The organism is Microlunatus soli, from assembly GCF_900105385.1.
Taxonomy (GTDB): domain Bacteria; phylum Actinomycetota; class Actinomycetes; order Propionibacteriales; family Propionibacteriaceae; genus Microlunatus; species Microlunatus soli.
The window spans coordinates 1255096-1370004 of record NZ_LT629772.1 but is presented as its reverse complement, the minus strand read 5'-3'; the positions used below and the strand labels follow the sequence as shown (position 1 = coordinate 1370004).

The window sequence follows — 114909 nt, the reverse complement described above, 5'->3', positions numbered from 1 at the left end:
GCCGGCGAGAAAGGGATCCTGGGCCAGCAGCGCTTCGAGCAGCAGCGGGCCGGTGGTTCGCAATGCCAGCACCTTGCCGACCAGGATGTCACCGGTGATCACTGCCGGAATCATCCAGCCGACCGTGGAGATGAAGGGGTTGAGGGCAATCGGAACCGGGTAGCGCAGCAGGATGCGGCGCTCGGTCAGCCCGCGCGCCCGGGCCGCGATCGTGTACGGCTTGGGCACCTCGTCCAACAGGTTCGCCCGGAAGATCCGGAACAGACCGGCTGTGTGCGCCAGCCCGATCACCAGGACCGGAGCCCACAGGTGCGACAGCAGGTTGAGCAATTTGCCGAGGTTCCACCCCGACTCGGCCCACTCTGCCGAGAACAAACCACCGACACTGATCCCGAAATAGCGCGACCCCAGGTACATCAGGATCAGCGCCAGCAGGAAGCTCGGGGTGGCCAGACCGATGAACGCCACGGTGCTGAGGGCGTAGTCCGGGACCGAGTACTGTTTCGTCGCCGAGACCAGTCCGGCGACGAAGGCGAGCAGCCAGGTGAACGCCAGCGTGACCACTGCGATCAGCAGAGTCGCGGGCAACCGGTCCATGATCAGCCCCGAGACCGGAGCGTTGTAGACGAAGGACCGTCCCAGATCGCCGTGCAGGATCCCACCGATCCAATGGACGTATTGGACGAGGAACGGTTCGCCCAGACCGTACCTGGCTTCGATCGCAGCGATCTGTGTCTGGTCGAGGGTTTCACCGTTGGAAGCCATCTGCGAAGCCAGCGCGGTGGCGTAGTTGCCCGGTGGTAGTTGGATCAGGACGAACGACACGAACGAGATGATCAGAACAGTCGGAATCATGATCAACGTTCGACGGAAGATGAATCGCAGCACAGGTCATCCGATCTCGAGGATGAGGGCGTCCCGTCGGCCGACGCGGACGGTAAGGCTGCCGTCTGCGGCGAGCGACGGCTGATCCCGACCCCAGATGACGGTCGGTTCACCCTTCGGCAGGAAGGCACCGGCAAGTCGCACGGTGCCGTGCTGGTCGGTGCGGGTGTGATTGAGCAGCCAGAGGAATCGACCGCCGGGACCGTCGAAGATCCGTGCCGTCAGATCGGCGCCGGTAACCGATGCGTGCTGCTCGATACCGGCCCAGGCGAGGGAGTCGGCGAAGAACTCTCGTCCTGCATCGGTGGGGCGATCGTGATAACCCAGGCCGGGGAAGGAGCCGATCAGCCGGGTTCGCCCCTCACCGTGGACGTGGTCGATCATCGCTGCGTCGCCGTCGCTGAAATGCCCGCGGACGACGCCGGTGCTCACCTGGTAGGACTGACGGAAGGCGTCGACCGGGACCGTGCCCGTCGGAGCCTCGATCGTCAGATCGTGGAACAGGTCAGGTGCGAAGATCACGTCGGCCTGGCGTGCGCCGAGAACCGTGTCCCAGCCGTGATTCGGCTGCCGGGTGCCGACCCAGCCTGCGTCGTCGAAGTAGCCGGGCAGTCCTTCCACGATCAGGGATCCGCCGGAGTGAACCCAATCGGCGAGTGAGTCCGCGTGTGCGGCCGACATCGCGATCGGGTAGGGAAGGTAGAGCAGTCGGTACTGGGCAATGTCGTCGATGTGGACGAAGTCGGACTGGATCCGGTTGTCGAAGAAACCTCGGTACGCGCCGCGTACCGCCTTGGTGTAGGTGTCGGACGTACCTTGCAGCAGCAGGTCATGGGTCTGCGCCTCCGGAAGGTAGACGATTCCCACCTCGCCGCCGATCGGTGCCGACGCGAAGAGGCCCGCGGTGGCGTCGGAATTCGCCCACCGGGCAACGGTTGAGGCCATGGCGCTGGTATCGGTCCGAGAACCGTCCATGCCGTACGGCCCGAAGGCACCGAACAGCGGACCGTTCAGCAGTGGCCGCCACCGGGGATACAACAGGCCGCGGGCGCCGCCGCAGAACGATGTCAGATTCCAGATCCGTAGGTCCTCGGCGGTCGTGATCCGACCATCGTCCAGCGGGCGGCCGATCACCTGAGGCTGCAACCAGAGGGGACCGCCCTGCGCCTCTGCGTGCCAGAAGTCCTTTCCCCGCGACGCTGCGCGGGTCAGGTCCACCGCATGCAGTTGCTGCCAATCGGCATCGCCCTGCCGAGATGCGACCCAGGTGTAGCCGTAGCTGTCGACCCGTTCGGCCGAGCGCCAGTCATCGGCGCCGTTCCGGGCAGCCGATACCAGCGACGCGGCGATCCCGTGTGCGGTGACCGGGTGGCTCTTGTCCAGGGACTTGATCAAGTCGACCCGCCACGTCATCCACTCGAAAGCGTTGTCTGCTTGGAAGTTCAGCCAGTCGATCGACTGGGTGAAGGGCGCCAGGGTGTGTGGCGGTTGTACCTGATCCCAGTCCGAGTAGCTGTACCGTCCCCAGGCGCGGCCCAGCGTCGCGAGCTCGCCGTACCGCGCCCGCAGCCAATCTCGAAAGCGTTCGATGGTCGCCGGCCCGTATCCGGAGTCGACCGGGTAGTTGCACTCGTTCCAGACGTCGTAGCCACCCAATCCAGGGTGATCGCGATAACGGGTGACCAACGCGGTGAGGAATCGACCGGCAGCATCGGCGACAACGTCGTCGTCCAAGCTCATGGCGTGGAACCCGCCGGTCGAGGAACTTCCGCCGAGCTGGGATTCGAAGGGTCGTCCGTCCGCGTGCACGAGTCGCCCCTGAGGGCGTTGGGCGTAGAGCCATTCCGGAGCGGCAGTGATCATCTCGGCGATGATCGTCTTGATGCCGTTCGCGGCGGCAAGATCGAGTTGCCGGTCGTAGTCGTCCCAGTCATAGATGCCGGGCGCCGTCTCGATGGCCGACCACATGAACCAGTGCCGGAAGGTGGTCATGCCGTCGTCGGCGGCCACCTGGTAGTCGCGCTCCCAGTCCGTCCTGGGTGGATTGGACTTGCGGAAGTAGACGGCGCCGTACGGGATTCTGCTCAGCTTGCCGTGGGCTGCGATCATCTGCAGACCTTTCTCGGGTGGTCCGTGGCGATCATGGTTTGAGCCAGAACGTCTCGGGATGCAACTGACCGGGTTGAGGGAATGGCCAGGCATCGGGCTGACTGTCCGGAATGGACATGAACTTGTCCGACACGACGGCGAAGCTCGCCGGGGTGCTGACCGTGCCGATGACCCAGAACTCTTCCTTCGCGACTCTCAGCATCTGCTTCAGGTAGTCGTCCCGCTTCTTCGTATCAACGCTTCCGGTCGCCTTGGTGTACAAGGCGAACGCCTCCTTGACACTTTCCGGCGGCTCCTCGCCGTCGGCGCCGTTCGTGCTGTCCCACAGCACCCACTGCTTGGCCCAGTTCGACTGACTGGTCGTGCGCGGGACGTACCACCGCGGGTCGATCGGTAAGGTGAGGTCCGATCCTCCGAAGCCGGTCCACATCAGCGCGTCCTGTGCTTCGTTGTCGGTCTTGACCCCGAACAGGGATCGTTCCATCGCCGTGGTGGTGATCTGAACGCCGACCTTGGCCCATTGCTGTTTCATGATCGGTTGCATGTCGAGGTAGAGCGATTCAAGATCACCACCGGAGGTGGCGGCGAGGAAGTTGATCACGATCGGCTTGCCGTCGGGACCCAGCCGGTTTCCCTTGGCGTCCTTCTTGGGGAACGCCTTGTCGAGGTGCTCGTTGGCCTTGTCCAGGTTGAACTCGGTGTACTGCTTGGCCATCTCCTCGTCGTAGTAGCGCGATTCTCGTCGCGGCGCTGCCTGCCACGGTTCGCCCTGACGTTGGATGACCGACTCGATGAGCTGCTGACGGTCGAGCGCGTAGGACATTCCGATCCGGAAGTCCTTGTTGCGATAGATCTGTCGCTTCACGGCGTTCTTGGTGGTCAGGTTGAAGCCGATCACGCCGACGTTCATGCTGCCGGGAACGAGATTGGTGACGCGGTAGCCGGACCGGCCTGCGGCGCTGGCGACGGTCGGTTTGTTGGCGGGAAGGTTGAAGTGCCGTGCGTGGTAGTCGAGTTCGCCGTTGGTCGCCTTCAGCAGGATCACCTGGATGTCCTGCAGCACCGCCATCGAGATCCTGTCCAGGTAGGGCAGCTGGCTGCCGTCCTTGTCCACCTTCCAGTAGTACGGATTGCGTTGGAAGACGACGGCGTCGCTGGTTCCCGGATCGGTCGTCAGCGTCCAGGCCTTGATCACCGGAAGATCTTTGGCCATGAAGGATGTCGACTCCCCGCTCCGGGCGAGGAAGAGGTCCACCCAGCTGTCCAGGCCGGCCTTCTTCGCTTGTGCGTCGGCGTCCTCGGCGAACGATTTGTGGAACTTCTTGAGGTAGTGCTGGGGCATCGCGGTCACCGGCTGGCCGTCGGAGTCAGCGAGTCGCAAGGGGAGCAGGCCGTTGGGTGATTCGAAACTGAAGGCGACCGTGAGATCGTCGATCTTCTTCACGTGCCCGGGCTTGCCGTCGACGATCATCCACTCCGGTGGGCCGGCGGGAGACAGATCGGGGTCGAGGGCGTAGGACTCCCACCAGAACACGATGTCGTCGGCGGAGAACGGTTCACCGTCCGACCACTTGATGCCCTTGACGAGCTTGACGGTCAAGGTGGTGCCGGGAGAGTCGAACTCGAACGATTCGCCGACGTTGGCCACGACCTCGCTGGTGTTCGGATCGACCCGGAGGAGAGGTTCGTAACCAGCGGTCCGCCACCACCATTGGGCGTCGCCGGTGCCGAGCGTGGCGGAGTGCCAGGTGCCGCCGTACTGGCCGATTGCCGGCGCAGGAACGACGATCGGTTTGGGTGGGAGGCGTTCGGCAACCGGCGGAAGATCCCCCTTCTTGACGGCCGCGGCGAGGTTGGGTGCTTCGTTGCCTTTCGGCTGCTGGGTCGGCCGACTGGTCGGCTCGAGGGACAGCAGGTCGCAGCTCGACAGAGCAGCTGTCGCGGTGGCGAGCCCGCCGATCAGGATGCTGCGCCGGCCGACGGATCGGTGTGGCCGTGAGATGTCTGATGGCATGGCACGTTCCTTCGCGGTGAATGCGTCGTTGGAGTCGCCTGGAACCCAGTTGCAGCTACCCAATCATCAGTACGATTGCCTGTCAAGATTGCGTTACAGACAAATGTACGAGACAGTGCAGATAGCTAAGTGCTCTTGCCTGAGCGTTGATGCGTCCTGTTGGCGGCGAGCGCACTCGGGACGGACAGAACGCGCAGGGCAGAGCCGGCCCACGAAAGGAACTGATGGTGAAGATCGGCTGCATCGGCCACGGTGGGATGGGGCGCCCGATCGCCACCAGCCCGGACCCCCTCGACCGACTGTCGATCCGGAACGAGGGAGGTCAACGGTGAGTGCACGAGATGTTGTCGGGGACGAGGCGGTTCGATGGGATCTTGTCGCCAACGTCTCCCTTCTCTTTGACGAACTGCCCCTCCTGGAACGGCCGAACGCGGCAAAACAGGCCGGGTTCACTGCCGTGGAGGCGTGGTGGTCCTTCCCGTCGCCGCGCGGAGGGCAGGAGCTGACCGCGTTCCTGGACGCTGTCGAACGCGCGGACCTCTCACTGGCCGGCCTCAACCTGTTCGCCGGAGACATGGCTGCCGGGGAACGAGGAGTGCTGTCGGCTCCGCATCGGCGCGATGAGTTCCGCGCCAACCTCGACGTTGTCGTCGAGGTCGCTGCACGGACCGGAGCACGCGGATTCAACGCGCTCTACGGCCAACGACTGCCGGGCGTGGAGCCGGCCGAGCAGGATCGCGTTGCGTTGGAGAATCTCGAACTGGCAGTTCAGCGGCTCGCCGAGGTCGGCGGTACCGTGCTGATCGAGCCTCTGAGTCGGAACCTGAACGGGGCGTATCCGATCGAGACGGCCGAGCAGGCGATCGACATCGTCGACCGGGTTCGCGAAGCGGCGGGTCAGGACAACATTGCGCTGCTGTTCGATACCTTCCACCTGGCGAACAACGGTGCAGACCTCCCGGCGGTCATCGACCGGTACGCCGACCGGATCGGGCATGTGCAGTTGGCGGACGCCCCGGGTCGTGGAGCTCCCGGGACCGGGACCGTCGACTTCTCCACTGTCATGGATTCTCTTGCCTCCAACGGATACAAGGGGCTGATCGCCGCCGAGTACGTACCCGGCGAGGACACCGAGCGCGGGCTCGATTGGGTCGACGGCCAGGCCCGCATCCGCCTGACGTAGACGGCTGGATGCGGTTGCTCGTCAGGCTCAGGCAATGCCCACGGCGGCAGCAATCGCGTCGCTGATCGGCACGTCGCCGGACATCAGTTCCCATTGCCGGCCCACGGTTGCGGCGTTCGGCAGGACGGCGGTGATCACGGCGGCGACGTCGGCGCGCGGGATCTGGCCGCGGGGCAGTCGATCCGCCAACCCGATCAGGCCGGTGCCGGCACCGTCGGTGAGGCCGCCGGGGCGCAGCACCGTCCAGTCCAGCTCGCTGTCCCGCAGCGCCGCGTCGGCGTCTCGCTTGGCCTCGACGTAGGCCCGCCAGACGTCGCCGGCATCGTCGGCGACCGGATCGTCGGCGCCGTAGGCCGACACCTGGACGAAGCGCCGGATCCCGGAACTCCGGGCCGCATCGATCGATTTGAGCGAACCTTCCAGGTCGACGGTCCGCTTGCGTTCCTTGTTGCCGTCCGGTCCACCGCCCGCCGTGAAGACCACGGCCTCGCAGCCGTCGAACGCGGTCGCGAAGTCGGCAGCGGACTGCCGTTCGATGTCCAACAGGCCGACCTCGGCGCCGAACTGCTCCAGCTCGGACCGATAGTCCTCCGATCGGACCAGGGCGACCGGGGTGTGGCCGGCCGCGACCAGGAGCGGGTGCAGCTGCAGGGCGATCTTGCCGTGACCGCCGACGATTGCGATGCGCATGCCGACCACTCTACGTTTCCCGCTCGGCCGGCTCGGACTGCTGGTCCGGCTGCTCACCGTCGTCAGCCTCGTGCAGCTCGCGAACCGCGGCCGCTTCATCCGGTGATCGGAAGGTCGGCAGCCGGCTCCAGTCAAGATCATCGAGCTGGGCGCCGAAATCGCTGAGCGTGATCTCGGTGACGGAGTTGTCCGCGGCGAATCGGATCCGTCGCAGGTAGCCGTCGCCGATCCAGAGCTGGAACGGAAGTGCCAGCAGTTGCTCGTAGCGGTCCCGGGCCGGGCTGGGCATCGCAGCACTCTGGGTGGCTGCGGCGCGGGACAGATCCGCGGTGACGTCGAACCGGTGCCACTGCTGTCCGTCGATGTCGGTCGATCCGTGATCATCGGCGGCATCGACGCCGCGGACCAGATCGATCAGCCACAGTGGAGATGTCGTCCTCGGCGGATCGGCCGGAAGCGTCGTCAGCGGCCGCCCGGACCGCCCACTCCATTCCTGATCATCGATGTGCAGCCGCGCATAGCTGCCGTAGTCGAGCATCCATCGACGACCGGCACAGTCGATGAACCCGTCGGCCTCCTGATGCCGAAAATCGTGTTTGCGGGTCGCCAGCCGCCATGCCCCCTTGCCCACCGTCTTGCCGGCGCTCTTGGCGATGTTGATCATGGCCTGTCGGACGGCGCTGCGCTGCTTCGGTTCCGGAAGCCTCGGCATCCGCCAGGTCATCTCTGTCGCGTACTTGATCCGCGCCGTGGCTGCGGCGACGGTCTTGTCGTACGCGGCTCGGATCTCGGATACGCCGTCGGTCATCGCAGCACCTCCCGATGGGCTGGTCTCCATCGTCCCACCTGACGGGTGCAGGCTTGCGGCGCGACAACCGATCTGGAGCCCGTATGGTCTCCGACGCCGCATCCCGGTGGTCGGTAGCCGGCCCGATGGCGGGCGGCTGATGTCGAAATCGGGCCATCCCTGCCCTGCACGAGGTGGGTGGTGTTCGGTACCAGCCTCCTATAATCCCACGATGCGCGATGTGACCATCCCGCGTAGTGCGATGAGAGCGCACGATCTGCTGCGGACAGCGCGGTCGTACGACATCAGTGATGACGTCATGCTGCGCTGCAATCTGCGGCGAGCCTTGGCAGCCGACGGCACCGGGTTTCGTCAGATGGCCGCCGAGCTGATCGTGGCGCAGGCGATGGACCGTCTCGAGGGGCCGGGTGGGGCGATCGAGGCCACCGCCCGTCAGCTCGGTTACGCCACCCCGTCGGGGTTCGTGCAGGCCTTCCGACGATGGACCGGTCAGACGCCGGGGGAGTTCCGACGACACCGGAGCACACACCGGTGACACAACTGCAGAGCCGGTGGCGGCTGAGCCTCGCCGGCTGGGTCGGCGGCTTCGGATTCTCGTTGCTGGCCGATCAGGTCTTCACCCTCGCCCTGACGTTTGCCGCGCTGCGATCGGGTAGTCCGGCGTCGGTGGCGGCGGTCGTCGCGGCGGTGTCGGTCGCTCGGGTGGTGATGCTGCTGTTCGGCGGCGCCGTCGCGGACCGGGTCAGTCATCCGCGGGTGTCGATGACCGTCACCGGCATCGGCCGGATGATCTTGATGGTGGCGATGGCGGTCGTGCTGTCGGTGGGGCACTACTCGGTGCCGCTGCTGGTGATCATCGCGCTGGTCGCCGGCTGCCTGGACGGCATCTTCCAGCCGAGTGCGACGTCGATGCCGACCCACATCGCAACCGGCAGTGAGTCGGGTCAGCAGCGGGTCGGTGCGCTGCGTACGGTGGTGATCCGGATGTCGATCTTGATCGGCAACGCGGTCGCCGGCTCGGTGGTGGCCGCCGGCGGCCCAGCCGGTGGGTTTGCCGTGGCCGGGATCCTGTTCCTGGCCGGCGTTCTCTGTCTGCCCGTCATCCGGTTGTCGCCGATCGCGCGAACCGGCGGAGACCGAAGTACGGCGAGTTACAGCCCCAAGCAGTTGTTCGTCGACGCACTGGACGGACTGCGTACCGTCCGCCGTGCCCGTGGGGTGGGGAGCGTGCTGTTGATGGTCGCCCTGCTGAACATCGGCTTCGCCGGTCCGGTCACCGCCGGGATTCCGGTGATGGCGGCGCAACGAGGGTGGGGCGCCGACGGTGCCGGTTGGGTCCTGGCCGGGTTCGGTGCCGGTGCAGCCGCAGCAGGCTTCACGCTCATCGCTCGGCCGCTGCGCCGCGGCTACGCCCTGGTGATGTTGGCCGGGACGACGGGCATGGCGGTGTGTCTGATCGGCATCGGCCTCACGACCAGCTACGTCGTGACGCTGGTGCTGGCGATCGTGATGGGCGTGTGTTCGGGATCCAGCGGATCGGTGTCCTACGCACTGATCACCACCAACGTGCCTCGGGAGCAGGTCGGGCGGGCCAATGCTCTGTTCGAGTTGACGATGGAGTTCGGATCGCCGCTGTCACTGGCCGTGACCGGCGCGGTCGCCACCGCAGGCCATCCTGGACTCCCGTTCGTCGCCGGTGGCGTCCTCGCCGGTATCGGAGTGGTCATCGCCTGGCTCCAGCGTCGGGTGCGTCAGCTGACGATTCAGCAGTAGATGATCGCCGTCGGACGATCAGCGCCGATGCCGCGAAGAACGCGCCGATGATCAACAGCAGGAAGATCATGGCAGTGACCTGCAGCAGACCGTCGGCAGAGTCCGCCGCGGCGAAGTAGAGGCTGCCGAGACCTGCGACGGCGACGACTTCGGCCAACGTCGGGCCGGTCGAGTTGAGCGCCGAGATCGCCGATGCCAGCCGCGGGTCGATCCCCGCGGTGATCCGCGCGATCAGCGGACTGTATCCGGCGGCGTGACCGGCACCGGCCAGGACGAGCAGTGGTGCAGATCCGCCCGGCTGCCAGTTCTCGCGGAAAAGCGCTACCACCAAGATCATTCCTGCGGCGCAGGCGATCGGTCCGGCCACCGGGAGGCTGCGTTGCAGCCAGACGGGGTAGGCGTTCCAGGTCAGGCTGAGAGCGCCGAAACCGACCGCGTACGGGACGAACGCGATCCCGGCCTGCAGTGGAGTGAAACCCAGCCGGCCCTGCAGATGAAGGGTCAAGGTGAGCAGGAACGCCGTGTAGCAGCCCATCACGATGCAGCACGCCAGCAGTCCCTGTCGGACCGCTCTCGGTCGCAGTGCGGCCAGGTCGAGCACCGGATGCGGTGCCCTCATCTCGTAGCGGACGAAGATCACGAGCAGGACCGCACCGACACCGAGGATGATCAAGGACCAGATCGGCCGGCCGCGTTCCTGCCCGATCGTGAGGGGCACGGTGATCGCGATCATCGCCGCGGTCAGCAGGACGACGCCGAGCGGGTCCAGACGAGCGGCGGTCTCCCGCCGGGTGACCGGCATCACCCGTGCGCCGATCAGAAGGGTGATCAGACCGATCGGCACGTTGATCAAGAACACCGGCCGCCAGCCGAGCCCGAACAGGTCGGCGCCGGCGACCACTCCGCCACCGACCTGCCCGAGGACGACACCGAGAGCCAGCACAGTGCTGTAGACGCCGATCGCTCGGCGTCGGGCGATCCCGTCCCACTGGCGGTGGATCAGGGAAAATACCTGCGGCATCAGCAGGGCCGCACCGCCGGCCTGGAGCAAGCGGGTGAGGATGAGCATGATCGGGCTGACTGCCGATCCGCAGAGCAACGACGCGATCGTGAACCAGCCCAGTCCGATCATGAACGCGCGACGATGCCCGATCACGTCACCCAGTCGTGCGCAGGTGACGAACAGCACGCCGGTGGTCAGCAGATATCCCGAGACGATCAGCTGGATCTCGGCACCCGTCGCGTCCAGCCCTTCCTGGATCGTCGGTGCCGCGACCGACACGATCGATCCGTCGATCGATGCCATCACCTGGCCGGTCAGCAGGACGGCGAGCAGCACGCCGCGGCGGCCTCCGGCATCGACCGGACGAATACTGGGCACACCAACGATCGTCTCCGGAGACGCCGGGCAGGTCTTGAACGAATATGCGGGTGCTCGTGGCCGGACGAGTGTCGGTGGCTATGGATAGATTCGTCGGGTGCGCAGGTCGAGGAGTCTGGTGGCGAGCCCGTACTTCGCGGTCCGGTCGGTCGAGTGTTCCGATCACCATGTGCGGTGGTCCACACCGGAGACGTCCGGAGACGCCGAGGTCGTGCTGGTCCATCGGGGGCGATTCCGGGTCCGATCCGGCGGTCGGGCGTCCACCGTCGATCCGACCACCGGCTACCTACACCCGGCGGGGCGGGAAACGTCGTTCGCCCACCCCGCCGGCGGTGACGTCTGCACCTCGATCAGCCTTCCTGGTGACGCGTTGGACGTCGGGATCGACAGCAGGCGGGCACTGCCGGTCCACGTGGACGGCCGACTCGAGCTGGCGCATCGGAAGCTGCTGCACAGCACCGCTGATCCGGATTTCGAGGCCGCCGAGGCCGTCGTCACCCTGTTGCAGTTGGCGATTCGGCAGGCCCCGAACGAGGCGCCGACGCCGGGCAGCTACGACCTCGCCGACCGAGCTCGGGAAGCGATGCTCGCCGACGATCCGAGCGTCACGAGCCTGGTCGCTCTCGCCGATCTGCTGCAATCGTCGCCGGCCCATCTGAGTCGCACCTTCTGCCACCACATCGGCCAGTCCGTCAGCCGCTATCGCAACCGGGTCCGGATCAGTCGGGCCCTGCAGCGGATCGACGAGGGGGAGACCGACCTCGCCGGGCTCGCCGTCTCACTCGGCTTCAGTGACCAGGCCCATTTCAGCCGCGTCATGCGCCGAGAGACTGGTGTCAGCCCGGGCCGAGTCCGGCAGGTGCTGCGCGGTGCCCGCGCCGTGTCCTGTTGATCGACCGGGGGCGGCGACGATTCTGCGGCGCGAGGTCAGTGCGGCGTGGCCGGAGTCCGGTACATCTGATCCCACCAAAGGTTCGCATCTCGGTGATGAGCACACGGCAGTCGAGACCGGAACCGATCGAGGATGTTGTACCAGTGGGTGAACCGGGGGCGATTTCGGCACCCAGGAGCGAACTCGTACGACGAAATGATCACTCTGCCCGATCGTCGATCGATGTCCGCCTGCGTCTCAGGACAGTCTGATGACCAGTCAGTGCCCGGTGAGCGATCCCTATTGACACAGCGATTGCGCGTTTGTCGGCGTGCCCGGTGAGCCTGCCCTGATGGCCTGCTCGCGATGGTCTGTCGGCGGGTGGGGCCCGCCACCGAACCTCCATCGGGCAGTGCCGCCGAGCTGAGACTCCGTGGGTGTCCCGACGGTCTGGCGCTAGGTCGCGAGATCTCGAACTTCCCACGGGACCGGTGTTCGGTCGTGCGGCATGCGGTCAGTCACGTCGGCGATCAGTGACGGTTGCTGAGCTGCGACGATTTGAGGGACCAGAGGATCGGCGTACCGCAACTGGATCTTGGCACGCATCCCGCCCCAACCGTCGCCGGAAGCTGGCCAGCTCAGATAGAGGAACCGGTCGTGTTTCGGCCCGTGAACCGTGGCCCCGAGCCGTCGCAGGGTGCCGATCGGATCCTGGATCAGGACAACCATGGTCTGCCAGCGGAGCCGACCAGCGCGACCGACTACTCGTCCCTCGACGACCTCGCCGTGCTGGTCCTGGATGCCGACGAATCGGTCTCGAAGAACGTAGCCGTTGTGCGACTCCGACGATGGGGTGAGTTCCAGTGTGACGCGGACTTGATGCACGGTGCTGCCCGATGGCTTCCGCGCCCGCTCAGCAATTTGCAGCGTCTCCTCGCGGCCAATGAGAGTCGCGTCGTGACCCTCGTGTCGCTCGTCGGGCGATTGCTTCACGTGTGTGAGTCCCTTGGAGTGGTGGGGTTTCGGGGTTCGGTGAGTCGTCGCTGTTGAGGGCGCCACCGGCGGGATTCTCGGTGTGTACCGCCAAGTACTCACTGAAGGATGGTCCCACCGATGGCGTTGTCCCAGTCTGTCGCATCCGAGCTGCTTGCAGCGTTTCGTGCCGGTGAAGGCGTTGACCTGATCCGGGAATCGGTTCGGATGGTGATGCAGGAACTGATCGAGACCGAAGCGACCGAACAGATCGGCGCCGGCCCGTATGAACGCACCGACACACGCACGACTCAGCGCAACGGATCTCGTCCGCGGCTGGTCTCCACCCAGGCCGGTGATGTTCAGCTCCAGATCCCGAAGCTGCGGCAGGGATCGTTCTTCCCGGTGATCTTGGAACGCCGACGGCGGATCGATCAGGCCTTGTATGCGGTGGTGATGGAGGCCTGGGTGAACGGTGTCTCGACCCGTGCAGTCGACGATCTTGTCGTCGCTTTGGGCATCGGGACCGGTATCAGCAAGTCCGAAGTGAGCCGGATCTGTGCCGGTCTGGACGAGCAAGTCACCGCGTTCCGGACCCGGCCCTTGCACCACACCAGCTTTCCCTACGTGTTCCTCGACGCGACCTACCTGCATGTCCGACGCACCGGACAGGTCACCTCGATGGCCGTGGTGGTGGCGACCGGGGTGACCGCCAGCGGCGGCCGGGAGATCCTCGGTATCGACGTCGGCGACAGCGAGGACGAGGTGTTCTGGCGCGGTTTCCTCCGCACCCTGCGCGAGCGTGGCCTGTCCGGAGTCCAACTGCTCATCTCCGACCAACACGCCGGTCTGGTCGCCGCTCTGGACCGGCAGTTTCAAGGGGTGGCGCATCAACGCTGCCGGGTCCACTTCGCCCGCAACCTGCTCGCGCTGGTGCCCAAGTCCCACAAGGACATGGTCGCCTCGGTGTTCCGAACCGCGTTCGCCCAACCCGACCCAACAGCAGCTGCAGCGGTCTGGGACCAAGTCCGAGACCAACTCGCGCAAACCTTTCCCAAGATCGGTCCGCTGATGGACGACGCGAAAGCCGAAGTCCTTGCCTTCACCACGTTCCCCCGTAGTCACTGGGCCAAGATCTGGTCGACCAACCCGATCGAACGGATCAACCGCGAGATCAAACGCCGCGCCCGCGTCGTCGGAATCTTCCCCAACGAGGCCAGCGTCATCCGCCTCGTCGGCGCCGTGGTCAACGACCTCCACGACGAATGGCAAGTCGCCGAACGCCGCTACCTCTCCGAAACCAGCATGGCCAAACTCCGCCCCGACAGCGATACTGGACCCGTTGCCGCGATCGAGACCGGCAACTAGACACCGAGAATCAACTCGAAAACCCACCACTCAGCGGGGCTCTATCTTGCTTCACCGTGAGATCCGGGACCCTTCATGTCGACGTTGACAGTCTGATCGGAGGCAGGGAGGATTCTGCCAGCCTTGGAGTGCCCACCGCAGGAATGCCGATCCCTCGCGGGCGGCTGAGCTGTGCTCGAGGCGTTCCCGCGGGAACGTCGACGGCACTCCGCCAGGTCTTCACCAACGCCGGGTAGTTCGTGGGATGGGCGGCGTCGTTGGCTGTCTCAGCAGGATGTTCCGGTGCCGGTGGTAGCGCGCCCAGTCAAAATGGCGCGACAGGAATCGCACTGGTGCGGCAGCCTGGGCCAGTGATCAGATTCGATGTGGACATCCGATTGCCTGAGACGGACGCGGCGACCGCACGAGCAGCCATTGAGGACCACCATCGGGCACAGGCTTTCAGCGGCGACTTCTTCATGCCTGCCAAGCAGCTCGGTGCTCGCCATCTGGCCATCGAGGTCGACGGCCAACGCGTCGGCGTCGCGGGGGTCGACAACACCGGTCTATCGCTCTGCACTCTCGACCCTGCAGCCAAGAGACTCGACCGCCAGATCGTCGAGCGGCTCCTGGAGGACACCGGCGCGACCGAAGCATATGCCGCGTCCTGGGATCGACATCACGTCGACCTGTTCGGTAATTTCGCGAGTGACATTGCCAATCAGGCTTACCAGTTCGAGCTGCTCCGGCCCGAGGACCTGCGCAGTCCTGTTCCGGGTCTCGCCCTGCACATGGCGTCGGTAGCGGATCTGGCCTATCTCGACGGCACCGGCTTCCAGCCGAACTTCACCGATCTCGTCGACTCCGGTGTGGTGAGGGTGGCCCGGCTGCACGAAACGGAGGTCGGCATCGCGATCCTGGTGCCACACATCCTGAACGGGCAACGGGTGGACGTCGGCATGTTCACCGACCCTGGCTCGCGAAGGAGAGGAATCGGTCGGTCCATCCTGGCGCTCGCCTGCCAGGAAGTTCTGGGGAACCAACAGACACCTGTCGCCGGTTGTGGGGCGGGGAACTGGGAGTCCCGGCCGACTCTGGAGGCAGCTGGGATGACCTGCGTCGGCACCATCTTCCGCTTCACCCTTGACCCGAATCGATTCCACATTCTCGAGGAACAGACCCACTGACGTACGGCACTGAACCAACGGCCCGGCGACCGATCCCGTGTGCGACACAAGTCGGCGGCGTTTCCGTTGGTATTGCTGACGTCGGTGGATCGGGGATGCCCGTCAGCCCGGGGCCGAACCTCCCTGCGGGTCCTGGCGCCCGGTCATCGATCCGATGTGAGCACGGTTTCAGCTCTGACAGGATGCAGTGATGAAGCAAGAGGATCTCGGGCTCGACGTCGAGCAGCTGATCGATCGCCAGGCGTGGCTCCAGTCGTCCGCCCAGGCTCTGATGGACGAGATCGGACTGAGAGCAATCCTGGAATCGGCCGGTCGGGTGTGGAAAGGGTTAGGCGTGGCAGCCTTCACACACGAGGAGTCGAGCTTGTGAACGAGATCGGGTGCACGTTCTGTCGAATCGGTTCGGAAGATCCGTGGGATCAGGTCTTCTACTCCGATGATCACTCGGTGGCGTTCCTCGATCTTGCGCCCGCGACGCTGGGCCATAGCCTGGTGATCCCTCGGCGGCATTCGGCCGATATCTTCAGCGTCGGGGAAGCGGAGTTCGCTGCAGTGGGCCGGGCGGTTCATCGGGTGGCGAGGCGGCTGGAAGATCGCCTTCATCCGGATGGGCTGTCGATCTTCCAGAGCAATCGCGCAGCGGGTTGGCAGGATGTCTTCCACCTGCACGTGCATCTGCTGCCTCGTTACGTCGGTGATGGCCTGACTCCACCGTGGACCGAAACATCCGAGCAAGTAAACGAGATCAGCGGGCTGGCGGCCAGTCTGAGGTGACATAGTGATCATGACGCCGCCGCTGTCCTGAACCGACCTTGACGGCCGGTCGGCAGCTCGGGAGTGTGCCTGCCCGGGCGTAGGTTGGACAGCAGCGCGAACGGCTCGGGCTGAGGAGAATGCCATGATTCCCACCGTGATCTTGCTCGGACTGGTGTTGGGGCGTTGGTGGCGCTCGGCGTTGGTGTTCGGCACGATCGGGTGGCCGGTTGTCCTTCTCCTCGGCGGTCTCTCGCCATCGGCACCGGACATTGCCGCTGCAGCAGGTCTTGGTTTCGTCAACGTCCTGGCCGGTGTGACGTTGCATCAGCTGGCGCTGAGATGGGTCCGCATGGTGTCCAGGTCCGGCGGTCCACGAGGGCAGCATCAGGTCTGAGACCGATGGACATGTCGGAGTCGGTACGCTTCCGCGCGGCCCGATCCGAGGCAGGTGGCGACGCGCGCTAGGCGCTGGTTCGCGATTGTTGCACCGGCGGTCGGCCGATGAATCGCTCGATCTCCGCAACGATGCCGGCAACAGGAGTATCCAAGCCGTCCAGGCCGATCCGGACCGGTGCGAATCGATCGTCCAGGTAGACCGCCCGCACCTCCGGCGGCAACGGCTCCAGGAATCGTTCCGGCTCGTCGACCTCGAACGTCGCCAACCATTCGTCGATCTCGATCGGCTCGAGATCCTCGGACAGCTCCGGCGCATCCTCGAGGTCGCCGAGTGTGTCGCGGTATACGGCGTGATGGTGGACAACCTGCCAGGCTCGTACAGCCGACCAGGGCACCCGGAGTCCGCCGTAACCGGTGAAGCCGTCGGAATCGAGCACCAGCTCGGGTTCCGGGGCCGGCTCCCGGTCGCGGCGCAGCAGCCGATCCAGCAGCGGCATCCGGGGTTTCGGATCTGGCTGCGGCCGGCGGAACTCGAGTGTCGACATGACGGTGACGGTAGAGGTCCGCGGCCGACCACGCCAGGCCGCGGCCCGGCACCGGTACTCGATCGATCGCTGCGTTGAGATACTGCCGCCATGACCGGGCACTATCCGCAGCTTGCGCCGAAGCACCTGCGCTATGTCTTCTGCCCACGGTGTGCGGGCCGCCTCGATCCTGCTCAGCGTGATCAGGTCAATCGGTTCCAGCGCCCGACCTGCTCCGCATGCGGTTGGGTCTACTATCCGCCGAACTACGCCGGAGCCTTGGTCGTCGTCGAGTCCGATGATGGCCTGGTGATGATCCATCCGCCTGGTTGTGATGAACAGGAGCCGTGCGGGCTGCCGGGCGGAATCGTGGAGTTCGGGGAGTCGCCCGAGGAATGCGCGGTTCGTGAGGTACAGGAAGAGACCGGGCTGACCGTGGAGTTGACCGCAGAGCTGTGCCGGCTGTTCGACCGGGCGACCGGCGACGGCGATCCGCTGGAGTTCGGGCCGATGATGCAGTTCGGGTTCGTCGGCCGAGTTGTCGGGGGCGATCTGCGGGAGGGCGATGAGGGCACGGCGGTCATCTACCGATATGGAGACGTGCCGCGGATATCGCGTCGACGTCGGGGCTCGGCACGGGTATTTGATCACTACCTCAACCGCGGCTGATCCGGCGCGCCCCGGCTCGCGCATCGGGCACGTCGGCTCGGCGTGGACGTTCCAGCCATCCCGGCTACCGACGGGGCCGCTGCTCATCCTCGCGTGTTGCTGCCCCGGGTAGGGTCACGGCCGTGACGGCGTCGACGTACCACGTTCGCAAGATCTCGCTCGGGCTGAAACGCAAGTACCGGTTGTCGGCCGATGACGGCGCGGGGCAGCCGGGTGCACTGGTGGGCTATGCCGAGAAGCAGTTGAAGGCTGCCGACGAGATCATCATCTACCGCGATGAGGAGCGGACCGAACAGATCGCGGTGGTCCGGGAGAGCAGCGCGGGATTCGTTGCCTCGTTGACCGGATACGAGGTGATCGACAACGCCGGAGAGTGCCTCGGCACCTTCGGTGTGTTGCCGAGGAAGTCGGTGGAACGGACGACCTGGCAGTTCGACCAGCCCACGGTGGGCCGACTCACCGGGACCGAACGCAGCCTCGCGACCGCTCGGGTCCGACGCCTCATCGGACTGTTCGGCGACGCCCCAGGTCAGGTGATCAACGCCGTGATCAAGTATCACTTCGATTTCGTCGACGAACGGGGCGGGGTCGGGTTCAGCATCGAGAAGCCGAAGGTCCTCGACGACTGGTATCGGATCACCGTCCATGATCAGTCGATCGACGACATCTTGCTGCTGGCTCTGGCGATCACCATGGAAGCCCGACAGCGCGGTTGATCATCGAGACCTCGTCCTCGCCGCGATGCATTCGGTGTCGATCACCCGTATCAGATGCCGGCAAAGCACCGCCTTCTGACGAGCGATCTGGCGCGTCGTCCTAGGCTGGCGGTGGGTGTTGTCCTCGTGTCGAGGACGAACGCCTCTGATGTCGGCCCGTGCATCAGAGCAGCGACTGATGCACGTTCACGGATGCGGAGTGGTTCAGGTGGTAAACCGGTTGGCAGGCGCGACGAGCCCGTACCTGCTCCAGCATGCCCACAATCCCGTCGACTGGTGGGAGTGGACCGACGAGGCGCTCGCCGAGGCCAGGCGGCGGGATGTGCCGATCCTGCTGTCGGTCGGGTACGCCGCCTGCCACTGGTGTCACGTGATGGCGCACGAATCCTTCGAGGACCTGCCCACCGCGACCAAGATCAACACCAACTTCGTGCCGATCAAGGTCGACCGGGAGGAACGGCCGGATGTCGATGCGGTCTACATGCAGGCCACCCAGGCGATGACGGGGCAGGGCGGCTGGCCGATGACGGTGTTCCTGACCCCGGACGGTGATCCGTTCCAGGCCGGCACCTACTACCCGAAACAGCCGCTGCACGGCCTGCCGTCGTTCGGGCAGGTGCTCGACGCCGTCGCCGAAGCGTGGTCCGAACGACGCGACGACATCCGCTCCGGAGCGGCCGACATCACCCGTCGGCTCAGCGAGGGAGCGGTAGCCGACATCGCCGGATCAGTCGGGCGAGATGATCTTGGTACGGTGCTGGACACCTTGATCGGCGACTACGACCAGCAACACGGTGGGTTCGGCGGCGCACCCAAATTCCCGCCGTCGACGGTGCTGGAAGGTCTGCTGCGGCTGTCGGTCAGCAACGTCGAGGATCGGGTCCGTGACCAGGCGCGCTTCATCGCCCACGAGACGCTGATGGCGATGGCGTCCGGCGGCATCTACGACCAGCTCGCCGGCGGCTTCGCCCGCTACAGCGTGGACTCCGGCTGGGTGGTGCCGCACTTCGAGAAGATGTTGTACGACAACGGTCTGCTGCTCGGTCTCTACCTGCACGACTGGCGTCTCACCCGACATCCGCGGATCGAATCGGTGATCAACCAGACCGTCGAATGGCTGCTGTGGGAGATGATCACCGAACAGGGGGCGTTCGCCGCCAGCCTGGATGCCGACTCGCCCGGTCCGGACGGCACCCTGACCGAGGGCGCCTACTACCTGTGGGACCGATCGGATCTGGAAGCGGCCCTCGGTGATCAAGAACTCCTCGACTTCACCGTCGACCGGTGCCGGGTCACCGAGGCCGGCACCGCCGACGACGGCAGGTCGACCCTGCAGTTGCGAGACCCCGACGCCGAGCAGGATCCGCGATGGTCGGGGATTCGGAGGCTGCTGGCCACGGCGCGCGGCAACCGGTCTCGGCCGGCCCGTGATGACAAGATCATCGCGGCCTGGAACGGTCTGGTGATCGATGCCCTGGCCTTTGCGGGTGCGCTGCTGCAGCGACCGGACTGGGTAACCGCCGCGGTCCGCGCGGCCACGGCCATCTGGGAGCTACACTGGGTCGACGGTCGGCTGCGGCGGACATCTCGGGACGGCGTCGTCGGCCGGACCGACGGCAATGCCGACGACTACGCGTTGGTCGCGTTGGCGTTCGTCCGGTTGGCGGAAGTGACCGGCGACCCGATCTGGGCGCGTCGGTCGCGACGCCTGCTGACGGTGCTGGCCGATCATTTCGATGCACCCGACGGCGGGTTCTACGACACCGCCGACGACGCCGAGAGCCTGATCAACCGGCCGAAGGACCCCACCGACAACGCGACGCCGTCGGGCCTGAGCTCGGCCGTTCACGCCTTCGCTCGGCTCGCTGCCTACAGCGGTGAACTGGACCTGGCCGCCCGGTCCGAACGGGCCGCCGGTTCGGCGGCCAGGTTGGTCACGGCCGCCCCCCGATTCGCCGGCTGGCTGCTCGCCGACGTGGTCACCCGGACCGCAGTCCCTGCGGCCGAAATCGCCGTCGTCGGTGATCCGGACGATCCGCCGGCCCGTTCGATGGCGGACCGGGCGCGCCGGGTGGCACCCGCCGGCTCGGTGGTCGTCCTCGGCCGACCCGATGCCGATGGCGTACCACTGCTCGCCGGTCGGACGATGATCGACGGCAAACCGACCGCGTACGTCTGCCACGGCTTCGTCTGCCGGCTACCGGTCACCGACGAGGAAGCCATGCTCGCCGAGCTCAGCAACCTTCCCCGGTAGCGGCGGATCGGTCAGCGCGCCGGGGTGAGCGGCAGCCGATCAGGCGGCGTAGGTGACCATCGAGATGGCGATGTAGTGGCTGACGAAGGCGCCGATCGTGCAGGAGTGGAAGACCTCGTGGAAGCCGAACCAGCGCGGCGACGGGTCGGGCCGCTTGGTCGCATAGATGATCGCACCGGCCACGTACAGCCCGCCGCCGACCAGGATCAGAGTGAAGACCGCCGGACCGCCGTGGGCAGCGAACTGCGGCATCCAGCCGGCCGGCGAGAGACCGACCACCACGTACAACAGGGTGTAGAGCCAGCGTGGGGCGCTCAGCCAGAAGGTTCGGAAGAACAGTCCGAGCACCGCGGCACCCCAGATCAACACCAGCAGCAACGTCTGCGAACGCCCCTCGAGCAGCCCGAGGGCAAACGGCGTATAGGACGCCGCGATGAAGAGGTAGATGTTGGAGTGGTCCAGTCGGCGCAGGATCCCGACCCCGGTGACACCCCAGTTGAACCGGTGGAACAAGGCGCTGGTGCCGAACAGCAGCAGCGCGGCCGCCAGGAACACGGCACCGCCGACCTTGCCGGCAGCGGTCGGTGCCAGGCAGATCAGGACGATCCCGGCGGCGCAGGCGAGCGGGGTGATGGCGGCGTGCAGCCAGCCCCGCAGCCGTGGCTTGACCAGCCGAGCAGCGGTCTCACCGGGCGTTTCATGGCCGACCGGCGGGGCCGGTTGCTGGGCGTCAACCACGGATTCGGGCTCGGGCGGGCGCTGCTCGAGGCTGGTAGCCATCAGTCCTCCTCAGATCTCAGGAACGGATCTTCGCCGGCTCTCACGAGCGGATCGGGACACCCGGTGGCCCCGTCATCGTCGGCCACCGTACGTGGCCGATCCACTCCGACGGTAGCCAGCGCCGATCAACAAACCCATGAACGCCGGGTGAGGGTCCGCTGTGAACTTCGGCAATCCTCAGCGCACCCCCGAACGCGGGGGATGTCGGAACGTCGATGGCCATCACGCGACCGCGTTCTGACATCTCCGCGGCGGGGGCGCTGACGGCGACCAGCGGAGCGGCGTAGTCTGCACTCCGTGGCAGGAGTCGATCGGGTGCGCGAGATTGTCGACCGCCTGCACCCCTCGAGCTGGTTGTATTCGACCTATGAACACCGTCTGATCGGTGAGCTCGACCATGATCAACTGCCGCAGCACATCGCCGTACTGGCCGACGGCAACCGTCGCTGGGCCCGCGCCAACGCGCCCGGGCAGCCGCTCGCTGTCGGCTACCGGGCCGGTGCGGACAAGCTGAAGGAGTTCGTCACCTGGTGCGACGAGGTCCGGATCCCGACGGTCACGTTGTGGGTGCTGTCGACGGAGAATTTCGCCCGGGACGGTGAGGAGCTGGCACCGCTGCTGCGGGTGATCGAGGATCTGGTCACCGATCTGGCCGCCCAACGCCGCTGGCGGGTGCATCCGCTCGGCGCGCTGGACCTGATCCCGGCCGATTCGGCCGAGGTGCTGCGGCGAGCCGAGACCGACACCCGTGATCTGGACGGGATGATGATCAACATCGCCGTCTCGTACGGCGGACGGCACGAGCTGCGGGACGCGTTCCGCTCACTGCTGGCCGAGAAGGCCAAGCAGGGGATGTCGATCTCGGAGCTGGCCGAGACCCTGGAGATCGACCACATCGCCGGCCACCTCTACACCGCCGGCCAGCCCGACCCCGACCTGATCATCCGCACCTCCGGCGAGCAGCGGCTGTCCGGGTTCCTGATGTGGCAGTCGGCGCACAGCGAGTTCTACTTCTGTGAGGCGTTGTGGCCGGACTTCCGCAAGGTCGACTTCATCCGGGCGTTGCGCGCCTACAACCAACGCGAACGGCGCTTCGGCCGCTGACCGGCTGCCGCCCGATCCGGCCTCGCTGATGTGGTGGGGGCTGACGTGATCGGGTACGCCATCGAGCAGCGTCGAACGAGGGAGGAATGTGACGAGCCAGCAGAGCGCCACCAGTGCGGTGTCCTCCGGACTGCGGGTGCTCGGCCTGTCGCTGGCGTTCGGCACCGGCCTGCTGATCGCCGTCCAGTCCCGGATCAACGGTGCCCTCGGGACCCGGCTGCAGAACGGCATCGTCGCTGCGCTGATCAGCTTCGGTACCGGCCTGGTGCTGCTGGCGATCATCCTGCTGGCACGTCGTTCGATCCGCGCCCGGCTGACCGAGGTCCGTCGGGCCGTCGCCGACCGGCGGCTGGTCTGGTGGCAGCTGCTCGGCGGCGTCTCCGGTGCCTTCCTGGTCACCGCCCAGGGCGTGGCCGTGACCACCATCGGCGTCGCCACCTTCACCGTCGCGGTCGTCGGCGGGCAGCTGCTGAGCAGCCTGTGGGTCGACCGGATCGGTCTCGGCCCGGCAGGCCGCGCCATGATCACCCGAGGTCGAGCGCTGGGAGCCGCGATCGCGCTGGTGGCGGTCGTGATCGCCAGCGCCGACGGCCTCGGCGGCGGACCCCGGACCTATGTGCTGGCGCTGCTGCCCGCGATCGCCGGCTTCGGGCTGGCCTGGCAGCAGGCGGTGAATGGCCGGGTCGGGGTGGTCGGTGGGCCGATCGTCGCGGCCTCGATCAACTTCGGCGTCGGCACCGTCGCGCTGATCCTCGCCGCCGGCATCAGCCTGGTCGTCCGCGGGCTGCCGTCCGCGTTGCCGACCGACCCCTGGCTCTATCTGGGCGGCGTCATCGGGGTGCTGTTCATCGCGACCGCGGCCGTGGTCGTCCGGTGGGTCGGCGTGCTGCTGCTCGGGCTCACCGCCATTGCCGGACAACTGATCGGCGCCGTTCTGGTCGAACTGATCATCCCGACCGGAGCCGGGCTGAGCGTGATCGACGTGGTCGGTTGCGCGCTGACCTTGGTCGGGGTCGCTGTCGCCGCGCTGGCGCGGCACTGAACCGACCCGTACCGGGGCCCGGAAGCAGCGGGCTGGATACCGACGATCGGTGGTCCGTTCACGCCGAATTCTGCTGCCGATCACGCCCCTGTCAGCGGTCCACCGAAGAGGCCGCGGCAATCCGCGACACGCGCGGTCGCGTGTTCCGCTGGGCCGGCCTGGATGGGCTTAACGTTGGTGGTGCGAGGCATGGGGAAGTGCCTCGCCGGGGAGGCAGCTGATGCAGCTCGTATCTGCGCGTCACCGGACATCCGCGTCGACGATGAGCGGGTTCCGGCCCCGGCCGACCACGTGACAGCGTGGGGCCGGGCGATGGTGTCGCGCGGCCCCCAGTAAGGACCGAAAGTGGCCAAGTCAGCGGCAACGAGCACGTCCGAAGATCAGCGCACGTATGTCATCGACACCTCCGTCCTGTTGAGCGATCCGCACGCCCTGCGCCGATTCGCCGAACATGACGTCGTCCTGCCGGTGGTGGTGATCACCGAACTCGAGGGCAAACGGCACCACGCCGAATTGGGTTTCTTCGCCCGCGAGGCGCTGCGGTTGCTCGACGATCTCCGGATCAGACACGGCAGGCTCGATGCTCCGGTACCCGTCAATGATCAAGGTGGCACCGTCCACGTCGAACTCAATCACTCCGATCCGTCGGCACTGCCCGACGGCTTCCGGTTGGGGGACAACGACTCGCGGATCCTGGCCGTCGCGTTGAACTTCTCCCGCGAGGGACGTGACGTGGTGCTGGTCAGCAAGGACCTGCCGATGCGGGTGAAGGCGTCCTCGGTCGGATTGACCGCACAGGAATACCGCGCCGAACTGTCGCCGGACTCGGGTTGGACCGGGATGGCCGACCTGGCGATCACCACCGATGATCTTGACAAGTTGTACGAGACCGGCTCGGCCGAGCTCGAAGCCGCCCGTGATCTTCCTTGCCACACAGGAGTTGTGCTGAGCAGCGGCTCGGCCACCGCGCTGGGCCGGGTGACACCGGACAAGGACGTCAAGCTGATCAACACAGACCGGGACGCGTTCGGGATCCACGGTCGGTCGGCCGAGCAGCGGGTCGCGCTGGACATCCTGCTCGACCCCAGTGTCGGCATCGTCTCGATGGGCGGTCGGGCCGGTACCGGCAAATCCGCGCTGGCCCTGTGTGCCGGACTGGAGGCCGTGCTGGAGCGGCAGCAGCACTCCAAGGTGGTGATCTTCCGGCCGCTGTACGCCGTCGGCGGTCAGGATCTCGGCTACCTGCCGGGCACTGAGGGGGAGAAGATGCAGCCCTGGGCGCAGGCCGTCTTCGACACCCTCAGTGCCGTCACCTCGAAGGTGGTCATCGACGAGGTGCTCGAACGGGGCCTGCTGGAGGTGCTGCCGCTGACCCACATCCGCGGCCGGTCGCTGCACGACGCCTTCGTGATCGTCGACGAGGCGCAGTCGCTGGAACGCAACGTGCTGCTCACCGTGCTGTCCCGGATCGGACAGGACTCCCGGGTGGTGCTCACCCACGACATCGCCCAACGGGACAACCTCCGGGTCGGCCGGCACGACGGGGTGGTGGCGGTGGTGGAAAAGCTGAAGGGGCATCCGCTGTTCGCGCACATCACGCTGCATCGTTCGGAGCGGTCGGCGATCGCCGAACTGGTCACCGACCTGCTGGAGGACCTGCCCCGCTGATCGTCGCCACGATCCTGAACTTGTCGAAGGTCCCTGAGCTTGTCGAACGGCATCCGTCGTGCTGGTCGCGTCCTCGGTGCACAGCCCTTCGACAGGCTCAGGGCACTCCTTCGACAGGCTCAAGGTCCGGGGTGGAGCGGACTCAGTAGAGTTTGGGCATGGCTACCGATCCGCCTGCTCGCTCCCTTCGCGTCGGACACAGCGAGCGCGATGCCGTCGCCGAGATCCTGCAGAAGGCGGCGGCCGAGGGCCGGTTGACGATGGCGGAGCTGGACGAACGCCTGGATGCCGCGCTGCGGGCCAAGACCTACGGCGACCTGGAGCCGTTGACCGCTGATCTGACCGGTGACCGTTCGGCGGGGTCGATCGGTCGGCCGACCGGTGTCGAGGTCGTCGGGTCCCGGGTCCAGGGACCGCCGCCGCCCGGCTACTCCCCGGACGACCCGCTGCGGCTGGACGGCGGGATGAGCAGCGAGAAGCGGACCGGGGTCTGGACCGTTCCGCCGTACGTCCGGATCAGCCAGGGGATGGGCACGGTCAAGCTGAACTGTCTGCAGGCCATCCCGGCGGCACCGTTGATCGAGATCGAGATGATCGCCGGCGCCGGCACCACGGTGTTGGTCCTCCCCGACGGCTGGGGGATCGATGTGGATCGGCTGGACAAGAGTTGGGGCAACAAGACGGTGAAGGTTCCCCGCGAACCCGCTCCCGGGATGCCGCTGCTGGTGGTCCACGGACGGGTCGGGATGGGCACCTTCAAGGCGCGCCCCGGCAGCACTCGCGAGCTGCGGCGGATCGGCCTGGCTTAGTAGACCCCTGAACAAATCTGCGCTGCTGCGCGGTGCGCTGCACGCACAGCGCACCGCTCGCGGCGGGCACATTGTTCAGCACCCTCCTACGGTGTCTCTCCGCGGATCCCGTCCAGCAGGTAGGCGGTTCGACGGTCGTAGTCCTCACGGGAAGGCTTGTCGCCGTACTTGAGCGCGAGCGCGGTGTCGGTCACGAGGGCGTGCAGATCGGGCGCGGTGAATTCCGGCCGCAGTGCGCGGGACCTGTGCGCGGCCTCGACGAGTTCGTCGTTGATCTCGCTCCCGACCCGGCAGCTCTCCATCAACTGCGCGGAGTGTGGATAGGTCCGGAGGAACACGTCGTCGATCGCGGGCTGGCGGTATTGCAGGTCGCGGATCGCGGTGAGGTGGTACGGGATCTGCTCGACGACGTCGTTGATCGTTCGGGTTCGGTCGATGATGGCGAACAGTTCGGTCGTGACGACCTCCTCGATGACGGCCTCGATGAGGCCGACTCGCCCGCCGAATCGGTTGAAGATCGTTGCCTTGCCCACGCCGGCGGCCCTGGCGACTTCTTCCAGGGGACTGTCAGACCACGTCCCTGGACCCGATCGCTGCCGGACCGGCGGCCGGCAGCGTTCGCGCCGGCGATCCAGGATGGCCCCGGGGGAGGGAATGGGAATGTCCCGGCAACGCGATGTCGCACCGTCGTCGGTCCGTTCGGCGGAAGGTCGAGCAAGCGGTGACAGACACGTAACAAAGCGACCTGATGCATAAAGCGCGGGGAGGTGATTGACTACCGCGCAAGTAGATCTCCATCCCTCGGGAGGCCCCATCGTGTCCCAGTTGTCATCATCGCGACGGAAGGTGCGTGGCCTTGCCGCGGGTGCTTCCGTGCTCGCGGTCCTCGGAGCGGCGGCGCTGACCGCCACTCCACAGGCGGCGGCAAGCCCGCCGACCCGCGACGAAGCCTTCAGCAAGGCGTCCACCGAATTCGGGGTGCCGATCTCGTTGCTGGAAGCCATGTCGTACGCCCAGACCCGCTGGGACGCCCATCCGGGTGAGCACAACACCGACGGCGGCTACGGCCCGATGAATCTCATCGACGGCACGCTGTTCGCCGACGACGGTCCCGGCACCAAGGAAGCCGGTGCCCAGGACGCCGCAGCCGCCGATCGGGTGCTGCCGCAGAAGGTCGACAGCCTGGGTCGGGCAGCCGACCTGCTCGATGTCGATCGGGACACGCTGCGCACCGACGCCACCGCCAACATCCGCGGCGGCGCGGCCCTGCTGGCCCAGAAACAGCGGTCGTTGAAGCTGCCCACCGGCGCCGGAACCGACCCGGGACAGTGGTACGCAGCAGTCGCCTCGACCAGCGGATCGACCACCGAGTCGGCTGCCGGCACCTTCGCCGACGACGTGTACGACGCCCTGGCCGCCGGAGCACGGCGGACCACCGACGACGGGCAGAAGGTTTCGATGGCGGCGGCCCAGGCCGACCCGCGGACCGATCAACTCGCACTGCTCAAGCTCCGCAAGGCCAGCAAGGGTGCCGCCGGCGGCGACGGCATCGAATGTCCGGCAGGTCTGGATTGTGAGTCGATCCCGGCGCCGTACCAGGAGACCGGTGACGGCGACTACGGCAACTACGACAAGGCACCGCGGGACACCGACGCCGGCCCGACGGTCGACTACATCGTGATGCACGACACGGAGGGGAGTTGGGAGACCAGCCTGAAGCTGGTGCAGGACCCGACCTACCTCGGCTGGCACTACACGATCCGATCCGCCGACGGCCACATCGCCCAGCACATCCCGACCAAGGACGTCGGCTGGCATGCCGGCAACTGGTACATCAACCAGCACTCGATCGGGATCGAGCAGGAAGGGTTCGCCGCCGACGGGGCGACCTGGTACACCGAGTCGCTCTATCGCAACTCGGCGCGGCTGGTGAAATACCTGGCCGCCAAGTGGGACATCCCGCTCGACCATGATCATATTCTGGGTCACGACAACGTGCCGGGCACGACCGCCGCAACGGTCAAGGGCATGCACTGGGATCCGGGTCCGTACTGGGACTGGGAGCACTACTTCACGTTGCTCGGCGCTCCGGTCAAGGCCCGGGATGGCAAGCCCAGCAAGGAAATCGTCCGGATCGCTCCGGGATTCGACGGCAACCAGCAGGTGATCACAGGATGTGAGACGGCCGGCAAGCCGTGCGATCCGCAGGGATCGAATTTCGTCTACCTGCACAGTGAACCCAGTGCCGCTGCGCCGTTGGTGAAGGACATCGATCTGCACACCGACGGCTCGGCCAGCACGACCGAGGTCGCCGACATCGGTGCCCGCGCTGCGGCCGGGCAGGAGTTCGCCGTCGCCGATCGGGACGGAGACTGGACCGCGATCTGGTACCTCGGCCAGAAGGCCTGGTTCCACAACCCGAAGGGTGAGCACCGGACGGCGGTCGATGTCGGCGGTCAACTGGTCACCCCCAAGAAGGGCGTCGACGAGGTGGCCACCTACGGCCGCGCCTACCCGGAGTCCTCGGCCTATCCGGAGGGCATTCCCGATCAAGGTACGGCTCCGCTGTCCTACAAGCTGCGGGCGGGCCAGCGGGCGGTGCTGACCGATGACTCGGTCTCGACCGACTACTACCGTGCAGTGAAATTCGACGGTACGCCGCCGGATGATCATGTCGACGTGGTCGGCAAGACCAAGTATCTGCAGGTCTCGTTCGGGCACCGGATCATGTATGTCAAGGCGTCCGACGTGGACGTCGTCAAGGCCCGCTGAGCATCAGGCCCTGACCGTCACGGCCGACTGAACGAACGACAACGCGCGACGACCCGCCGTCCGGCTGACCGGGCGGCGGGTTGTTGCGTCGCGGCGCGCTGTCGGCAGTACTACTGCTGGTGCTGGGACGCGAACGCGATGCCGAAGGCGAAGATCGCCACGACATCCATCAGCGTGAGCCAGAGCCAGAAGACCGCCATCCTTGATGCGTGCACATAGGCGGCGCCGTCCGCGGGGTAGCCGATCCCGGCCGATGGTGCGACGGTGTTGACCAGACCGACGATCCCGACCACCAGGGCCGCGAGCAGACCCAACGCGATGATGCCGAGGATCAGGTTGGCCCGATGCTGGCGTTCCAGCTTGGTCCTGGTCCTGGTCGCCGAGTGCCGGTGCAGATGGAACGACGGTGAGACGTGCGAGACAGACATCGGAGACTTCCTTCCTCGTTGGCGATCTCCTCATCCAGCGTCATTGACAGATCCGTTGTCTCAGTACCCACTGTATGCCCGTTCACAGCCGGCGGCGCCGCCGATCGGGTCGGTCGCGCGAGCACCCGCGTCTGCGGTCGAGATCGGTCGAGGACTGACAGATCAACGGCGCCGAACTGCCATCGACGTCGGCTTCACCATCCGCTGACCGACCCCGCCCCGCCCGATCCGCTCACCCCCGGGCCGCTGAACCACCCCGGCCGCACCGTTTGCGTACCTTCGCACCGCGTACTCCTGGTGCGAAGGTACGCAAACGGTGCGGCGGTGGGGTGGTCGTGGCCGGGATGGGGGATTCGTTGCGTCCGGAGAACTTGACCGAGAAGGCTGCCTGCCTGCCACCCCGGGTGCGTGGCCGCTCAGGCGTCGATATCGTCCGACCGCCCGGCATGCAGCCGGGGCCACTGCGCGGTGGGCCGGCCGTACGCGCTTCGGGTGTGGGCTTTCTCCTCGGTCCGCAACGAGTCCAGCACTGCCTGATAGCTCGCCCGCTCGGTGACGGCCGGGGACGATGGCGTGTTGTCGGTGGGCATCTGACGTCCTCTCGATGGGATGTGATGCCCAACGGACGAACGCCATCAGCCCCGATCGACAGCGACCCCTGAGCTGTTCGGGCGGTCCGGTTCAGGCTGTCGGCGGGCGGGTCATGGACAGCACGTCGAGCGCGGAATCCAGTTGCTCCTCGGTGAGCTTGCCGTCGGCGACGAACCCGTTGTCGATGACCACCTCGCGGATCGTGCGGCCCTCCTTCAGTGCCTGCTTGGCGACCGCGGCGGCGTTCTCGTAGCCGATGTAGCGGTTCAGCGGGGTGACGATCGAGGGCGAGGACTCGGCGAGCTGGCGATCGTGTTCGACGTTGGCGGTGATGCCGGAGATGCAGCGATCGGCGAACAGCACCGACACGTTGCTCAGCAACCTGATCGACTCCAGGATGTTGCGGGCGATCACCGGCAGCATCACGTTCAGCTCGAAGTTGCCCTGCAGACCGGCCGTGGTGATCGTGCTGTCGTTGCCGATCACCTGGGCCGCCACCATGATCGTCGCCTCACACAACACCGGGTTGACCTTGCCGGGCATGATCGACGAGCCGGGCTGCAGGTCGGGCAGCGCGATCTCGCCGAGCCCGGACCGCGGGCCGGATCCCATCCAGCGGATGTCGTTGGCGATCTTGGTCAGACTGACCGCGATCACCTTGCAGGCAGCGGATGCCTCGACGATGCTGTCCTGGGTGCCCTGGGCCTCGAAATGGTTCCGGGTCTCGACCAGCGGCAGCCCGGTCTGATCGGCGATGATCTTGATCACCGACGGCGCGAATCCGGCCGGGGTGTTGATCCCGGTGCCGACCGCGGTGCCACCGAGCGGCAGCTCGGCGACCCGGGGCAATGCGGCCCGGATCCGTTCGATGCCGTTGCTGATCTGGGCGGCGTAGCCGCCGAACTCCTGGCCGAGGGTGACCGGTGTGGCGTCCATCAGGTGGGTCCGGCCGTTCTTGACCACCTCGGCGAATTCGTCGGCCTTGGCAGCGAGCGCGTCGCGCAGGTGTTCCAGGGCGGGGATCAGGGTGTTGATCAACCCGTCGGTGGCGGCGATGTGGATCGCGCTGGGGAACACGTCATTACTGGACTGGGATGCGTTCACATGATCGTTGGGGTGCACGTCGGCGCCCAGGATCGTGGTGGCCAGCGACGAGATCACCTCGTTGGTGTTCATGTTGCTGGAGGTGCCGGACCCGGTCTGGAAGACATCGATCGGGAATTCGCCGTCATGTTTGCCGGACGCCACCTCTGCCGCGGCCTGGCTGATCGCCTGGCCGACCTTCTCCTCGACCACGCCCAGCTCGGCGTTGGTGGTGGCCGCAGCGCCCTTGATCCGGGCCAGTGCCGCGATCAGTGCCGGGTCGATCGGCCGGAAGGAGATCGGGAAGTTTTCCACGGCGCGCTGTGTCTGTGCCTTCCACAGCGCTGCGGCGGGCACCCGTACCTCGCCCATCGTGTCGTGTTCGATCCGGTAGTCCTCGGCCTTGTTCATGGGCCCATTCTTACCCGTCGCGGTTTCGGACGCATCACCAGTGTGTCGGCGGATCGGGTGGTCCGTGTGAGGATGGTCCGCGTGGCACGTGCACGGAGATCCCCGACAGCTCGGGACATGGTGTTGTCGCTGCTGGTGATCATGATCCCGGTCGCGATCTTCGCAGCCCTGTTGACCAGTGGCCCGGACAAGCCGACGGTGCAGACCGTCGACTGGCAGTCGGTGGCGTCCCGGGCCCGGGAGCAGGCGCCGTACGAGGTGTTGGCGCCGGCGGCGATACCGGCCGGGTGGCGCGCCACCCGGGCCTCCTGGACCGAGGTGGGGCAGCCGGACCCGACCGGTCAGGAGTCGGTTCGCAATCGCTGGCAGCTCGGCGTACTGACCGATCGGAACATCTACCTCGAGCTCGATCAGGTCGACAAGCAACCGGCGGAATTCGTCGAGCAGGCCACCCGAGAGGCCGTCGACGACGGAGTCAGTCGGGTGGACGGCAATGAGTGGAAGCGGCTGGTCACCGACGATGACCGGACCCGAGCGCTGGTGCATGCCGGCGCGGGGGTGACCACCGTGGTGACCGGTGATGCGAGCTATCAGCAACTGGAGGCGTTCGTCGGTCTGCTGCGGACCGACCAGTAGCCTGCTGCGCGTCGGACCCGCGTTCGGTGGACACGGCCAGCTCGGCCAGCTCGTCGACCGTGCGCCGCCGATCGGCGTCCTGAGCGGCCGACGCCGGTCCCCATGCGCGTGGATCTCTCGACTTCCGGTGCGTGAGGTTCACCAGCAGCACGATGGCGGTGATCAACGCCGCCGAGGTGATCAACAATCCGATCATGGAAACCAGTCTCCTGAGGACGTTCGTCGCACAACAGTGGCAGAAATGACAACAGTCAAATGATTTCTGCCAGGGTCCTGTTCGGGCGCTCGATCAGTGCGCGAGTCGGGTCGTCCGTGGCGTCTGCGGCAGGTCGAGTTGGAGCTCGCGGAGCCGCCGGTTGGCGTAGCTGATGTCTTCGAGTGTTGTGCTTGTGCGGTGGAGGAATCGGCCGATCGCGGCGCCGGGTCCGAGAGTTGGTGCCCAGACCGGAAGCAGGGCGATCGCCAGGGCCGTCAATGCGATGAATGCGATCATGCACATCATTCTTCTGCTGGTGTCGGGCGTGCGACAGTGGCAAACTGGCCGATGCACAGAGGATTTCTGCCAAGGAGGCGTCGTGACTGCGCAGCAGCAGAACCCGGCCCAGAGATCGGGGTCGGGTCCGGTCCAGCGTGCGGGACTCAAGCCGGTGACCCCGTTGAAGCGGGTCAGCATCATCCTGATCGAGCCGGTGTCGGTGTTCGAGTTCGCGGTTGCCGTGGAGATCTTCGGGCTCGACCGTCACGAGGAGGGGTACGAGCCCTTCGACTTCCGGATCTGCACCGAGCACCCGGAGCGACCGATGGTCGCCAAGGCGGTGACGCCGTTCAGCATCAACGCCACCCACGGACTGGATGCGGTCCGTGGCAGCCAGTTGGTGATCGCCTCGGCGACGCCGCCCCGCGGTGAGAACGGCTATCCGCCGGCCGTCCTGGATGCGATCCGACAGGCACACGACGACGGTGCGATCGTGATGAGCTTCTGCTCCGGCGCCTTCCTGCTCGGCGCGGCGGGATTGCTGGACGACAGACCGTCGACCACCCACTGGATGTATTCCGACGATCTGCAGCGAGAGGTGCCGACCACCCGGGTCGACCCCGACGTGTTGTACGTCGACGACGGTTCGGTCGTCACCAGCGCCGGCACCTCGGCCGGCATCGACGCCGCGCTGCACGTGATCCGTCGCGAGCTCGGACAGGAGATCGCGACCCGGATCGCACGCCGGATGGTGGTGCCGCCGCACCGCGACGGCGGCCAGCAACAGTTCGTCGACCTGCCGCTGCCGATCGACGACTCCGAGGCGCTCGGCGGCCTGCTGGCCTGGATGGTCGACAACCTGGCGACCCAGCACAGCGCCGGCAGCCTGGCCCGCCGGGTCAACATGAGCGAGCGCACCTTCGCCCGCAAGTTCGCGGCCGAGACCGGCACCACGCCGCACAAATGGATCAACCAGCACCGAGTGCTCGAGGCCCGCCGGCTGCTGGAGGAGACCGACCAGACCATCGAACAGATCGCCGACCGGGTCGGCTTCAACTCCAGCGTGGTCCTCCGCGATCACTTCCGCCGCCACGTCGGCCTGCCCCCGCTCGACTACCGCCGCCGCTTCGGCCAGCTCCAGCAGACCTGACCAGGCCAATCTCGCGCGATATATCAAGGTTAGGCACGTTCCAGGGGTGCTGGAACGTGCCTAACCTTGATATATCGCGCTCAATTGGACTGGTCAGGCTCGGGCGTCGACCTCGTAGGAGGTGTTGATGGATTCGAAGAAGTTGACCAGTTGGAGAGTGTCGTTGGCTCCTGCCATCCACTTGGCGGGGTTGCGGACGTTGTAGGCCGGCTCGAAGCCGAGCTCTTCCAGGCGGCGGTCTGCCATGTACTTCACGTACTGATTGACGTAGTCGGCATTCATGCCGAGGATGCCGCGAGGGAGCAGATCGGCGTTGTAGGCCGCTTCCATCTCCACCCCGTCCAGGATCATCTGGCGGATCTCCTCGGCGAATTCCGGGGTCTGTAGATCCTCGTTCTCGTCCAAGACCGTCAGGATCAGGTTGATGCCGAACTTCAGGTGCAGGCTCTCGTCCCGGACGATCCAGTCGATCAACGAGCCGAAGTTGCGCAGCAGGTTCCGTTGCCGGAAGCTGAGCGCCACCATGAAGCCGGAGTAGAACCAGATCCCTTCCAGGATCACGTTGTAGGCAACAAGATTGCGGACGAAGTCCCGCTTGCCCTCGGTGCTGCCGATGTCCAAGGTCTGCTCGGCCATCCGCTTGATGTACGTGACCTCGAAGGCCTCCTTGGCGGCCATCGACGGAACGCTGATGTGCGAGCCGTACGCCGCCTCCCGGTCGATCGGGAAGGTCTCCAGGACGTACTCGAAGGCCATGCAGTGGTTGGCTTCCTCCCACATCTGCTTCGCCAGGTAGAGATGACACTCGGCGGCATTGACGTAGGGATAGACACCGAACGCCAGCGACTTGTTGACGAGCAGTTCGTTGGGGTTGAAGTAGCTCATCAGATGGGTGAGTGCGTGCCGTTCCTCGTCGGTCATCCGGCCGAAGTCCGCCAGATCCTCACCCAGTTGGATCTCGTGCGGGAACCAGGTGTTGGCCACCGCCTGGTTGTACAGCTCGTAGGCCCAGGAGTAGGTGACCGGTTTGAGCAGCAGTCCTTCGCTGATCCCGGTGCCGAGAATTCCGTTCGTAGGCATGACGAATGACGCTCCTTGCTGTTGATCATGGAATGGGAGAGAACCTGTCGGAGGTCCCTGAGCTTGTCGAAGGGCCTGCCTGTCATTGTCGATTCGCAGTCCTTCGACAGGCTCAGGATCCTGTGGTCCTTCGACAGGCTCAGGACCTGTGGGTCACTGACAGGAGTCGCATTGCAGGCGTTCCTGTGGGTCGATCGGGCAGGATGCGCCGTCGATGTCCTCGCTGTCATAGCCCTCGTGGTCGGTGACCCGGGTGTCGTCGGCCAGCAACGGCAGGATCTGTGCCTGCTCGGCGGGTTCCGGTGCCGACTCGACGGTCGGTGTGGGGGACGTGCCGACCTTCGCCGCCGGCTCGGTCGTCGCAGCGCCGGCCGGCGTGGGGGAGACCGGGGACTGCGGACGGGCGACTCCACCGAACCCGCGGCGGCCCGACGCCGGACCGGCCGACGTCCGGTCCTGACCGCGCAACTGCTCGGCCTTGTTGATCTTGACCGTGCTCTGCTCGGCGGTGTGCCGCGGCATCATGTGCAGGTAGTAGGTGGTCTTGACGCCCATCTTCCAGGCCGCGCTGTACAGATCGACCATCTCACCGATGTCCCGGCTGGCCAGATAGATGTTGCGGCTGATCGCCTGGTCGATCCACTTCTGTGCGCGGGCGGCGACGTTCAGGTAGGCGTACGGCGAGAGCTGGAACGAGGTCCGGTAGACCCGCTGCAGATCGGTTGGCGCCGTATCCACCTTGGACAGGTCGCCCTGTGCCCGCAACAGCTCATCCTTCACGTCGTCCCACAGGCCGCGTTCGACCAGGTCGGAGACCAGGTTCCGGTTGACCTCCAGGAACTTTCCCGACGACGTGGCTCGGCTGAAGATCTGGCTGAACTGCGGGTCCAGACCTGGCGTGGTGCCGGCCACCAGGCCGATCGATGCGGTCGGCGCGATCGCCATCAGGGTGGCGTTGCGCATCCCGCCCTTGACCTTGGTACGCAGCGAATCCCAGTCCAACCGGGTCGTCCGGTCGACCTCCACCGGGGTACCGCGATCGGCCTCGAGCACGTCCAGGGTGTCGATCGGCACCAGCCCCTGGGACCAGCGGGAGCCGTCGAAGTTGGTGTAGCTGCCGCGCTCACGGGCCAGGTCGGCGCTGGCGTCGATGGCGTGCCAACTGATGTATTCCATCACTTCGTCGATCAACTCATAGGCCTGCTCGCTCTCATAGCTCAGGCCGAGCCGTTCGGTCAGGTCGGTGAAGCCCATCACACCCAGCCCGACGGCCCGGTTGAGGTCGTTGGACCGCTCGGACTCGGGCACCGAGGAGATGGTGATGTCGATCAGGTTGTCCAGCTGCCGAACGGCCAGCCGTACCGACGTGGCGAGCCGCTTCCAGTCGATCCGGGCCTGCTGCTTGGCGCCGACCAGATGCTTGGACAGGTTGATCGAGGCCAGGTTGCAGACGCTGATGTTGTCCCGATCCTGCGGCAGGCAGATTTCGGTGCACAGGTTGGACAGATGGATGGTGCCGGTGTTGTTGTTCAGCGCGCGGCCGTTGATGGTGTCCTTCCAGGTCAGCCACGGGTGCGAGGTGGTCTGCAGCGAGATCAGGATCGCCCGCCACTGCTCGCGGGCCCGGATCTTGCGGAATCGTCGCAGCTCACCACGCTCGGCCATCGCAACGTATTCGGCGTAGCGCGCGGAGAAGGCAGCGCCGTGCAACTCGACAAGATCACCGACCTCCAGCGGATCGAACAGGTACCAGTCCTGATCACGCTCGACCCGCTGCATGAATTCGTCGGAGATCCAGACCGCGGTGTTGGCGGTCCGGGTCCGACGGTACGGGTCACCGGAGTTCTGTCGCAGGTCCAGGAACTGGGCGAAGTCCAGGTGCCAGTTCTCCAGGTAGAAGCAGAGGGCGCCGAACTTCTTGCCGCCGCGGGAGATCGCCCGCAGCGTCGAGTCGATGGTGTGCATGAAGGGGATCGGGCCGGTCGAGGTGGTGTTGTTGGACCGGATCGGTGACCCCTCGCTGCGTAGCTTGGACACCGAGAAGCCGATGCCGCCGGTGCCCTTGGTGATCCACATGACATCGCGGATCGACTTGGCGATGTGCTCGATGTCGTCCTCGGCCTGCATCACGAAGCAGTTGGACAGCTGCGCGTACGAGGTGCCGGCGTTGACCAAGGTCGAGCCGGCAGCGAGATATTCCAGCCGGGACATCTTGTCGTACAAGGAGATCGCGACCGATGTCGGATCGTCCTCGTTCAGTGCCAACCCCATCGCCACCCGCATCCAGAAGAACTGCGGAACCTCCAGCGGTCGGCGTTCATGATCAGTGATCATGTACCGGGTTCGCAGCGTCTGCGCGCCGATGTAGTGCAGCAGATCGTCGCGATCCGGGTCGAGCGTCGCCGCCAGTCGATCAAGATCGAAAAGCTCGGTCAGCCGCGGATCCAGTAGCCCGGACCGTACGCCGTCGGCGAGGTAACCGGCGAACAACTCATGGTGTCGGTCCCGGATGTCGTCGCGGGTGACGCCGTCGCCCAGCACGGCCTTGTACAGGGTCTTGATCAACAACCGAGCCGCGATGATGTCGAAGGCCGGATCGTCCTTGACGTTGCCGAGCGCGACACCGATCACGGCCTCGTCCAACTGCTGACTGGTGATGCCGTCGAAGAGCGTGATCTCCAACTCCGAGGCGATCTGGGTCGCCCGGGTGACCGAGTCGTCCAGACCACGACTGGCCTCCTCGATCGATCGTGCGATCTCGTACCCGTCGTACGGCGCACGGCTTCCGTCGCGCTTGACCACCGAAATCTCAGACGTGACTGTCATCTGCCCATCCCTCGTGACGTGACTGATTGCGGAGACGCATCCGCGCGATGCGGGGAAGGAGGAACCGAACACGGGGAGCCGGCCGGGCATCAGCCACGGTCGCCGGAACTCCGGTGAGGTCCCACGCCGTCCCACGCGGCAGCGGACCGCTCGGCGACGACGCGGCCGCGTGTCACCTGAAGCGCACTGGCAGGTCTTCGGACTCACGAGCTCGGCCACCCGATCCCGGACGTGCAGGGATCGGGGTGATCACCTACTGGTCGTCGCTTCCCAGGTGTGCTTGCAGGCACCCAGTGCTTGATGACGACGGTCGTTCTCGATCACCGCTGCGGGGCAGTCCCGGACTCGCCCCAACCCTGATACGGGTTGGGCCTACACCGGATTCCCTGTTACCTCCACCGACCTGGATGGCCGGGGGAACCAGCTGCGTGAACCACTATATATGGAAATCACACGTTTGTAACTACCTAGATGTCGTGTGTCGGAAGGGAGATGGGTCGCGGTGGTGACCAGCGGCTCAGGAGGGATCGGCGTCCGCCGCAGCGCGCGCGGCCTCAACCGTGGCCTTCGCGCCGTCCAGCCACTGCTGGCAGATCGCCGCGAGCTTCTCGCCGCGTTCCCAGAGCGCCAGCGACTCGGCCAACGGTGCACCGCCGGACTCCAGTCGCTGCACCACGGCGACCAGTTCCTCGCGGGCCTGCTCGTAGCTGAGCTTGCTCAGGTCCTCTTCGGTCGGCTCGTCGGTCATCGCTGGCTGGTCCTCACTGGTCGCGTAGCGGTTCATCGTGGTCGTGCAGGTGTTGATTTTGGTCCGGCGGCTGGTCGGAGTGCTCGCCGCCTGGTGCGTCGTGTCGTCCGGTCACCCGCAGGTCGAGCCGCCCGCTGGCGAGGTGGGCAACGAGCCGATCGTCGTCGGCGACCTCGGCGGCGTCGGTGACGGTCCGATCCTGGCCGTCGACCAAGATCGTGTAGCCACGATCGAGGGTCGCCTTGGGTGACATCGCCCGAACCCGGGCCAGGATGTGGTCGACCGAGCTCGCCTCCTGGGTGAGCAACTGCCGGATCGCCCGGAAACCCCTGTGCCGGAAGGAATCCAGCTGTTCGTACCGCAGGTCGAATGTCGCTGTCGGATCGGCCAGCACCGGGCGGCTGCGGATCGTGCTGAGCGCCTCCTGCTGTCGCGCGATGATGGAGATCATTGCCGCGGTCGCCCGCTCCCGCGCCTGATCGATCCGAGCCACTTCCTCGGTGACGTCGGGCACCACGCGGCGGGCCGCGTCGGTCGGCGTCGACGCTCGGACGTCGGCAACGAGATCGAGGATCGGCTGATCGGTCTCGTGTCCGATTGCGCTGATCACCGGTGTCCGGCAGCCGGCGACGGCGCGGATCAACCCTTCGTCGGAGAAGGGCAGCAGATCCTCCAGGGAGCCGCCACCTCGGGCGATCACGATCACCTGGACGGTGGGAAGTCTGTCGAGTTGCTGCACGGCAGTGATGATCTCGGCGGCTGCCTGGGGGCCCTGGACCAGTGTGTTGCGGGTCTCGATCATGACCGCCGGCCAGCGCCGTCGGGCGTTTTCCACCACATCGCGCTCGGCCGCGCTGTTCGCGCCGGTGATCAGTCCGACGGCTGCGGGCAGGAACGGCAGCGGCTGCTTGCGCGCCCGGTCGAACAGGCCCTCGGCCTGCAACAAACGCTTGGTCTGCTCGAGTTGAGCCAACAGCCGTCCTTCGCCGACCGGTCGGATCTCGTCGCAGTAGAAGGAGAACCGGCCGCTCGGGGTGTAGTAGCTGGGCCGCAATCGGAGCGCGACCGTCGCACCCTCCTGCAGTGGACCGGCAAGATCAAGATTGGCCGGAGAGATGGAGACGCTGGCCGAGACCTCGGCGAGTTTGTCGCGCAGCGTCAGGAACACCGTGCGCGAGCCCGACCGCCGGTTGATCTGGATCAGCTGGCCCTCGACCCAGACCCAGCCGAGCCGCTCGATCCAGCCCTTGACCGCCTGGGCGACGACCCGCAGCGGCTGCGGTTGCTCAGGGGAGGACTCCAGGGCCATGGCCAGACCCTAACCGGTGCTCCCGACAACCGTCCGCGGGCGGCCGGTGCGACAGCGGTGCGACCGGGTCATCGTGCGACGCCGGGCGGTGACGGCCGCACCGGATCAGTTCCACCTTCGAACTGCCGGAAGCCCGAGCACTCCATGACGGGCAGCCTGGGGTACTTCGCGAACCGGTCGTCCTCGGTTGCCAACCCGCAGCGCAGATAGACCGTGCCGCGCCGGGTGCGATTGAGCAGGGCGAATCGGCAGCTCCCGCAGAGTCCGGCGGGCGCGCCGAGTCCGACCAGCAGCTCTCCTCGATCCTCCGCCATGGCTGCACCTCCGCCTCCGACCATACGGCCCGCTCCGCCGCAGGCGTTCAGGTCTGCGCATCAGTCCTGGGGTGCGGCCGAAATACACAGACAGAACGGGTGACCGCTCGGATCGACGAAGACCCGGAACCGGTCGCTCGGCTCGTCCGCCGTCCGGCGCCGTACAGCCCCGATCGACAACGCATAGGCCTCGGCCGCCTCGAGGTCCGGTGCCTCGAGATCAAGGTGGAACTGCTGCGGGATCTCGGCGTCGGGCCAGGTCGAAGGCCGGAACTCCTGTGCTTGCTGGAACATCAACTCGCCGCCGTCGCCGCTGATCACGGCCCAGTCGTCGTCGGCCTCCGTCACCCGCCAGCCGAGCAACTCGGCGTAGAACCGGGCCAGCGCTCCCGGATCCGGTGTGTCGAGCACGGTCGCGCCGAATCCGATCGGTGACTTCTTCGCGGCTGGCGCCTTCGTCGGTGAGGTCATGCTGTCCAGCTTGGCAGTGGGCTCGGACAGTTCGGCGGGTTCCGGCTGCCGATCGGGCCGGATCCGCTGTCTGCGCGGGATACTCGGTGGGTACCGGTGGGCGGCGAAGGGAGCGGTTGATGGGCACGATCCGGGTGGTCAACTTCATGTCGCTGGACGGTGTCATCCAGTCGGTGTTGTCGGCCGACGAGGACCGCGACGGCGGCTTCGAGGCCGGCGGCTGGGTCTCGGCCCTGATGGATGACGACGTCGCCCGGATCATGGCCGAGGCAACGACCGGAGCGTCGGCGATGTTGCTCGGCCGGAGGACGTACCAGGGCTTCGCCGCGATCTGGCCGACCGCCGACCCGTCTGAGCCACCGGTGGCGGCGATGAACCGGATGCCGAAATACGTGGTGTCGGCGACGTTGGCCACCGCCGACTGGGCGAACACCACGGTGCTGTCCGACCCGGGCGACGTCGAGCAGATCAAGGCCACGATCGATGGCGACATCCTCGTCTTCGGCAGCAGCGTTTTGCTACAGAGTCTGTTCCGGCTCGGTCTGGTCGACGAGATCTGGTTGCTGATCTTCCCCCTGGTGATCGGGTCGGGGAAGAAGATGTTCCCCGACGGCAGCCCGGCCCTCTCGTTGGAGCTCACCGGCAGCGAGCTGACCTCGACCGGTGTCGCGGTCCACCGCTATACGGTCTGAGCAGGATCAGCCGGTTGACGTCGGCCTCCTACACTGGCAGCCATGACGTCGCAGACCCAGCCGGTGAGCACCCCGACCGATGACGCGACCGGCGGCACCGACCAGCCGACCGCGAGCGGCAAGCGGGTCGTCGTCGCCGCTCCGCGTGGCTACTGCGCCGGCGTGGACCGTGCGGTGATCACCGTCGAGCGGGCGCTGGAGACCTACGGTGCGCCGATCTACGTCCGCAAGCAGATCGTGCACAACAAGCACGTGGTGGAAAACCTCGAGCAACGCGGCGCGATCTTCGTCGACGAGCTGTCGGTGGTGCCGGAGGGCGCGACCGTGGTGTTCTCCGCGCACGGCGTCTCGCCGGCGGTCCGGGACGAGGCCAAGGAACGGCAGTTGCACACCGTCGACGCGACCTGCCCGTTGGTGACCAAGGTGCACCACGAGGCCAAGCGGTTCGCCCGCGAGGACCTGGACATCCTGCTGATCGGGCACGCCGGTCACGAGGAGGTCGAGGGCACCACCGGTGAGGCGCCGGACAACGTGACGCTGGTCCAGTCGCCGGCTGACGTCGCCGACGTCGAGGTCCGCGACCCGTCCAAGGTCGCCTGGCTGAGCCAGACCACGTTGAGCGTCGACGAGACGATGCAGACGGTGTCCAAGCTGCGGGAGAAATTCCCGGAGTTGATCAATCCGCCCAGCGACGACATCTGCTACGCCACCTCCAACCGGCAGGCGGCGATCAAGCAGATCGCCGGTCACTCCGATCTGGTGATCGTGGTCGGCTCGGCCAACTCGTCGAACTCCGTACGCCTGGTGGAGGTCGCGCTGGAGGCCGGTGCGAAGGCCGCCTACCGGGTCGACAATGCCGGCGAGATCGCCGACGAGTGGCTGGACGGGGTCGAGTCCGTCGGTGTCACCAGCGGTGCCTCGGTCCCCGATGATCTTGTCACCGGAGTGCTGGAACACCTGCAGAGCAAGGGATTCCCGGCCGCGACCGAAGAACGACTGACCGAGGAGTCGCTGGTCTTCGCGTTGCCGCCCGAACTGCGTCGTGATCTCCGCAAGGGTGCGCTGAACGACTGACCGCGCACCCTGTGGATGACGCGCCGCCGACGCTGTCGACCGGTGACACGATCTGATCGTGGCGTTCAACGGGGGAGTGAGGCACCATGGGAATCGTGACCGCGCACCAGGCAGGACTGCAGCAGACGGGGCAACCGCTGGTGCTGCCGTGGAGTCGTGCGCTGACGGTGGCCGACATGGAGAACTTGCCTGATGACGGCCACCGCTACGAACTCATCGACGGAGTGCTGATCGTGACCCCGGCGCCGATCGTCCGGCACCAGATTGCCGTCAGCGGTTTCGAGGCGGTTCTGCGGCAGCTGTCCCCACCGAGCCTGCGAGTGCTGCACGCGCCCTTGGATGTGGTTCTGGCTGATGACACTGTGGTCGAACCGGACATCCTGGTCGCCCGGCGCAGCGATTTCGTCGAGAAGAACCTGCCAACCGCACCACTGCTGGCCGTGGAGGTGCTCTCGCCAAGCACGCGGATGATCGACCTCAGCGTCAAGCGTGATCGCTACCGGCGTGCCGGCGTGGAGTCCTATTGGGTCTTCGATCCGGCACAAGCGCGTCTGGTCGCTTGGGAGCTGCGCGATGGCGAGTACGAGCAGGTCGCCGACGTCACCGGCGACGAGTCCTGGACGGCGCGCAAGCCGTACGAGGTGACGGTCGTCCCCGCGCGGCTGCTCGACTGACGCCGTCCGAGCTGATCAGCTTCCGGTGTCGGCATCGGAGGGTGGCTCGGCCTCGCCGGCGGTGAGCTCGAACAGGTCGGGCTCACCGCGGACCAACTCGTCGGCCTCCGGTGCGGAGCTCTTCCGCTTGCTCCGCCGGCGTGACTCCCGACCGACCATCGGCTCGACCGACACGGCATCGTCGACCAACTCCTGGGCCTGGATCTGTCGAATCGGAGCATCGACGGCTTCGGGCGCCTTCAGATCGGCCTCACTGACCTTGAGGTCGGTGAACTTCCGGGCCCGGACCAATACCGTGCCCTCGACGGTAGCGACGGTCTCGTTGTAGGCGTTCACCGAGGTCCGCAGCGCTCGCCCGAGCTTGTCGAAGCGGTTGCCCATCAGCCCGAGCTTCTCGTGCAGCTCCCGGCCCAGCTTGAACACCTCGGCCGCGCTCTCGGCCAATGCCGCCTGCCGCCAGCCGTAGGCCACCGAACGGAGCATCCCGATCAGCGTCGTCGGGGTGGCGATCACCACGTCCTTGCGGGCGGCGTACTCGGTCAGGTCGGGGGTCTGTTCCAGCGCGGTGGAGAAGAACGCCTCGCTGGGCAGGAACAGAACCACGAACTCCGGCGTCTCGGCGGCCTTCCAGTACTGCTTGGAGGACAGCTGGTCGACGTGGGTCCGGACATGTTTGGCGTAGCGCCGCAGATGCTGCTCGCGGACGTCGGGATCATCGGCCTCGGCGGCATCGAGAAAAGCGCTCAACGGCGCCTTGGAGTCGATGAAGATGTGCTTGCCCTCGCTCAGATCGACCCGCATGTCGGGTCGGACGGTGCCGTCGCTGGTCCTGGTCGTGGTCTGCAGGTCGAAGTCGCAGTGCTCCAACATTCCGGACAGCTCGGCGACCCGCTTGAGCTGGACCTCGCCCCAGGCGCCGCGCACCTGCGGCTTGCGCAGTGCGGTGACCAGCGCCGACGTCTCCTGGCGCAACGTCTCGCCGGTCTGCCGGACGGTTTGGACCTGGGCCCGCAGGTCGGCCGACATCGCCGCCCGCTCCTTCTCCACGTCGGTCAGCCGGGCGTTGAACCGGTCCAGCGATTCCCGGACCGGCGCCATCAGCTGTTCGGTGGCCTTCAGCCGGTTGGCAGCTGTCGCGTCGGCCTGCTTGGTCTGCCGGTCGATGGTCTCGGCCGACAGCACCTTGAACTGGTTGAGCATCGCCTCCCGATCGGCGGCGATCTCCTGGGCGCGTTGGATCGCGGCGGTCCGCTCGGCCGTTGCCTTGGCCAAACCGGCCTGCACCTCGGCGGCCTCGGCCTGCGCCGCCGACGCCTCGGCTCGTGCCTCGGCCACCAGTCGCTGGTTGCGGGCCAGCTCCGTACGCGCCTGCGCCGCCTCCGAGCGGGCCTCGGCGGCCTGGGCCTGGGCATGCGCCAACTCCGACCGGGTCCGGGCCTGATCGGAGTTGATCTGGGCCAGCTCGGCCTGGTCGCGGGCACCGCGGGTCTCGGAACGGGCGCGGCTGATCAGCCAGCCGGCGACCCCGGCCACCAGGGCGCCGAGCAGGAGTCCGCCGAGCAGAGCGAGCACGATCGAAGTAGCCACGTGCCCGATCCTCACCCCCGGCACCGACAAAATCCGGCAACGACCGCGGCGCGCCGGTCCGACGAGCCGAGATCGGTCCGGTCAGCCGGCGGTGTCGTGCCGCCCGAATTCGGCCGCGTAGCCCCGTTCGAGGTCGTCCCACCCGTATTCTTTGGCTGCTTCGCCGGTGATCGGTCCGAAGGGTTCGCCGCGCAGCGCGGCGTCGGCGACGAGCAGGCAGAGGTGCCAGCCGGCCGCCATCGAGGACAGACTGTCCCGCTCGTCGACGGTGTGCTGCAGCACCAGTTCGGTGCCGTCGGTGGTCGGCTGCAGTTCCCACCGCAGCAGCTGTCCGCCCCAGTCGAATTCCAGCACCGCCGGACGATCGGCGACGATGACGGTTGCGGGGAGGCGTTTCCGGTCGGGGCCGTCGATCATGATCAGGGTGGCCGGACCGGTGCTGCCGAGGTCGCGGTCGGCGGTGTACGGAGCCCAGGCCGAGAGCTGGTCGGGGTCGGTGAGCGCCGCCCAGACGGCCTGGGGGGAATGGTTGAACTGTTGCCGGTAGACCAGCGTCCATCGGCCGCCGGCCGGGCTGATCGTGGCCGGCTTCAAGGGGCCGGGATCGAAATCCTGCCGTGTCCTGGTGTTCATCGGGTCCTCTTCTCATCGGTTCGATCAAGGTGGTCGCCGAGCGCTGCGAAGCTGCGCTGCCAGAGCAGGCGATAGGGCTGCAGCCAGTCATCCAACTCGGCCAGGGGTTCGGTGTTCAGCTGATAGATCCGGGACTGCGCAGCGGTCCGGCAACTGACGATTCGGTGGTCGCGGAGCACTCGGAGGTGCTTGGAGACGGTCGGCTGGGGCAGTCCCATCCGATCCACCAGTTCGCCGACGCTCGCCGGTCCGGCGCGCAGCTGGTCCAGGATCGCGCGGCGATGGGGTTCGGCGATCGCGGTGAAGACATCCGTCGGCATGCCTCTAATATTCCCATTGGTGTATATACGTGTCAAGGCATATGCGGGTCTCGTCGCGGGATTGCCCGGCCGGTGTTGTTGGATGGCTGCCATGCCTGTCGACCAGACCATCGCGCGTCAGCACATCGACGATCTCGCCGCCTATGTCGTGGCCTCGCCGACCCCGTACCACGCCGTAGCCGAGGGGGCCCGCAGGCTGACCGTCGCCGGTTTCCGCGAACTGGACGAGACCGAGACCTGGGAGCTGACGCCGGGCGGCTACTTCGTGATCCGGGACGGCAGTCTGGTGGCCTGGCGGATTCCCGATACCGCCGGCCCGGGCACCGGCTTCCGGATCATCGGCTCGCACACCGACTCGCCGACCTTCAAGCTCAAGCCCCGACCGGACATCCGGACCGCGGACGGCTGGCAGCAGGTCGGCGTCGAGATCTACGGCGGCCCGCTGCTCAACTCCTGGCTGGATCGTGAACTCGGTCTTGCCGGCCGGGTGGTGATCGCCGACGGTTCGGCGACCCGGATCGAGTTGATCAAGACCGGGCCGATGATGCGGATCCCGCAGCTCGCTCCGCATCTGGACCGGTCGGTGAACGACGTCGGGGTGAAGCTTGATCGGCAGCAGCACACCACGCCGGTCTGGGGAGTCGGCCGGCCCGACCGTTCCATCCTTGATCAGCTGGCGTCGCTGGCCGGTGCAGGTCATGATCAACTTCTGGGATTCGACATCACGGCCTACGACGTCGCCGAGCCGGCGGTCTTCGGAGTGGACGACGAGTTCTTCGCCTCGGGACGGTTGGACAACCTGAGCAGCGTGCACGCCGGCCTGCGGGCTCTGCAGGATGCCGAGACCGGGCCGCACATCCCGCTGTTGGTCGCCTTTGATCATGAGGAAGTGGGCAGCGCGACCTCCTCCGGTGCCGCCGGGCCGATCCTGGAGAGCGTGCTGCAGCGGATCGGGCTGGCGCTGGGAGCCGCCGGCCAAGATCACCTTCGCGCGTTGGCGGGATCGATCTGCCTGTCGGCCGACACCGGTCACGCTGTCCATCCCAACTATCCCGGTCATCACGACCCGCAGCACCGGCCGGTGTTGAACGGTGGCCCGCTGCTCAAGATCAACGCCGTCCAGCGCTACGCCACCGACGCCAACGGCATCGCCGCCTGGCGGCAGGCCTGCGGGACGGCGGGGGTGACCAGCCAGGACTTCGTGTCGAACAACGCCGTACCGTGTGGCTCGACGATCGGGCCGATCACCGCGACCCGACTCGGCATCACCACCGTCGACGTCGGGGTCCCGTTGCTGTCGATGCACTCGGCCCGGGAGATGGCCGGCGTCCAGGACTCGGCGGCGATCACGGCGGCGATGCGGGCGTTCCTCGCCGGCTGAGCACCGCCCACGGCCAGGTGATCAACGCCCAGATGATGATCATGGCTGCTGCCTCGGAGGCCAGGTACCACGGCCACGGCCCGAGCAGGTCCAGCGCCGAACCGCCGCTCGGCTTGCCGTTCAGGAAACCGTAGTCGGTGCGGGCGACCACGTTCACGGTGAACGCGAGTGCGGCCCAGCCGACGGTGATGATCATGCTCCGCCGGTAGTCCCGCCAAGTCGGCGACAGGCCAAGCCCCCAGGTCAGCCAGACCGCCGCCCACATCACACCGATGTGCTGAGCCCAGTAGACGGTGAAGTCGTACCACGGAGCCAGGTTGTAGGTCAGTGTCGGCGTCAGCAGGGCCTGCGGATTGAGCGTCAGCCCCCAGTAGTAGGTGATCGCCACCGCCCACGGACGCCGGGTCAGCAGTGCATAGCCGGCGATGAAACGGAGCGCGTCGGAGAAGTGCAGTGGCAGCGACAGCGCCAGCACGAAATTGGCCGGCCACAACCCGATCGCCAGGTTGATCGTCGAGATCGTCAGCAACGCGACGCCGAAGGCCCGGCTGATCCGGGTCTCCGCGACGCTGCCCCGGAGCCGCCGACCGAACGGGATCAGCGCGACGATGCCGACGGCGGTCAGGATCAGCATCAGCCGATGCCCGAGCCCGTACGACGTGAAGGACTCGCCGATGATGTCCACGACACCAGTGTCGCCGATCGCGGTTCGCGCCGACGGCAAGCCGGAGTAGGGTTGGCGGTCGCGATACCACCTCACCCGGAAGTCTGCTGAATGGCCCTCACCATCGGAATCGTCGGTCTGCCCAACGCGGGCAAGTCGACGCTCTTCAACGCCCTGACCCGCAACAACGTGCTGGCCGCGAACTATCCGTTCGCCACCATCGAGCCCAACGTCGGTGTGGTCGGAGTCCCCGACCCTCGGCTGAACGTGCTGGCCGGGCTGTACTCCTCCGAGCGGGTGATGCCGGCAACCGTGAGCTTCGTCGACATCGCCGGCATCGTCCGCGGCGCCAGCACCGGCGAAGGGATGGGGAACGCGTTCCTGTCCCACATCCGGGAGGCCGACGCGATCTGCCAGGTGACTCGGGTCTTCGAGGACGCCGACGTGACCCACGTCGACGGCAAGATCAACCCGGCCGGCGACATCGAGACCATCTCCACCGAGTTGATCTTGGCCGACCTGCAGACCATCGAGAAAGCCCTGCCCCGGTTGGAGAAGGAGGCCCGCTTCGCCAAGGACAAGCAGGCCGTGGTCGCCGCGGTCAAGGAGGCCCAGCAGGTGCTGGAGGAGGGCAGGGGTGTCTTCCAGGCCGGGCTTGACCGTGAGCCGCTGCGGGAGCTGTTCCTGCTGACCGCCAAGCCGTTCTTGTACGTCTTCAACACCAGTACCGACGAGACCGACGAGGCCACCCGCGAGGAGCTGCGCAAGCTGGTCGCGCCGGCCGAAGCGATCTTCGCCGATGCCAAGATCGAAGCCGAGCTGGCCGAGATGGAGCCCGAGGAGGCCGCGGAGTTCCTGGCCGACATGGGCATCGACGAGCCCGGTCTGGACGTGCTGGCCCGGGTCGGTTTCGAAACCCTCGGGCTGCAGACCTACCTGACCGCCGGGCCCAAGGAGGCCCGGGCGTGGACGATCCCCAAGGGTGCGACCGCTCCGGAGGCCGCCGGTGTCATCCACACCGACTTCCAGAAGGGCTTCATCAAGGCCGAGATCGTCTCCTACGACGACCTGGTCGCAGCCGGCACCATGCTGGAAGCCCGCAACAAGGGCAAGGTTCGGATGGAGGGCAAGGACTACGTCATGCAGGACGGCGACGTGGTCGAGTTCAGGTTCAACGTCTAGCGGTCGCAACGACCGGGACACCCGAACGACTGTGCCGTCGGGAGTCGATTGGTTGCTCGCCGCCCTGTCCCTCCGTGGTGTAGCGGGCATCGGCTTGGCGACGGCCCCGACTGATTGGTGGCGCGGAACCGGTTCCAGTCACCGATGTGGGAGGCTCCCGGCTGTCTGACCGAGTACGCGGTGTGCGAATGCGCCCGCTGACAGGGTCTGCATCGGGTTCTCGACCTCGGCCTGGCTACTCCTGAGGCATCGAGGAATCGCAATGCCTCGGGGCTGTCGACGACCGCTCTGATGCGATCGAGCGGCGCTGTTTCGTGGTGGACGGCGGCGCGGCTACTCGGGAACGTCGAGGACGTCTCCGTTGTGGGGGAGCACGCCCCGGAACGACAGCGGAACGGCTCGGGCCTGCTCGACGTCGACGCGGTCGATCGCCTGGACGTGGACGTGGGGTTCGGTGCTGTTGCCCGAGTTTCCGCAGCGTGCGATCGGGGCGCCGGTGCGTACCCGCTCGCCGGGTGTGACCCGCAGGCTCGACCGCTGGAGATGGCAGAGAGCGATGACGACCCCGTCGCTCTCGATGAGGAGATGATTGCCGGCAAGATTCGGCCACCCACCGGCCAGCCGCTGCTGTTGCGTCAGGGCGTAGCCGATCGAGGGGACGCCGCGGTAGGCGTCATGATCGGTTGCGTCGTCGCTCGTCGCGACGACGATGCCGTCCACCGGAGCAAGGATCGGGCGACCGTAACCGGGGAACCGATCGGGCGGTTCTGTACGGAGGAGTGACGCGAGACGGATCGGTGCGCTCTTGCCGTCGGCTGTCACCGGAACAAAGTCGATGGCGTGCGATGAGGCGAGCGCGGCCGTGCCATGGCTCGGCACCCGATCAGCCGGGCTGTTCTGCACACGCCAGGTTCCTGTGAAGGGGTAAGCAACATCGAGGTGAGCTTCCATCGGGTCCTCCATCCGGCACCATCATGCCGTGTCGGCGCGCTCGGCGGCCGACGCCGAGCCTCAACCGGCGAGCGGGAACCTCGGCGCGAAAGCTTCGGAGTCGGACAACGTCCCCGATAGGCCGTGAAGTGACGGATGCCTCCGTCGATCGGGTGGCTCCCGTCGCGGCGCCAGCAGACGAGCAGTTTCGGCTGCTTCTTGGAGGTTTCGAGCGTGGGCATGGCACTCCCTCTCCGGCGTGGAAGTGGCTGGACCTTGCCCTTCGGCTCGTTGAGCCGCTGCGCCCTGCGGTCGAGTTCGAAACTCGCCGCCTCCGACGCTTGTACCCGCGAAGCTGCCGGCCCGGGGCAAGCGGGGCCGGCGTCAGGAGACGGTCTGTACGACCTGAATCAGGTGCCCGTCGGGATCTTCGACCCAGGCGATCAGGAGACGCTCGAGCCACGGTGACGGCGGCTTGACCGGCGCTGCACCGAGTTCGATGAGCCGTGCGTATCCCGCGGGGACGTCGTCGGTCCAGAGGATCACCGCGGCGCGTTGACCGTTCGCGACGGGGTCAAGTCCGTGGTCGTCGCGTGTGCTGGCCTCCGACGCGAGCCCGAGGCGATATCCGTCGAGGGCGAGGTCGACGTGGATCGGTGTGCCCTCCGTCGGCGTCCGGAACACCTCGTCGAAGCCGATGGCACGATAGAAGGCCGTCGAGCGATCGATGTCGCGGGTGAACAGGACGATCTGGGGAGTCCTGTAGCGAACCATGGGGCAAGCTTGACACGGCCCGTCACGGCTGCTCGTGGCGGTGGCACCGGAGCGGCTGGTCCGGCCACTGCCGGCAGTGTGCCGGTGCTCGAGGATCCGCCGGGGCCGACCACTGATCAGAACAAGGCGTCCTGGGTGTCCTGCGGTGGAGTCGGATCGACCGCCCGGGTCGGTGCCGAAAAGACGGCGCCGGGCGGTGCCGGATCCAGGGGCCAACCGGCGAGCAACCGGGAGTTGATCATGGTGAGGCCGCGATCGGTGTCGAGATAGAGCTCGGTCCCGATCGCGCAGTCGAGGCGGCCGCCGACGACCGCACCGGGCACGAGCGGGAGCATCGCCGTACGCGGGTGTACACCGGAGTCCGGCAGTCCGTACGTCGCACAGTGGTCGACGATCTCCGGATCGGCGACCCGGTTCTGCCCCTCGGGCCAGTCCAACGCATCCGCCCGGCCGGCTGCCGCCAGCAATTCGCGGGCCCGGTCCGAGGAGGCTCCGGGCCGGGTCCGAGCCGCGTACTTGATCGCGGAACCGATCCGGTCCGGGTAACCGAGGGCGGTGCTCACCAGATGCTCGGTCCGACGGGCGGCGAGCAGAGTGCCGGTGGAAATGATCATGGACGCCAGCGCCCCCTGCTCCAGTAACCGGATCCGGCCGCGTTGCCGGGCGGTGATCCCGATCTTGATCTTGGTCCCGTGGTGGGCCAGATAGACCGAGAACTCCCGCGGATCGTCCAGCCGGGTGTCAGCGGCCACGGAATCCTGCCGGTCCAAGGTCTGGCACTCCGGGCAGGCAGCGCCGCGAGCGGACGCCGGCAGCTCGCTTTGAGTAGGGCACGGAATGTGTCGATCGCGGCGCCAGAAGCCGACACAGCGGCGATCGGCACCGACGGTCAGCCACAGGTCGGCTCCGAGCGGGAGTGGACCGGACGTCTCGTCGGCCCAGGTCAGCCGAGCCTCCGCCGTGCTCCAGCCGATTCCCAGGGCTCGCCGATCGTTCGCCACCCGGACATTCTTCACGACGCCACCGACCGTGTGTCGGGCCGGGGCAGCGAGTGGTCGCGGTGAGCGCGTTGAATGCCGTCGGGTGCTCACGGGGGTGAGCCGGGTCAGCGCACCGCGATCGCGATCGCGGTGATCGCGTAGAACACACCGATGGTCAACAGGAAGATCCGCTCGGCGATGCCGAAGGCGAACCGGCGCAGCGGCTTGAGCAGCAGCGCGACGATCAACGCGATCAGTGAGACTAGCGCGATCCAGTGCAGGATCCCGAGGGTCGTTGCCAAACCGGTCGGATGAGTGATCAGCCGGGTGAAGTTGCCGGTCAGACTGTAGGCGAGGGCGAACCAGGCGATCGCGGCCAGGTAGTGCAGGATCCCGATCACGGTCCGTCTGCTGCCCTCGACGTCGGTCGGCAGGAATGGCAGGACGACGAAGATCACCACCAGGGCGATCAGCTGGGCCAGCATCGATCCTCGATCGGCTGCGCCCGGGAAGCCGGCGGCGACGCAGACGGCGAGGGTCGCCCAGGAAGCGGCGGTCAGCCAGGTCATCGCGGTGGCGAGCCGCCGGGTGCGGCCGACGTGGTAGTCGCTGACGGCATGTTCCACGACGTTGTAGTCGCTGCGTGCGAAGTGCAGCGCGACGAAGATCACCAACCGAGCGACGACAAGCAGGGCGGTGAGGCCAGCGGCCAGGGTGATGATCATGAACAGTGCTCCGTGCTGGTGGGTGGTTCGTCGTTTCTGAGCTCGTCATGGAGCGCGCGGGCGGTGCGCGCCAGGGCGTCGGGGTCGATACCGAGCCGGCGGGCGACCCGATCCAGGGCGTCGCCGAGGTCGCGGCCGGCGGTGTCGAGGCGACGGCGCCCGGTTCGGGTGACCCGCAGTCGGCGGATGTTGCCGGTGCCGACACCCGAACCGTCGTCGATCAGACCGGCCTCCAGCAGTTGCCGGACGATCTTGCTCATCCCCGGTTCGCTGACACCGACGGCCCGGGCGAGATCGCGGCCGGTGATGTCTGGATGCTCGGCAGTGATCACCAGCGTGACGTAGCGGTTGTAACTCAGCTGGTGCCGCCGCAGCAGCCGGTCGGCCTGCCGATCGAGTGTGCGGACCAGATCGTGCAGTTCGAAAGCGAGGTCCATGCCACTATATTAACTAGTTAAGTTAATGGCCGTGACATCACTGCGCCCGACTGCTGGCGCCGTGACGGAGGAGCCGATCTGAACGCGCCGCGACTCGATCTCGATGACGAGTGACGATTCTCTGCCTGCTGTCGACAGACCGTCCCGAGCGTCGGGCATCCCGGTGGCGAAAGGGCGAGCCCTGACCCGACCGTAGGATTCGACGCCCAGCCGTGAGTCGACGTGAGTCCAGTTCAGTGTGTCCGCGCACTGTTGAGCGTGGCGAGCCATTCGATCAACAACTGCGTCTGGGTGCGGCCCAGGGTTTCCGGATGCGCTGCGGCGATCTCGATCGCTGCAGCCAGCGGTTCGGATTGTCCGCCACCGGTCGCGGTGATCGCCGCGATCACCCCCTCCCGTACGGCTCGGGACAGCTCGGGATCGGGCTCGGCCAGCACGATCTGGCGCAGCGTGACGCCGATGTTGGTGACCAGCACGTGGGCGGCTGCCTGGTCCGGCGGCACCGCGAGGCGGCCCTGCTCGGCAGCCCGGCCGGTCAGGCCACGGAGGATCTCACTGGGCCTCGCCTGTGCTGCAGGGGAGTGTCCCGGGCGGACCTTGCCGTACATCAGGGTGTAGAAGCCGGGATTGCTCAGGCCGAAGGCAACGTGTGCGTCCCAGCCGGCACGGATGTCCTGGATCGGATCTCCGGAGGATTCGGTCGCCGCCTTCTCGCCGAGATAGAGGTCGAAGCCGTGGTCGACGACCGCGTCGAGCAGGCCCTGCTTGGAGCCGAAGAAGTGATACAGCGTCGGCATCTTCACCCCGACGGCATCGCAGACCGCTCGGAGCGACACCTCTTCGCCCGGCGAGGCGGCGATCAGGTCCGCCGCAGCAGCAATCAGCCGCTCCCGTGTAGCGCTTCCTGCTCGCTCTGTCATGCTGCTACAGTAGCGCGTGTAGCGTTGATATGGCGCTGCATACCGTTGACATGGAGGTAGTTGCATGACCACCCACACGCTGGACGGCAAGAACGTCCTGATCGCCGGCGGCGCGAAGAACCTCGGCGGGCTGATCGCGCGACAGGCTGCCGAAGCGGGAGCCAATGTCGTGATCCACTTCAACTCCGACTCGTCCCGCACCGACGCCGAGCAGACGCTCGCCGCCGTCGAAGCGGCCGGTGTCAAGGGCGCCGTGCTGCAAGGTGATCTGACGGTGCCGGCGAACGTAACCCGGTTGTTCGCCGATGCCGAGGCAGCGGTCGGGACGATCGACGTCGCGGTGAACACCGTCGGCAAGGTGCTCCGCAAGCCGATCCTGGAGACCACCGAGGAGGAGTACGACTCGATGTTCGACATCAACGCGAAGTCGGCCTACTTCTTCATCCGGGAAGCAGGCAAGCAGCTCGCCGACGGCGGCAAGATCATCACCATCGTCACCGCACTGCTGGCCGCCTTCACCGACGGCTACTCCACCTATGCCGGCGGCAAGAGCCCGGTCGAACACTTCACCCGTGCCGCTGCCAAGGAATTCTCCGAGCGTGGAATCTCGGTCACCGCGGTCGCGCCGGGGCCGATGGACACGCCGTTCTTCTACGGTCAGGAGACCCCTGAGCGGGTCGAGTTCCACAAGTCGCAGGCGATGGGCAACCAGCTGACCAAAATCGAGGACATCGCTCCGATCGTCCGGTTCCTGGCCTCCGACGGCTGGTGGATCACCGGGCAGACGATCTTCGCCAACGGCGGCTACACCACCCGATGAGAAGGAGTGTCGAGATGACCGATCAGCAGATTCCCGAACCCGTGGCGTCCTTCATCGACGCCGTCAATCGTCATGACGAGGAGGCCTTCCTCGATGCCTTCACCGATGACGGATCGGTCGATGACTGGGGGCGTACGTTCACCGGTCGCGCGGCGATCAAGGACTGGAGTGACACGGAGTTCATCGGGGCTCGCGGCACCCTGGCCGTGGAGGTGGCCGAGGTTGCCGGTGCAGTGATCACCGTGCTGGGAGACTGGCGCTCCCAGCACGCCAACGGCCGGTCGAAGTTCGTCTTCGATGTGACGGACGGCAAGCTTGCGAAGATGACGATCCGGGAGGGCTGAACCGGCCAGCTCTGTTCGGCAGTCCGCTCAGCGGGTGTCGGCATCGGCGAGGCCGAGCAGGATCCGGTCGTCGCCGATCTGCCAGGCGATGCCTGCCTCGGTGAATCCGCCGTCACGGAGGAACTGTAGATAGTCGCCGACCGTGGGGCGATCGGTGATCGTGTGGTCGAAGCCGCCGTCCCGGGCGGCAACCGCCGCCGCCAACTCGGGCTCGGCTTCGACTGCCTTCCACCAGTCGCCCCAGTCCTCGGCGTCGATCGGGCGGATCCGGGCCAGTCGATCGGCGGTGACCTTCCGCAGCGCCTCGTCGATCCGCGGGGCCGCGTCACCCTCGTACAGGTGATCGGCGTCGATGAACACGCCGCCCGGCGCGATCACCTTCCCGCACTCGGCCAGCAGCTCCCGCAACGGCTCCTTGTTGATCCAATGCAGCGCCGTGGTGCTCACGAATGCGTCCGGAGCGCGATCGAGGCCGAGTGCGGCGAACCAGTCGGGTCGGCGCAGGTCGGCTCGGACCGTACGGAATCGCGACGATCCGTAGGCCGCGTCGGCCAGCTCCAGCAGCAGCGGGTCGGCGTCGACACCGACGACGTCGATCCGATCGAAGCGGGTGATCAGGCGGTGTGCCAGCGAGCCGGGACCGACGCCGAGGTCGACCACCAGGGCATCGGGCCGGGACAGGCAGATCTCCAACAGGTCACCGATCGCAGCAAAACGATCTTCGCGATCGGGCATGTAGTACTCCTGCTGCCGATCCCAACGATCCAACCAGTAGCGGGCCCGTTCGCTGCTGACCGGGTGCGAGTTGTTGATCACTGCGGGCTGGTCGGAGGTAGACATCTGGCGATTCTAGGTGAGCCCTTTCTTGCGGTGTCGCGCGGCACGCGGCTGCTCGCTCGCATCCGAAGGGTCGGACAGGCAGAGCCTGATCGATGGCCCGTTCTCAGCTGCGGTCCGGTGCCGGGAGAGTGTAAGCGTGTACGATGATGCAAATGAGAATGAGTATCAATAGATGGCCGCGAGTCGGTTGGTCCGCCTCGGGCCGTCCGGACAGGAGATGATCATGAAACGGAACATCCATCCGGAGTACGGTCCGGTCGTCTTCCGGGATCGATCCGGAGAGTCCCAGCTGCTGACCCGGTCCACCATCGTCGGCAGGCTTGCCGCCGATCATCCGACGGTCTCGATCGACGGAATTGGCTACCCGGTGGTCGATGTCGACGTGTCGAGTGCCAGCCACCCGTTCTGGACGGGCCAGGGCAGAGTCGTCGACACCGAGGGCCGCGTCGAGCGGTTCCGTCGACGGTACGGTCGCTGACTCCGCTCGGGTGACCTGAGTCCGGTGCACGATCGACCCGTTCCCGGTCGATCCGGATACCTCATGGCGTCGGTGGGCGCGACCGATTGCGCTTGACCTCCGCCCGCCGACGCTTGGCTTCCAGTCGACGAAGGCGTGAGCCGTGCGTCGGCCGGGTCGGGTGGCGGGGGACCGGAGGAGCGACGGCGGCTCGCAGCAGGCCGGCCATCCGTTGTCGGGCCGCGGTCCGGTTGCGTCGCTGTGATCGGTGTTCTGCGGCGTCGATCGTCAATACGGTGCCGGCGACCCGGTCGGCCAGCCGGGCCAGGGCGCGTTCGCGTTGCAGGGAGTTCAGGGCGCTGGTGGTGGCGAGGTCGAGGCTGAGCTGCACCCGGGAGTCGGTCGTGTTGACACCCTGGCCGCCCGGGCCCGACGCGTGCGAGAACCGTTCGCTCAGTTCGCCGGCGGGCACCCGGAGACCCCGCGGGGCGCCGGGCCCCGGCGGGATCTGCAGGTCGTCCATCCGATCAGTCTGCCGTACGCCCCGGCGCTCGGCGGTTCAGGAGCGGGTGGGGAACGTGCCTTCGTCGACGATCCGCTTGTTCAGCTCGGTGAGGTATTCCTCGGTCGGGTAGTCGACAAGATCGATCTCGCGGCCGGTCCAGGCCGACAGCTGCATGCCGGAGGCGAGCCGTACGCCGTTGATGCCTTCGGCGCCGTCGGCGATCAACTCCGTACCGTCATTGATGTGGGCGGCGAAGTTGGTCAGCACGTCGATGTGCTGCTTGCCCCAGACCGACTCGTACTCCTTGACCTCGGTGGCGTACAGGTCGTCGGTGTTCATCTCGCCCTTGAACAACCGTCCGACGTCGGCGACGGACAGGTTGTCGCTGAGGCTGCGTTCGTCCTGGGTGAGCCGGGTGATGGTCACCTTCTTGGAGCCGTCAACGACGACCTTTCCCTTGTCGAACAGGATCTCCAGGCGGTCGGTGCCGACCAGGTCGTTGGTCGAGGTGAGGAAGTGGCCGGTCGCACCGTTACCGAAGTCGACCAGTGCGTTCACCTCGTCCTCGGTCGCGATGTCGCGGCGGAAGCCGAAGGCGAGCTTGGCGAAGACCGACTTCGGTGTCCCGCACAGCCACTGCCACAGATCGAGCTGGTGCGGTGCCTGGTTGACCAGGACGCCGCCGCCCTCGCCGCCCCAGGTCGCGCGCCAGGCGGATTGGTCGTAGTAGGGCTGCGGTCGCCACCAGGTGGTGATGATCCACGAGGTGTGCCGCAGCGCGCCGAGTTCGCCGGAGTCGATCAGCGCCTTGAGATCGGTGTAGACCGGATTGGTGCGCTGGTTGAACATGATCGCGAACGTGGTCTCGGGATGCGCGGCGGCGAAGGCGTTCATCTCCTCGACCTGCTTGATGTAGACGCCGGCCGGCTTCTCGGTCAGGGTGTGGATCCCCTTGCCGATCGCGGTGATCGTCATCTCTGGGTGCAGGTAGTGCGGCACGGTGGTGACGACGGCGTCCACGTCGCCGGACTCCAGCATGGCGATGTAGTCGTCGTGGAAGGGGGTGTCGGGGTGCTTGGCCGCCGCGACCTCCTTCTTCGCCGGATCGATGTCACAGATGGCGCCCAGAGTCATCCCTTCGACTCGGCCCTCGGCGAGGAAGCGGGTGTAGGTGCCGCCCTGGGTTCCGAGGCCGATGATTCCGAGTCGTACGTTCTGCGCCGTCATGCGTCTCCTGTGATCGTCGTTGTTGGGTCCGGAGCGTTATGCCGTTCGGACTCAGTCGATGATGGCTGCTCGGGCGTCTGTGCCGGTAGGTGTTGCCAGAATTTGCAGGGTGTCGACACTGTTCAGGACGGCGCGTCGGTGTCGATGAAGATGTTGTCGACCGCGAGCTCGGCGAGCTTGGCGTCGATCGTTTCCTGATCCCAGTGCGCGGTGTCGGATGGCTCGATGTTCGCACCGATCAGTGCAGCGAAGGCGGTAGCGGAGAGATCCTGTCCCGGAGTCGCCGGCCGGGCAAGATCACCGATCACCAGCCCGCGCATCACCGCCACGCCGATCCCGGCCAGTGTCCCGTAATCGGTCACGGCGCGGAAACCGAAGAACTCGGCGATCCGCTGATAGCTGCGTTCCAATCGGGCGAGCAGTCGGTCGTCGGCGTTGCTGACCGCTTCTGCGACCCGATCACGTAACGGCCCGGCCGGCATGGTCTGCAGGGACATCACGACGGCCAGGTAGGTCTGCCACCGGGTCACCTCGGCGCGGTCCAGGTCGAAGTCGTCGGCGGCGGTCTGCCGGACGACCCGATCCAGGACCGCTGCTCGCCCTTCGGGGGTGGCCAGCTCGTCGGCGTGCTCGGTGACGATGGCTCGGATCATCGCGGTGCCATGGGCGGCCCGGGTCGGCGTCGCCGGGATCGCCTGTTCGGCCAGGGCGACGGCGAGGTCGGCCAGGAAGGCGTCCTTGTGCGGCCAGCAGCGGTAGGCGGCCGTCCTGGAGACGTCGGCATCGCGGATCGCATCCTCGAAACTGAGGTGATCGAGGCCGACCGTCAGCCCGCCGGCCATCGCATCGGCGATCGCGGTCTCCAGTACTCGTCTGCGGGTCTCGTCCTGGGCGAGCCGGGGTCGACGCGGTCGTGCCGTCGGGGTTCTCCCCGGTTTTGGTACCCGGGGTTCCAAACTGCCTGCCACGGGCCTTACGGTACGTCATGTACCAACTTGGTACGCCAAGTACCAAACGGAAGGTCTGTGATGAATCAACTGCTCGAATCCGCCCGTCCCGAGCGGTCGACGGCCGCCTCGGTCTCCGCTCTCACCAGCGGTGCGTTGATCGCCGGTCTGGTGATCACCGTCGCCGGACTGGGCTACGCGGTGCTGGACCAGGTCGCACTGCACGGTCTGGTCGACCATCTGCATGCGCTGTACGACCCGGTCGGCGCCTACGCCCAGCCGACGCCGCTCTACATCTACCTCTACAGCCTGGCCGGGCTCGGCGTGGCCGGCTGGCTGGTCACCCTCGGGCTGACCCGGTCCGGTGCCCGCTCGGCTCGGGTGGTCAGCATCGTCATCACGGTCCTGGCCGCCCTGGCGATCGCGCCGCTGTTCCTGACCGAATACGGCGGGCCGGTCTTCCCGTTCCGACTCACCGCCTGGTACGTGGTCGGCTGGCTGCTCGGCCTGCTCGCCACCATCACCTACCGGCCACGCCGCTGAACGCGGCGCCTGGCGTCGAGGTTACGCACGTTCCAGCGGTGCGGGAACGTGCGCAACCTTGATATATCGCGCGGGTGCAGGGTCAGCGGGAGGCGGATTCGAACCAGGGGTGGTGCAGGTCGTAGAAGGTGGCGTGGGCCATCATCGGTTCCAGGAGGGTGCGGACCTCGTCCGGTGGTGGCAGTTGCTCGCCCTTGCGGGCCTGGGCCTCGTCGGTGAAGGCGACGGTCTCGGTGAAGGTGCCGTCGTCCTCGATGGCCAGCGTCGCGCCGATGATCTCCGGGCGCATCCGGTGCAACTCGGAGGTGTCGGCGAACATCGCCTTGATCGCACTCGGATCCTCCAGCCGGCCGCGGATCACCTGCACGAAACCGGCGTCGTCGGAGCCGCCGTCCATCATCAACGTGACATCGGTGCAGTCGTGGTACTCGATCGGTCCGTCCATGCAGGCGGCGAATTCCTCGGCCCACGCCGTCTGCTCGGGGCGTCGGGAGTTGGCCATCGCCGACTCCTGGGAATCGAAGCGGACCACACCGACGAACTGATCATCGTCGGTGAAGCCGTAGGTGCCGCCGAGCCAGCCGGTGGCGCCGGCGCTGAGTTCACGGCGCCAGCGATCTGCCAGCGCGTGGAGCTCATCGGGTTTGGTGCACGTGCCCTGCAGGATCTGGATGAACACGGGTGGCCTCCTGACGATCAGGCCGCCCCGATTGGGGTGGTCGGTGTTCGACCCTCAAGCCTAGGAATCGCCGGGGGGTCCGTCCTCAGTGCAGGTACTGATCTCCGGTCCGCAGCGGGCCCGTTCGGGGTGGGCTGCTTCACTGGGGGCGTGGATCACAAGAGTGCCGAGAGCGATGCCGTCAGTTCCCAAGGCGGAGCCGTCCATTCCCAGGACGAGGCCGTCCGTTCCGAGGATGGGGTCGTCAGTTCCAAGTACAAGGGACCGCTGTTGCAGCGCCGGTCCCAGGTCGAACGGGAGACCGCCGACCAGCGATTGCTGGATGAGCGGGGCCCGGCCGACTGGGTGCACGGCGACCCGTGGCGGGTGCTGCGGATCCAATCCGAATTCGTCGAAGGTTTCGGGGCGCTGGCCGAGCTCGGGCCGGCGATCGCGGTCTTCGGCTCCGCGCGTACCAAGGTCGACGATCCCGCCTACGCACTGGGTGAGGAGATCGGCGGCCGGCTGGTCGAGGCCGGCTTCGCCGTGATCACCGGCGGCGGACCCGGGGCGATGGAGGCGGCCAACAAGGGGGCCTGCCAGGCCGGCGGGGTCAGCGTCGGACTGAACATCGAACTGCCCTTCGAACAGGGTCTCAACTCGTGGGTCGACATCGGGATCAACTTCCGCTACTTCTTCGCCCGCAAGACGATGTTCGTCAAGTACAGCCAGGGCTTCATCGTGCTGCCCGGCGGCTTCGGCACCTTCGACGAGTTGTTCGAGGCGATCACGTTGGTGCAGACCGGCAAGATCACCCGCTTCCCGATCGTGCTGGTCGGCACCTCGTACTGGTCCGGCCTGGTCGACTGGCTGCGGGAGACCGTACTGGCCGACGGCAAGATCTCGCCGCCCGATCTGGACATCGTGACCGTCACCGATGATCTGGACGAGGCGATCGCGTTGATGGTGCAGGCCCGCGACGCTTCATGATCAACTCGGCGCACCGTGGGCCTGCGACGTCAGCGCAGCAGGCGGACCGTGACACTCCCGAGCGGACTCTCCGCTGTCCAGGAGGTCCTGATAGACCGCGACCTTGAACGAGATCAGATCCAGGCATTCACCGAGCCTGCCGATCTGGGCGGTGACGTCGGCCTGGTGCTCGCGGAGCAGGGTGAGGCGTTCCTTCTCGTTGCCGGCGCCCTCCCGGACCAGAGCTGTGTAGCGGCGTAACGCGGGCAGCGGCATACCGGAGCCTCTCAGGATGGTGCAGACGGTGAGCCAGTCCACATCGTCCTCGCTGTAGACGCGGTGACCGCTGGACGTCCGTCGGACCGGGGTGACGAAGAGACCTTCGGCTTCGTAGAAACGCAACGTGTGAACGCTCAGGCCGGTGCGTTCGGCGACCTGCCCGATGCTCAGATCGGTCCTGACCTCAGCCATGTCGATCACCTTAGCGGCGCGCGACAGGACAGGAGCGGCGTCGGGGCTTGACCTAGAGTCGGCTCTAGTTCCTACTGTGCGACCCATGCGCTATCGAACTCTCGGCAGGACCGGGATGGACGTCAGTGTCCACTGCCTCGGCACCATGATGTTCCAGGCGGTCGGCAATCCCGACCATGACGATTGCGTGCGGATCATCCGCGCGGCGCTCGATCGGGGGATCAACTTCGTCGACACCGCCGACATGTACGGCCAGGGCGAGACCGAGGAGATCGTCGGACGGGCCCTGCAGGGGCGGCGCGACGACGTCGTGCTGGCCAGCAAGGTGCGTTTCTCGATGGGTGAGGGGCCGAACCGGGGTGGTGCGTCTCGGCGCTGGATCATCCGAGCGGTCGAGGACAGTCTGCGCCGGCTGCGGACCGACTGGCTCGACCTGTATCAGATCCATCGACCCGACGATTCCACCGACATCGAGGAGACGTTGTCGGTGCTCAGCGACCTTGTCCAGCAGGGAAAGATCCGCGCGTTCGGCTGCTCCTCGTACCCGGTCGAGGAGATCGTCGAGTCCCACACGGTCTCGGAGCGGCGAGCGCTGGGGCGGTTCCGCACCGAGCAGCCGCCCTACTCGATCCTGGCCCGCGGCATCGAGTCCGCGGTGCTGCCGGTCTGTCACCGCTACGGGATGGGCGTGCTGGTCTGGAGTCCGCTCGGCTTCGGATTCCTCACCGGCAAGTACCGCAAGGATCGAGCTGCCGACGTCTCCGTCGGCCGCGCCACCATCAGGCCGGAGTTGTTCGATCCGATGACGCCGGGGAACGTCGCCAAGCTGGATGCCGTGGAGCAACTGGTCGTGTTGGCCGACGACATCGGCTGCACCCTCCCGCAGCTCGCCATCGCCTTCACCGTGGCCCATCCCGCCGTGACCTCGGCGATCATCGGGCCGCGAACGATGGAACAGCTGACCGATCTGCTGGCCGGGGCCACCCTGACCCTGGACGACGCAGCGCTGGACCGGATCGACGAGATCGTCGCGCCCGGGACGAACCTGTTCGATCCGTACGTCTCCTCACCGCCGTCGTCGTTGACCGATCTTGCGCGACGCCGTCGACCGACCGGCGACCGCGCCGCCGCCTGATCGGTCGCCGGCCCGGCCTACGGTTGACGGGACGTGTGTCGGCGACCATGATCGTGATCATGACCCGGACCCTGTACGAGGCGGTCGGTGGCTACGACGCCTTGCTGGCGCTGTCCCATGCCTGGCATCGGCGGTGCATGGCCGATCCGTTGGCGAGCCATCCGTTCAGTCATCCCGGGCAGCACCCGCAGCACAGTGAGCGGTTGGCGGCCTACTGGGCCGAGGCGCTCGGCGGCCCGACCGACTACACCGACGGCATGGGCGACGAGACCTCCGTCGTCCGGATGCACGTCGGCAACGGCCGCCACGATGAGCTCAACGAACGCTGCATCGCCTTGTTCAGTGAGGCGATGGCCGACGTCGAGCTGCCGCCCGAGACCAGGGGACCGCTGGCCGACTACTTCCGCTGGTCGACCGAGTCGATGATGGCCGACGAGCAGTCCCGGGAGGACATTCCGGACGGGCTGCCGGTGCCGAAGTGGGGATTCGACGGGCTGCAGCAGGTCAAGGAGTCCTGACCCGGTCAGTCTCCTTGATCAGCTTCTCCCAGTCGATGATCACCGGCTGCAGATCGCCGACGACCCAGGCATCGTTCTGGTCGACATAGTGCGGGCTGTCCGGACGACCGGATGCCCCGAACGGGACCACCCACCGACTGGCCGAAGGATCGGCCAGGTCCCACACGTAGCGCGCCATCGACGCCATCGAGCAGCGATGGGTGACCCCCGGCGTCGAGTGGGTCGAGCGGACGGTGTTGGCATCGCCGGCCAGCGCCGGCCGGGGCATCGGCGGGACATGATCATCGGCGAGCCCGGTCAGTCCGTGCAGCGGTGCCAGCCGGTGCTCCTCGCCCCAGACTCCGGTCGGCGGGTCTGCGGCCACCTGTCGCAGTGCGGTGATGATGCCGGTCGCCAGGTCCAGACCGAACCGGTCGGCGTTGCGGCAGATCGCGTCGAAGGCGTAACCGACCCGGGTCCGGACCGCCATCGTGGCGGCGTACACCGCGGGCAGCGGTTCCGGGTCGGCCAACCCGGCGAACACGTCCTGGGTCAGCAGCCAGTCCACCATCGCCGCCCGCCAGGCAGCGTAGAGCAGGGCGGGCCGGCTGTCGGCGTCCATCCGGGCGTCCCAGGCCAGGATCTGGTCCTTGATCAACTTCTCCGCGCCGTCCACCGTGATCTCGGCCAGCAGTCGCTGAGCCCTGGCTGCCGGTCCGGACCAGACGTCGCGATGGATGGTCGGCATCGCCGCGACGTCGGCCGTGCCGGGCGCGATCCGATCCAGCAGCGTGCGGATCCGGTCGACCCGCCAGTTCGCCGAGTAGTAGCGGCCGAGTCCGCCGCCGCTACCGCGGTCGTTGGCGTTGGCGACCAGATCGTCCACCGGGTCGACCGGCATCGGCACGTAGCCCGACTGCCAACCGAAGCGGTCCTCCCAGGCCGGTACCGGCACTTCGAGGTTGGCCGGGTCGCGGCGTGGCACCCGACCGGGGACGAGGTGCCGGATCCGGCCGTGCCGGTCGGCGACCACGGCACTGTTCACCGGTTCCACCCAGCGACCCAGTGCCGCCTCGACATCGGCCACGGACCGCGAATGCAACAACGGCAGTAGCGCGCCGAAACCCAGGTCGCCGTCCACCGCGGACGGTGTCCGCAGGCTGATCGTCGGGCCCGCCGGCTCGTCGATGATCACCGGGCCGCGCTCGGTGATCTTGATCTGCACCGGCTCCGGATCACCGTCCCGGACCATGATCATCTCCTGCCGGTGCTGCACCGGCTCGGGACCGGCCGGGCCGCGGGCGACCCATCCGTTCGCCGTCCGGGAGAGCTCCTCCAGATAGAGATCCTGGTAATCGGCGCTGGCGTTGGTGATCGCCCAGGCCACCGATCCGGCGTGGCCGAAGTGCTGGATCCCCGGCACCCCGGGAAAGCTGAAGCCGAAGACGTCGAACTCCGCACAGGCCAGCCGGACCTGTTGGTAGACGCCTGGGAAGTCGGCCGTCCGATGCGGATCGCCGGCGATGATCGGCAACCCGGAAGCGGTGCGCTCGCCGCCGATCGCCCACGCGTTGCTGCCGGGGGAGTCGACCGCTCCGGCGTCCAGCCACCCCGGGGCCTCTGGTCCGATCCGGTCCGCGACATGCCGGCGCCACAGCTTGTACGGAAAGCCGCCGAACAGCAGCTGTTGGACCCAGAACACCGCGAGCGGTGTCCAGGGTTGCCATCGACCGGGTGTGATGTCCAGGACGGTGAACTCGTGGGCTCCGGACGCACCCCCGGCGAGACCCGCATTCACCCCGTCGACAAACCGTTCGCACCAGCGGCGACTTCGCTCATCGAGCCCTTGATAACAGCGCTGTGCGGTGGCGTCGATCACCGCAGCCCGGGCGAAGCGGTCCCAGACCAACCCGGGCGCGCCGATCAGCTCTGCCGTCCGCCCTTCGGCGCGGTGTCGGTTCCACTCCAGCTGCCAGGCACGGTCGGTGGCTGCGTTGCGGCCCTGCAGGTGTGCCAGCTCATCGACCGAGTCGGCCCGCAGATGCGGGATCCCCCACGGATCGCGAAAGACCTCGGCTGTCATGGGGTGACCCTATCGAGCGCGATCAGAAGAAGTCGTGGCAGTACGCCGCCCGCTCGGTGCCGAAGGCTCGGTCGAAGCGGCCGATCACCGCCGGGTCGTGATCGCCGAGTACTCCGGCCGCGGCGAGCTCCCGAGCCGGCACGGCGCCGAGGTAGAGCGAGGCGAGCTGCCGTGAAGTCACGGTCAGGTCGGGGGAGCGGTCGGTCGGCGTGACCGTCGCGCCGTCGGCGCCGCCGGCCAGCCGGAACACTCCGCCGCGATCGGTCAGGAAGTCGTCGACGACCTGCAGGACAAGATCAACATCGGCGGCGTAGCGGCGGGCCTGCAGTGCGGCGGGCACGTCGTTGATCCGGGCGTAGGCACCGTCGGTCAGTTCAGCCTTGATCATCCGCGGGTTGCGGACCAGGTGCAGCAGGGGCTCGTCCACCGGCGCCGACCCCTTGCTGAAGGCACGCACCAGATCGAGGTCGAGAAGCCACCGCCACAGGGCCGCGTACGCCTGCGGGTTGTCGCCTTCCAACTCGTTGATGATCACCTCACGGCCGAGGTCGGTCTGGGACGATTCGCGTTTGACCCGGAAGCTGGCGAACCCGTCGGGTCGGCCGTCGTCGGCGAAGTGCAGTGCGAACCGCAACGGGCCGGCGCCACCACGATGTCGCTCGGGATCGTTGAGGACGTCGCGCCACCACCGGTCGTCACGGCTCATCAGCCCCGGACGACCGGCGGTGATCGCTTCGCGCAATGCCGGCGCCGCGGCGAGGAAGGTCTGTTGGTCGACCTCGTCGGTCGACCCGGAACCGAGGTCCACCTCGGGCAGGAAGTCCATCTCACGGGTCAGCCCGGACAGCGAAAGCCGACGTGAGAGCTGGCCGTACCCGAACCGGCCGTAGATCAACGACTCGGTCGCCCAGAGCACACTGACCGGCTCGGCCAAGCCGCTCAACTGATGCCGCATCATCTTCGTCAGCAGACCGCGACGCCGGAAGGCCGGCGCGACCGTGACGTCGGTGACCGCCGCGATCGGAATCGAACCGCCCGGAACCGACATCGTGCGGGGCAGCGACAGCGTCGTCGTCACCCAGCGGTCGCCGGCTCGGAAACCGAAGGCACGATCGGGGTCGATCAGGGCGAGGAACGGCTCCATGTCCTCGGCGTTGTATTCGCCGTGGAAGCCGCGGACCACGACCCGGAAGTAGTCCTCGAGCCCGTCCGAACTCAGATCGGACAGGACGAGATCACTGCGATGCGGCGGCACGTGGCCACCGACGGAACCGGGCGCTTCAGTCATGGTCCGAGTCAACCATGATCATGAAGCGCCCGGGAAATCGATTCTGCAACTGCTACTTGAGGAAGATCTCCACCACCGGCACGGCGACATCCGGTTGCTGGATCGGCAGGCTGAGCGTCACGGTTCCGGCCGGTTGACCGCCCGGGGTTGTGTTCTGTGCGGCCTGATCGGGATCGGTCTCGCTGAAGGCGATCTCGGAAGCGTCGTTCAGCAGCTGCGCGTAGCCGATCTTGCCGGCCAGGCCCTGCAGATGGACGTGCCGCATCGGCCACGCGAACAGGTGCAGGTAGAGCCGATCGCCGACCTGGGTCAGCCGGGTGTCGGCGGGGGCGGTGTACTCCGAGGCGCCGGCCCCGTAGACCGAGCGTCCGTGCAACTCCATCCAGTCACCGATCGCCGTCAGGCTCTCGACCGCGCGGGGGTCGAAGTTGCCGCGGCCGGTCGGACCGACGTTGAGCAGCAGATTGCCGTTCTTGCTGACCCCGTCGATCAGCATCCTGATCAACAGTTCGGGTGACTTGTAGTCGTGGTTGTCCCGGTCGTAGCCCCAGCTGCCGTTCAGCGTCTGGCAGGCCTCCCACACCACCGGCTCGCCGTTCTTGATCATCGGACCGGACGGCTGGTACTGCTCCGGCGTGACCAGGTCGCCGGGGATGTCGAGCCGATCGTTGACGATGATGTCGGGCTGCAGCTCGCGGACGAGCTTGATCAACTCCGGGCTGTTCCAGTCCTCCTTGCCCTTGCCGACGTGTCCGTTGCGCTCTCCCGGATAGGAGAAGTCGAAGAACAGGTAGTCGATGGTGCCGTAGTCGGTCAGCAGTTCGCGGACCTGGCCGTGCAGGTAGTCCCGGTAGCGGGCCATGTCCCGCCCGGCGTTCTGCTCCTCGATGTTGTCGTCGTCGCGTCGGGGATGCACGCCGTCGATGGTGAAGTCCGGATGGTGCCAGTCGATCAGCGAGTGGTAGAAGCCGACCTTGAGATCGGCCTCCCGGAGTGCTTCGACATAGGCGGCCACCACGTCCTTGCCGTGCGGGGTCTTGGTCACCTTGTAGTCGGTGAGCTTGCTGTCCCACAGGCAGAAGCCTTCGTGGTGTTTGGTGGTGAGGACGACGTACTTCATGCCGGCCGCCTTGGCCGCCGCGGCCCAGGCGCGTGGGTCGTAGAGGTCGGCCTCGAAGTAGTCGAAGTACTTCTCGTAGTCCTCGGTCTGGATCCGTTCGTGGTTCATCACCCATTCGTGCCGGGCCGGGAGCGCGTACAACCCCCAGTGGACGAACATCCCGAATCGATCGTGGGTGAACCAGGCGTGCTCTGGCTTCATTGCTGCTGCGACCTCACAAGTTGGAGTACCGATGATGGCTCCAGCCAATCATCCGATGAATGTTCGCGTCAATGGGGCGTTCCTCGGGAATCGTGGGCAATCGGGCACCGGTTCATCGGAGCTATCGACCGACGTCGGCGCGGCGCTCGGTCAGGGTCGGCCGTAAACATCGCGTGAACAATCGTTTCTTGGGGTGATCCGATGGTGGACAAGCGTTTCGTACGGGGCTTAGCCTCGGTCTCCGTGAGCTGCTCTGGAGTGGGGATCCGGTCACTTCCCAGCGATCTCGCGCGCCCGAGTGCGCGGCCGGTCCTGCTGCTGGACTTCGACGGCACGATCTGCCTCGGCGACGGGCCGGTGCTCGCCTACGCCGAAGCCGCCTTCGCCGCCCTGCCGGCAGCGCAGCGGGCGGCAGCCGAAGAGCAGCTGGCGCGATTCGTCGATCATGATCCGCAGCTGCACCGGCAGTACGCCGACGGCTACGTCCTGGTCCAGACGCTCGCCGCGAGCCTGCCGCCGGCCCAGCTGCAGGCCGCCTATCTGACCAGCCGTCACCGATTGGCCGCCGACGGTCTCGGCGTCCGTCCGGCAGCCGGGCTGGCCGAACTGTTGATCAAGGTCGGCCCGACGGTCAGCACCGTTGTGCTGACCAACGCGCCGGAAGTCGGCGTGGTCGAGACGCTGGAACGGTTCGGTCTGTCCGGGCTGCTGGATCAGGTGATCGTCGCCGGCGGCAAGCCCACGAGGATGCCGGAACACCTGGACGTACTACTGGCCGGACGACCACCATCGACACTGCTCAGCATCGGTGATCACTGGATCAACGATGTCCGGATCCCCTTGCAGCGTGGGACGTTCGGCGGTTTGATCACCGAGACGCCGCGAGCCGATCAACCGGCGCACCTGATCGGGAGCGGTCTTGCCGAGCTGTCGGACGGGATCACCGAGTGGGCGGCCGACCCGCGGGCGTTTGCCCGGCGGCATCGGTTGCCGGTGTCCGCTGCGATCAGGACCGGCGCCGGATGACCGGGGCAGGTACTTCAGGGGCCGATCCGGCAGGACCCGACGGGACAGCACCGGATGGGGACGTATCGAGTGTGGGAGTGTCGACGACGGCCGACCCGATCGACGCCGCCGGAGCGGGACGATCGACGGCGGCAGACGTGACGGCGCGGATCACTTCCTTGCTGCCGTCCTTGCTGCCCGCCGAACAGCAGGTCGCCCGCGTGCTGCTGGACCGCGCCGGTGACGCTGCCGATCTGTCCAGCCAGCAGGTCGCCGAGCTCGCCGGGACGTCCCGGGCGACGGTCGTGCGAGCCAGTCAGAGCCTAGGGTTCAGCGGCTACCAACAGTTGCGGGTGTTGCTGGCCCGGGACGCCGCCCTCGCCGATCGCGCCCGGAGCGCACGAACGCCCGAACGGGGCGCCGACGGGCTCGCGACGAGCACCTATCGACGCTTCGAACAGGTCCGCGACGCAGCCGACCGGATGACCGCCCTGTTGGACCCGGAACAGATCGAATCCGCGGTCCGTCGGCTGGCCGCTGCCGACCGCATCCTGGTCGTCGGCCACGGACTGTCCCGATCGCTGGCGATCGACGCTGCCGCCCGGCTGGTCCGGCTCGGGCTGGTCGCCGAGCATCTCACCGACCGGATCGACCAGTTGATCGTCACCCGACTGCTCGGCGAACGCGGCGTGGTGCTGATGATCAGCGGCAGCGGGTCGCACACCGACTCGATCGGTGTCGCCCGCGAGGTCCGGCAGAGCGCCGCCCATCTGATCGCCGTCACCGCGTTCGCCCGATCGCCGATCGCCGAGCTCGCCGATACCCTCCTGGTGGTCGGGATGCCCAACTCCTCCTTCACCGAGGAACTCACCGACACCACCCGGATCCCGCAGGCGATCCTGCTCGAGGGACTGATGGCGTCACTGCGTGATCATCTCGGTGAGCGAGGTCATCAGGCCGCCGCCCTGGCCCTCGCCGCAGTGAGTGATCATGTCCAGGAGTGAGGCTGGCAAGGCTCCTGAGCTTGTCGAAGGACGGGTCAAGGCTGGAGCGGATGTCGACAGCGGCACGGTTTCGAGCCCTTCGACAGGCTCAGCGACCTCGCTGGGGCGGCGAGGGACCTCGTCGCGGTGGCGGTTCCGGGCGTTGGCCTCACCGGTGGCGTACCTGTTCGTGTTGCCGGCGTTGTTGATCTTCGGCGTCTTCACCATCGCCCCGACGATCTTCACCTTCGTGATCTCGACCTTCAAGTGGAACTACCTCAACGCGGCACTGAGCCGCTTCGTCGGCGCCGACAACTATCGGTCGATGGTGGACGGCAGCAGTGAACCCAGCTTCGCCTCGACGATGGCGGTCAGCTTCTACTTCGTGATCGCGATGGTGCTGCTCGGCACCCTGATCTCGTTGCTGCTGGCGCTCCTACTGCAGCGGGCCAGCACCGTGCTGCTGGCCGTCCGCAGCGCCCTGTTCCTCACCTACGTGACGCCGCTGGTGGCCACCTCGATGGTCTGGGTCTGGATCTTCAATCCTCGCTTCGGCCTGGCCAACGCCGTGCTGCACCTGGTCGGCATCGACCCAGTGGACTGGCTCGGCAACCCGAACACCGCGATGCCGTCGATCATCATCTATTCGCTGTGGCACGAGGTCGGCTTCACCACCATCGTCTTCGTCGGTGGCCTCACGACCATCTCGGCCGAGCTCAGCGAAGCGGCCCGGATCGACGGTGCTGGTTCGTTCGCCGAATTCGTGTACGTCACGCTGCCGCAGCTGCGGCCGTTCGTGGTCTTCGTGATCGTGATCGGTTCGGTCAGCAGCCTGCACGCCTTCACCCAGTTCTTCGTGCTCACCGGCGGCGGCCCCGGCTACGACACCTCGACGCTGGGCTTCCAGCTCTACCAACAGGCCTTCGTGCTGCGCAACACCGGATACGCGGCAGCGCTGGCGGTCGTCCTGTTCGTGATCACCATCGGTCTCTCCATCGCTCAACTGGCGGCCTCGCGGTCGCTGCGGCCCTAGAAGTTTCCTTTCCTGGAAGGCACATCATGTCCACTCCGATCAGCACCAGTCGTCGTACGGTCCTCGCCGGCGGACTCGGGTCGGCCGCATCCGCGGTCGGGTTGAGCGCCTGCGGGAACGGCGGCGCGAGCTCGGCCGACAGCAGCTCGGTGCCGTCCGGCGATCCCGACGCCAAGGTGACCATCACGTTCATGGAGGCGATGGCCGCCGGCGCGCAGAAGGAAGCCCTGGTCAAGATCACCAAGGACTTCATGGCGGCGAATCCGAACATCACCGTCAAGCTGGAGGAACAACCCGATTACGGGACATTGCAGACCAAGATCAGTGCCCAGACCGGCGCCGGTGAGCCGCCGACCATCGCCCAGGTCTACGGCAACTGGGCGGCCGAGTACGCCGAGGCCGAGGTGATCGTGCCGCTGGACGCCTACATCGCCGAATCCCCGCAGTACAACGATCTCTTCGACGGCATCAAGGCAGATCTGCAGTTGCCGGACGGCAAGACCTGGATGTGGCCGTTCAACAAATCCGTCGTGGTGCAGTACTACAACACCGATCTGGTGAAGGAGGCGCCGAGCAGCTGGGACGAGTTCGCCACGGTCGCCAAGAAGGTGTCCACCGGCGACGTGGTCGCACTGTCGATCGACCCGGGCAGCTCGGCGGCGCCGGCCGGCGGGACCGCGTTGTTCGAGATCCTCGCCGAGGGCAACGGCGATCCGGTGTTCGGAACCGACGGGACACCGCAGTTCACCAAGCCCGGTGTCGTCCAGGCCCTGGAGTATCTGGTCGATCTGAAGAAGGCCGGTGCGTTGGCGTTGGGCAAGGACTATCCGGGGCAGGTCGCGCTCGGTGCAGAGAAGGGTGCCTTCGATCTGTCCAGTGTCGCCAGCTACCCGTTCAATCTGGAGGCTGTCGGGGACAAGTTCACTCTGGGAGTCGGCCAGTTGCCGCCGGGCGCCAAGAAGCCGGCCAACCAACTCGCCGGCACCAATATCGCGCTGTTCGCCCAGGCCGACGAGAACCAGAAGGCCGCGGCCTGGAAATACCTGCAGTTCTTGACCGAACCGGCTCAGCAGGCCTACTGGTCGGCGCAGACCGGCTACCTGCCGGTCTGTCAGCAGGCGACGAAGGAGAAGGCGTTCACCGCCTACGCCAAAAAGGCGCCGTTCGTCACCGAGGCGACCGAGCAGCTGAACACCGCGACGTCGCTGCCACCGCAGAAGTGGATCAACGCATGCAGTGGCTTCCTGTCGGTGGCTATCCAACAGGCCGTCGGTCAGGGCAAGGACCCAGCGGCCGTGCTGAAGACTGCGCAGGCCTCGGCGGACAAGGCCAAGAAGCAGGCGGGCTAGGAATTCATGGTGCGCAGAGTGGGACGCGTGCGACGGGCACGGAAGCCCGGAGTGGCCCGGCAGGTGATCGCGGCGATCATCGGGTTGGCCTTCATCGTGCCGCTGCTGTGGACCTTCGTCACCAGCCTGTCCACCCGATCCGACGTCTACCGATTCCCTCCGAAGCTGTCGCCCAGTTGGGAATGGTCCAACTATGCCCGCGCCTGGCAGGCCGCCCCGTGGTTGCGCTACTTCGGCAACACGGTGCTGATCGCCGGCTGTGTTGTGGCCCTGGTGCTGGCCACGTCACTGCTGGCCGGATTCGCCTTCGCGGTGATGAGATTCCGCGGCCGGACGGTGCTGTTCATGATCGTGATGGCGGTGATGATGGTCCCGCAGACCGTGCTGCTGATCCCCAACTTCATCATTGCCCAGCGGCTCGGGCTCTACGACACGTACCTGATCCAGATCCTGCCCTGGGGCGCTTCGGTGTTCGGGATCTTCCTGCTCCGGCAATTCTTCGTCACGCTGCCCCGGGAGCTGTTCGAGGCCGCCGAACTGGAGGGAGCGGGGGCGTTCCGGATCCTGATCAGCATTGCCGGACCGCTGGCGAAACCGTCCCTGGTGCTGGTCGGGCTGAACGCGTTCATGGGGTCCTGGAACGCGTTCGTCTGGCCGTATCTGATGACCAAGAGCGAGTCCATCCGGCCGATCGAGGTCGGTCTGCAGACCTTCTACGGAGCCGAGGGCACCGACTGGACAGGGCTGAGCGCGGCGATCACCTTCACCACCGTCCCGGTGATCATCTTGTTCTTGTTCTTGCAGAGGTATTTCGTCGGCGGCGCGTACGGCGTGGAAGGAGCGGTCCGTGGCTGACCGAACCGACCGGACCATGATCGAGTTCTACGGCGGGCTCGGGGTGATCGGCGGCTCCAAGATCATGATCAGTACGCCGAACGCCCGGGTGCTGCTGGACATGGGGTTGGACATTCCCGATGGGCTCGACCTCTTCCGCGAGCCGGTCCGGCGCCGCTGTGGCGGAGAGCTTGCCGACTACCTCAACACGGGCCAGGCGCCGGAGCTGCCGGGAATCTACGACCCTGCCCAACTCCCGGTGCAGGGTCCGCGAGCCGACCGATCGGAGGCGCTGGCGGTCGGCGATCCGCGACCGACGGCGATCTTCCTGAGTCATCCGCACATCGACCATGACGGCATGCTCGGCTTCGTCCGTGCCGAGCTGTCGTGTCATGCACACCCGGAAACGGTCGAGCTTCACCGGGCGTTGGCGATCAGCGGACTCGGCCCCGTCGGCAGGCCAGTTACCCTGCAGCCCACGCCGCCCGGAACAGCGATCACGGTCGGAGACATCGTCGTCGAACCGATCGAAGTCGATCATGACGTCCCCGGCGCCTGCGGCTTCCTGATCAGCACCCCGGACGGTCGGATCGGCTACACCGGTGACTTCAATCTGCATCGCAACGGCGGTCGTCGGACCTCGGCCTTCGCCGAACGGATCCGGGGCGTCGATGCCTTGATCACCGAGACCACCTTGCTGAGCTTTGATCCGCTGCCGGCCGAGCCGATCACCGAGGACGAGGTGCTGACCGTGATCGGTGATCGGCTGGCCGGACCGCAGTTGCAGCTGATCAGCGCCTACGAACGCGATGTCGAGCGAGCACAGGCGATCATCGATCTGGCCCGGCAGCGGGGCCGGACGATGATCTGGCCGGGCCAACAGGCGACGTTCCTCGGCCTGCTCGGCGTCCGCGACGTGGTCACCTGGGACGACAGCCGTCGGCAACGCAAGGCGCATCAGATCGCGGTCGCCAACGCGATCGCCGCCGGCACCCAGCCGACAACGGTGGGACTGGCCGAGGTCTGGGACCGCCCCAGTGACTTCCTGGTGCAGACCGACAGCGCGGATCTGCCCTCTCTGCTGGATCTCCCGATCAGCGTGGGCACCGGTTGGCTGCACTCCCAGGGCGAACCGCTCGGGCCGTTCATGTCGACCTGGCAGCCGTTCATGGACTGGTTGGAACACCTGGGTGTCGAGGTGGTGCCGGCCGGGTCGAGCGGTCACGCCGGCCCGCAGGCGCTGATCGAGATGGTCAAGCAGATCGCACCGGGCACGGTCTATCCGATCCACGGCTTCAGACCCGAGACGGCGGCCCATCTGCTCGGGGCGCCGCAGACCGAGGCGCGGACGATCGTTCCGGCGGCCGGCATCCGATACCCGCTGCGTTGACTCCGGTTCGGTGCGTCGACGAGCCGATCAGCGCCGGTCCTGTGTCGAGATCGGCCGACGATCGACCGGTCCTCAGTGGCGTACGCGACCAAACACGTCCGATCGCGATCCCTTGTCAATCTGCTGCCCGCGCCGACGTTGGTCGACGCTGCCGGAGTACTGATCTTCGAGACAGCGGTGAGCACGGATCCCTGTTGCGTATGACGCCCGGTGATCGGGCAGGGGAGCCGGGGTGGTGTTACGGGCACCTCGCTGCCTTGCCTACTCCGTCGGCCGAGTCGGCCCGGTGCTGGAACGGCTTCAGGGCACGCATCGCGCAGCGAGTGCTTCAAGCAGGATGATCTCGATCCGCTATGGGGCGAATCAATTTGCCTCGTCGCCTGTGCGGTGATTGCGACTGGACTACCGTGCCTCTCAATGGAAGTCGAGAGGTGCACAGCGTTGACGGAGCATGAGTGGCGACCACTCTTCGAGCGCGATTCTGATGCCAAGACCGGATTCGATGTACTGCATGAAGGCATCCCGCCGTGGCTTGAGGGCTCGATCTTGCGATGGGTATATGACCGCGCGGCGGGCGGCGGACCAGATTTGGTCTACCGGCTCGAACGGCGGCTGCACCTAGAGCTGGCAACAGCTGCCGACCGCCCGTATGGCCAACAGCACACCTCACCCGCCATGCTGCTGCAGCGGCAATGGGCGTCGGGGCATGACGAAGATCGACTGACGCTCCTTGATGTCATTCTTGCGGACCTGGGCCTGACGTGTTCCAAGGCCATCGCCGAGAACGACTCATCAGCGCGGCAAATGATCAAGGATTGCGTGGGGGCAGCGACGCGACTTCGGGACATCTTGGTCGAGGGCGGATCTGCCTGGACGGTGCAGGTTGATCTTGAGCAGCACTGGATGCTGATCCGTCGAGTCAACGACGCCATGGCCGACTTGGTTCGGCAGACCTCAGTCGCAGACACTGACGCCGCCCGAAAGATCAAATCGGCGTGGGCAGCTTGCTACGGGCGGCAGCCGAACTACGACGTCGCGTACCGCGACGCGGTACTGGCGGTGGAAGCGCTGGTCATCCCGATCACCGTTCCGAACTCGTCGCGAGCAAGTTTGGGAACAGCGGTTGCCCATATCCGGGACACTGTGTCGCGATGGTCAGTCGGAGGTCTAGATTCTCCAGAGGTCGCCTCCGGAGAAACGCTACTCACGATGCTGAAGGCGCTATGGCACAACCAACAGAGACACGCTGGGCAGGATGGATCGATCGCAGAGGTTTCGCTTGAGGAGGCAGAGACCGCGGTCAGCATGGCCGCGGTGATTGCCCATTGGCTCACGTCCGGCCTCGTGACGAAAGACAATCTAGGCTTTGAATCCACCAACGACGCGTCGGACGCCAGCCGGGCGACATTCCGACTGACCAACTGAGCCCCGTTGCAGGACCCCAGCGGACACCACCGGCACGCTCAGCTCGGTGCCGGTAAAGGGGCCCGATGGCCTGCCCGTCGACGGCCGGCTACCGGGCGGTGATCTGCAGCGTCGGCCGGGGAACCTCGATCGGGCGAGGCCGGAGGTTAGGTTGACCCCGAGGGGAGTGGCTGAAACTGTTGCGCCATGGTTGATCCTGGGGCGGCATCGCTGTCGTGGGCGATTGATGCCTGGATGCCGAGCGCGGCGGTTGTCAGCGTGCGTGACCTGCACGAGGGCCAGGGCCCGTGGCTGATAGAGGTCATCTCCGATTGCACATTGCATCGGGCCGTTCTGCGAACGGCCGGCACGAGTGCCAAGGGCGATGAATATCTCCAGATCGAGGCGGCTGCTCTGACGCAGGCCGAGAGAGCAGCGGTGGACGCGCCACGACTGATTGCCATCGACGATGGCCGGCAGACCGGCGTCATCACCTCGCTTCAGACTGCCCTCACCGGCGACACGGTGGCGGCCCAGCCGCGCAACGACGACCGGCTCCTTGCCGTCGGCGGACATCTCGCCGAGGTGCACCGCATCGCTGTAGATCCGGGACCGGCGCTTCCCCAACGCCTGCGTCCACTGGAACCGGGTGGCGGATACACCGCGGAGAAGCGTGCAAGCGCGGAGAACCCCACCCGGCGTTCACGGGACGGGACCCGTCTCCTGGCTGCCGCAGCCCAACAGTTGGCCAGCCTCCCACGCTCGCACAGCATTCGCGGCCTGGTGCACGGAGATGCCTGGCTGGGAAACATCATGGCCGCGGGTACGCGTGTCACGGGGCTCATCGACTGGGGCTGCGCAGGAGTTGGCCATCCAGGCATCGACCTGGGCCATGCCAGACTGAGCGCCGCGTTCACCTACGGCATCAAGGCCGCGGACGCCATTCTCGACGGGTGGGAACAAGCGGCCGGCCGCGCCGCGGACGCCATGCCGTACTGGGACACGGTCGCGGCCTTGGAAACCGCGCCGGACATGGGTGCCGGGACCGACACCAGGGACGAGTTTCTCCAGCGGGCTCTGGCGAAACTCCACTAACGGTGCAACGTGCCCGCCGGCGGCTCGTACTGTGGCCGTGCGAAAAGTCCCCTACAGCACCGGACGATCGGTATCGGCTGCGGCCACGAAACATCAGCCCCCTGGCCTGCCCGGTGATCGATCCACAGTGACACAGCGATTCCACGTTGACCGTCGTGCGCGGTGAGGTCGCGCGGAGGGACTGTCCGCCGCCGATCCGCTATTGGGGCGGACGCTGTTGTCCGTCATCGAACGGCTATCGGGCCGTGGACACGGGTGCGGATCTGGTCCGCAGCCGCAGTGCCGCGACGACCATCATCATGATTCCGGCCAGGAGCAGTGGCAATCCGACCGACAAGATGCCAAGAGCGCCGAGGACGAGCAGGATGATCACACTGACTATTGCCATGACAACTGCCCCAGGGCCGGCGCGCCGGATCGTCCCGACGGCGAGAGCGATCGCAACGATCAGTCCGGCGACGAACCACCATGTCGGTCCATCGTCGTCCTGCGCATAGATGAGCCCGAGATAGACGCCACCGTCGAGAACAACCAGAGCGATCGAAACCGCGGCGAGCACGACTGGGAGCCGTGAGACGGTGCTGGCCACCTTCATGTCGTCACCGTAGCCGCTAATCGGCCCTGCCGTGTGGGGTTCCTCCGAAGTCACAGGACCACGACTGAACCGGCCCCGGCGTATCCGGATACCTTCTAGTTTGAGACTCCAACGGCTGTTGGGTCTGGCGGTGAGCGTAGCGAGAGGCCTCGAACGGCGTGCGGTCGTCGCAGTACTCGAAGGCCGGCGGTGGTTGAAGTAGTCGACCCACTCGGCGTTGGTGCTCTCCAGGTCATCGCCCCTGGCTTGACCAGCCCCGTCTCGTAGAGTCCGATCACCGACTTGGCCGGGGCGTTGTCGTAGGACGGGCCGACGGCCAGTCCGAGGGCTTCGATCCCGCGGCGTCGAGCCGCTCGGAGTTGGCCACGGACATGTACTACACGTAGTGTTCGTGGCGCGCAGTCAGCCCGGCCGGCCCGTGCCCTCGCGGCCGCGGGGGTCCACACTGCCTGCTCGACCGCATCGACGACGAGCTGGCTGGTCATCGTGGTCGCCACCGACCGGCCCAAGATCCGGCGGTCGTAGATGCCGATGACGAGCGCGTTGTAGCACCACCCCGACCACGTCGAGCAGTAGGTGAAGTCAGCAACCACAGGCGATCTGGAGCCAGTGGCATGAAGTTGCGGTTCACCAGGTCGCGTGGCTTGGGTGCCTTCGGGCCGCTGATCGTGGTGCGCTTGACCTCGCCGCTGACCGCGCCGGCCCGGCCGAGCTCGCCCATCAGCCACTCCACGGTGCAGCGCGCGATCGGCGGTTCCCCGCAGGACGTTCACGGTTCAACGAGTGCCACACCCTCCGGGCGCCGTAGACACCGTAGTTCCGCATGGACTGCGGCGATCCTCGGTTGAGCTCCTCGTCCGCACGCTCTCGCCCCGTGGGCGTGCAGTAGCGGTGCTGGTAGTAGGTCGCGGGACGATCTTGCAGCCCAGCTCGGTGAGCTGCTCCCAGATCGACTCGATACACATCGCAGAGCGTCGTCGTCGCGCACACCGACGTGCTCGTCGAGTAAACCACGATCAGCGCTGTGGCCGGTCGGCTCGGCCGCGAAGAAGACCGACGCGGACTTGAGGATCCGCATTGGTCAGCTTGAGCTCGGCGTTCTCCCGCTTCAACGGCTTCAGTTCCGCGGACTCTTTCGTCATCCCCGGCCGTTGTCCGGCGTCGACCTCGGCCAGGCGGCACCATTTCCGGATTGTCTCCGGCGTGCCGACCCAGCATCTCGGCGGCCCTGCTCATAGCCGCCCAGCCCGACTCGTGGACGGCCTGATCTCAGTGACCATCCGGACCGCCCGCTCACGCAGCTCGGCCGAATACCTCTTCGACGTACTCCCTGACATGACTCCATCCTTCCCAAGCAACGGAGACTCCGGACACGCCGGCGCGGTTCAGGAATTCGGTGGCCAGAATATTGATGGCTCGACGACGCCATTGAGTGCATAGAAGTTGACAACTAGTTCTTGGCGCTGCAATGTATAGTTTGAATATTTTGAACGAAAGGTGGGGTGAATGAGGACACTTCGAACGCTAGCCGTGGCAGCGGTGGCGCTGATGCTAACCCTCAGCGGCACGTCACTGGCGAATGCTGAACCGCTGCACCCAAACGCTGCAGGGTCGTTCAAAACCCTGAAGATCAACGGGACCCAGTGGAAGGCAGTCAAGAAGGCGCAGCAGATCTACTCAGCCAACAACTCCTACACGCTGGACTACCGAATCGTCCAGAAGTACTACCATGGGACGGGGCACGATACTGAGTGGTCACACAAGTTCGCAGCTGGCTGGATGCAGACTGGCCGCTCAATCACTCATCTGCCGTCCAAGGCGAGATCACAGATCAACGCCTACCGTGTGAAGGTGTTCGGCGGGGTAGATCCGACCGTCGTCGCCAAGCGGGCGCCAAACTGCAGGGGGATCACGGGGCACCGGGACTATCCCAGCCAGGGGATCACCTCGTACTACTACAACTCCTGTGATACCAACAACGTTATCGCCGGAGCTGGCGCATGCCTTCCGATCGTCGCCTACATTGCCGGGAAGGTGAAGGGATGGCCCGCTGCGGTGATCGCCGGTATCATGGTTTTCGGGTGCGCTGTAACAGGAGCGTCGGTCACTGCAGCGAAGTCCAACTCCTCGCTCGGGGCGATCATCGTCCAGGTCGAGGATCGCGGCTGGAACCCGACTCCACCTGGCCATGAGTACGTGATCGTGAGGGTGCTTCCACAATGATCCAGAAGGCCCGGCTTGCGAACGCCATCTTCGGGCTGGCGGGTGGACTGGCCATCGTTCTCGGACTCCACAGGTATGGTTGGGTGGTAACGGTGTATGTGGTTGTGATCGTTGCGACGCTGCTGATCACCTCGGGACTTGAGCTGGCAGGACGCGGCAAGGCCCAGAAGACCATCGGTGGCCCGGAAGATCTCGACCGCAAAGGTGGCCCGTACGATCACCTGCACCGATCGAAGTCTTCGAAGCCCTTGAAGTAGCATCCCCTTCCGAACCAGTTCGGACTTCAAACTCGTAGCTCAGAGTCACCACCGGTTGCCTCGGATGGCGTGTCTCGGTAGTTGCTGGCTTGGATTGAGTACATGTCGACGTAGTGGCCGTTGAGGGCCATGAGTTCGGCGTGGGTGCCTTGTTCGATGATTTGGCCGGCGTCCATGACGACGATCCGGTCGGCAGTGCGGACGATGGGGAAGCGGTGGCTGATGACGATGAAGGTCCGACCTTGGCGCAGCTTTTCCAGGGTCGCGAAGAGATCGGCTTCGGCGTGGGCGCCCAGTGAGGCGGTCGGCTCGTCCAGGACTACTAGAGATGGGTCGCGGTAGAGCACTCGGGCGATGGCAATCCGCTGCCATTGTCCAAGTTATAGGTCGGCGGCGCCGTCGAGTTCCACGGTTAACCTGGTGTCGCATCCGTGTGGTAGTTCTGTAATCAGGTCGTGGGCGCCGGCTTCCTGCGTTGCTTGGCGGACGGCGTCTTGTCGCGGGGTCTGGCCGGCGGCGATGGCTCCGACGGCGATGTTTTCAGCCGCGGTGAACCAGTAGCGGTTGAAGGTTTGGAAGATAGCTCCGACATGGCCGGTGAGGTCGAGTTTTCCGATCGGCTGGTCGTTCCAGGTGATCGTGCCGGCGGCTGGTTCGTAGAGTCCGCAGAGCAGTTTGGCCAGTGTGGTTTTGCCCGAGCCATTGACGCCGACGATGGCGACCATTTCGCCGGAGTTCAGGCTGAAGTCGATGCCCATGAATGTGTTGGATTCGGCGGCGGGATAGCGGAAGCCGATCCCGTTAGCTTGAAGACTGCGCAGCGGTTCAGCTAACGGCCGGTCTGGCATCTCCTGCTTGGCTAAGGCTGTGGTGTTTTCCACGTCGGCGACCTGTTGGGCTTGTTCTCGTAGGTTGGCGATGCTGCTGGCCATCCGCTGTACGTGGGATCCGAGCATGAGGGTGGTCACTGCTGCCGCCGCGGCGGCCACGACCGTGATCCGATCGGTGATCAAGAGCCATCCAAGAGCGGCCAGTGCAACGATCAGGGTGAGCGCCACGCCGACGGCCGCGATGACCGACCGGCGGGTGAAGGTAACAACGAGCTGGGTCAGGCCGGCGATCCGCTCCTGATACAGATCTCGCCAGCGGTGAAGTAGGAATCCTTGCATCCCGAAGATGCGAACCTCGGCCGACTGGTCCCGCGATGAGAGCACACCTTCCAGGGCGAACCGCTCACGATCGTTGGGGGTGTTGCCGAAGTTGAACGAGTACATCTCTCGGCTGTTGGCGCGGCCTGCGAGCAGCAGCGGAACTCCAGACGCGATCACTACTGGTAGCAGGACCGGTGCGGTGATCGCCAACGCGGTCAACAGACCGATGCTGGCGATTGCGCCGGCCAGCAGCTGCGGCACTGCCATCGAGATCCCGATCGAGGCGCTCCCGCCCTGTCGGGCTCGGCGTAGTCGGTCGTGAAATTCGGGCCGTTCGAATTCCCAGATGTCGGTCAATGCCGCCGTCCGCAACACCCGCTCACTCCGGGCATACATCACCCGCTCGGCCAGAAGCCGGTGGATCCCGGTCGCCGCCAACTGGGAGAAGGCGATCACCGCTGCCAGAACGACCACACCGCCGATCAACAGCCACGTCATCGCATCGCCGGCAGGCGAGCCGGTGCCAGTCACCCGTGTGACTGCTCGTGACCAAGCAACAGAGCCGCGGCCATCCCCAGCCCGCTCAAAGACATCAAGACCACGGTCGCGACGAACCAGCCTCTGACACCTCCTGGCATGTCCGGAGACCCGGTCGCCGTGACCGAACGGCTTGCGGGCGGCCTGTCGAGTGACCATCACTACGGCACGGCGACCAGAATCACGCCCGGCTTGATCGGACCGCGCGGCAGATTTCTGCTCTCAGGAGCAAGCCGGGCGTGAAAGTGGTCGTGGCGGGGCCGGCAGGCCGGCTGCGTCGCCGTTCGCTGTGTTCCCGCGGGAACGCCTCAACAACGTCTCGTGAGGAGGGTGCGAGCTGGCGGTGCCAATAACGCAGCACGAGTGTGCCTGCCTCCCTCGTGTGGGCCGGGTTGGCCCTGGTGCTGTTGCGTTCCTCGCACAGAGCCGTATCGGCATCCACTTCACCACGACCCTGCACCATCTCGACCGCGCGGTAGGGAAGCTTGATGGCCAACTCGCGCGGGCGTCGTCATCTGCGGGTGCTGAGCTGCCCGCTGCCGGTCAGGGATCGCCTGCGGGCGGCCTGGGTAAAGACTGTTCCTGGCTCTGGCCACTCCTCGATTTTCGTTATACATTAATCGTATGGACGCAGGCGAGACCATCAACGGCAAACCCGTCACCGAAGAGCAGATCGCCGCGTGGGCGGCTGAAGCCGAGGCCGGCTATGGCGTCGAGGAGCTGAAGAAGCGTGGTCGGGGCCGTCCCGGCCGAGGTGCTGAGCCGTCCCAAGTCGTCGCACTGCGTCTGACCACGGAGGAACTCGCGAGCATCGATGCACGGGCCGCGCGGGAGGGCAAGACGCGGTCGGAGATCATCCGTGAGGCACTTGCGGCTGCAGCCGCGTGAATGTTCACGATTCGGCGCTGAAACACGGCATCCCGCCGGAGGATGCCATCCAAGCCGCCACTGGCCGCTGTGGATCGAGGACCTCGACGATGACAGCCCCTCGCGCCGGTTGCGGCTCGGCTTCGACACCCGAGGACGCCTCCTCGAAACTGTCGTCCTGGTCTTCGACAGCGGAAACGAGCTGGTGATCCATGCCATGAAGGCCAGGCCATCGATGCTTGACCTCCTCCCGTAATCACCGCCGCCGGTACGGGTGGATCGCCCGCCTTGTGAACTGCCCGGTCAGGGCACGTCGCCGCACAATCACCGGGCACCAGATCTGCTGCCAATGCTGCCCGGATCCGGATGGCGTCCGGGCGGCTGAGACGTGTACTCGACGCGTTCCCGCGGGAACGTCGCAGGCTGTCAGGCCGGCGAATCTCGGTGCTCTGCCCGGTGATCGATCGAGTGGGGACACCACAGCGTGTTTAACATTTGTCCAACGAGCGCTAGTGTGGGCGGCATGCCTGCATCGATTGGATTCCGGCCGACGGCCGATGACGACCGCATCTTGCGGGAGGCGGCACGGCCGGGGGAAAGTACCTCGGACACGCTGCGCCGCGCATTGCGGCTGTTGGACCGTGAGCGGTGGCTGGCGCAGTTCCGGTCCGACGCCGAGGCGTTGAAGGACGAGGATCTCAACGCAGAGCCTGAGGCCTGGTGATCCGCGGAGCGGTTTACCAAATTGATCTCGGTCGGCCGCGAGGTCATGCCCAGGGTGGTAAGCGACTGGGTCTGGTTGTGTCGCCGTCGGGCTCACCGCTGTCGGTGGTAACGGTGATTCCTACGTCAACTTCGGCCGGTCCGTCGATCCATCGTCCCGCGATAGAGATTGCCGGTCGACAGACTCGGATGTTGGTCGACCAGATCTGCTCGATCGACGTCGACCACGTGGTGGGCGAACCGGTGGACTATCTGACTCGCGATCACCTTGGGGAGGTTGAGTTCGCGCTGGCTCACTACCTTGGTGTCCAGGACGTGAGCCCGCGGTCAGGCTGATCGACCACCTGATGATGGCTGCTGCGCGCCGCCCGGGTCCAGGATCCGCCGCGGGCGGCTGGGCGTAATGCTTCCGGGCGTCCCTGTAACGCCGCAGACTGTCAAACCGGCAAACCTCGGCGCTCTGCCGGTGATCGATCACCACGGCCTTGTGGGATCCGAGCAGCTGCGCCACATACCGGTTACCCGTCGGTGGCCACGGTGGAGCGGACCATACGCCAACAATTCTGGCGCTGTCGTCAATCCTTCTTCGATCTCGACATCCTCGCCGTCGACATCGCGACCAGCCTGGCGATCACCAGGGCGACGTACAGCACACCTGCGACCTCCTCGATGATCACCAGTGACCGGGCGTGGTGCGGCACCGGCACGAGGTCGGAGAGTCCGACGCTGGTCAGGCAGGTGAAGGACAGGAACAACAGCTCGAACCAGGTGCGCTCCGGGCCGAACGATCCGGGCCAGGCCGCCTGCACCCCGGCGTAGGCATAGCCGAAGGCCCGGGCGACCAGGGCGAACGCGGCCGCCGTCGCGAACAGTTCGTCCAGGTCACGTGACCGCCGAGAGGTGCGCCTGCCGGCCCCGGAGCCGATGCATCACGGGCTGATCAGAGGGTGTCCACCGACCGATGATCAGAAATGATCATGGATCCGCACCGGTCGACCTCCGAACGCAAGATTCCAGGTCTCGTCGTCGGACTCCGGGCCGGACAGACCACCGACGGTCCGGACCCCGGCCGTCGACTGGGCGCCGGCATAGACCACCGCCAGGCCGTTCGGCGTGAAGGTCGGCAGTCCGGCAGCGTCGTCGTCGATCCGTTCACAGTGGCCGCGGCCGTCGGCGATGCTCAGCCGGTAGCTGCCGTTGGTGCCGGTGATCGGATCGCCGGCCACCGCGAAGTCGAGCGTGACGGCCAGCGCCGTCGGGTAACCGCGGGCGGCCAGCGCTCCGCAGACGTCGATGATCTTCAGCATGTACGGGTCACACTGGCCGGCCTGCCAGTCCGAGGTCGGCAACAGATGGCGCAGCAGATCCAACCCGGAGGTGCCGAGCGACACCTGGCCGAGGATGCTGCCGAAGCTGCCGAAGTCGGCGAGCAGGGCACGGTAGCCATCGGCGGTGGTGGCCAGCAGATCGGAGACCGACAGTACGGCGTCGGCGCCCCAGCCCTGGCCGCGCTTCCAACTGGAATAGCCGACCACCCGACCGGCCGATTCGGCGACCGTGATGCCGGTGAACTCCTTGATCAACTCGGCATCGGTGGTCGGGAAGGAGGCGCCACGGCGGCTCAACGGCCCGTTCTGCGCCGCCGCCCAGACGTCGTAGACCTCGCGGACGGCGGGGATGTCTGCCGCGGTGGCCCGTCGGGTGACCAGATCGGCCGGACGACGGATCCGGCCCAGCGCCGCGATCGGCACCCTGGCGGTCTCGGCGGTGCCGATCACCTCATAACCCATCCGTCGGTAGATGGCACTGGCCGACGGATACAGCGTGGAGATCACCGCGCCGCGCTCGGTCGCGGTGCGGAACAGCTGCTCGAACAGCGGAGTCAGCAGGCCACGGCCGCGATATTCCAGGGCGACGGTCACCCCGCCGATGCCGCTGGTCGGCACCAGCCGGCCGCCGAACCAGGAGTCGTAGTCCCGGGCGGTCAGCCGGGCCGCCAGCACCGCGCCGTCGAAGGCGGCCAGGTCGATCGCGCCGGGACTGGTCAGTCGGGCCGGTTCGGTCGGCTCCTCGGCCGGCATCCCGAACGCCTCGTGGTTGAGCCGGCGGGACTGCTCGGCTTCGTCGGCGGTGGCAGGGCGGCGAATGTCGAAACTCATGATCACATCATGCGGTAGCGTCGCCCGCATGCCGAGCCTGACCCATGCCGAAGCGCGCGAACGTGCGAAGTTGATCACTGTTCGGGACACGCATGTCGCTCTCGATCTGATGGTCGGAGCCGACCCGGCAGGGGAACGTGACGGCGAGTTCGGATCGGTGACCACGATCGACTTCGACGCGGTCGTCGACTCGGCGACGTTCCTTGATTTCAAGGGGATCCGGCTGAACGCGGTCACCCTGAACGGTCAGCGGATCGACCCCGCCGGCTGGCACGACGGCAGGATCGCGTTGACCGGCCTGCAGGCCCGCAACACGGTCGTGGTCGACGGTGTGATGGCCTACTCCAGCGATGGCGAGGGGTTGCACCGGCACGTCGACCCGGCCGACGGCAACGTCTATCTCTATGGCATGAGCTTCCTGGACGCCGCGCCCCGCTGGTTCGGTTGTTTTGATCAGCCGGACCTGAAGTCGCGCTACGTCCTGGAGGTGCTCGCGCCGGAGGACTGGACGGTGCACGGCAACGGCCCGTCGGTGCGGGTGGGGGAGGAGACGCCTCGTCGACAAGCTCAGGACACGTCTTCGACAGGCTCAGGGCTCTCCGGTGCCGGACTGCGGTGGCGGATCGAACCGCCGGAGCCGCTGTCGACCTACTTCGTCACGCTGGTGGCGGGACCGTACGCCTCGCTCTACACCGAGCACGACGGGATCCGGTGCGGGATCCACGTCCGGGCGTCACTCGGTGAGGCGTTGCAGCGGGAGGCCGACGACATCTTCACCGTCACCGCGCAGTGCTTCGACTACTACCACGACATCTTCGGCGTCCGATATCCGTTCGGTGAATACCACCAGGCCTTCGTGCCCGACTTCAACGCCGGTGCGATGGAGAACCCGGGCTGCGTGACCTTCCGGGACTCCTTCATCTACCGGTCCCGGGCGACGGTGGCCGAGCGGGCCAGCCGAGCCGGAGTGATCGCCCACGAGATGGCCCACCAGTGGTTCGGTGACCTGGTCACGATGCGGTGGTGGGACGATCTGTGGCTGAACGAGTCGTTCGCCGAATACATGGCCCACCGGTGCGCGACCGCTGCCACCGACTATCCGCTGTGGACCGAGTTCGGGATCGTCCGCAAGGCCTGGGGCTATGCCGCCGATCAATCCGATGCGACCCACCCGGTCGCCGGCAACGGCGCCGCTGATGCCGCCACCGCGCTGCAGAACTTCGACGGCATCTCCTACGCCAAGGGCGCTGCGGTGCTCCGCCAGTTGGCGAGCTACCTGGGCGACGAGATCTTTCTGGGTGGCCTGCGGCACTACTTCGCCGAGTACGCCTTCGGCAATGCAGAATTCGCCGAACTGCTGGCGGCCTGGACCGAGGCCGGTGGCGTCGATCTCGAACGCTGGTCCAAGGAATGGTTGCTGACCGCCGGCGTCGACACCCTCGCGGTCCGTCGCCTCGCCGGTGGTGATCAGGAACTGGTCCGGGTGGCGCCCGTCGACCGCCCGGCCGACCGCAGCCACAGTGTCGAGGTCGGGGCGTTCTCCGCTGCCGGTGAACGGCTCGACTCCCAGCGGGTGATCGTCGGTGATCTTGGTGTCGCGGTCGGCCGGCCGTCCGCGGCGGTGGCGATGATCCCCGACATCCAGGACGAGACCTGGGCCAAGATCAGATTCGACGCGGCCGACTGGACGTCGATCACCGGTCTGGTGAGCAAGATCACCGATGGCGCCACCCGGGTGACGATCTGGAACAGTCTGCGTGATCAGGTCCGCGACGCCGAGACCGATCCGCGTGCTGCCCTGTCCATGATCACCGAGCAGCTCGGGGACGAGGTCGAGGACGTGATCGCCAGCCTGCTGCTGCGCTACGCGGCCCGTGATCTTGCCGGTTCGTACGCGCCGGTCCCGCAGCGCGCCGACCGGCTGGCATCGGTCAACCGGCTGGCGTCGTCGATGGTGGCCGCCGCCGAACCCGGATCGGACCGCCAGTTGGTCGCCTTCCGGACGGTGATCGGCAGCAGTGCCGACGTCGATCGATTGGACGGCTGGCGCCGGCACGCCGACCTGCCGCCCGGTCTGGACCTGGATCCGGAGCTGACCTGGCAGCTGGTCACCCGGATCTGTTCGCTGTCCGATCGGCCGGACGTCATCGCCGAGACGCTGGCCGCCGATCAGTCCTCCGCGGCGGCGGTCAACGCCGCCCGGGCACGCGCCGCGCTGCCGACCGCCGAAGCGAAGGCGGCGGCGTACCGGCTGCTGGTCGAACCGTCCGATACGTCGGCCTACGAGTTGTACGCGACCGCTGAGGCGATGTTCGGCTACTCGGCCGAACAGGTCGAACTCACCCGGGACTATGCGGTCAGCTTCTTCCGCGACATCACCAGGACGGCCGACTTCCGCAGCGGTTGGGCACTCGGCCGGCTACCGGCACTGGCCTTCCCGCTGGCGGTGACCGAGCACCGGGTGCTGACGGCGACCGAGGAACTGCTGGCGGCGTCCGGGACGCCGGCGGTGATCCGGCGGGCGGTGGCCGACGAGGTCGACGGTCTGCGGCGGGCACTGGCGTCGGTGGATCGTTTCAGCGGGTGATGGTGGCCCGAAGGTCTCACCAGGAATGTCCGCTGGTTCGCTGAGTTTGAACCGTCGCAGCTTGGAATGCCGGTGATTCTTTGCGTAGAGTCCCAGGTCACAATCAGGTTTCTTGTTGCCCGGCGCTGCGTCACCGGCTTGCCCCGGTGTCAGGGTTGCGGTTACAAGTTACCCAATCAGACGTGCGGCAGCGTCGGGCACAACGGTGTGCTGCCGCACATCCAGGCGCTCGAGATCCGAGCGTTGGACCAAGGAGGACATCCATGCGAGGACGCACTCGCGCGATGGCTGCTGCAGTGGGGATGGCAGCAGTCACTCTGGTTGCAGCCGCTTGTGGTGGCGGCGGGTCAGGGACCGGAAGCGGCAACGAGGGCGGCGGAGCAGGGGGAGCCGGCGGCGAGATCTCGCTGCGTGGCTGCACCCCACAGAATCCGCTGGTGGCGGGGAACACCGCCGAGGTCTGCGGCGGCAACATCCTGGACGCGTTCGTCTCCCGGCTGGTGCACTACAACGCCAAGACCGCGGCTCCGGAGAACGACATTGCCGAGAGCATCGACACCTCGGACAACCAGAACTTCACGATCAAGATCAAGAAGGGCTACAAGTTCTCCGACGGCACCGAGGTCAAGGCGAAGAACTTCGTCGATGCCTGGAACTACACCGCTGCCGGGGTCAACGGGCAGCAGGGCTCGTACTTCTTCGAGCCGGTCGAGGGCTACGCCGACACCCAGTGCGGTGCGGGCAAGGACGGCGAACCGGACTGTGACGCCAAGCCGGCCAAGACCGACAAGCTGACCGGCCTGAAGGTCGTCGACGACTACACCTTCAGCATCAAGACCAGTGAGAAGGTCTCCAACCTGCCGGTCCGGTTGGGCTACACGGCATTCGCACCGCAGCCCGACTCCTTCTTCAAGGACCCGGACTCGTTCAAGACCAAGCCGATCGGAGCCGGGCCGTTCAAGGTCGACAGCGTTTCCGACACCGCGATCACACTGAGCAAGAACCCGGACTATTCGGGCAAGTTCGGTGGCAAGGTCGACAAGATCACGTTCAAGATCTACAACGACCCGAACGCCGCCTACAACGACGTCGTGGCCAACCAGCTCGACTACACCGACATCATCCCGCCGGACCGGCTGGTCGGTAACGCCTACCAGAGCGAGCTGCCCGATCGTTGGCTGAAGCAGCCGCAGGGCGTCATCCAGGCTATCGCGTTCTCGCCGAACGACCCGCAGTTGAAGAACGTCAAGATGCGTGAGGCGATCTCCAAGGCGATCAACCGGGACGAGATCACCAAGCAGATCTACAACGGACGCTCGACCGCGGCCGACAGCTTCGTCTCGCCGGTCGTCGACGGTTACAAGAAGGACGCCTGCGGTGACCTCTGCGTCTTCGATGCGGCCAAGGCCAAGCAGCTGTACACCGAGGCCGGCGGCTACAAGGGCACGCTGACCTTTGCGGTCAACCAGGACGGCGGCCACCAGCCGATGGCCGAGGCGGTCTGCAACCAGCTGAAGAACAACCTGGGCGTCAAGTGTGCGGCCAAGATCGAGCCGGACTTCAAGACGCTGCGGGACGAGCTGAACAATCGTGAGCTGAACGGCATCTTCCGCTCCGGCTGGCAGATGGACTACCCGTCGATCGAGAACTTCCTGGCACCGATCTACGCCAAGGGTGCGGCCAGCAACGACGCTCGCTACAACAACCCGGAGTTCAACAAGCTGCTGTCGCAGGCGGCCGCCGCTCCGGACACCGATCAGGCCAACAAGCTCTACCAGCAGGCCGAGGCGCTGTTGGTCAAGGACGTGCCGGCCTTCCCGACCTGGACCGACGACGCGGTCGTCGGCTGGTCGGATCGGGTGGCCAACGTCCAGGTGAACGCCTTCGGTGTCCTGGACTACACCTCGATCACGGTCAAGCAGTAACAACCGCCTGCACAGCGGGGACCAGCACGGTAGTACGGTGTGGCGATCCGGTGAAGTACCTGCCGGATCGCCACATCCGTGCCGAGCCGTTCCCTCTGCGTGTCTAGGGTCTGTGATGACCGACGGAGCATTCCCGCCGCTGGTGGGAGCTATTCCCTGTGTAGGTGGTAAGGCGTGATCAGTTACATCGTCCGCCGGATCCTTCAGATGATCCCGGTACTGCTCGGTGCGATCTTTCTGCTGTACGCGGCGGTGTTCGCACTGGGGGATCCGGCCTCCGGCCGCTGCGGCCAGCGGCCGTGCCCGGCCGCGTACGTGGCAAAATTCAATGCCGAGTACAACTTGGACAAGCCACTGTGGCAGCAGTACGTGCTCTATCTGGGCAAGCTGTTGCACGGCGATCTCGGCACCAACTTCTACGGCAACAGCGTCGTCCACGAGCTGGCGATCCGGTATCCGACCACGATCAAGCTGGCGATCATCGCGCTGCTCTGTGAGATCGTCATCGGCATCGTGGCCGGCGTCCTGGCCGGCGTCTTCAAGGGCCGGTTCCTGGACTACCTGGTGACCGTCTCCAGCCTGTTCGTGATCTCGATCCCGATCTTCGTGCTGGGCTCGGTTGCGCAGCTGCTGTTCGGAGTGCGCTGGGAACTCTTCCCGGTCACCGCATCGAACGGGACCCTGTACGAGTTGTTGTTACCCGGCTTCGTCCTGGGGTCGCTGCAGATCGCCTACGTGGCACGGCTGACCCGGACCAGCCTGGTGGAGAACATCCGTTCCGACTACGTCCGGACCGCGCGGGCCAAGGGCTTGGCACCGGGCCGGGTGATCGGGGTGCACACCCTGCGGAACTCGCTGATCCCGGTGGTCACCCAGATCGGCACCGACGTGGGCGCGCTGATGGGCGGCGCGATCGTCACCGAGCGGATCTTCAACATCAACGGCATCGGGTTCTTCATCTTCCGCAGCATCAACCAGAAGGACGGTGTCTCCGTCGTCGGCGCGGTGCTGGTGCTGGTGCTGGTCTACCTGCTGGCCAATCTCGTCGTCGACATCCTGTACGGCGTCCTGGACCCCCGGATCAGCAATGACTAGGCGCCGACCACCGGTGAAGGCAGCGGGCGCAGCGACGAGGAGGGGCGATGACTGACCAGATGCAGATCCAGTCCGCACCCGGGACCGAGGAGCTGGTGAAGGCACCCAAGGCCCGCTCGGCCTGGGCTGATGCCTGGTATCAACTGCGCCGCAGCCCGATCTTCTGGATCTCGGCTGTGCTGATCATCTTCTTCCTCGCGTTGACCGTCGTCCCGCAACTGTTCACCTCGGTCGATCCCGGCTTCGCCGACCTGTCCAAGGCACGGCAACCACCGTCGTCCGGACATCCGTTCGGGATGGACGGCCAGGGTGCCGATGTGTACGCCAAGACTGTCTACGGTGCGCGGTCCTCGATCCTGGTGGGAGCCGGTTCGGCCCTGATGACCTTGGTCTTCGGCAGCTTGATGGGCGTCTTGGCAGCGTTCTTCGGCGGCTGGCTGGATGCGGTGCTGCAGCGGCTCGGCGAGATCTTCATGGCCTTCCCGCTGCTGCTCGGTGGTCTGCTGTTCCTCTACCAGTTCCCGTCCGACCCGGACGATCCGTACGCCCTGCAGGTCGGCCGGATCGTCTTCATCCTGTCGGTGCTGGGCTGGCCGACGGTCGCCCGGATCATGCGGTCCAGCGTGCTGCAGGTGCTGCCGAACGACTTCATCCAGTCGGCTCGGGCGCTCGGCGCCGGTGGCTTCAGGATCATCTTCTCCCACGTGGTGCCGAACGCGATGGCGCCGGCGATCGTGGTGTCGACGATCAACCTGGGCGTCTACATGGGTGTCGAGGCGACGCTGTCCTTCCTCGGCATCGGCTTCCAGCCGCCGATCGACTCCTGGGGTGTGGCGATCTCGGCCGCTTCCGGGATCGGCTTGATCCGGGCTGCGCCGCACATGCTGCTGTTCCCGAGTCTCTTCCTGTCGGTGGCCGTGCTGGCCTTCATCATGCTCGGCGACGCGGTCCGCGACGCTCTCGATCCGAGGCTGCGTTGATGATCGAGGAGAGCCAGATGACGCACCGGGCGATGATCACGAGGTTGGGAGAGTGCCGACCATGAGCAACACACTCGAGCAGGCCGAAACCCTCGGCAAGCGGTGGAAGCCGGGCCCGGACGGCCTGCTGCTGGAGATCGACGAATTGCAGGTCGAATTCCGTACCAGGGACGGGATCGCGCACGCGATCAACGGGGTCAACTTCGACCTCAGCCAGGGCCAGACCCTGGCGATCCTCGGCGAGTCCGGGTCGGGCAAGTCGGTCACCGCGCAGGCGATCATGGGCATCCTGGACAGCCCGCCCGGCTTCATCACCGGTGGCCAGGTCCGTTACTGCGGCACCGACATCCTGCGGCTGCCGGAGGCGCAACGCCGGCAGATCCGCGGGCCGGAGATCTCGATGGTCTTCCAGGACGCGCTGAGCGCGCTGAATCCGGTCTTCCCGGTCGGCTGGCAGATCGCCGAGATGTTCCGCAAGCATCGCGGTATGAACAAGTCCGACGCGTTGCAACGAGCCGTCGGGCTGATGGAACGGGTCCAGATCCCCGGCGCCCGGCAACGGGTGAAGGCGTACCCGCATCAGTTCTCCGGCGGTATGCGGCAGCGGATCATGATCGCGATGGCGATCGCGCTCGACCCGGCGGTGTTGATCGCCGACGAGCCCACCACCGCACTGGACGTGACGGTGCAGGCCCAGATCATGGACCTGCTCGCCGAGCTCCAGGAAGAACGGAAGATGGGCATGATCCTGATCACCCACGACCTCGGTGTGGTCGCCGACGTGGCCGATCGGATCGCGGTGATGTACGCCGGCCGGATCGTCGAGGAGTCCGACGTCTTCGACCTCTACCGGGCGCCGGCGCATCCGTACACGAAGGGTTTGTTGGAGTCGATCCCGCGACTGGACCTGAAGGGCCAACAACTGTCGGCGATCGGCGGACTGCCGCCGAATCTGACCAGGATCCCCGCCGGCTGCCCGTTCAATCCGCGCTGTCGCTATGCCCAGGACGTGTGCCGGGAGGGTGAACCGCCGGCGCTGCTCGAGGTCGGCCGGGACCGACGGTCGGCCTGTCATTTTGCCCAGGACGTACTCGCAGAAGGTCGAGTGGAACCGGAAGGTGACGCCTCATGAGTCAGGCGACGGAGTCGACGGTCGGCACCGAGGTGATCTTGAAGGCCGAGGGTCTGGTCAAGCATTACCCGATCAAGTCCGGGGTCTTCCGGCACACGGTCGGACACGTCAAGGCCGTCGACGGCGTGGACTTCGAGCTCTACCGGGGCGAGACTCTCGGCATCGTCGGTGAGTCCGGCTGCGGCAAGTCGACCCTGGGCCGGCTGCTGATGCGGCTGGAGGAACCGACCGCGGGAAAGCTCACCTTCGACGGGGTCGACGTGTACTCCCAGAAGGGCGGCGCGATGCGCCGGCTGCGGCGCGACATCCAGATCGTCTTCCAGGACCCGTACACCTCGCTGAACCCGCGCAAGACGGTCGCCGAGATCGTCGGTGAGCCGTTCGACATCCATCCCGACGTGGTGCCGCGCGGCAAGCGTCGGCAACGGGTCCAGGAACTGTTGGAACTGGTCGGGTTGAATCCCGAGCACCTGCACCGCTATCCGCATCAGTTCTCCGGTGGTCAGCGGCAACGGATCGGGATCGCCCGCGGTCTGGCACTGAACCCGAAGGTGATCATCTGCGACGAGCCGGTGTCGGCGCTGGACGTGTCGGTGCAGGCCCAGGTGGTCAACCTGCTCAAGGATCTGCAGCGTGAGCTCGGGCTGGCTTATGTCTTCATCGCCCACGACCTGTCGGTGGTGCGACACATCTCCGACCGGGTCGGGGTGATGTATCTCGGCAAGATGGTGGAGATCGGCAACGATCAGCAGATCTATGAGAACCCGACGCACCCCTATACCCAGGCGCTGCTGTCGGCCGTCCCGGTCCCGGACCCGACCCAACGGCAGAACAAGCAGCAGATCGTGCTCAGTGGCGACGTGCCGAGCCCGGCCAACCCGCCCAGTGGCTGCCGCTTCCACACCCGTTGCTGGAAGGCGCAGGAACGCTGCACCGTCGAGGAGCCGCAGTTGATCACCCGACCGGACGGGATCAGCGAGCATCCGTCCGCCTGTCACTTCGCCGAGCCGCGACAGATCATCTGATCACTTGTGTCCCGGTCCAGATCGAGCGGGACTACTAGCGTGGCGTGTCCGGCAACCACGCGGCTCCTGCCCGGCGCCAGCACGCCACCGATGACGTGTCGTCAGTCGAAAAGGGGACCAGCCCTTACTCCCTCCGCTGCCGCCGGCGGACGCACCGGACGCCGCTCGCTACGCCGCGAAGTTGCGGGACACGCGCTGACCGCTCGTCCGGGACCAGGCTCACGGCCGCACCGAGCTGACGCCGGCGACGAGGATCGGCCGGACCGAGCCGGGCGACGGTCGTCATGACCCGGCCGGACGTGGCACCTCCATCCACCTGCGGGGAGGGGGTGCCCGGTGCTGATCCGGCGTCGGATTTTTGGACAGTCGGCGGGTTTTCGTGGCGGGTGCCGGTGTCCGGGGTCGGATTTTCGGGCAGTCGACCGGTCTTCTCGGTCGGTCTCGGTGCGGGCGGCGTGATGCCCGAGCGATCGATCGACCGGGGCAGCTGATCGAAGGCTGTGGTGCGGTGCGGCGGATCGTGGTCGCGGTGCGGTCCCGGAGCCGTGGACGAACGGTGCTTGACGCCGGGTCTCGTCCGCAGGCCGGATGGCCGCTACACCGGAGGTGGTGGGACTTGATCGAGCGCTCGCGATCGCGTTGTCCGGTCGTTATGGAATCCGATCCAACTTTTTGCCCGCGACCGCACTCTCTTTACCTGAAAGCACGGGAACGTGCAGGAAACCGACAAGGGGTGGAGAGAGATGTCGAAGTCCATGAAGTTCAGCGGCCGGGTCGCAGCAGCCGTCGGCGTACCGCTGATTGCCGCGGTCACCACGCTCGGACTGGCCGCGCCGCACGCCGACGCCCAGACCGTCGAGCCGGCCGCCAAAGGCAAGGTGGTCGCCAAGATCGGTCTGAGCTCGCGCAGCGCGCCGAGCACCCACGCGCCGAAGTCGGGTGCCGGCTACGCCAAGGGCGACGTGATCAACATCGACTGCAAGCTGAAGGGCACGACGGTCAGCGGCAACAAGCTCTGGTACAAGGTGCACGGCAAGCAGCGCTGGGTCTCCGCGCGTTACGTGGAGAATGTCGGCGCCGCACCGCGCGAGTGCTACCTGCACATGGGGACCTACACCAAGACCACGGCCCCGTTGAGCATCCGGCAGGGACCGAGCACCGCCGACACCAGGACCGGCTCGGTGAAGAAGGGCAAGCGGGTGATCGCCTGGTGCAAGGTGCAGAGCCAGTCGGTGCACGGCAACCGGACCTGGTATTACGGCGCCCGGGACACCAACGACGGCTTCTCCGACTTCGGCTGGGTCTCCGGCAAGTACCTCAAGTACGACGATGTGCTCAACGGCAAGATCGGCTACGAGTGCAACTTCCCGGCTCCGAAGTGACCGCGTGTCCCGCCGAGGCTTGACCTCAAGCGACGTTGAGGTACTTCGATAGATGTCATGGACATCTTGTTGTGCCGCACCTGCGGCAACGCCTATCCGGTCGACGCCGAACTGCCGGAACTGTGCCCGATCTGCGCCGACGAGCGGCAGTACCTGACCGCCGACGGCCAGGTCTGGGTGAAGGCGGCCGACATCGTCGGCGACCATGCCGCCGAGCTGGCCGAACCCGAGCCGGGGTTGACCCGGATCGACGTCCAACCGGCCTTCGGCATCGGACAGCAGACGCTATTGGTACGCACCGACGCGGGCAACCTGCTCTGGGAGCCGAGTGGGTACGTCGACGATCGGATGATCAGCACGATCCGCGAGCTGGGTGGCGTGGCCGCCGTTGCGGCCAGCCATCCGCACCTGGTCGGCGCCTCGGTCGTCTGGGCGCGGAAGTTCCGGGCACCGTTCTATTTCAACGCCGACGACCACCGGTGGATCACCCACCCGGATCGGTCGATCGAGTTGTGGCGGGACCGTCGGGAGATCCTTCCGGGGATCACCCTGGTGCAGGCCGGCGGGCACTTCCCGGGGAGCTCGGTGGCGCACTGGGCCGCCGGAGCGGACGGCCGCGGTGTGTTGCTGACCGGTGACACGATCGCGGTCACGGCCAATCGCCGGGCCGGCTTCATGCGGTCCTATCCGAACTATCTGCCGTTGTCGCAGCGGCTGGTCCGACAGATCGTCGCCCGGACCGAGGTGTACGGCTACGACCGGATCTACGGCGCCTTCGGTGCGACCATCGATCACGACGCCCGGCGGATCGTCGCCGATTCGGCCGAGCGTTACCTCGGCTGGATGACCGATCGGCTGCGCGATCCGGACGAGGAAGCGCTGCCGTGACGGTGGAGTGGGGGCTGTCGCGTCGCCCGGGTCGGATCTCGCTGTCGGCCCGTCCGGGCACGGGGATCGGGCGCTGCCGTTCAGTGCCGATCGTGTCCTGTCGTGATCGTTACGTAGGCTTGGGCCGTGACTTCTGAAGCGCTTCCCGACCGGCGACTGCTGCTGGTCCACGCCCACCCCGACGACGAGTCCATCGGCACCGGCATCACGATGGCCAAATACGTGGCCGAAGGTGCCGCAGTGACGCTGGTGACCTGCACGCTCGGTGAGGAGGGCGAGGTGCTGGTCCCGGAGCTCGAACACCTGGCGGCGGAGCGGGAGGACAAGCTCGGTCCGCATCGGATCACCGAGTTGCACAACGCGATGGCGGCGCTCGGCGTCACCGACTACATCCGGCTCGGCGGCGACTTCAGGTTCCGCGACTCCGGCATGAAGTGGGAGGGCAACCTGGCGGTGCCGCGGGACGTGCTCCGCGACGACATCTTCTGGACGACCGACCTGCTGGTCTCGGCCAACGAACTGGTCACGGTGATCCGCGATCGCAAGCCGCAGGTGCTGATCACCTACGACGAGGTCGGCGCCTACGGCCACCCCGACCACATCCAGGCCCATCGGGTCGCGATGTATGCCTACCTGCTGGCCGGAGTCCCCAGCTACCGGACCGACCTCGGTGAGCCGTGGGCCGTCCGCCGGGTGCTCTGGACCGCCAACAGCGAGACCCGGATGCGAGAAGGGATCCGGGCGCTGCGCGCCGCCGGCGACACCACCACCTGGGAGGGGGTCGATCCGGACGTGGCCGGTTCGCTGCCGATGACGGTCCCCGACGACACCATCGATGCCGAGATCAATTCCCCGGACCTGACCGAGGCCAAGATCGCGGCGCTGCGGGCCTATCCGACGCAGATCGCCCAGGACAGCTGGTTCTTCACCGCGACCGAGACCATCGAGGACTTCTGGGCCCGCGAGCACTACCGGCTGGCGGCCGGCGAGCCGTTCCCCGACTCCGACAAGTGGGCCGACGACCTGTTCGTCGGTCTCTAGATCGGGCGTATCGATGACCAAAGCGGGAGACAAGTCCGCGCGCACCCGGCGTGGTCCGAAGATCATCGGCATCAGCGTCGGCACGTTGATCGCGCTTGGCGCCGTGCTGTACGTGATCGGCTATCTGCTGACCGGTGACCGGGTCGCCCGCAACACGACGGTCGCCGGCGTCGAGATCGGCGGCCTGACCCGTGAAGATGCCGAGGCGCGGCTGCGGGATCGGCTGACCAGCCGCACCGACCGGCCGATCAAGCTCGACATCGCCGGCCGGACCGACACGGTGGATCCGCAGGCCGCCGGCATCGACGTCGACTACTCGGGCACGATCGACGAGGTCGGCATCGGCCGCAGCCTCGATCCGCGGCGGATCTGGGCAGGTCTGACCGGCGGACGGGAGGTCGCTCCGCTGGTGGTCACCGACCGGGCGAAGCTGTCGGCCGCGGTGGACGAACTGGCCGAGACCTACGACCGCAAGCCGAAGAGTGCCAAGGTCAAGATCACCGACGACGAACCTGCGGTCGAGAAGACCGAGATGGTCACCGGTCGGACCCTGGACCAGTCCACTGCGGAGCGAGTGATCCCGCGCGGACTGCTGACCGACAGCCCGGTCACCGTGCCGGTCAACACCACGGACCCCGAGATCACCGATGCCGAGGTCGACGCGCTGGTCGACAAGCGGCTGCAGCCGGCGCTGTCGGCGCCGGTGACGGTCACCGCCGGCGACAACAGCGCGACCGTGACCCCGACCATGATCGCCAGGTCCCTGGAGATCGACAGGTCGGACGATAAGCCCACCGCGGAACTGAAACCCCAGCGGCTGCACGAGCTGGCCGAGGACGCCTTGGACGGGTTGAAGGCCAAGCCGGCCAAGGACGCCGACGTCGTGTTGAAGGGCGGCAAGCCGACGGTCGTGCCGGGCAAGCCGGGCACCGGTGTCACCGCGGACGAGCTGGCCAAGGCGGTCGACAGTGCCATGATCAAGTCCGGTGATCAGCGGACAGCCGAGGTCAAGCTCAGCGAGATCGAGCCCGATCTCAGCACCGCGGAGGCGCAGAAGCTCGGGGTCAAGGAGGTGACCGGCGAGTTCACCACCCACTATCCGTACGCCGAATACCGCAACGTCAACATCGGCCGCGCGGCGGAGTTGATCAACGGCACCCTGCTCGAACCGGGTGAGATCTTCAGCCTGAACGAGGTGGTCGGCGAACGCACCGCGGAGAACGGCTTCACCGAGGGCAGCATCATCACCGGCGGCAAGTTCAAGGCCGAGCTCGGCGGCGGCGTCTCGCAGAGCGCGACCACCACCTACAACGCGATGTTCTTCGCCGGCCTGGAAGACATCGAGCACCAGCCGCACACGCTCTACATCGACCGGTATCCGGCCGGTCGGGAGGCCACCGTCGCCTGGCCGACGCTGGACCTGAAGTTCCGCAACAACACCGACTACGGAGTGCTGGTGCAGGCCACCTTGGACGCGGCCGAGCCGGGCGGACAGGGATCGTTGACGGTCAAGATGTGGTCCACCAAGACCTACGACAAGATCGAATCCACCGACCCGGTCAAGTCCGACTTCACCGACGGCCAGGACATCACCGACGACAGCTCGACCTGCGTCGCGACCACACCGGTGCAGGGCTTCCACGTCACCTACTCCCGGGTGTTCACCAAGGACGGCAAGCAGGTCCGCAAGGAGGACTTCTCCTGGACCTACGATCCGACCGACCGCCGAGTCTGCGTCTGACCAGGACCCCTGAGTCCGTCGAAGGTCCCTGAGCTTGTCGAAGGGTTGTCTGCCTGTTGAAATGACGGTCCTTCGACAGGCTCAGGACCTGTAGTTGATCTTGAGTGTCTCGCCGGCCTGCAGGGTGACCGGTCGGGCGAGGCTGATCTGCAGCCGACTGTCGTCGGTCGTTCTGCTGGTCGAACGCACCGGGCGTCCCTCGGCATCGCGGACCTGCGCCCGCCGGCCGCCTTCGATCGCCGCCGGCCGCAGCGTCAATCGACGCAGCCCGATCAGCCGGCCGTGCCGGATCGTGATACTGGCCCGATAGTCGTTGTTGTCGCGTTGGGAGAAGGTTCCCCAGCCGTCGGCGACGGTGAAGGCGGCCCGGAAGTCGTCGGGGTTGATCTTGGGGTCGAAGGACAGCTCGCCGCGCGACCCGTGGTAGCCGAAGCCGATCGCCGCCAGGTAGGCCGAATGCGCCATCATGGCCCGGGCGTAGTGGTCGGAGCACTCGATCTCGTTGTACGGATTGCGATACTCGGCGCGATAGCGTTCATGGATCGCGTGCAGCACGATGAGTCCCTCGTCGACCATCCCCTCGGACAACAGGTGGGAGGCGAACTGATACTCCATCCCGGTCCACACCTCGTTGAAGTAGCCGATCGCGTACGGCTCGCCCGAGCCCGGTGCGGTGTCCGCGCCGCCGTAGGGCCAGGTGCACACCAGGGTGCCACTGTCCCGCTGCTCGGCGAACGCCCGGCCGCCGGGGATCCCGGAGGTCTCGGCGTAACTCGGGGGATCGGACATGAAGTTGTTGCGGTACAGGCTCTTCAGCGCGGTCAGTGACCGGGACCTCTCGAAGACCCGGGGCAGGCCCAGCTGATGGGCATAGGTCTGACCGAACATCTGATCGAGGTAACAACCGCGATTGGAGTTGATCGCGTCGGCATGATCGGGATCGACCCGCTGCTCGAAGTAGCGATACCGGTCGTTCCAGAGATGATCATGAAGATAGGCCGAGCCGCTGTCGGCCAGCCGTCGACAGCCGTCGGCGAAGTCGGCGTCCGCCATGTCGTCGGCCATCTCCGCACAGGCCCGCAGCGCGGCGACGTACAGTCCGCTGATCCAGGGGATCTCGCCGTACCAGGTGGCGTCCAGGGTGTTGTACTGCGCGCCCTCCAGGATGCCCTCGGTCCCTTCGGTAGCGGAACGGTCGAACGCGATCAGATACTGCATCGCCTTCTTCACCCGGGGCCAGATCGGCGTCAGGAAGTCGTTGTCACTGGTGAGCTGATGTTCCCGGTAGGTGCGCAGGATGTTGCCGCACTGCCCGTCGTGGGCGACCCGGCGGTCAGCCTCGCCGCGATAGTCGATCGACCCGTCGGGATGGAAGGCACTGCCGAAGTCGGTCCGGGACCGGGCGTCGCGTTCCAGCTCGCCGAACAGGTAGCCGATCGACTGGGCATAGTTCCAGACGTGGGTGCAGGTGCCGGCACAGCAGTAGGTGCCCTCCCAGGCATAGAACCGGCCGTTGCTGAAGCGCTGCGCGGTCTCGGTCGCGACCGTCGAGGCCGGGGCGAGCGTGCGTTCCAGAAGCCACTGCGGAAGCGTCGAATCCTGATACCAGGTCCGGACGAAGGTGCGGGTGGTGTCGGTCAGCCGGTCCCAGTCGGTGGCCAGTCGATCAAGAGCTGCGGCGGCGTCGTCGAAACGGGCCGCGTAATGATGGCTGAGCTGGTCGAAGTCCTCCAGGAAGCCGAACAGCCGCCGGTTCGGGGTCGGAAATCGCCAGCCGTAGGCGAAGCGTACGGTCCGGCTGCCGTGCGGTGGCAGCGACACGTCGACGGTCAGCACGCCGGCCTGCCTGCCGCCGTCGGTGTCGCCCGGCCGCGGGTCGAGTTGATCATCGATCTGCTGCCAGCGTTCGGCGCTGGGCGTCACCCGGACATCCAGTTCGCGACCGGGATTGATCACGCCGATCGCGAAGCTGCCGTTGTCGGTGAGCTGATCGGCCTCGATGATCCGCAACGGGAGATCGGTCAGCCAGATCGCGTCCACGTTGACATGGCCCCAGCCGCCGGAGTTGTCGTCGACGATCTCCAGATGACCGGTGCTGCCGTGGTAGGCCGACACGTCAACGGCAAGCGGGGTGAACGCCTCGTCGTTGCTGCCGGCCAGCCGGGCGACCACGGTGTCGTCGACGACCAGCCGCAGGCCGACGGTGTTGGCGTCGGCACCACCACCGATCTGCGCGGCCAGGTAGCGGCGGTCGATGGTGAACGGCTCACCGATCAGGGTGCCGGTGACCTTGTCGGCCGCACCGGCATCGTCGTGGTTGCGGAAGTCGTGCGAGCTGACGAAGAAGTTGCCCTCGGTGTTCATCGCATCCGGGGCAGGGAAGTAGTCCGGAAGCGGTGATCGGGGCACCGGGCCGGCGCCGAAGGCGTCGCCGGTGCTGGTCCAGCCGTCGTAGTTGCCCGACTCCCAATCCGCCAGCACCCGGTCCGGTTCCGGTGCCGGTCGATCGGTGAACAGGATCCGATCGACGGTCAGGTGGCCCCAGGCAACGTCGTTGTCGTCGCTGATCTTGATCCGGGCGGTCTTGCCGCGATGCCCGGAGACGTCGAGCAGCACCGGACGCAACGGCTCGGTGGACCAGCCCGACGCCGTGGCCACCGGATGATCATCGATGAGCACCGCGATGCTGACACCGCGGCGACCGCCGCCGATCCGGGTGCTGATCGTCTCGTGTTCGATCGTGAACGGTGCCGAGGTCAGGCTGCCGGTGGCGGCGTCGGAGTGGGCGGGATAGGAGGACACCAGGCGATCGCCGGTGCTGCCCAGCGGCCCGAACCGGAGCATCGACGCCGGCAGATCGCTGATGTCGACCGGACCGTCGCCGAACGCCGTACCGCTGACGGTCCAGCCGGCGAAGTCCTCGCCGGACCAGTCCTCGAAGATCACGTCGCCGGGCAACGGATCGTCCACCGGCTCCGGGGTTGCGGTGAACTGGACCCCGTCCACGCCGCCGCTGTGCATGGTGTCGGCCGCCAGGGTGACCGGTTGACTGGTCCTGCTCCGCAAACAGACCGGATTCTCTGCCAGGCCGGCGATCCGGCAATGGACCGGTCGCCCGGAATCGTTGTGCAGGGTGTATTCCATGATCGTCACCGGCAGGCTGGAGGAGTCGAGATCCCCGGGGATGAACGGGGAGAAGCTCTGCAGGTCGACCGAGATCGGCAGCGTCGAGGACCGCAACGCGATCTCACCGACAGGGTAGCGGCCGACGAACGAGGTCTGGTCGAAGCCGATGCCGTCCAGCGGCACGCTGCGGCCTCCGTCGGCGTCGGTGATCCTGATCGCGAAGCCGGTCCGGAACGGTGCGTCCAGGTCGATCGGATCGGTGTAGTGCACGCCGGTCCAGTCGGTGCCGCCGTAGTCGGGGGCGTCGGGATGCAGCACGTCCCACAGCCAGAGTCGGCCGTCGCCGGACAGGTAGACCTGGCCGCAGGTGGCGCCGCCCACCGGCATCCCGATCCTGGTCAGCGCCTCGCCGCGATACCTGGTCGGTTCGCCACCACGGCGCAGTGCTCGCAGCTGGTCGGGGTCGATTCCCTTGTCGGGGGAGACCGCGACCGCGTCCGCCGGCAGCAACAGACCCGCGCCGGCCGCGGCCACCGCGGACAGCCCGAGGAAGCCCCGCCGCCCGATGGTCGGCGCCGCGGTGTCCTGCGGGCCGGCCTCGCTCGCGGGCGAGCAACAGGTCGGATCGGACGAGCAACACGTCACCGACCCGGAATCGGAGCCGGTGACCTCGGCGATGGTGAGCTGGGAACGTCGCTGTTCCATGGCATCTCCTGAAATCGATTTCGAGAGGAATCCTTGCCGCTTCTGTGCAGCCTGTCAAAGGTCTCTCGACAGCGATCCGGAGATCGCTCGATCACCGGGTCAGTTGTTCGGGACGGGCACGCCGCCTCGGTCGACCACCGACCGCCGTGTCGATCAGGTCGGGACCCGATCTGCCCGCCCGAGGTGCCAGCAGTGGGTGAGGACTCCGTCCACCCGGTCGGGAATGCTCGCAGGCTGCTGCCGAAAAGCTCTGGCGGACGGACGCGGGACGAATATCGTTGAGGCCCATGAGCGAGACACCCGCACCCGAGGCGTCGACCGAGCCCGGGTCGAGCCCCCGCGGATGGAAGAAGAACGTCGCCCTGTTCCTGGTCGGGCAGACGGTTTCGTTGCTCGGCTCGATGATCGTGATGTACGCGGTGATGTGGCACCTGACGATCCAGACCCGGTCCGGGTCGGTGCTGATGCTGAGCATCGTGTTCGGGATGCTGCCGCAGGCGTTCGTGTCGATCTTCGGCGGCGTCTGGGCCGACCGGCATCACCGCAAGTTCTTGATCATGGGCTCGGACACTGCGATCGCGCTGGCCACCCTCGGGCTGGCACTGCTGATGCTGTCCGGCGTCGACTCGCTGTGGGTGATCTACGCGGCGCTGGCCGTGCGTTCGATCTTCGCCGGCATCCAGACGCCGGCAGTGAGCGCGATGATCCCGCAGATCGCGCCGACCGACCAGCTGATGCGGGTGAACGGCATGTTCCAGTCGGTGCAGTCGGGGATGATGTTGGTGGCTCCTGCCGCAGCGGCAGCGATCTACGCCAACTTCGACATCGTCGCGGTCTTCTTCCTGGACGTGATCACCGCGCTGCTCGGCGTGGGCATGCTGTCTCTGGTCGCGGTGCCCCGGCTGGTCCGCCCCGACGCCGACGCTCCGGTGAGCTATTTCGGCGACCTGGCCGCCGGGGTCCGCTACATCGCGTCCCATGCACCGGTGCGCTGGCTGATGATCTTGTTCGCGCTGACCATGTTTCTGGTCGGCGCGCCGAGCTACCTGACGCCGCTGATGGTCACCCGGACGTTCGGAGACGAGGTGTGGAAGCTGACCGCCAACGAACTCTTCTGGGGATTCGGGATGTTGGCCGGCGGCGTGATCATGTCCGCGGTCGGGCCGAAGATCACCCATCGGGTCCGGCTGCTGGTCGGCTCGGTGGTCTGCACCGGGATCCTGGTGTTCGGGCTCGGCATCTCGACCAACATGTGGGTGTTCTTCTCGATCGGTCTGGTGATCGGCCTGGCGTTCGCCGCGCAATCCACGCCGGCGATGACCATCCTGCAGGAACGGGTCGAGCCCGAGATGCAGGGCCGGGTGTTCGGCTTCGTCGGAATCGTGATGACAGTCGCGATGCCGCTGTCCATGGTGGTCTTCGGTCCGCTGGCCGACACGTTCGCCGTCGAGTCGCTGCTGATCGTTGCTGGGCTGGCGTTGTTCGCGGTGATCGCGACGATCCTGGCGGTGCCGTCCGCCCGCCGCTCACTTGCCCGGATCGACGTCGCACCCGAGCCCGCACCGGTGGGCGGCGACGCGGGCCCGGGCTAGTGTGGCATCACCGATTTCCACTGCTGCGCGACGCCGGGCGGGCTCGGGTGCCCGGAATCGGCCACGAAGAGTCACTCCGAAGGCGGCGCGAGATAGCAGTAGTCATGGTGTCGGGTGAATCCCAGCCGTTGGTATGCCGCGACCGCTCCGACGTTCTCGGTGGCGACCTGCAGGTAGGCGTTGCGAGCGCCGCGCCGGGCCGCCCAGCGAGCGAGCGCCCGGATGATCATGGTCGCCAGACCCTGTCGGCGATGATCGGGATCGGTCCACAGCCCGGCGATGCCCAGCCAATCCCGGGTCACCTGGCCGCGGCCCAGCGCGACGATCGCTTCGGTGCGGGACGCCTCGCTCGACCCGGACCCTGCGGCGGCAGCCGGCCCGGGCCGGACCGACGCGAGACCGACCGGTGGGTTGTTGATCAAGATCCGGCGGGCGGTCGGATGGTCGGGGATCGGGCGGTATTTCAGATACCCCTGCCACCAGTCCTCGGTCAGCTCGGTGTCGATCCGTACCCGATCGGCCGACGCGTGCGCCGATGCATCGGATCCGTTGTGGAGTTGAGATTCCAGGAGTCCGTTCAGGGTGTGCGCCATCACTGTCGTCTCGACGTAGGTCGGACGCCAGCCGAGTTCACGCAGCCGGAGGTCGGGTTCGGAATCGGTGATCACCTGGGCCATCGGCTCGAGGCCGGCGGCGGCGTACCGCTCGACGATCAAGCCGGCCGCCTCGGCGTACGGTATGCCCGGGTCGCCGACCGCGAGGCACGAATTCGCCCGCCCAGTGAAGCCGTTGCCGTAGCGCAGCGTCCAGTCGGCGAGCGGTTCACTGTCGGCGATCCAGCCCGGCAGTGCTGCGAGCTGCAGTTCCTCCGCGCTCACCCGGTGCGGCGGGCGTCCGCCCATCGCCGGGGGCACCCGCTTGGCCAGAATGATCCGCCGCCGGGCCACGGTGACCGGCTCGGCATCGGCGCCCGGAGACGGCGGCTGCACCCGGATCCGATCGTCGTCCAACTCCACGACCCAGCCGACCACGTCGGTCGCGGAACCGTCGTCCAGCCGATGCCGGACGGTCACCCGATCGTCGATGCCGAGGTCCGGTGTGACGGCCGAAATCGGATCGGTGTCCATCTGGCGAGGGTTCCTTCCGGGGTAGGACGGTGTGGCTGCGATACTAGGCTTCGATATGTCTGCACGAACAACTGTGTTGGTACGAGATAGAGGGAGGACGCTGTGACGTACGTCATCGCGCAGCCGTGTGTCGATCTGAAGGATCTGGCGTGCGTCGAGGAATGTCCCGTGGACTGCATCTACGAGGGCAAGCGGATGCTGTACATCCATCCCGACGAGTGCGTTGACTGCGGTGCGTGTGAGCCGGTCTGCCCGGTCGAGGCGATCTTCTACGAGGACGACACTCCGGAGGAGTGGAAGGCCTACTACGACGCCAACGTCAACTTCTTCGACGATCTCGGCTCGCCGGGTGGCGCCGCCAAGATGGGGCCGATCGACAAGGACCACGAGCTGATCGCCGCACTGCCGCCGCAGGAGCACGACGAGTAAACAGCTCGACCCGCAACAGACGAGTCGACAGCACGACGACGACAGGCGATCTCCGATGACCAACCAGCTGGTGGCGGCGCTGGCCGACTACCCATGGGATGCGCTGACGCCCGCCAAGCAGCGGGCCGCCGAGCATCCGGACGGGATTGTCGACCTGTCCATCGGGACACCGATCGACGACACCCCCGCGGCCGCGGTATCGGCGCTGACCGCGGCCGCCAACAGCCCGGGCTATCCCACCGTGGTCGGGCCGCCGGCCCTGCGGGAGTCGATCGCGGACTTCCTCGGGCGTCGGCAGGCGACGGTCGAGCCGTCGGCGTGCTTGGCCACCATCGGCAGCAAGGAGTTCGTCGCCTGGCTGCCGACCCAGCTGGATCTCGGACCGGACGATCTGGTGGTGATCCCGGCTGCCGCCTACCCGACCTACGAGGTCGGAGCGACCATCGCCGGCTGTCGGATGATCGCCACCGACGATCCGACCGAGCTGGGCGACGAACGACCGTCGCTGGTCTGGCTGAATTCACCGTCCAACCCGACCGGCCGGATCCTCAGCCCCGACGAGCTGCGAGCGCGGGTCGACTGGGCGCGGGAGCGTGGTGCGGTGGTCGCCTCCGACGAGTGCTACCTGGATTTTGCCTGGGACGCACCGGCGACCTCGGTGCTGACCCCGGAGGTCAGTGGCGGTGACCACACCGGCCTGCTCGCGGTGCACTCGCTGTCCAAGATCGCCAACCTCGCGGGCTATCGCGCCGGATTCGTGGCCGGTGACCCGCAGTTGGTCGCCGACCTGACGCTGATCCGGCGACACACCGGGATGATGATCTCCCGACCGGTGCAGCAGGCGATGATCGCCCTGCTCGGCACCGATGATCACGTCGTCGCCCAGCGCGACCGCTACCGGCGGCGGCGCGACCTGCTGCAGCCCGCGCTGCAGAAGGCCGGCTTCACCATCGACCATTCCGAGGGATCGCTGTACCTGTGGTCGACCCAGGGGACCGACTGCTGGCAGGCCGTCGACCGGCTCGCCGAGCTGGGCATCCTGGTCGGTCCCGGGGAGTTCTACGGCGCCGACTGCGGTGATCACGTCCGGGTCGCCCTGACCGCGACCGACGAACGGATCGAGGCGGCCGCCGAGCGGCTCGCTGCGGTCTGACCTCTGGCTCGCCGCTGCCCGGCGGACCGGGTACTGTTCGGTCAGTGACGGGGGACGTCTTGGGGCAGTCGGTCGAGCCGCTGCTGGCAGCGATGAGCCTGCCGGACAAGATCGGGCAGTTGATCACCCATCTGGTGTACGGCGCGAGCGCGGACGAACCCGACGACCGCAACACCGATCTCTTCGGCGTCGCCACGCCGGCCGAGGTGGTCGCGAAGTATCGGCTCGGCGGCGTCATCTACTTCGCCTGGGCCGGCAACACCGCCGATCCGCAGCAGATCGGTCGGCTGAGCAACGGGCTGCAACAGGCAGCCGGGCGGGCCGGGCTACCCGGATTGATCATCGGCACCGACCAGGAGACCGGGCGGGTCGCCCGGATGGGGCCACCGGCAACCCAGTTCCCGGGAGCGATGGCACTGGCCGCCACCCACGATGCCGGTGCGGTCCGGGTGGCGTACCGGATCACCGGCGCCGAGCTGGCAGCGGTCGGTGTGAACACCTGCTTCGCCCCGGTGGCCGACGTGAACATCGATCAGGCCAATCCGGTGATCGGGATCCGATCGTTCTCCTCCGAACCGGACGTGGTGGCCGAGTACGTCCGGGCCGCGATCGCCGGCCTACAACGCGATGCCGGACCCGAACTCGGTTCGCCATCCCCGGGTGACTCGGAAGCACGGGTCGGCTCGGGGCTCGCAGCGGCCGCCAAACATTTCCCGGGCCACGGCGACACCAGCACCGACAGCCACCACGCGTTGCCGACGGTGACCCATTCGGCCGCCGACTGGGAGGCCGTCGACGCTTTGCCGTTCGCCGAAGCCGTCCGGGCCGGGGTGGAGATGATCATGACCGGACATCTCGCGTTTCCCGCGATCGATCCGTCCGGAGATCCGGCCACCCTGAGCAGTCCGATCCTGACCGGCCTGTTGCGTGACCGGCTCGGCTACACCGGGGTGATCATCACCGACTCGCTGCGGATGCAGGGCGTCCGCGAGCTGCACGACGACGGTGAGATCGCGGTCCGGGCCATCGAGGCAGGCGTGGACATCCTGCTCGAACCGGCCGACCCTGATGCCGCCGTCGCCGCGATCACCGATGCGCTGGCGAGCGGTCGGCTGACCGAGCAGCGGATCGATGCCAGTGTCCGTCGGATCCTGCAGCTGAAACAGCGCCGTGGTCTGCTCCGACCTGTCGCCACCTCGCCGAATCGGATCGCCGCGGTGGTCGGCAGCGACGATCATCAACGCGAAGCCCGGGCGATCACCGCGGCCTCGATCACGCTGATCCGCGACGACGGCGATCTGATCCCGCTGCGCCGGGCGCCGGTCTGCCTGCTCGGTGCGGACGAGGCTGCGGTGCATCGGGTCGCCGCCGGCCTGCAGACAGCCGGTCTGGAGGTGTCCGGTCTGGTCACCGGTCCGCGACCGGATCGCGACATGATCAACGCCGCCCGGGCGTGCGCCCACCCGGCCGCGCAGACGGTGATCATCACCAGCGCCGCCTGGCTGTCGCGCTGGCAGCGGACGATGGTCCGGGCCGTTCGAGAGGTCACCGGCCGGGTGGTGCTGGTCGCGATCACCGACCCGTACGACGCCGGCCTGGTCACCGCCGGCGGCACCATGCTGCTCAGCTACTCCGCCACCCCGATCGCCCTGGACGCCGTCGTCGACGTCCTACTCGGGACCAGCCGTCCGGTCGGCCGACTGCCGGTCACGGTGGGGGAGAACCGCGACCATCCGCTCTTCCCGTACCGTGCCGGGATCGTCCGCGGATGAGCACGGGGGTGCAGGTCTGGGAGGATGCCTGGCGTCGGCTGACCGGGTTGCGATCCGAGGACGGAACCGACCCGCTGTTCCCCGGTGTCGTGCTGCTGGCCGGCACTCCTGCCGGGCCGATCTTCTCCCGGGCGGCGGGCTGGGCCCGTTGCTACGCCGACGGCTCCGGTGTCCTGCTCGGCGACGAGGATCGGGTGCCGATGCGCCCGGACACGATCTTCGATCTGGCTTCGGTGTCCAAGCTGTTCTGTTCGATCGTGATCATGAAACTCGTCGAGCGCGGGCTGGTCGATCTGGACCGTCCGGTGGTGGACTATCTCGAAGAATTCGGTCGGCCGACGCCGGCCAAGTCGGCCATCACCGTCCGCCGACTGCTGACCCACACCTCCGGCTTCCCGGCCGAGCTTCCGCTCTGGCGCGAGCACCGCAATCCGGAGTCCCGGATCCGTGGCGCGCTGACCGCCGAACTGATCGCCGAGCCCGGAACCGCCTACTGCTACAGCGATCTCAACCTGATCACCCTCGGCGAGCTCGCCCGCCGCAGCACCGGTAGCGGTCTGGACGAGCTGGTCGCCGAACTGATCACGCGGCCGCTCGGCATGGTCGACACGGGCTACCGTCCGGCCCCTGGTATTCGGTCGCGGACGGCCGCAACCGAATACCAGCGGATCCCCGATCGCGGACTGGTCTGGGGCGAGGTGCACGATGAGAACGCCTGGTCGTTGGACGGCGTCGCCGGGCACGCCGGGGTCTTCTCCACGGCTGCCGATCTGGCGTTGCTCGCCGACGCGGTGATCGCCAACGACCGGGACGGCACCGGTCCGCTGCTGCCCGTCGAACTCTTCACGGCCATGGTCACCAACCAGACACCGGAGTTCGACGGTCATGATCACGGCCTCGGCTTCGAACTCAACCAGCCCTGGTACATGGGCCGGTCGGCGGGTCCGCGGACGATCGGCCATACCGGCTACACCGGCACCTCACTGGTGATCGATCTCGACCGTGGTGGCTACGTCATCCTGCTGACCAACCGAGTCCATCCCAGCCGACACCGCGGCACGGTCAACCCGGCGCGCGCCCTCGTCGGCGACGCCCTCGCCGACACCCTCGGCGAGGACCGGACCACCCCGGGACTCGGCGCTGGTTCAGCGGGTGATGATCTTGATCGATCTGCTGTTGATGGGGGAGTGGGCGGCGGTCCAGCCGGCCAGTGAACTGTCGTCGGTGGTCCATTGCTTGCTGCCGATCCGGACCTCGCGGACACCGTAGTCGCGAGCGTTGGCGACGGCGTACTGGGCGTAGGCCCAGGCGAGTTCGGTGGACTCCGCCGAGATGGCGATGCTGCCGCCGGTCCGGTCCGGTTCGATCTTGAAGGTCTTCCGCAGTGAACCGGTCAGGCCGACCGCATCGCCCTCACCCGGCTCCCGGATCAGACACTCGATGCCGGCCGGGCTGTGTCCGGTCAACACCGAGGCCAGCACCCGGGCGTCGGCCTCATGATCACGGTAGGCCTCGGGGAAACCGCTGATCTGGATCTGCTGGGCGATCTCGGTGATGTCGCTGTGCTCCCAGTCGTCGATCTTGACCAGCGCCCGGTAGAACCGGTTGGTGGCGTAGTAGGGGTCCATCAGCTTCTTCTTGCTGCCCCAGCCCTGCGACGGACGCTGCTGGAAGAGTCCGACCGAGTCCCGATCACCATGATCAAGATTGCGGATGTTGCTTTCCTGATAGGCCGTGGCCAACGCGATCGACGCGGCCCGGGCCGGCAACCCGCGGCGGACCGAGACGCCGGCGATGATCGAGGCGTAGTGGGCTTGTTCGGTGTCGATCGCGGCCGATCGACCGTTTGCGGTGAAGACGCAGCGCTGCTCGCCGGGCAGTGGCTGGTGATTGGGGATCCGGGTGAACACCACGACCACCGCGACGAGCAGGGCGATCAGGACGCCGAGCACCACCAGCAGGGTGATCGCCGTACGGCAGCGACGCGACATCGACTCAGCTCAGCGCTCGTCGGCGCGGTGGCCGCGACTAGGAGGGCGCTGAGCAATTGGCTCGTCGCGAGCGCCGCGATGTGCGTGCACGGGCACGTCGCGGGAGCGAAGGCGGGCCGGGGCCCGTCGAGCGAGCGCGGCGCCGCCCGTGTGCGTGCAGCGTGGCGCGCAGCAGAGCGAATTGTTCAGTGCCCTCCTAGATCGCATGCAGCGACTGGTTCAACTCGACCGGCTTGCCGGCTCGGTTACGGACCTCAACAGTGCCGGTGACCGAGTTGCGGATGAACATCAGGTTCGGAGTGCCGGACAGCTCGGCGGCCTTCACCACAGTGCCGTCCGGCAACGTGATCTTGGTTCCGGCTGTGACATAGAGACCGGCTTCGACCACCGAGTCGTCGCCGAGCGAGATGCCGATCCCGGCGTTGGCGCCGATCAGGCAGCGTTCGCCGACGGTGACCATGTGGGTGCCGCCGCCCGACATCGTGCCCATGATCGACGCACCGCCGCCGACGTCGGAATCGTTGCCGACGATCACGCCCTGGCTGACCCGGCCCTCGATCATCGCCGGGCCGAGGGTGCCGGCGTTGAAGTTGACGAAGCCCTCGTGCATCACGACGGTCCCGGGGGCGAGATGGGCGCCGAGCCGGACCCGGGACGCGTCACCGATCCGGACTCCGGTCGGCGTGACGTAGTCCAGCATCCGCGGGAACTTGTCCACTGCGAGCACGGTGAGCACCTTGCGATCGGCCCGGAACCGGGTCCGGACCTGCTCGAAGCCCTCCACCGCGCACGGCCCGGCCGAGGTCCACACCACGGTGTTCAACAGCGGCGCCCAGCCGTCCAGGTTGACCTCCCGCGGCTTGACCAGCCGATAGCTGAGCAGATGCAACCGCAGGTAGACGTCGGCCGCGTCGCGCGGCGCGGCGTCCAGGTCGATCACGGTCCGGACCAGGTCTGTGTGCACCTGCCGGACCGGGTCGCCGCTGGCCGCACCGGCTGCGGTGATCGCCAGTTCCTCCGGCGCGGCGGCGCTGTCGGGCAGTCCGAGATCCGGGCTGGGGTAGTAGGTGTCGAGCACTTGGCCCGAGGCGTGCACCGTCGCCAGGCCCCAACCCCAGGCCGGGCGGGCGTAGTCGTCGGCAGCGGTCGTCGAGTCGGTGTCAGGCATGCCGACGATTTTAGAGGGCCGCCGAGGGGTTCTGGACCACGGCGGGACGGCGCCAGGCCGATCGGTCCCTTTGCGAGATCCGGTCAGCGTCGTCGGGACGTCCGATCAATGTTCTCGGGAGGTCCGAGCAGCGTTGTCGGGTGGTCCGATCAGGGCGTCCGGCGGGCGTTCCGGCGAGGCGGATGTGCAAAACCCCCGGACGTGTGCGTACACTCGCCGCCGGATCAAATGTAACGAAATGGTCTCGAAGGCCTGGTGGGCGCAGCCGCCCGGCCCCCGACCCAAGGAGATACCTGTGGACCAAGAACGCCCGCGCCGGGCAGATCGTCCGGCACTCGCGAAGCGGATCCTGCGGATCGGCGTACCCGGTCTGATGATCGCCGGTCTGGCGACCGGCGCCGCAGCCGCCGTCTGGCCCGATCAGCAGACCGCCGAACCGGCGGCGTCGTCGTCGGTGGCCGCCCCGGCCCAGGGGATGCGTTCGGACCGACCGAATCGTGACTCCGAGCGCGCAGCGCTGCCGGACAAGTCAGCATCGGCGGCCTCGGCGAGCGCCTCGGCGAAGAAGGCGGCGGCCGAGAAGAAGGCGGCAGCAGCCAAGAAGGCCGCCCTGGCCAAGAAGGCGGCTGCCGAGAAGGCCGCAGAGAAGAAGGCCGCCGAGGAAGCTGCTGCGAAGAAGGCGGCTGCCGAGAAGAAGGCGGCAGCGGAGAAGGCAGCTGCCGAAAAGAAGGCGGCCGCCGAACGAGCAGCCAAGAAGCGGGCCGCCGCACTGGCCGACTTCGCCGAGTTGGGCGACCGCGACGGCAGCAAGTACGCGACCTCCGAGGTCAACGTCCGGGTCGGCGCCGGCACCGACTACGACGCGGTCACCACGATCGACGAGGGCGACAAGGTCGCGGTGACCGAGCGCCGCGAGGACGGCTGGACCCAGGTCGACCTGGACGGCAAGGGCCGATGGATCCGCAGCGACCTGCTGACGAAGCAGGCGCCGGCACCCGACCAGTCCGATTCCGACCAGTCCGGTTCCGACCAGTCCGATTCCGATGGCTCGTCCTCCGATGGCTCGGCTTCCGGTGAATCCGATTCCGATGGGCTGTCCGGCGCGACCTGCTCCTCCGGTTCGTCGGTCGAGAACGGGCTGACCCCGGATGCGATCAAGGTGCACCGGGCGATCTGTGCGAAGTTCCCGCAGGTCAGCTCCTTCGGCGGTGTCCGGCCGGACTCGTTGCCCGAGCATCCGTCCGGCCGTGCGCTGGACTCGATGATCTCCGACAGCTCGGTCGGCTGGGAGATCGCCAACTGGGCTCGCGAGCACCACAGTGAGCTGGGCATCAGCGAAGTGATCTATTCCCAGCAGATCTGGACCGTGCAGCGCAGCAGCGAGGGTTGGCGCAGCATGCCCGACCGCGGCTCCGCCTCGGCCAACCATTACGACCACGTGCACGTCACCGTGTACGGCAACTCCGCCGGCTGATCGATGGCTCGGAGGATGCACACCGCATCCTCCGAGCCGTCCGGTGGGCATTCGATGCCCGCCGGTGGCGGGTGGGGAGCTAGTCTTGCCGTCGTGGAATGGGCGATCGCGGTGCTGGTGGTCGCGGTGTTGGGCGTGGCCGCCGCGGTCGCAGCAGGAGGCGGAGGCGAGATGAGCAAGGACCCTGTTCAGGACGCCTATCGGCAGGATCTGCCCGAAGCCGCGTTGAACGCCGAGGACATCCGCCACTTGCGATTCGGTGTCACCGTCCGTGGCTATGCCATGGATCAGGTCGACGAGGTACTGGCCAGACTCGGTACCGAGATCGCCGAACGGGACGAGCTGATCGCCCGCCTGAGTGACGACTCCCGGTCCGGCTTCGTCGCAGCCACTCCCCGGTCCGCAATACCGGGAGCCGAAACCTCTCGACCGGACACACCTGCAGAAGGCACAATCCGCACTGGTGACGATTCGTCGGTGTCGGTCGATGCAGGAGAGGTGGCCCGGTGAGCCTGTTCTTCAACGGGTCGGTGATGGTGCCGGCTGCGCCCCTGCAGGTCTGGCCGCTGCTGGTCGACTGGGTCGGTCAGGAACAGTGGATCCCGCTGACGACGATGCGCCAATTGAGCGGGCGCGCCGAGGGTCTCGGTGCCCGGATCCGCGGCGAGCACGGACCACGCCTGGGCGGCCGCCGGGTCGGGATCAGTGACGAGATGGTCGTCACCCGGTGGGAGCCGCCGTACGAGTTGGAGATGACCCATCTCGGCCCCTGGTTCACCGGTGTCGGCGTCTTCACCATCGAAGCTCGCGGATTGCGGTCCTGGTTGTCGATCCGCGAACGGATCACGCTGCCCGGCGGTAAGGCGGCCAAGACCGCGGCGCTGGCGATCCGGCCGATCCTGCAACGACAACTGGCCCACAGCCTGGAACGGTTCGCCGCCCTGGTCGAGTCTCGGACGCCGCGACCGACGCGGGACACCGACCCGGCCGAACGTTATCGGGCCCAGCACGCTCAGGCCGCCGTCTTCGCCGACGAGGAGAAGAAGCGGCGCCGTCGACAGGAACGGCGCCGGATGGCTCGCTCGTGAGCGGACCGGCATCATCGGGGGCCGTGCCCGGCCCCGACGGACAATTGCGCTGCCCGTGGGGCGTCGGCCTGCCCGATTATCTGGCCTATCACGACGACGAGTGGGGACGTCCGGTCAGCACCGTCGACGGACTCTACGAACGGCTGACGTTGGAGGCGTTCCAGTCCGGTCTGGCGTGGATCACCATCCTGCGGAAGCGGGAGTCCTTCCGGTCGGCCTTCGCCGGATTCGATCCGGCACGGGTGGCCACCTTCGACGATGACGACGTGGCCCGGCTGATGGCCGATGCCGGCATCGTCCGGAACCGGGCCAAGATCGACGCGGCGATCGGCAACGCCCGGGTGATCGCCGACTGGGGTCAGGGCTTCGCCGACCTGATCTTGTCCTACGCCCAGCCGGACCGGCCGCGACCCGCCACGCTCGGAGATGTTCCGGCGGTGACACCGGAATCGACGGCTTTGTCCAAGGCCCTGAAGAAGAAGGGCATCCGGTTCTTCGGACCGACCACGGCGTACGCGATGATGCAGGCGACCGGTCTGGTCGATGATCATCTGATCGACTGCGTCGTACCGT

Annotated in this window: 109 protein-coding genes, 2 pseudogenes and 1 riboswitch (2 of these 112 cut by a window edge); of the genes and pseudogenes, 63 read left to right on the top strand and 48 right to left on the bottom strand. The window is 66.8% G+C overall.

Annotation, left to right across the window (positions count from 1 at the left end):
* The 3 genes in view from BLU38_RS06425 to BLU38_RS06415 are tightly spaced (at most 31 nt apart) and all read right to left on the bottom strand, a layout consistent with a single transcriptional unit that may run on beyond the window.
* Window positions 1-888, bottom strand: partial view of an ABC transporter permease gene (locus BLU38_RS06425; RefSeq protein WP_091521642.1) — the 5' portion only. The gene continues 102 nt to the left of window position 1, outside the view; the window shows 888 of its 990 coding nt (coding positions 1-888); it begins with the start codon at window positions 886-888; its stop codon lies off the left edge, out of view.
* A gap of 3 nt (window positions 889-891) precedes the next feature.
* Window positions 892-2994, bottom strand: a complete 2103-nt coding sequence (locus BLU38_RS06420; RefSeq protein ID WP_172836083.1) for a beta-galactosidase — start codon at window positions 2992-2994, stop codon at window positions 892-894.
* Between the two features lie 31 nt (window positions 2995-3025).
* Window positions 3026-5008: an ABC transporter substrate-binding protein gene (locus BLU38_RS06415; RefSeq protein ID WP_091521637.1), complete on the bottom strand. Its 1983-nt coding sequence runs from the start codon at window positions 5006-5008 to the stop codon at window positions 3026-3028.
* 328 nt (window positions 5009-5336) lie between these two features.
* Between BLU38_RS06415 and BLU38_RS06410 the strand changes: the two genes are divergently transcribed.
* Complete coding sequence (locus tag BLU38_RS06410; RefSeq protein ID WP_231920202.1) at window positions 5337-6191, top strand: hydroxypyruvate isomerase family protein; 855 nt, start codon at window positions 5337-5339, stop codon at window positions 6189-6191.
* Between the two features lie 27 nt (window positions 6192-6218).
* Here the strand turns inward: BLU38_RS06410 and BLU38_RS06405 are convergent, their stop codons facing one another.
* Both BLU38_RS06405 and BLU38_RS06400 read right to left on the bottom strand, forming a co-directional pair.
* Window positions 6219-6881, bottom strand: coding sequence for an SDR family oxidoreductase (locus BLU38_RS06405; RefSeq protein WP_091532031.1), 663 nt, complete (start codon window positions 6879-6881; stop codon window positions 6219-6221).
* A 10-nt stretch (window positions 6882-6891) separates the two neighbouring features.
* Window positions 6892-7689 carry a hypothetical protein gene (locus tag BLU38_RS06400; RefSeq protein WP_157683248.1) on the bottom strand — a complete coding sequence of 266 codons (798 nt, stop codon included), beginning with the start codon at window positions 7687-7689 and terminating at the stop codon, window positions 6892-6894.
* 211 nt (window positions 7690-7900) lie between these two features.
* Here BLU38_RS06400 and BLU38_RS30765 point away from each other — a divergent pair, with 211 nt between their 5' ends.
* A complete protein-coding gene (locus tag BLU38_RS30765; RefSeq protein WP_157683247.1) occupies window positions 7901-8224 on the top strand; it encodes a helix-turn-helix domain-containing protein in 324 nt (107 codons plus the stop codon).
* Complete coding sequence (locus BLU38_RS06390; protein WP_157683246.1) at window positions 8221-9462, top strand: MFS transporter; 1242 nt, start codon at window positions 8221-8223, stop codon at window positions 9460-9462. The genes BLU38_RS30765 and BLU38_RS06390 overlap by 4 nt, the downstream gene beginning before the upstream one ends.
* Here BLU38_RS06390 and BLU38_RS06385 read toward each other — a convergent pair.
* Window positions 9413-10843 carry an MFS transporter gene (locus BLU38_RS06385; RefSeq protein ID WP_197680021.1) on the bottom strand — a complete coding sequence of 477 codons (1431 nt, stop codon included), beginning with the start codon at window positions 10841-10843 and terminating at the stop codon, window positions 9413-9415. The genes BLU38_RS06390 and BLU38_RS06385 overlap by 50 nt on opposite strands.
* 97 nt (window positions 10844-10940) lie before the next feature.
* Here BLU38_RS06385 and BLU38_RS06380 point away from each other — a divergent pair, with 97 nt between their 5' ends.
* The gene (locus tag BLU38_RS06380) at window positions 10941-11735 is read left to right on the top strand and encodes a helix-turn-helix domain-containing protein (RefSeq protein WP_197680020.1); all 795 of its coding nucleotides are present in this window, start codon (window positions 10941-10943) and stop codon (window positions 11733-11735) included.
* Between the two features lie 435 nt (window positions 11736-12170).
* On the opposite strand, the gene BLU38_RS06375 is transcribed toward BLU38_RS06380, so the two are convergent.
* Window positions 12171-12707 carry a DUF5990 family protein gene (locus BLU38_RS06375; protein ID WP_157683245.1) on the bottom strand — a complete coding sequence of 179 codons (537 nt, stop codon included), beginning with the start codon at window positions 12705-12707 and terminating at the stop codon, window positions 12171-12173.
* Between the two features lie 120 nt (window positions 12708-12827).
* Between BLU38_RS06375 and BLU38_RS06370 the strand changes: the two genes are divergently transcribed.
* The 5 genes from BLU38_RS06370 (at window position 12828) to BLU38_RS06350 (ending at window position 16370) form a co-directional block, all read left to right on the top strand.
* A complete protein-coding gene (locus BLU38_RS06370) occupies window positions 12828-14054 on the top strand; it encodes an IS256 family transposase (RefSeq protein ID WP_091532027.1) in 1227 nt (408 codons plus the stop codon).
* Window positions 14055-14311: 257 nt separating this feature from the next.
* Window positions 14312-15220, top strand: coding sequence for a GNAT family N-acetyltransferase (locus tag BLU38_RS06365; RefSeq protein ID WP_157683244.1), 909 nt, complete (start codon window positions 14312-14314; stop codon window positions 15218-15220).
* A 190-nt stretch (window positions 15221-15410) separates the two neighbouring features.
* The gene (locus BLU38_RS06360) at window positions 15411-15590 is read left to right on the top strand and encodes a hypothetical protein (protein ID WP_091521609.1); all 180 of its coding nucleotides are present in this window, start codon (window positions 15411-15413) and stop codon (window positions 15588-15590) included.
* Complete coding sequence (locus tag BLU38_RS06355) at window positions 15587-15994, top strand: HIT family protein (protein ID WP_091521606.1); 408 nt, start codon at window positions 15587-15589, stop codon at window positions 15992-15994. The genes BLU38_RS06360 and BLU38_RS06355 overlap by 4 nt, the downstream gene beginning before the upstream one ends.
* Before the next feature lie 124 nt (window positions 15995-16118).
* The gene (locus BLU38_RS06350; RefSeq protein WP_197680019.1) at window positions 16119-16370 is read left to right on the top strand and encodes a hypothetical protein; all 252 of its coding nucleotides are present in this window, start codon (window positions 16119-16121) and stop codon (window positions 16368-16370) included.
* Between the two features lie 67 nt (window positions 16371-16437).
* On the opposite strand, the gene BLU38_RS06345 is transcribed toward BLU38_RS06350, so the two are convergent.
* Window positions 16438-16917, bottom strand: coding sequence for a hypothetical protein (locus BLU38_RS06345; protein ID WP_091521602.1), 480 nt, complete (start codon window positions 16915-16917; stop codon window positions 16438-16440).
* A 90-nt stretch (window positions 16918-17007) separates the two neighbouring features.
* Here BLU38_RS06345 and BLU38_RS06340 point away from each other — a divergent pair, with 90 nt between their 5' ends.
* The 3 genes from BLU38_RS06340 to BLU38_RS06330 all read left to right on the top strand — a co-directional run bounded on the left by BLU38_RS06340 (window position 17008) and on the right by BLU38_RS06330 (window position 20535).
* Window positions 17008-17565: an NUDIX hydrolase gene (locus tag BLU38_RS06340; RefSeq protein ID WP_091521598.1), complete on the top strand. Its 558-nt coding sequence runs from the start codon at window positions 17008-17010 to the stop codon at window positions 17563-17565.
* A gap of 122 nt (window positions 17566-17687) precedes the next feature.
* A complete protein-coding gene (locus BLU38_RS06335; RefSeq protein ID WP_091521595.1) occupies window positions 17688-18281 on the top strand; it encodes a hypothetical protein in 594 nt (197 codons plus the stop codon).
* 220 nt (window positions 18282-18501) lie between these two features.
* Window positions 18502-20535 carry a thioredoxin domain-containing protein gene (locus tag BLU38_RS06330; RefSeq protein WP_231920201.1) on the top strand — a complete coding sequence of 678 codons (2034 nt, stop codon included), beginning with the start codon at window positions 18502-18504 and terminating at the stop codon, window positions 20533-20535.
* A gap of 39 nt (window positions 20536-20574) precedes the next feature.
* Here BLU38_RS06330 and trhA read toward each other — a convergent pair whose 3' ends face one another.
* Complete coding sequence (gene trhA / locus BLU38_RS06325) at window positions 20575-21315, bottom strand: PAQR family membrane homeostasis protein TrhA (RefSeq protein WP_091521591.1); 741 nt, start codon at window positions 21313-21315, stop codon at window positions 20575-20577.
* A gap of 297 nt (window positions 21316-21612) precedes the next feature.
* Between trhA and BLU38_RS06320 the strand changes: the two genes are divergently transcribed.
* The 4 genes from BLU38_RS06320 (at window position 21613) to BLU38_RS06305 (ending at window position 25938) form a co-directional block, all read left to right on the top strand.
* Window positions 21613-22419: an isoprenyl transferase gene (locus tag BLU38_RS06320; RefSeq protein ID WP_407939651.1), complete on the top strand. Its 807-nt coding sequence runs from the start codon at window positions 21613-21615 to the stop codon at window positions 22417-22419.
* A gap of 88 nt (window positions 22420-22507) precedes the next feature.
* Window positions 22508-23461, top strand: coding sequence for a DMT family transporter (locus tag BLU38_RS06315; protein ID WP_231920200.1), 954 nt, complete (start codon window positions 22508-22510; stop codon window positions 23459-23461).
* A gap of 345 nt (window positions 23462-23806) precedes the next feature.
* The gene (locus BLU38_RS06310) at window positions 23807-25129 is read left to right on the top strand and encodes a PhoH family protein (RefSeq protein WP_091521584.1); all 1323 of its coding nucleotides are present in this window, start codon (window positions 23807-23809) and stop codon (window positions 25127-25129) included.
* A gap of 158 nt (window positions 25130-25287) precedes the next feature.
* Window positions 25288-25938: a DUF1707 SHOCT-like domain-containing protein gene (locus tag BLU38_RS06305; RefSeq protein ID WP_091521582.1), complete on the top strand. Its 651-nt coding sequence runs from the start codon at window positions 25288-25290 to the stop codon at window positions 25936-25938.
* Between the two features lie 86 nt (window positions 25939-26024).
* On the opposite strand, the gene BLU38_RS32180 is transcribed toward BLU38_RS06305, so the two are convergent.
* The gene (locus BLU38_RS32180; protein ID WP_197680018.1) at window positions 26025-26471 is read right to left on the bottom strand and encodes a TetR/AcrR family transcriptional regulator; all 447 of its coding nucleotides are present in this window, start codon (window positions 26469-26471) and stop codon (window positions 26025-26027) included.
* Window positions 26472-26763: 292 nt separating this feature from the next.
* On the opposite strand from BLU38_RS32180, the gene BLU38_RS06295 reads away from it, so the two are divergent.
* On the top strand, window positions 26764-28710 hold the full coding sequence (locus BLU38_RS06295; protein ID WP_197680017.1) for an N-acetylmuramoyl-L-alanine amidase: 1947 nt from the start codon (window positions 26764-26766) through the stop codon (window positions 28708-28710).
* A gap of 110 nt (window positions 28711-28820) precedes the next feature.
* Here BLU38_RS06295 and BLU38_RS06290 read toward each other — a convergent pair whose 3' ends face one another.
* The 3 genes from BLU38_RS06290 to BLU38_RS06285 all read right to left on the bottom strand — a co-directional run bounded on the left by BLU38_RS06290 (window position 28821) and on the right by BLU38_RS06285 (window position 31223).
* Window positions 28821-29138: a hypothetical protein gene (locus BLU38_RS06290; protein WP_091521568.1), complete on the bottom strand. Its 318-nt coding sequence runs from the start codon at window positions 29136-29138 to the stop codon at window positions 28821-28823.
* A gap of 416 nt (window positions 29139-29554) precedes the next feature.
* A complete protein-coding gene (locus BLU38_RS30760; RefSeq protein WP_157683243.1) occupies window positions 29555-29728 on the bottom strand; it encodes a hypothetical protein in 174 nt (57 codons plus the stop codon).
* A gap of 91 nt (window positions 29729-29819) precedes the next feature.
* The gene (locus BLU38_RS06285) at window positions 29820-31223 is read right to left on the bottom strand and encodes a class II fumarate hydratase (protein WP_091521565.1); all 1404 of its coding nucleotides are present in this window, start codon (window positions 31221-31223) and stop codon (window positions 29820-29822) included.
* Window positions 31224-31304: 81 nt separating this feature from the next.
* Here BLU38_RS06285 and BLU38_RS06280 point away from each other — a divergent pair, with 81 nt between their 5' ends.
* Window positions 31305-31859, top strand: coding sequence for a DUF4245 domain-containing protein (locus tag BLU38_RS06280; protein WP_157683242.1), 555 nt, complete (start codon window positions 31305-31307; stop codon window positions 31857-31859).
* Window positions 31860-32148: 289 nt separating this feature from the next.
* Here BLU38_RS06280 and BLU38_RS06275 read toward each other — a convergent pair whose 3' ends face one another.
* Entirely contained in the window at window positions 32149-32352 is a 204-nt protein-coding gene (locus BLU38_RS06275) for a hypothetical protein (protein WP_091521559.1), read from the bottom strand.
* Between the two features lie 82 nt (window positions 32353-32434).
* Between BLU38_RS06275 and BLU38_RS06270 the strand changes: the two genes are divergently transcribed.
* Window positions 32435-33484, top strand: coding sequence for a GlxA family transcriptional regulator (locus BLU38_RS06270; protein WP_231920199.1), 1050 nt, complete (start codon window positions 32435-32437; stop codon window positions 33482-33484).
* 93 nt (window positions 33485-33577) lie between these two features.
* On the opposite strand, the gene BLU38_RS06265 is transcribed toward BLU38_RS06270, so the two are convergent.
* The 6 genes from BLU38_RS06265 to BLU38_RS06240 all read right to left on the bottom strand — a co-directional run bounded on the left by BLU38_RS06265 (window position 33578) and on the right by BLU38_RS06240 (window position 40232).
* Entirely contained in the window at window positions 33578-34564 is a 987-nt protein-coding gene (locus tag BLU38_RS06265; protein ID WP_091521554.1) for a ribonucleotide-diphosphate reductase subunit beta, read from the bottom strand.
* A gap of 153 nt (window positions 34565-34717) precedes the next feature.
* Window positions 34718-37390, bottom strand: coding sequence for a ribonucleoside-diphosphate reductase subunit alpha (locus BLU38_RS06260; RefSeq protein WP_091521550.1), 2673 nt, complete (start codon window positions 37388-37390; stop codon window positions 34718-34720).
* 171 nt (window positions 37391-37561) lie between these two features.
* Window positions 37562-37830, bottom strand: a riboswitch (cobalamin riboswitch).
* A gap of 77 nt (window positions 37831-37907) precedes the next feature.
* Complete coding sequence (locus BLU38_RS06255) at window positions 37908-38138, bottom strand: exodeoxyribonuclease VII small subunit (protein ID WP_091532022.1); 231 nt, start codon at window positions 38136-38138, stop codon at window positions 37908-37910.
* A gap of 13 nt (window positions 38139-38151) precedes the next feature.
* The gene (gene xseA, locus BLU38_RS06250; protein WP_091521546.1) at window positions 38152-39447 is read right to left on the bottom strand and encodes an exodeoxyribonuclease VII large subunit; all 1296 of its coding nucleotides are present in this window, start codon (window positions 39445-39447) and stop codon (window positions 38152-38154) included.
* 68 nt (window positions 39448-39515) lie between these two features.
* The gene (locus BLU38_RS06245) at window positions 39516-39761 is read right to left on the bottom strand and encodes a hypothetical protein (RefSeq protein ID WP_091521542.1); all 246 of its coding nucleotides are present in this window, start codon (window positions 39759-39761) and stop codon (window positions 39516-39518) included.
* 60 nt (window positions 39762-39821) lie between these two features.
* Window positions 39822-40232, bottom strand: a complete 411-nt coding sequence (locus BLU38_RS06240; protein ID WP_091521539.1) for a VOC family protein — start codon at window positions 40230-40232, stop codon at window positions 39822-39824.
* A gap of 119 nt (window positions 40233-40351) precedes the next feature.
* Here BLU38_RS06240 and BLU38_RS06235 point away from each other — a divergent pair, with 119 nt between their 5' ends.
* From BLU38_RS06235 to BLU38_RS06225, 3 genes are all read left to right on the top strand, one after another.
* The gene (locus BLU38_RS06235) at window positions 40352-40924 is read left to right on the top strand and encodes a dihydrofolate reductase family protein (RefSeq protein ID WP_091521536.1); all 573 of its coding nucleotides are present in this window, start codon (window positions 40352-40354) and stop codon (window positions 40922-40924) included.
* A gap of 42 nt (window positions 40925-40966) precedes the next feature.
* The gene (locus tag BLU38_RS06230) at window positions 40967-41998 is read left to right on the top strand and encodes a 4-hydroxy-3-methylbut-2-enyl diphosphate reductase (protein WP_091521534.1); all 1032 of its coding nucleotides are present in this window, start codon (window positions 40967-40969) and stop codon (window positions 41996-41998) included.
* A gap of 95 nt (window positions 41999-42093) precedes the next feature.
* Window positions 42094-42672, top strand: a complete 579-nt coding sequence (locus BLU38_RS06225) for a Uma2 family endonuclease (RefSeq protein WP_231920198.1) — start codon at window positions 42094-42096, stop codon at window positions 42670-42672.
* Between the two features lie 15 nt (window positions 42673-42687).
* Here BLU38_RS06225 and rmuC read toward each other — a convergent pair whose 3' ends face one another.
* The 3 genes from rmuC to BLU38_RS06210 all read right to left on the bottom strand — a co-directional run bounded on the left by rmuC (window position 42688) and on the right by BLU38_RS06210 (window position 45212).
* Window positions 42688-44259, bottom strand: coding sequence for a DNA recombination protein RmuC (gene rmuC, locus BLU38_RS06220; RefSeq protein ID WP_231920197.1), 1572 nt, complete (start codon window positions 44257-44259; stop codon window positions 42688-42690).
* A gap of 81 nt (window positions 44260-44340) precedes the next feature.
* Window positions 44341-44892: an SRPBCC family protein gene (locus BLU38_RS06215; protein ID WP_091521524.1), complete on the bottom strand. Its 552-nt coding sequence runs from the start codon at window positions 44890-44892 to the stop codon at window positions 44341-44343.
* Window positions 44889-45212 carry an ArsR/SmtB family transcription factor gene (locus tag BLU38_RS06210; RefSeq protein ID WP_091521520.1) on the bottom strand — a complete coding sequence of 108 codons (324 nt, stop codon included), beginning with the start codon at window positions 45210-45212 and terminating at the stop codon, window positions 44889-44891. The genes BLU38_RS06215 and BLU38_RS06210 overlap by 4 nt, the downstream gene beginning before the upstream one ends.
* Before the next feature lie 82 nt (window positions 45213-45294).
* On the opposite strand from BLU38_RS06210, the gene BLU38_RS06205 reads away from it, so the two are divergent.
* Window positions 45295-46593 carry a M18 family aminopeptidase gene (locus BLU38_RS06205; RefSeq protein WP_197680016.1) on the top strand — a complete coding sequence of 433 codons (1299 nt, stop codon included), beginning with the start codon at window positions 45295-45297 and terminating at the stop codon, window positions 46591-46593.
* Here the strand turns inward: BLU38_RS06205 and BLU38_RS06200 are convergent.
* Entirely contained in the window at window positions 46559-47278 is a 720-nt protein-coding gene (locus tag BLU38_RS06200; RefSeq protein WP_197680015.1) for a YwaF family protein, read from the bottom strand. The genes BLU38_RS06205 and BLU38_RS06200 overlap by 35 nt on opposite strands.
* A gap of 90 nt (window positions 47279-47368) precedes the next feature.
* On the opposite strand from BLU38_RS06200, the gene ychF reads away from it, so the two are divergent.
* Window positions 47369-48439, top strand: a complete 1071-nt coding sequence (gene ychF / locus BLU38_RS06195; RefSeq protein ID WP_091521517.1) for a redox-regulated ATPase YchF — start codon at window positions 47369-47371, stop codon at window positions 48437-48439.
* Between the two features lie 333 nt (window positions 48440-48772).
* On the opposite strand, the gene BLU38_RS31995 is transcribed toward ychF, so the two are convergent.
* From BLU38_RS31995 to BLU38_RS06165, 6 genes are all read right to left on the bottom strand, one after another.
* Window positions 48773-49390 (bottom strand): M23 family metallopeptidase, encoded by a 618-nt coding sequence (locus tag BLU38_RS31995; RefSeq protein ID WP_091532016.1) that lies wholly within the window; start codon window positions 49388-49390, stop codon window positions 48773-48775.
* Window positions 49391-49753: 363 nt separating this feature from the next.
* Window positions 49754-50143: a VOC family protein gene (locus BLU38_RS06185; RefSeq protein ID WP_091521513.1), complete on the bottom strand. Its 390-nt coding sequence runs from the start codon at window positions 50141-50143 to the stop codon at window positions 49754-49756.
* 116 nt (window positions 50144-50259) lie between these two features.
* Window positions 50260-51144: a DUF2797 domain-containing protein gene (locus BLU38_RS06180; RefSeq protein ID WP_231920195.1), complete on the bottom strand. Its 885-nt coding sequence runs from the start codon at window positions 51142-51144 to the stop codon at window positions 50260-50262.
* 104 nt (window positions 51145-51248) lie between these two features.
* Window positions 51249-51848, bottom strand: a complete 600-nt coding sequence (locus tag BLU38_RS06175; RefSeq protein ID WP_172836082.1) for a DUF998 domain-containing protein — start codon at window positions 51846-51848, stop codon at window positions 51249-51251.
* Window positions 51845-52285, bottom strand: coding sequence for a MarR family winged helix-turn-helix transcriptional regulator (locus tag BLU38_RS06170; protein WP_091521500.1), 441 nt, complete (start codon window positions 52283-52285; stop codon window positions 51845-51847). Before BLU38_RS06170 ends, BLU38_RS06175 begins: the two co-directional genes overlap by 4 nt.
* A 233-nt stretch (window positions 52286-52518) precedes the next feature.
* Window positions 52519-53205 (bottom strand): TetR/AcrR family transcriptional regulator, encoded by a 687-nt coding sequence (locus tag BLU38_RS06165; RefSeq protein WP_091521497.1) that lies wholly within the window; start codon window positions 53203-53205, stop codon window positions 52519-52521.
* Between the two features lie 64 nt (window positions 53206-53269).
* Here BLU38_RS06165 and BLU38_RS06160 point away from each other — a divergent pair, with 64 nt between their 5' ends.
* A complete protein-coding gene (locus tag BLU38_RS06160) occupies window positions 53270-54025 on the top strand; it encodes an SDR family oxidoreductase (protein ID WP_091521493.1) in 756 nt (251 codons plus the stop codon).
* Between the two features lie 14 nt (window positions 54026-54039).
* Window positions 54040-54369 (top strand): nuclear transport factor 2 family protein, encoded by a 330-nt coding sequence (locus BLU38_RS06155; protein WP_091521490.1) that lies wholly within the window; start codon window positions 54040-54042, stop codon window positions 54367-54369.
* 27 nt (window positions 54370-54396) lie between these two features.
* Here BLU38_RS06155 and BLU38_RS06150 read toward each other — a convergent pair whose 3' ends face one another.
* Window positions 54397-55209 (bottom strand): class I SAM-dependent methyltransferase, encoded by an 813-nt coding sequence (locus BLU38_RS06150; protein WP_091521484.1) that lies wholly within the window; start codon window positions 55207-55209, stop codon window positions 54397-54399.
* A gap of 223 nt (window positions 55210-55432) precedes the next feature.
* On the opposite strand from BLU38_RS06150, the gene BLU38_RS06145 reads away from it, so the two are divergent.
* The gene (locus tag BLU38_RS06145) at window positions 55433-55687 is read left to right on the top strand and encodes a type B 50S ribosomal protein L31 (protein ID WP_091532012.1); all 255 of its coding nucleotides are present in this window, start codon (window positions 55433-55435) and stop codon (window positions 55685-55687) included.
* A 61-nt stretch (window positions 55688-55748) separates the two neighbouring features.
* Here the strand turns inward: BLU38_RS06145 and arfB are convergent, their stop codons facing one another.
* The 3 genes from arfB to BLU38_RS06130 form a co-directional block, all read right to left on the bottom strand.
* Window positions 55749-56189: an alternative ribosome rescue aminoacyl-tRNA hydrolase ArfB gene (arfB, locus tag BLU38_RS06140; RefSeq protein ID WP_091521481.1), complete on the bottom strand. Its 441-nt coding sequence runs from the start codon at window positions 56187-56189 to the stop codon at window positions 55749-55751.
* Between the two features lie 36 nt (window positions 56190-56225).
* A complete protein-coding gene (locus tag BLU38_RS06135; RefSeq protein ID WP_091521478.1) occupies window positions 56226-57398 on the bottom strand; it encodes a Gfo/Idh/MocA family protein in 1173 nt (390 codons plus the stop codon).
* A gap of 122 nt (window positions 57399-57520) precedes the next feature.
* Entirely contained in the window at window positions 57521-58366 is an 846-nt protein-coding gene (locus BLU38_RS06130) for a TetR/AcrR family transcriptional regulator (protein ID WP_157683241.1), read from the bottom strand.
* A gap of 60 nt (window positions 58367-58426) precedes the next feature.
* Between BLU38_RS06130 and BLU38_RS06125 the strand changes: the two genes are divergently transcribed.
* Window positions 58427-58888, top strand: coding sequence for a hypothetical protein (locus BLU38_RS06125; RefSeq protein WP_091521471.1), 462 nt, complete (start codon window positions 58427-58429; stop codon window positions 58886-58888).
* 82 nt (window positions 58889-58970) lie between these two features.
* Here the strand turns inward: BLU38_RS06125 and BLU38_RS06120 are convergent, their stop codons facing one another.
* Window positions 58971-59567: a hypothetical protein gene (locus tag BLU38_RS06120; RefSeq protein ID WP_091521467.1), complete on the bottom strand. Its 597-nt coding sequence runs from the start codon at window positions 59565-59567 to the stop codon at window positions 58971-58973.
* A gap of 267 nt (window positions 59568-59834) precedes the next feature.
* Between BLU38_RS06120 and BLU38_RS06115 the strand changes: the two genes are divergently transcribed.
* Window positions 59835-60536, top strand: a complete 702-nt coding sequence (locus tag BLU38_RS06115; protein WP_231920375.1) for an LOG family protein — start codon at window positions 59835-59837, stop codon at window positions 60534-60536.
* On the opposite strand, the gene BLU38_RS06110 is transcribed toward BLU38_RS06115, so the two are convergent.
* Window positions 60537-60986: a MerR family transcriptional regulator gene (locus BLU38_RS06110; protein ID WP_091521460.1), complete on the bottom strand. Its 450-nt coding sequence runs from the start codon at window positions 60984-60986 to the stop codon at window positions 60537-60539.
* Window positions 60987-61071: 85 nt separating this feature from the next.
* On the opposite strand from BLU38_RS06110, the gene BLU38_RS06105 reads away from it, so the two are divergent.
* Both BLU38_RS06105 and BLU38_RS06100 read left to right on the top strand, forming a co-directional pair.
* Entirely contained in the window at window positions 61072-62121 is a 1050-nt protein-coding gene (locus BLU38_RS06105; RefSeq protein WP_091521456.1) for an aldo/keto reductase, read from the top strand.
* A gap of 59 nt (window positions 62122-62180) precedes the next feature.
* Window positions 62181-62639 carry a group II truncated hemoglobin gene (locus BLU38_RS06100; RefSeq protein ID WP_091532010.1) on the top strand — a complete coding sequence of 153 codons (459 nt, stop codon included), beginning with the start codon at window positions 62181-62183 and terminating at the stop codon, window positions 62637-62639.
* Here the strand turns inward: BLU38_RS06100 and BLU38_RS06095 are convergent.
* The 3 genes from BLU38_RS06095 to BLU38_RS06085 are packed head-to-tail and all read right to left on the bottom strand — an operon-like array spanning window position 62626 to window position 67310.
* Window positions 62626-64701: a penicillin acylase family protein gene (locus BLU38_RS06095; RefSeq protein WP_091521453.1), complete on the bottom strand. Its 2076-nt coding sequence runs from the start codon at window positions 64699-64701 to the stop codon at window positions 62626-62628. The two genes, BLU38_RS06100 and BLU38_RS06095, sit on opposite strands and share 14 nt — an antisense overlap.
* 22 nt (window positions 64702-64723) lie before the next feature.
* The gene (locus BLU38_RS06090; protein WP_091521449.1) at window positions 64724-65989 is read right to left on the bottom strand and encodes a GNAT family N-acetyltransferase; all 1266 of its coding nucleotides are present in this window, start codon (window positions 65987-65989) and stop codon (window positions 64724-64726) included.
* A 52-nt stretch (window positions 65990-66041) separates the two neighbouring features.
* The gene (locus tag BLU38_RS06085; RefSeq protein WP_091521446.1) at window positions 66042-67310 is read right to left on the bottom strand and encodes an alpha-L-fucosidase; all 1269 of its coding nucleotides are present in this window, start codon (window positions 67308-67310) and stop codon (window positions 66042-66044) included.
* A 243-nt stretch (window positions 67311-67553) separates the two neighbouring features.
* On the opposite strand from BLU38_RS06085, the gene BLU38_RS06080 reads away from it, so the two are divergent.
* The 8 genes from BLU38_RS06080 (at window position 67554) to BLU38_RS06045 (ending at window position 76403) form a co-directional block, all read left to right on the top strand.
* Window positions 67554-68336, top strand: coding sequence for an HAD family hydrolase (locus tag BLU38_RS06080; RefSeq protein WP_157683240.1), 783 nt, complete (start codon window positions 67554-67556; stop codon window positions 68334-68336).
* Window positions 68337-68413: 77 nt separating this feature from the next.
* The gene (locus BLU38_RS06075; RefSeq protein WP_172836081.1) at window positions 68414-69319 is read left to right on the top strand and encodes a MurR/RpiR family transcriptional regulator; all 906 of its coding nucleotides are present in this window, start codon (window positions 68414-68416) and stop codon (window positions 69317-69319) included.
* A gap of 142 nt (window positions 69320-69461) precedes the next feature.
* On the top strand, window positions 69462-70331 hold the full coding sequence (locus BLU38_RS06070; protein ID WP_157683239.1) for a carbohydrate ABC transporter permease: 870 nt from the start codon (window positions 69462-69464) through the stop codon (window positions 70329-70331).
* Between the two features lie 26 nt (window positions 70332-70357).
* Complete coding sequence (locus tag BLU38_RS06065) at window positions 70358-71680, top strand: ABC transporter substrate-binding protein (RefSeq protein ID WP_091521434.1); 1323 nt, start codon at window positions 70358-70360, stop codon at window positions 71678-71680.
* A gap of 27 nt (window positions 71681-71707) precedes the next feature.
* Window positions 71708-72535: a carbohydrate ABC transporter permease gene (locus BLU38_RS06060; protein ID WP_197680014.1), complete on the top strand. Its 828-nt coding sequence runs from the start codon at window positions 71708-71710 to the stop codon at window positions 72533-72535.
* Complete coding sequence (locus tag BLU38_RS06055) at window positions 72528-73904, top strand: MBL fold metallo-hydrolase (protein WP_091521426.1); 1377 nt, start codon at window positions 72528-72530, stop codon at window positions 73902-73904. Before BLU38_RS06060 ends, BLU38_RS06055 begins: the two co-directional genes overlap by 8 nt.
* A 441-nt stretch (window positions 73905-74345) precedes the next feature.
* Entirely contained in the window at window positions 74346-75329 is a 984-nt protein-coding gene (locus BLU38_RS06050) for a hypothetical protein (protein ID WP_157683238.1), read from the top strand.
* 186 nt (window positions 75330-75515) lie between these two features.
* Window positions 75516-76403, top strand: coding sequence for a phosphotransferase family protein (locus BLU38_RS06045; protein ID WP_091521419.1), 888 nt, complete (start codon window positions 75516-75518; stop codon window positions 76401-76403).
* Between the two features lie 235 nt (window positions 76404-76638).
* Here BLU38_RS06045 and BLU38_RS06040 read toward each other — a convergent pair whose 3' ends face one another.
* Together BLU38_RS06040 and BLU38_RS31180 are read right to left on the bottom strand one after the other, a co-directional pair.
* The gene (locus BLU38_RS06040; protein WP_091521416.1) at window positions 76639-76998 is read right to left on the bottom strand and encodes a hypothetical protein; all 360 of its coding nucleotides are present in this window, start codon (window positions 76996-76998) and stop codon (window positions 76639-76641) included.
* A 124-nt stretch (window positions 76999-77122) separates the two neighbouring features.
* A pseudogene (locus BLU38_RS31180) lies at window positions 77123-78335 on the bottom strand (transposase); the annotation flags it as partial.
* A 169-nt stretch (window positions 78336-78504) separates the two neighbouring features.
* On the opposite strand from BLU38_RS31180, the gene BLU38_RS06035 reads away from it, so the two are divergent.
* Window positions 78505-79221, top strand: a complete 717-nt coding sequence (locus BLU38_RS06035) for a hypothetical protein (RefSeq protein ID WP_157683237.1) — start codon at window positions 78505-78507, stop codon at window positions 79219-79221.
* Window positions 79218-79478 carry a hypothetical protein gene (locus BLU38_RS06030; protein WP_091521410.1) on the top strand — a complete coding sequence of 87 codons (261 nt, stop codon included), beginning with the start codon at window positions 79218-79220 and terminating at the stop codon, window positions 79476-79478. Before BLU38_RS06035 ends, BLU38_RS06030 begins: the two co-directional genes overlap by 4 nt.
* A 26-nt stretch (window positions 79479-79504) precedes the next feature.
* Here BLU38_RS06030 and BLU38_RS32285 read toward each other — a convergent pair.
* Window positions 79505-80752, bottom strand: a pseudogene (locus BLU38_RS32285) (ATP-binding cassette domain-containing protein).
* Between the two features lie 1038 nt (window positions 80753-81790).
* On the opposite strand from BLU38_RS32285, the gene BLU38_RS06015 reads away from it, so the two are divergent.
* The 3 genes from BLU38_RS06015 (at window position 81791) to BLU38_RS06000 (ending at window position 83092) form a co-directional block, all read left to right on the top strand.
* On the top strand, window positions 81791-82054 hold the full coding sequence (locus BLU38_RS06015) for a ribbon-helix-helix protein, CopG family (RefSeq protein WP_091521399.1): 264 nt from the start codon (window positions 81791-81793) through the stop codon (window positions 82052-82054).
* Window positions 82055-82556: 502 nt separating this feature from the next.
* Window positions 82557-82757, top strand: coding sequence for a hypothetical protein (locus BLU38_RS06005; protein ID WP_091521395.1), 201 nt, complete (start codon window positions 82557-82559; stop codon window positions 82755-82757).
* Window positions 82754-83092, top strand: a complete 339-nt coding sequence (locus BLU38_RS06000) for a type II toxin-antitoxin system PemK/MazF family toxin (protein WP_091521391.1) — start codon at window positions 82754-82756, stop codon at window positions 83090-83092. Before BLU38_RS06005 ends, BLU38_RS06000 begins: the two co-directional genes overlap by 4 nt.
* Before the next feature lie 239 nt (window positions 83093-83331).
* Here the strand turns inward: BLU38_RS06000 and BLU38_RS05995 are convergent, their stop codons facing one another.
* Both BLU38_RS05995 and BLU38_RS05990 read right to left on the bottom strand, forming a co-directional pair.
* Window positions 83332-83601 (bottom strand): ion channel, encoded by a 270-nt coding sequence (locus BLU38_RS05995; protein ID WP_269458188.1) that lies wholly within the window; start codon window positions 83599-83601, stop codon window positions 83332-83334.
* A gap of 120 nt (window positions 83602-83721) precedes the next feature.
* Window positions 83722-84915: a GNAT family N-acetyltransferase gene (locus tag BLU38_RS05990; protein WP_172836080.1), complete on the bottom strand. Its 1194-nt coding sequence runs from the start codon at window positions 84913-84915 to the stop codon at window positions 83722-83724.
* A gap of 28 nt (window positions 84916-84943) precedes the next feature.
* On the opposite strand from BLU38_RS05990, the gene pepN reads away from it, so the two are divergent.
* The 10 genes from pepN (at window position 84944) to BLU38_RS05940 (ending at window position 98711) form a co-directional block, all read left to right on the top strand.
* A complete protein-coding gene (gene pepN, locus BLU38_RS05985; RefSeq protein ID WP_091521378.1) occupies window positions 84944-87502 on the top strand; it encodes an aminopeptidase N in 2559 nt (852 codons plus the stop codon).
* A gap of 263 nt (window positions 87503-87765) precedes the next feature.
* Window positions 87766-89427 (top strand): peptide ABC transporter substrate-binding protein, encoded by a 1662-nt coding sequence (locus BLU38_RS05980; protein WP_091521375.1) that lies wholly within the window; start codon window positions 87766-87768, stop codon window positions 89425-89427.
* A 174-nt stretch (window positions 89428-89601) separates the two neighbouring features.
* Window positions 89602-90522: an ABC transporter permease gene (locus BLU38_RS05975; RefSeq protein ID WP_091521371.1), complete on the top strand. Its 921-nt coding sequence runs from the start codon at window positions 89602-89604 to the stop codon at window positions 90520-90522.
* Window positions 90523-90569: 47 nt separating this feature from the next.
* Window positions 90570-91502, top strand: a complete 933-nt coding sequence (locus BLU38_RS05970) for an ABC transporter permease (RefSeq protein ID WP_091521366.1) — start codon at window positions 90570-90572, stop codon at window positions 91500-91502.
* A gap of 61 nt (window positions 91503-91563) precedes the next feature.
* Complete coding sequence (locus tag BLU38_RS05965) at window positions 91564-92634, top strand: ABC transporter ATP-binding protein (RefSeq protein WP_091521363.1); 1071 nt, start codon at window positions 91564-91566, stop codon at window positions 92632-92634.
* Window positions 92631-93659 (top strand): ABC transporter ATP-binding protein, encoded by a 1029-nt coding sequence (locus tag BLU38_RS05960; protein WP_091521359.1) that lies wholly within the window; start codon window positions 92631-92633, stop codon window positions 93657-93659. Before BLU38_RS05965 ends, BLU38_RS05960 begins: the two co-directional genes overlap by 4 nt.
* Window positions 93660-94402: 743 nt before the next feature.
* Window positions 94403-95041: an SH3 domain-containing protein gene (locus BLU38_RS05955; protein ID WP_091521355.1), complete on the top strand. Its 639-nt coding sequence runs from the start codon at window positions 94403-94405 to the stop codon at window positions 95039-95041.
* Window positions 95042-95098: 57 nt separating this feature from the next.
* Complete coding sequence (locus tag BLU38_RS05950; RefSeq protein WP_091521352.1) at window positions 95099-95929, top strand: MBL fold metallo-hydrolase; 831 nt, start codon at window positions 95099-95101, stop codon at window positions 95927-95929.
* A 126-nt stretch (window positions 95930-96055) separates the two neighbouring features.
* Window positions 96056-96970 carry an N-acetyl-1-D-myo-inositol-2-amino-2-deoxy-alpha-D-glucopyranoside deacetylase gene (mshB, locus tag BLU38_RS05945; protein ID WP_091521348.1) on the top strand — a complete coding sequence of 305 codons (915 nt, stop codon included), beginning with the start codon at window positions 96056-96058 and terminating at the stop codon, window positions 96968-96970.
* Between the two features lie 13 nt (window positions 96971-96983).
* Window positions 96984-98711, top strand: coding sequence for a VanW family protein (locus BLU38_RS05940; protein ID WP_091521343.1), 1728 nt, complete (start codon window positions 96984-96986; stop codon window positions 98709-98711).
* Between the two features lie 81 nt (window positions 98712-98792).
* Here the strand turns inward: BLU38_RS05940 and BLU38_RS05935 are convergent, their stop codons facing one another.
* Window positions 98793-102542 carry a GH116 family glycosyl hydrolase gene (locus BLU38_RS05935; protein ID WP_091521339.1) on the bottom strand — a complete coding sequence of 1250 codons (3750 nt, stop codon included), beginning with the start codon at window positions 102540-102542 and terminating at the stop codon, window positions 98793-98795.
* Between the two features lie 287 nt (window positions 102543-102829).
* Between BLU38_RS05935 and BLU38_RS05930 the strand changes: the two genes are divergently transcribed.
* Entirely contained in the window at window positions 102830-104134 is a 1305-nt protein-coding gene (locus BLU38_RS05930; protein ID WP_091521336.1) for an MFS transporter, read from the top strand.
* A gap of 71 nt (window positions 104135-104205) precedes the next feature.
* Here the strand turns inward: BLU38_RS05930 and BLU38_RS05925 are convergent, their stop codons facing one another.
* On the bottom strand, window positions 104206-105261 hold the full coding sequence (locus tag BLU38_RS05925) for a GNAT family N-acetyltransferase (protein WP_157683234.1): 1056 nt from the start codon (window positions 105259-105261) through the stop codon (window positions 104206-104208).
* Between the two features lie 102 nt (window positions 105262-105363).
* On the opposite strand from BLU38_RS05925, the gene fdxA reads away from it, so the two are divergent.
* Genes fdxA through BLU38_RS05905 form a run of 4 tightly spaced genes read left to right on the top strand, consistent with a single transcriptional unit; the run spans window position 105364 to window position 109829 of the window.
* Window positions 105364-105690: a ferredoxin gene (gene fdxA / locus BLU38_RS05920; protein ID WP_091532008.1), complete on the top strand. Its 327-nt coding sequence runs from the start codon at window positions 105364-105366 to the stop codon at window positions 105688-105690.
* 55 nt (window positions 105691-105745) lie between these two features.
* On the top strand, window positions 105746-106843 hold the full coding sequence (gene dapC, locus BLU38_RS05915; protein ID WP_091521327.1) for a succinyldiaminopimelate transaminase: 1098 nt from the start codon (window positions 105746-105748) through the stop codon (window positions 106841-106843).
* 44 nt (window positions 106844-106887) lie between these two features.
* Window positions 106888-108615, top strand: a complete 1728-nt coding sequence (locus BLU38_RS05910) for a glycoside hydrolase family 3 protein (protein ID WP_157683233.1) — start codon at window positions 106888-106890, stop codon at window positions 108613-108615.
* Window positions 108612-109829, top strand: coding sequence for a serine hydrolase domain-containing protein (locus tag BLU38_RS05905; RefSeq protein ID WP_091521320.1), 1218 nt, complete (start codon window positions 108612-108614; stop codon window positions 109827-109829). Before BLU38_RS05910 ends, BLU38_RS05905 begins: the two co-directional genes overlap by 4 nt.
* On the opposite strand, the gene BLU38_RS05900 is transcribed toward BLU38_RS05905, so the two are convergent.
* Together BLU38_RS05900 and dapD are read right to left on the bottom strand one after the other, a co-directional pair.
* Complete coding sequence (locus BLU38_RS05900; RefSeq protein ID WP_091521317.1) at window positions 109761-110606, bottom strand: hypothetical protein; 846 nt, start codon at window positions 110604-110606, stop codon at window positions 109761-109763. The two genes, BLU38_RS05905 and BLU38_RS05900, sit on opposite strands and share 69 nt — an antisense overlap.
* Before the next feature lie 196 nt (window positions 110607-110802).
* Window positions 110803-111774, bottom strand: coding sequence for a 2,3,4,5-tetrahydropyridine-2,6-dicarboxylate N-succinyltransferase (gene dapD / locus BLU38_RS05895; protein ID WP_091521314.1), 972 nt, complete (start codon window positions 111772-111774; stop codon window positions 110803-110805).
* A 295-nt stretch (window positions 111775-112069) separates the two neighbouring features.
* Here dapD and BLU38_RS05890 point away from each other — a divergent pair, with 295 nt between their 5' ends.
* From BLU38_RS05890 to BLU38_RS05875, 4 genes are all read left to right on the top strand, one after another.
* Complete coding sequence (locus BLU38_RS05890; protein ID WP_091521311.1) at window positions 112070-113248, top strand: SH3 domain-containing protein; 1179 nt, start codon at window positions 112070-112072, stop codon at window positions 113246-113248.
* A gap of 93 nt (window positions 113249-113341) precedes the next feature.
* Entirely contained in the window at window positions 113342-113758 is a 417-nt protein-coding gene (locus BLU38_RS05885) for a DivIVA domain-containing protein (RefSeq protein WP_197680013.1), read from the top strand.
* Entirely contained in the window at window positions 113755-114336 is a 582-nt protein-coding gene (locus BLU38_RS05880; RefSeq protein WP_091521308.1) for an SRPBCC family protein, read from the top strand. The genes BLU38_RS05885 and BLU38_RS05880 overlap by 4 nt, the downstream gene beginning before the upstream one ends.
* Before the next feature lie 23 nt (window positions 114337-114359).
* Window positions 114360-114909: the 5' portion of a DNA-3-methyladenine glycosylase I gene (locus BLU38_RS05875; protein ID WP_197680012.1), read on the top strand. Its footprint extends 14 nt past the window's final position; the window shows 550 of its 564 coding nt (coding positions 1-550); its start codon is at window positions 114360-114362; its stop codon lies beyond the right edge, outside the window.

Coding starts and splice junctions, on each gene's coding strand:
- BLU38_RS05970 (WP_091521366.1), top strand. CDS start 90,570: ATGACTGACCAGATGCAGATCCAGTCCGCACCCGGGACCGAGGAGCTG.
- BLU38_RS06015 (WP_091521399.1), top strand. CDS start 81,791: ATGGACGCAGGCGAGACCATCAACGGCAAACCCGTCACCGAAGAGCAG.
- BLU38_RS30765 (WP_157683247.1), top strand. CDS start 7,901: ATGCGCGATGTGACCATCCCGCGTAGTGCGATGAGAGCGCACGATCTG.
- BLU38_RS05955 (WP_091521355.1), top strand. CDS start 94,403: ATGTCGAAGTCCATGAAGTTCAGCGGCCGGGTCGCAGCAGCCGTCGGC.
- BLU38_RS30760 (WP_157683243.1), bottom strand. CDS start 29,728: ATGCCCACCGACAACACGCCATCGTCCCCGGCCGTCACCGAGCGGGCG.
- BLU38_RS06145 (WP_091532012.1), top strand. CDS start 55,433: ATGAAACGGAACATCCATCCGGAGTACGGTCCGGTCGTCTTCCGGGAT.
- BLU38_RS06265 (WP_091521554.1), bottom strand. CDS start 34,564: ATGCCTACGAACGGAATTCTCGGCACCGGGATCAGCGAAGGACTGCTG.
- BLU38_RS06030 (WP_091521410.1), top strand. CDS start 79,218: ATGATCCAGAAGGCCCGGCTTGCGAACGCCATCTTCGGGCTGGCGGGT.
- BLU38_RS06235 (WP_091521536.1), top strand. CDS start 40,352: ATGGGCACGATCCGGGTGGTCAACTTCATGTCGCTGGACGGTGTCATC.
- BLU38_RS06230 (WP_091521534.1), top strand. CDS start 40,967: ATGACGTCGCAGACCCAGCCGGTGAGCACCCCGACCGATGACGCGACC.
- BLU38_RS06240 (WP_091521539.1), bottom strand. CDS start 40,232: ATGACCTCACCGACGAAGGCGCCAGCCGCGAAGAAGTCACCGATCGGA.
- BLU38_RS06345 (WP_091521602.1), bottom strand. CDS start 16,917: ATGTCGACACTCGAGTTCCGCCGGCCGCAGCCAGATCCGAAACCCCGG.
- BLU38_RS06105 (WP_091521456.1), top strand. CDS start 61,072: ATGCGCTATCGAACTCTCGGCAGGACCGGGATGGACGTCAGTGTCCAC.
- BLU38_RS06290 (WP_091521568.1), bottom strand. CDS start 29,138: ATGTCTGTCTCGCACGTCTCACCGTCGTTCCATCTGCACCGGCACTCG.
- BLU38_RS05940 (WP_091521343.1), top strand. CDS start 96,984: ATGACCAAAGCGGGAGACAAGTCCGCGCGCACCCGGCGTGGTCCGAAG.
- BLU38_RS06275 (WP_091521559.1), bottom strand. CDS start 32,352: ATGATCGCATTCATCGCATTGACGGCCCTGGCGATCGCCCTGCTTCCG.
- BLU38_RS06035 (WP_157683237.1), top strand. CDS start 78,505: ATGAGGACACTTCGAACGCTAGCCGTGGCAGCGGTGGCGCTGATGCTA.
- BLU38_RS05935 (WP_091521339.1), bottom strand. CDS start 102,542: ATGGAACAGCGACGTTCCCAGCTCACCATCGCCGAGGTCACCGGCTCC.
- BLU38_RS06085 (WP_091521446.1), bottom strand. CDS start 67,310: ATGAAGCCAGAGCACGCCTGGTTCACCCACGATCGATTCGGGATGTTC.
- BLU38_RS06400 (WP_157683248.1), bottom strand. CDS start 7,689: ATGACCGACGGCGTATCCGAGATCCGAGCCGCGTACGACAAGACCGTC.
- BLU38_RS05965 (WP_091521363.1), top strand. CDS start 91,564: ATGAGCAACACACTCGAGCAGGCCGAAACCCTCGGCAAGCGGTGGAAG.
- pepN (WP_091521378.1), top strand. CDS start 84,944: ATGCCGAGCCTGACCCATGCCGAAGCGCGCGAACGTGCGAAGTTGATC.
- BLU38_RS06045 (WP_091521419.1), top strand. CDS start 75,516: ATGGTTGATCCTGGGGCGGCATCGCTGTCGTGGGCGATTGATGCCTGG.
- BLU38_RS06245 (WP_091521542.1), bottom strand. CDS start 39,761: ATGGCGGAGGATCGAGGAGAGCTGCTGGTCGGACTCGGCGCGCCCGCC.
- BLU38_RS06090 (WP_091521449.1), bottom strand. CDS start 65,989: ATGACTGAAGCGCCCGGTTCCGTCGGTGGCCACGTGCCGCCGCATCGC.
- BLU38_RS05930 (WP_091521336.1), top strand. CDS start 102,830: ATGAGCGAGACACCCGCACCCGAGGCGTCGACCGAGCCCGGGTCGAGC.
- BLU38_RS06405 (WP_091532031.1), bottom strand. CDS start 6,881: ATGCGCATCGCAATCGTCGGCGGTCACGGCAAGATCGCCCTGCAGCTG.
- BLU38_RS06095 (WP_091521453.1), bottom strand. CDS start 64,701: ATGACAGCCGAGGTCTTTCGCGATCCGTGGGGGATCCCGCATCTGCGG.
- BLU38_RS06125 (WP_091521471.1), top strand. CDS start 58,427: ATGAATCAACTGCTCGAATCCGCCCGTCCCGAGCGGTCGACGGCCGCC.
- BLU38_RS06215 (WP_091521524.1), bottom strand. CDS start 44,892: ATGAACACCAGGACACGGCAGGATTTCGATCCCGGCCCCTTGAAGCCG.
- BLU38_RS06040 (WP_091521416.1), bottom strand. CDS start 76,998: ATGAAGGTGGCCAGCACCGTCTCACGGCTCCCAGTCGTGCTCGCCGCG.
- BLU38_RS06160 (WP_091521493.1), top strand. CDS start 53,270: ATGACCACCCACACGCTGGACGGCAAGAACGTCCTGATCGCCGGCGGC.
- BLU38_RS06255 (WP_091532022.1), bottom strand. CDS start 38,138: ATGACCGACGAGCCGACCGAAGAGGACCTGAGCAAGCTCAGCTACGAG.
- arfB (WP_091521481.1), bottom strand. CDS start 56,189: ATGGACGACCTGCAGATCCCGCCGGGGCCCGGCGCCCCGCGGGGTCTC.
- BLU38_RS06170 (WP_091521500.1), bottom strand. CDS start 52,285: ATGGACCTCGCTTTCGAACTGCACGATCTGGTCCGCACACTCGATCGG.
- BLU38_RS06110 (WP_091521460.1), bottom strand. CDS start 60,986: ATGGCTGAGGTCAGGACCGATCTGAGCATCGGGCAGGTCGCCGAACGC.
- BLU38_RS06135 (WP_091521478.1), bottom strand. CDS start 57,398: ATGACGGCGCAGAACGTACGACTCGGAATCATCGGCCTCGGAACCCAG.
- BLU38_RS06150 (WP_091521484.1), bottom strand. CDS start 55,209: ATGTCTACCTCCGACCAGCCCGCAGTGATCAACAACTCGCACCCGGTC.
- ychF (WP_091521517.1), top strand. CDS start 47,369: ATGGCCCTCACCATCGGAATCGTCGGTCTGCCCAACGCGGGCAAGTCG.
- BLU38_RS05950 (WP_091521352.1), top strand. CDS start 95,099: ATGGACATCTTGTTGTGCCGCACCTGCGGCAACGCCTATCCGGTCGAC.
- BLU38_RS31995 (WP_091532016.1), bottom strand. CDS start 49,390: ATGGAAGCTCACCTCGATGTTGCTTACCCCTTCACAGGAACCTGGCGT.
- BLU38_RS05905 (WP_091521320.1), top strand. CDS start 108,612: ATGAGCACGGGGGTGCAGGTCTGGGAGGATGCCTGGCGTCGGCTGACC.
- BLU38_RS06260 (WP_091521550.1), bottom strand. CDS start 37,390: ATGACAGTCACGTCTGAGATTTCGGTGGTCAAGCGCGACGGAAGCCGT.
- BLU38_RS06415 (WP_091521637.1), bottom strand. CDS start 5,008: ATGCCATCAGACATCTCACGGCCACACCGATCCGTCGGCCGGCGCAGC.
- BLU38_RS06175 (WP_172836082.1), bottom strand. CDS start 51,848: ATGATCATCACCCTGGCCGCTGGCCTCACCGCCCTGCTTGTCGTCGCT.
- BLU38_RS06340 (WP_091521598.1), top strand. CDS start 17,008: ATGACCGGGCACTATCCGCAGCTTGCGCCGAAGCACCTGCGCTATGTC.
- BLU38_RS06370 (WP_091532027.1), top strand. CDS start 12,828: ATGGCGTTGTCCCAGTCTGTCGCATCCGAGCTGCTTGCAGCGTTTCGT.
- BLU38_RS06360 (WP_091521609.1), top strand. CDS start 15,411: ATGAAGCAAGAGGATCTCGGGCTCGACGTCGAGCAGCTGATCGATCGC.
- BLU38_RS06165 (WP_091521497.1), bottom strand. CDS start 53,205: ATGACAGAGCGAGCAGGAAGCGCTACACGGGAGCGGCTGATTGCTGCT.
- xseA (WP_091521546.1), bottom strand. CDS start 39,447: ATGGCCCTGGAGTCCTCCCCTGAGCAACCGCAGCCGCTGCGGGTCGTC.
- dapC (WP_091521327.1), top strand. CDS start 105,746: ATGACCAACCAGCTGGTGGCGGCGCTGGCCGACTACCCATGGGATGCG.
- BLU38_RS06100 (WP_091532010.1), top strand. CDS start 62,181: ATGACCCGGACCCTGTACGAGGCGGTCGGTGGCTACGACGCCTTGCTG.
- BLU38_RS06305 (WP_091521582.1), top strand. CDS start 25,288: ATGGCTACCGATCCGCCTGCTCGCTCCCTTCGCGTCGGACACAGCGAG.
- BLU38_RS06155 (WP_091521490.1), top strand. CDS start 54,040: ATGACCGATCAGCAGATTCCCGAACCCGTGGCGTCCTTCATCGACGCC.
- BLU38_RS06420 (WP_172836083.1), bottom strand. CDS start 2,994: ATGATCGCAGCCCACGGCAAGCTGAGCAGAATCCCGTACGGCGCCGTC.
- BLU38_RS06350 (WP_197680019.1), top strand. CDS start 16,119: ATGATTCCCACCGTGATCTTGCTCGGACTGGTGTTGGGGCGTTGGTGG.
- BLU38_RS06285 (WP_091521565.1), bottom strand. CDS start 31,223: ATGAACAAGGCCGAGGACTACCGGATCGAACACGACACGATGGGCGAG.
- BLU38_RS05990 (WP_172836080.1), bottom strand. CDS start 84,915: ATGAGTTTCGACATTCGCCGCCCTGCCACCGCCGACGAAGCCGAGCAG.
- dapD (WP_091521314.1), bottom strand. CDS start 111,774: ATGCCTGACACCGACTCGACGACCGCTGCCGACGACTACGCCCGCCCG.
- BLU38_RS06005 (WP_091521395.1), top strand. CDS start 82,557: ATGCCTGCATCGATTGGATTCCGGCCGACGGCCGATGACGACCGCATC.
- BLU38_RS05980 (WP_091521375.1), top strand. CDS start 87,766: ATGCGAGGACGCACTCGCGCGATGGCTGCTGCAGTGGGGATGGCAGCA.
- BLU38_RS05925 (WP_157683234.1), bottom strand. CDS start 105,261: ATGGACACCGATCCGATTTCGGCCGTCACACCGGACCTCGGCATCGAC.
- BLU38_RS06205 (WP_197680016.1), top strand. CDS start 45,295: ATGGCTGCCATGCCTGTCGACCAGACCATCGCGCGTCAGCACATCGAC.
- BLU38_RS06065 (WP_091521434.1), top strand. CDS start 70,358: ATGTCCACTCCGATCAGCACCAGTCGTCGTACGGTCCTCGCCGGCGGA.
- trhA (WP_091521591.1), bottom strand. CDS start 21,315: ATGGCTACCAGCCTCGAGCAGCGCCCGCCCGAGCCCGAATCCGTGGTT.
- BLU38_RS06185 (WP_091521513.1), bottom strand. CDS start 50,143: ATGGTTCGCTACAGGACTCCCCAGATCGTCCTGTTCACCCGCGACATC.
- BLU38_RS06210 (WP_091521520.1), bottom strand. CDS start 45,212: ATGCCGACGGATGTCTTCACCGCGATCGCCGAACCCCATCGCCGCGCG.
- BLU38_RS05960 (WP_091521359.1), top strand. CDS start 92,631: ATGAGTCAGGCGACGGAGTCGACGGTCGGCACCGAGGTGATCTTGAAG.
- BLU38_RS05900 (WP_091521317.1), bottom strand. CDS start 110,606: ATGTCGCGTCGCTGCCGTACGGCGATCACCCTGCTGGTGGTGCTCGGC.